The sequence below is a fragment of the Alkalibacterium pelagium genome, from assembly GCF_900109325.1.
Classification (GTDB): Bacteria; Bacillota; Bacilli; order Lactobacillales; family Carnobacteriaceae_A; genus Alkalibacterium; species Alkalibacterium pelagium.
Map to the genome: position 1 here is coordinate 57,672 of NZ_FNZU01000006.1, position 88,514 is coordinate 146,185.

The following is an 88,514-nucleotide window of genomic DNA, read 5'->3' on the forward strand; positions in this document are numbered from 1 at the left end:
GCTTCATCCAGCGGCAGATTATGCAGGGCAGCAAGGCTCTGTCCGAGTGAGGTGATGTACGCTTCAGGAACAGCTTCCGGGTCAAATACCCAGTTCGGTTCCTGAGTGTCAGGGTCGGTTGTAACGGCAGGCTTACCTGTCAGCTTTTTATATATTATCAAGTCATCAGACACTATCTGCCAGACTGGGACCTCAAAGATCGACTGCTTTCTGCTGATGAAATCAAGAATTCTCTTTTCTTCCATGATTTTATCGTAGACGTCTTTTCGCCTGGGAATTCTGCAGACCCATTCCTGTCCGGTTATATCTTCTGCAAAGATGACCTCAAAATCCAGTCCCATGGATTCGACTGTCATGGATGCTTCGACCAGATCGATTCCAGATGATGCTGCCTGTTCTCTAACGCGTTTTGTTGTGTCGTTCATTATATTCTTTCCCCCGTGTCGTATTTCCATCATACCTTTGTGCGATGACCAGCATGATTACTGTCCAAATTAGAAAGATGATCGTGACCGGTGTTGGAGGAATACTGATACCCAGAAATTCCAGCAGAGCCATAAGCAGAAATGCTCCTCCACTGGTATAAGCGTAGATGCCTAGAAAGCGGCTTAGACCTTCAGTATCTACCTTTTTCTTTTTTTCTTTAGGCGTTGTATTATACCCTGCAATCAGCATGTCCCACTTCAGAACATGCACGGCGAAGCCAATGACCAGCAGGAGGATGCCCATGAACAGATAAGTCCACATATTGTTTCCTTCTTTCCAGGTTAAATTTACTATTAGTTATCAGAATGATACTTTTGAGGACGCCAGTTGCCATCAGAGGCCTGTTTCAGAAAATCATAGGTCTGAAAGGCACTTGCGTTGGATCCGAATACATCGGGGCCTTTTTCCTTCGAGATGGCACCAAGCTCATATAAAATCCACGTCATGTACTTTTCCGCCCAATTCTTGTCAGTCACCTGATAGAGGCGAGACAAAGCGATGGCATCTCTATCTTCGAAGATGTCATCCAATGTGCGTCCCCTGCTCTTTTCAATTTTGATAAAGGCGCTTAAAATATCAAAAAAGCTGTCTCTCTGCTGGACTGAAATTACTCCGGAATGGGTCATGACTTTGAAAACAGCCAGAAGTTCAATAATTTCTTTGTAATCGGGAAGGTTCAGATTACTGAGAATCTTCTGACTGTGTTCTCTCGTTTCTTCCATTGCGCTGATAAACAGCTTGAACTTACTTAGTTCCTCCTCGAATACAGGACCTTCTTTTTTAAAATCCGGGTTGAAATACAGGTATTCTCTAACCCAGGGTTTCTCTTCTATCAGTTCAGTCAGTTCAGACATGATACGCTCCTTTTAAGCATAGATATAGTGTTTAAGTTCATCCAGTCGTGCTGCAGTATCTTTTACACCTAAGTCGTACATCATTTGAAGCTTGTCTGGGTCACGTTCCAGCCGCTTGATTGGAATCGCTACAGAAGGACGGATAACGAAGGCCTCTTTCGTTTGCTCATCCTTTGTAATCTGTTCTACAGTATTGTTGTAGTTACGGTATCGCTGTTTCAAGGTCTCTTTAAACTGCGGATACTTTTTATACCACTGATCGATCAGGAAAGGGTTTGGCTTTGATTTTCTGTAGTCAAGTGGACGGGTGAGTATTACGATTTTTTTATCGTAACCCAGATCACCGGCTTGCTTATAAGGAATACTGTCGGCCACACCTCCATCCAGATAAGGAATCCCTTCTAGGTCCACAGGTTTTGATACAAAAGGCATGGACCCTGATGCTCTAAGAGTTTCCATCTGTCTGAACGGATCAGTGATTTGCTTGTATTCAGCTTCTCCAGTTTCCATATTAGTTACAGTGGCATAAAAATCGATGCCGGAGGTTTTGAAGCTCTGTTCATCAAAGACATCCAGCGAATAAGGGACCGTATAATAAGCAAATTCCTTATTGATGATGTCACCTGTCTTGAGTAGATGCCTCATACCCATGTAGCGTTTATCTTTTAAATAGGTCTTGTTGTACCTGAGTGCTCTGCCATGCTGTCCTGAAGCATAGTTTATGCCGAACAAAGCTCCCGCTGATACAGTCACCATTCCGTCAACTTTTATTCTTTCGTTCATTAATGTATCCAATACACCTGCTGTATAGAGGCCTCTCATGCCCCCACCTTCCAGCACCATTCCTACCGACATCTTCTCACCTTTTCAAACATTTTTTATCATTCTTTCAGCTTACCATATCCAGTCATTATAGTATTGGAGAAAACAGCCTGCTGATCTGTCTCTTCATTTTCTCGCTTCTACTTATTCCTCTGATCATCTCTTTAGTCAAAACATGCGAAACTTCAGCGTCTTCTTTAAAGAGCTCGACCTGCTTTTCTGCTAAGCGCTGATCGTAGATGAAGGCAGTAACTTCAAAATTCAGACGAAAGCTTCTGATATCAAAATTTGCCGTACCAATTGACAGCAGTTCGTCATCCACAACTACTGCTTTTGAGTGCAGAAATCCTTTATCATAGACCAGAACCTCTGCCCCCAAGTCGATCAGTTCACCTATAAAACTCAAAGTCGCACGGTAAATCAAAGGGTGGTCCGGTTTGTTTGGTATCATTACCTTTACCTCGGTGCCGGACATGATCGCAATTTTCATTGCTTCCATGAGCCCATCATCGGGGATAAAGTAAGGAGTCTGGATGTAAATGGATTTCTTTGCCATACTGATCATTTTAATGAAGCCCTTTTTAATCGCTTCTGATTCATTGTCCGGCCCGCTGGAAACGATTTGCACGTAACTCGTCCCCTTACTATGTGAGGGCGGAAAATATCTGTCAGCATACTCAAGCATATGATCAGGTACAGCCGCATTCCAGTCCATGAAAAATCGGCTCTGCAGAGTCCGGACTGCATGCCCTTCGATTCTTAGATGCGTGTCTCTCCAGTACCCCATTTTTTCATAAAGGCCTAAATAGTCATTGCCGATATTGAAGCCACCTGTATACCCAATCCCTCCGTCTATAATTGCCAGTTTACGGTGCATTCTGTAATTGGTGCGTAAACTGATTGGAAGGAACTTCGGCCCGAGAAACGGTTCTGCAACTCCCCCTAGCTCATGAAGGCGATCAAAAAACCCTTTACTCATGGCTTTTGCGCCAGCCGGTTCGTACAGCAACTTAACTTTTACCCCCTGCTCTGCCTTTTGTTCCAAGGCACGCAGGACCTTGCTGCCGATCTCATCCATCCGGAAAATAAAATAAATCATATGAATATGGTGACGTGCTTTATCAATGTCCTTGATCAGCTGATCGAATTTGTCTTCACCATTTGCAATAATCGACACACTATTATTAGTTGTAAGAGGTGATTGATTGCTCTCCAGAAGCAGGCTGATCAGCTTGATCGGTTGCCTCTGAAGTAGTGTCTCCGGAACATGCAGTTTCTCTGATTTGATCAGCTCTTTTTGTAATTCGACAACTTTTGGCAAGCCGATTTCTTCAAGAATATCATCATTAAAGAGAGAGAGGTATAACAACTTTCTGCCAAGAAACAGATACGCAATGATCCCGATTCCCGGCAAAAGAGTAAGCAGAAGGAGCCAGGCCCAGGTTGAAGCGACATCGCGCTTTTCCTCACTAAAAACGATATAGTAACTGAATGCAGTGTTAAGTGAAACAATTGCAAGTAAAATGACAGTCAATAGGATCATCTGAGTCTCCTTAAATCTTAATAGATTCATTTTACAACAATGACGAATGACTATCTAGCCTGAAGAGATCACCCATTAAAATTCACTTAGTTTAAAACGTTGAACAGGTTAAAATTTAACTTATTGACATATTGACTACAGAATATCTTCAAAAAAGTACATTATCCAGAAAGCTGCAGCTAGCTGTCTTTTTTTCATTTTAGGAGTCTTTTTAGGCTTAATGGGACTTTTAACCGGATCAGGTCTGTTTTCAATAACTGGGACACTTTGTCTCATAAGCGTGTGTATGTTTTCAGTCAGATCCTGAGCCAACTGTATACTGTCGATCACCACCATATTTTCTGTGCTCAAAAAGGCACTCCTTGGATCGAGATTGAAGGACCCAATTAGACTCAGACGATCATCAATGACATAGGCTTTTCCATGAATCGATCCTTCCCCCTGATACTCATAGATCTGATCTGCCTTCTGAGCAAGAAAATTTCTATATTTTATCTGACCGGAAAGCGCAAATGGATTAGGCGAACTTAAAGAGGAATTAGTCAGATAGTAGACGTTTGCATCTTTAGATCCAAAATCAAAATAGCGCTGCATTTCTTTTCCAGGAACAACAAATGGACTTTGGATTAGTACAGACGTCTCTGCATGATGTATAAGGGCCTGAAGTACTTTCAAAATATAAGGATCTTTTTTTAACCGTTCAACTGGATTTGTAATCAATGTGATCTTTCGTGTAGGTCTGGCTAATGATTCCCAGTCAATCATCTGGTTAAATGCATCTATATCGGATGCTCTCAGTCGGTCGAGAGTGCTAAAGGCTTCTTTTTGTTTTTTATGAGCCAGTTCGCTGAGCTTGACTGGTACATATCGGTTCATTTCTTTAGTAAAGGGGTGTGTCCAGAGTTCTTCGAAATAGGTAAGAAACTGACTGATGCAGCTTTCTTGAACAGTGGCCTCTTTTCTTTTAACAATCAGCACGTCTCGGTCTTCGACACTTTCTCCTTCAAATTTACCTAGATGGAAACGGTCTTCAAGGTTTCTTCCCCCTGTCATAGCAAAAGTATCGTCCACAATTAGAATCTTGTCATGCATGAGGTTATTCCAGCGCCAGGGTATAAGTCTAGAATTTCGTTCATAAAAACGCAGCTTAATGAACGGATGCTTGACCAGCGCCCAGTAGACAGAGTCTTTTTCACCGATCAAATTCTGTCCCATGCCATCGAAAATGATATGGACAACTACTCCACGGTCAGCTGCTTCAAGAATCTGACCATAGAACACGTCGCTGACGGTGCCATTAGTGATGGCGAAATAAGCTATCTTTATGGACACCTGTGCCTGTTCAATTAAATTGATACGGGCATGTAGTGAAAAAGGCCTGTGTTCAATGATTAGTGCTTTGTCTGGTCCTTCTTCATTTCCATAAAAGCGTTCGATGTCGCTCTCTTTAACTTTCAGACAATCAGGGGCTTTGATGTAAATGAACAGAACCGCAGTGGTTATGAATACATACAAAAAATATAGAAGGATGATGATTAAAGGCCATATTAATAGATCGATCCACATTATGTCTCTCCCCTTTTTAGTGCGCGCTTTCATTTATAGCTATAGGAGCAGTTAAAAAGTAGTTAATTTTATTTACCCGATTTAATAAAAAAAGATACCTGATCTACATAAGCAGATAAGCATCAGTATTAAGACTTCTGAACATAAGGACAGCCATTATTAATATGCTATAACCAACTGATTGTTCTCTTTTGATAATAAAAGTTTACCATAAAATGATTCATTCTATATAAAGAAACACCAGCATCTTTTCCATAATGTCGTTAAAAAGAGAGCCCGCTTAGTGGACTCTCTTGGGTATTTCCGGACACTTATTACTAGTCCCTTTCAGTATGTTTCTGAAGGAAATCGATCATGATATCGATCACTTCCTGAGTGAAAAAAGGGCCGCCGCCGTGATCAGCTTCGTCTACACAGTAGAAAGTGGAGTCAATGCCTCTCGAGGTGCAGATCATATGCAGCTCCACGCTCTGCTCAAACGGAACGATCGTGTCTCTATTGCCGTGCATGATCAGTAAGGGGGGATAAGTCACATTGTCTTTTAAATAATGATGAACCGTCCCTGCCATTTTTCTGTCGACTGCTCCATCTGATAAGAAATCAGCCAGAAGGAGATTTTCTGGACTGGTTGGAACGTCGTGCGAGACTGTCGAGTTGGGTGTGCTGATGGTCGTCAGATCAGTAACGCCATACAAATCGATTATCCCTTTAATATCTGGAAGAGGACTACTGGACGCATCCAGTTGATCCGTCCCCCATGTGGCCCAGCTCAACAGCGCAGTGTGGCCACCGCTGGAATCTCCTGACAGGAATAGGTTAGTAATGTCTACAGGCAGCTCATCGGCATGATCGACCAGGTAACGGACCGCCGTCTTGCAGTCTTCGACGTGACTGGGAAATGTTGCATCTGGAATAGGCAGGTATTCGACGACTGCCAATATGTATCCACTCGTCACTATATCCTTGAAATCAAATATGTGACCATTCAGATTCTGCTTGAACCAGGCTGACCCCTGGACATGAACGACTACAGGGTAGCGTGTCGTGTCGTTACCATGCTGGTCAGGATACACCATGCGGATCTTCAGATTATGGCCATTCTTTCTAGCGTAAATCAAGTCTTCACTGTCCGCCCGTGCAAGCATGTTTGTCAGATCACCCTTGACTGTTTTCATCCCGGGTGCTGTCGCTTCAGATTTTGGCATTGTTTCGGGAGTATACGTCATTCAATTACACACACCTTTCAAATGGTAACATCTTATCTTTGAGTTTAATTGTCCGGTCAAGCGATGTCAATTTAATATGTAACCGATCCCTGAAGTCTGTATAAAAAAGCACAGACAAGGCTGTTGGGCCAGTGCCTGTGCGATGACTTAATCGAGTATGATCAGTTTAAACTCATTATTCTCATTTGCTTCCCCTTCAATGACCTGTCCTTCTTCGACAAAAGGCAGCGCATCATCCAGAGTCACATCTGCTTTATAAATCGTTCCATCAATCATAAAGTAATAGATAGTGTTTCCTGAAACAACCGCCTGAGAGATGTTGTCCACTTCTCCCTGAACAGTCGTCAGATTTTCATCATCCACTTCTATGATCTCTTCCAGCTCTTCCTCTTCGCCGTCAGTTACGCTGCGGCCATTCAACTGGGCAATCAGGCCATCTACGGTATCGCTGGTTATGACGCGCTGATAGTCTTCCGCATCGACTAAGGCATAGGACCGGACCAGACCGGAATCGTCTTTAAGAGACGAAATATAATACGGCCGTTCGTTCAAGCTGATCAGAAGCGGGAATGTCGATTCGAAACGCATCTGCTGGAGAGATCCCTCCGCTGACTCCATAGCTGAAAATTCGTCTGCAGAAGTAACGGGATAGAATTCTGCAGCTTTTGTCCGCAGATTGACCAGATAGAATCCGATGTTGGATGCATCGCGATTGATTGACGTCACACCTGTATAGAGGTAGACATCGTCATTCATTGGAATATAGTTGTAACCTTCAGTGGTCTGAGTGACGCCACGTTTACTGAATACTGAATTGAAGAACCCATCACTGTACATGCCTCTGTAATTCAGCTGCTGCATGATCAAGTCTGCAGAGTATACCCGGTCCACCCAGGACGGCATGTCTTCCAAGTCATAGGACTCTGTGTCACCAGTTACCGCATCGAGAATGATGAGACCATTCGGTTCAAGCTGTCTGAACCAGAATCTGTTCTCATATGTGGTCGCAATATAATACGGATGGCCTTCATCGTCTACTTCAAAGGATGGGGCTTCGAAAAGTTTTGTCGGGTATCTGAAGCGTAGGTGACGGTGAACATTGCGGTTCAAGAGTTCAGAATCTGAATACATGATATTCTCTTCCAGATCTTCTACTTCAACTGCCCCGGACACCATATCCACTTTAAGGTAATTCGGGATGCCTTCATTCCGGTTATTCAACCAGCGAATGGCACTGGCATACTGAAGCGGAGTGACTCTATAAGGTGCGTTTTCTATATTAATTTGCGTATAAGTTTCTGCAGGAACAAACTGAGATACCAAATCGCTCATTGATCCGATTCGTCTGTCACCGAGTCTTTGAGCTGTGTCTCGGTCCATTAAAGGAATCGATGATTCATCCATTGTAGGGAAATCCTGATCAAAGCTTTTTTCTTCTACTTGTATCAGTTCCGCATAATTATCTGCGCGGAAAATGACCCCATTGATCAGATTACCAACAGCGATACCGACTACTAGGATAATTGGAATGGATAGAAGCCCGTACTTTATTCGTTTACCGGACACGCCTTTCTGATCGATGCTGACCTCCACTGAGATGATGATCACCGTGATGATTAGGAGAAGCAGTCTGAAGGGCTGCGAATGGATGTTGATGGCCGGCACAGTTATGTAAAAGACTAATAAAACTGCCAGAAGCAGCACACTGTAAGCTGCCAATCGTTTCTTTGATGCGTTCATACAATCTTCCTTTATAAAAAAGTTACCCTAGATAACGAGAAACGTAGTCGAGTATCGGCTTAAAGCCACAATGTGAATCTGTTATCAATAAGGCACTCTTTCAAGTATACCGGTTTACGGCTGATAATCAATAAGGCTGGAGGATGATTTCAGTCAATTGGTGCTTGACTGGCTGAAGTTCACCGGACAGTTTCGTGTTGAACTATTTCCTAACGAGATATTCTATAGTTCAAAACATAAAACAATGCCTGAACTACACTCAATTTCAGATGAGTATAGTTCAGGCACCTAATTCCTTGTTGTACTTAAGTTTACTTGTCGAATAATGCAGTTTATCCTTCTGGAATCAAATAAACTCAATTTAAGTTAAACGCTGAGCTTCCAATTTTTACAAATCCGGATTCCCGAGGATGTTATTCACCTTATCGACTTTTGAGTAGAGCGTATTGTCGTATCCCGGTCTGATGTCGGCTTTTAAAACGACTTCTGTGCGGATACCCTTATCAGTCAGGATTTGTGTCGCCTGTTTGACGACCGCCATGACTTCATCCCACGGGCCTTCGATTTCAGTAAACATAGAAGTTGTTCGGTTAGGAAGACCGGAGTCTCGAATGACTTTAACGATCTCTGCAACTTGTGAGGCCAGTTCATCATTCGTTCCGATGGGTGCAATAGATACAGCAACTAATGTATTCATGATTAAAATTCCTCCATTTCAAAATGATAGTCTGCAATGTCTTCGGGTGTCGCCTTATAGAGTTCATCTAGAAAGGCCATTTGAAAACTTGCCGGTGCATCGGTCTGTTCTTCAGCCCGTTCCCCTGCCAGGTTGAAGGCTGATACAGCGGTCAAAGCTGCAATGAATGGTGTACTGGATGTCAGATAGATCGAGGCAGCCCCGCCCAGTGCACATCCGCCACCAGTGATTTTTCCGAGGAAATGGGACCCGCCCCGGCATGTAGCAACAAATTCCCCGTCAGTGACTAGATCGATTTCACCTGAAACGATGACTGCACCGTCTGTCCAGCGGGCAATCGATACGGCTGCGGCTTTTGCTTCATCAACGTGATTGGTCGAGTCCACGCCTCTGACTTTAGATTCACCTGTCCCTCCTTCCAGTTGCCATAATCCTGCGAGAGCAATGATTTCTGAGGCATTCCCTTTGATGATGTCCGGTACGTATTCCTTGAAAAATTTCAGCATGGCTGTACGCAGTTTGCCTATCCCGATAGCTACTGGGTCCAGCACCCACGGTTTATCCTCTATTTTTAAAGTCTTGACGGCTAGCGGAAGCGTCTCTTCATAAATTGGAAGCATGGTTCCCATATTGATGTATGTGGCTCCTCCGGCCTTGACTAGAAACTGACCTTCATCTGGGAGGTAGACCATGGCTGCCGATCCGCCTACTGCGATCTGCGTATTGGCCACAAGGTTGATCGTGACAGAATTGGTGATCGAACCGGCCATCGGGTTTGTCTCTTTGACGTCAGCGACTGTCTGTCTGATCTGATTTCTGATTTCTTCAAGTCGGGTCATCTTTTCATCCTTTCAATCGACACAGAACAAAAAAGATGCTCAGTCGTCATGACAGGCATCGTAAGGGGTCTAAAATATGGTCAATTGATCCCTACGATAGTCTGAACTAACAGGTTCAAAGGGTCAGGCATAACCTTCTCAACTCGTCAGAGTCCCCCTTCAATTTAACTAAGCTATGCTGTTTTGATCACGCCTTTAATCATTTCCTTAATCTAAATGAAGTGTAACATAAAGAACCGAACAGTCAAAAGCAGAAGCCAGTGATACTATAAAGAAAAGGAGACCTATTTTCATAGATCTCCTTCCCTTCAATTAGTTTAGTACAGTTCATAGACTGCGTCGAACAGGTCTTTTTCCTTATCGATTTGAGTCTTGTTTCCTATAACTGCGACAGACCGGGTTTCAAGCAGCGCCTGATATGCGTCAGCCAGATCACTCAATGACTGAGCGTCTGCAGATAGAATCTCTTCTTTCAGACGTCGTATGTCTTCACTGGTCAATCCCTGTTTGTATCTGGAGAAGGCCGTCACCCCTTTGTTGCGGGCGGATTTAGGCTGTTCCAGTGGGCTGAGTGTCCCGATGATGTACTTCAGCAGTTCAGATTCCGACAGATCGATCGACTTGACGAAATCAGGCAGAGCGGCGTAGGTTTCCAATGTCTTAGTGATGTTCGGATCACGGTAGGAAGCCAGCGCAACATTACCATTGCGGCGATGCATATAAAGCGAACCGTATGCTCCACCTTTTACTCGTATTGCGTTCCACAAGTAGTCATATTTAAAGGCAGTGGACAGAAGCTGAGACACTCCGGTGTACTCCAGATGGTTCGTTGCGTCCGCAGCTACAGCGACATAGTTGACGTCCTGTGCGGTCACAAATGCCTCATTCTGCTTATTCCCTGCTTCATGACTCACCGCTTCACCTAGAGGACTATCATCCAAGTCTGCAAAGGCATCTATCAGCGCCTGTTTGACTTTGGTGCTCTGATCTTTGTCTCCCACATAAAGAGCGTTCAGGCGTCGTTTGTTCAGCAGTCTGTCCAGCAAGGCTGACAGATCTGTACTCAGACCAGATTCACTATCTGATTTGAGCTCATCACGTGTCGCTTTCAGGTAATTGAACTGATCGATGCCGTTCAAGTGTTCGCCCAGCTTAGATAGAGGCTTCACTTGGCTCAAGGCGCGGTTTGCCGCAATGACATGGGCTCTGAAGTTTACACGGTTTTCAAAATCAGAAATATAGCTTTGAATCTGTTTCAGAATCTCGCTCTGATTGTCGAAGCGAGTAGTCGTCATGATCTCTTTCATCAGATCGACGAGTTCTGTCAGCTGTTCACTCAGTGCCTTACCACTCAAGACGAAGTAAGGGGTGAGCTTGCCTTCCTGATCTTCATATATCGTGACGGTCCCGTTGATGCCACCGGTGTGGGTGTCCATTTCCGTCTGAAGGGCAGCTGCATCGTACTTATCGGTGTCCAGTTCACCAAGTAAATCACTAAGCAGACTCAAGGCCGCATAGTCATCCGCTGAAAAGTCACTGATGTCAAAGTAGAGACTGACATAATCGATGCCTGACGTGAACTGCTCGGAATAATAGAATTCTGTTCCATCAAAGAGTGAATCGATTGACAAAGGATAGTCCGGTTCGTCCGTTGTCAGATCGTCTCTTGTCAGCGTTGGAATCTTCTCCAGGTCTTCCGGTCTGTCCGGTGTTTCCTGACGTTCGATCAGCTGCTGAGTCTTGTCAACGATGGCCTGCAGTTCGTCCTCAGACAGACTAGCTTTGTACTCCTGAAGGCTCTCAAGAGTTTGTGCTTCAAGTTTGTCGCTTTTGCCTGGTTCAGCTTTCAGAATCAGTTCGACACGGTGTGTATTATTCAGAAGTTTCCGTTCAATCAGCTTTTCAAAGTATCCATCTTCGGCAAGCTCTGCCAGTTCTTCCAGGTATTTTGAGAACTGCAGGCGATCATAAGGCGAATGGTCATATAGCCAGGTGCTCAAGGCATTAATCGCGTAAATGACGCCACGCGGGTTGTCCTCGGAAATCACGGCTTCTTTCGTCTGGAAGGTGATCTTGTTCAAGGCTGCCTTGACAATCGCCTGATCCAGTCCTTTGTCGACGATATCTTTAAGTGTATTCTCGGTCACTTCCTTGAATCGGTCAAGGTTTTTGCTGTCGGCATATTTTGCCGAAATGATTAAGGCTGTCGGATACCCGATATCTGCCACATCACTTTCAATGTCTCCACCGATTTCTGCATCCAGCAGTGCTTTCTGAAGGGGTGCCTGACTGTGTCCGAAGAGGATTTCCTCCAGGACTTTCATGCCGTAATTGTCAAGCGCATCTTCAGGTTCTAAAACATGCCAGCCTAAAGCCAGATAGTCTTTTCCTTCTGGATTGTCGCCGTCAGTGATTGAGTAGGTTTCTTCAAAGACTTTCGCTTCCGGTTCAGCAACAGTCAGTGTCAGATCGACTGCGTCACCTTTGCCTTTTCCAGCAAAATACTCATCCAGCGCATCGAACACAGTCGACAGATTCGCATTCCCATAGACAATCGTCAATGAATTTGTCGGATGATAGTACTTGGTATGGAAATCAATAAACTCTTCCTGAGTCAGGCTGGGGATCGCTTTAGGCAGCCCGCCTGAATTGTGCTGATACGTTGTTCCCGGATAGAGTTTATTCGACAGATGATCATAGAGCTGCCCTTCCGGAGAAGCGGTCGCCCCTTTCATCTCATTGTAGACGACACCTTTATAAATCAGGTCATCGTCGATGCTTTCCAGGTGATAGTGCCACCCTTCCTGTTCAAGGATCTGCGGGTCAGTATACAGTTCGGGACTGAATACAGCATCGAGGTATACCCCAACCAGGTGCATAAAGTCTTTTTCATTCGTAGATGCAACCGGGTAGATTGTTTTATCTGAAAAGGTCATGGCGTTGACGAAGGTGTTCAGTGACCCCTTGATCAGCTCCACAAAGGGTTCTTTGGATGGATACTTCTCCGATCCGTTCAGTACCGAGTGCTCAAGGATATGAGCGATCCCGTTATCGTTATATGGAGGGGTCTTGAAGCCGATAGTGAAGGCTTTATTCTGATCATCATTGTCTATGTGCAGGACCTGTGCCCCAGTTTCTTCGTGTTCATATAGTGAACCGACGGACTGAATATCAGGTAGATCCTGTGTTTCGATTTTCTTAAATGTCATACAATTCTCCTCTAATTCACATTATTTTTTCATGCAACTTCATTGTACCTTATCTGCTAAGAATTTCCTATAAAGATAAGATAAAATAATTTCAGTTATTATATCTTAATTGATTCTGACCTTGTAGCATATTAACTTTTACGATCTAATAGACCGACAAACCGATCAGGATCAGGTAGCTTAAGAAGGTAATCAGCACACTCAGCATCGTCCCTATAACAAAATATTCAGAAAAGTAAGGATCATCCGCAATGAGCTTGTAGCGGGCGAAAGCTTTAATGGACAGAATGGCTACAATTGACAGTAGACTACCGTTTAGGAAAGACAGAAAGATCAGGATGCGTTCCAGGTTCCCGATCATAGCTCCTGCCCCTTTAAAACCCGACTCTCCTTTTTCGGGTGTGCGGTCAGGTTCAGTGTTCTCCTCTACTAGTGTCTTTCGGGTCCCTTTCGGATCATACTGGATGCTCAAGGTCCTGATCAGCAGATTGGCCGGCCGCATCAGGAGCAGCAGAATTAATACGAACCGAATAAATAGATTATACGGATCAGTCAGCTCTCCGGTCATCAAAAACTGGACTGGGTTAAGCTGCAGCGGAGACAACACGGACAGGATGAGCTGACTGATGAACAGCACAATTGCACTGAGAACGACATAGGATGCCAGAGTCTGACCGACTGTTTTCTTATGCGACTGGATCCACTGAACGGACACCTGACTTTTTAGAAGCAGAATTCCAGTGGCAATAATAATGAAGAACAGCTGAATAGACGGCTCTGACAAGTCATAAAGAAACTGATTCAGTCCTAGGATCCAGAAGACAAAGAGCATCTGATGCAAAGCAAAGGCAATGATCTGTCCGTTTTTTCTATAAAAAGTCTGAAGCGCATGAGAAGCATTATACTGGATCGTGCTGCTCAGAAATAAATCAATGGCCTGCATGATGTAGTGCTTGAACAAAGCATGGCCCAGAACTAGTCCGATGCTGATGGAAAGCCACGGCAGGTAATCGCCAATGTCATCAATCAGTCCGAAAACTACCAGACTTGTAAAGAAGATGCCCCAGGAATACTGGGAATGCCCTTCTTCATTTTTTGAATGCGCCAGAAATGTCGGATACTTTGTAAAGTAGAAATACCCGATCAGGTGGGCAATGAGACTTTCAATGATCATGGCTTTGCCTCCAGTCTTCTATCTTATCGGCAACCAGCTTTCTCGAATGGCTATACTGCTTGATATGGGTGGATATAATCCGTTTGCTCACAGTCTGCTCACTGACAGCCTGACCCAGCTGAGCTGTCATCGCTTTTTTAACGGTCTGATTAGTAAACTCCTCGTAGCCTGCTTCGTTCAGTATTATTAGAGCTGTCTGCTTCTGAGACATCGTCCAGTCGTTTTTAATCACGTTCTGGAGGCGAATGATACTGTTTAAAAAGTCTGTGTCAGGCTGATCAGACGCAAGCTTTTCGTTCAGCTGACCATAATCATTATACTGGTGGACCGACTCGATGGCTTCTCTGGCATGCCAGTAAGCCGGGCCATCTGTACCGATGCTGACTTTCCGATTCTTTATCGGAGTGCTCAGTCGGCCGATGCCTATCCCCCACCTTAAGGCGACTTCTTCTCCTATCTCCTCTTTAGTTTGAGTCTGGAAACGGAGAGAGATGAGATCGATGATCAGAAATGCTGCTTCGGCTGAGTTTACAATGCCCTGAAATTCATCTCCCAGAGTGATGGTCAGGTTTGATTCAATGGCTTCTTTAAAGCGTTTGTTGATATCGTTAAGGATCGAGGTCAGAATCTCCTGAATCTGTTCTCTTTCCTTCATCTTTTTTGACGCGATAATATCCGAGATGAGAGCAATATTTATTGTTTCACTCATAGTGGTCCTCCTGTTCATCTAGTGATACTGCGAAGTATAACCCTTTTTTTGTTGATTATCAAGTTTAAACGATATTTAGTTGATTTTTGAGTTATTTGAATACTATTCTTGCTGATCTGACCGCGTTGACTTTAGCAGTTCGATCTCTTTGTTCCACTGAATGTCTGATATTGCGTTGGGTGGTCACTAATTACAGTATTAATGTCTACTTAAGGAGTAAATGCGTTTGAGTGGGCTATGATTCACAGATTATTACCCACCCAAACGTACATAGCCTGTGAGTGGGCAATAAAACCAGCATACTTACTTAAAAAGGCTCAATTACTGATCCATGTATCTTCCTCTTCAATTCAATAAGGTAAACATCGCCAAAGCGATGTCTCTTTATAATCTTTAGAGCATCTTAAGCGCTAATGTTAGATTCATGTTTAAAGGGTTGCTATAATTTGTTTATCCGAAAGTTCAGTTTTTCGGAAAATATAGTAAGAGGAGTCGATCTTTAATGTCAGAACGGAAGTTAACAGATCCACGGACTAAATTCTATAATCAGAAATTCCCCGATCAGGAACAGGATACACCCGCACTGCAGAGCAAAATGGACCCTCAGCCTGATTCAGGCGAAGAATCATATAAAGGACACAACCGACTGGAAGGACGTAACGCCCTGGTTACTGGTGGAGATTCCGGTATCGGACGAGCAGCGGCAATTGCCTTTGCCCGAGAAGGCGCGAACGTAGCCATTCAGTTCTTACCAGGAGAAGAAAGCGATGCGAATGAAGTTAAAGATTTAATTGAAAAAGAAGGAAGGAAAGCACTCCTGCTTCCCTATGATTTAAGAGAAGACGGATCAGGAAGTGAAATTGTAGAGAAAACTGCTGAAGCATTCGGCGCGTTGGATCTCCTTGTCATGAACGCTGCTCAGCAGATTGCTCAGCCTAGTCTTGAAGACCTGTCAATGAAGCAGGTCAATGATACATTTAAAGTCAACATCATCAGCTACTACGAAACAGTGAAAGCTGCCGAGAAGTATCTGGAACCGGGAAGTGCGATCATCACGACGACTTCAGTCCAGTCCTTCTCCCCTAGCACGAGCTTACTGGACTATGCTGCGACAAACGGAGCCGTCAGTAACTTCACACTTGCATTATCTGACTACTTTGCACCTAAAGGGATTCGAGTGAATGGTGTTGCACCAGGACCGATCTGGACACCACTTCAGCTGGATAACGGAAAACTTGACGGAGACATCCCTGACTTCGGACAAAGCACACTACTTGGACGTGCTGCTCAGCCTGTAGAACTGGCTTCAGTCTATGTTCTCCTTGCCTCAGACGATGCCAGCTTTATTACCGGACAGATTTACGGTGTTACAGGCGGTCAGCCGATCGATTTGTAAAAGACTTAAAATGGCAAACAGCTGCCGAGACTGATCAGGTCCCGGCAGCTGTTTTTTTGACATGCTAAACTTAATTTGGTTGATTTTGCATGTTCACCTATTTTTGGGCGAATGATAGTTAATTTGTAAATCTAATTTTTCATTATATTCCTACTATCCTCTAAGACCGAAAAAACAGCTCCAGTAAGGGACTAACCATTACCAGAACTGCTTCCATTCTATTCTGTTATCCTTCAAAAGGAACGGTTTGAATCTCGATCGTTTCAGAGCCCTGAGTCAGTTTAGATACCGGGCAGCGTTTCTCGGCAGAGCGGACAAGGGTTTCAGCTTTTTCCATATCCAGTCCTTCGATCGAAGCGAAAAGATAGACCTGGAAATAATACCCTACCCCACTCGCTTCCCTTCTGAGCTGGACTTTGGCCGTCACCTTACTCTTGTTGTCCATTCCTCGGGCACTTAAAAGCGATTCGATCGTCGCATTCAGACAGGTCGTCATCGCCAGACCAAATAACTCTTCCGGATTCGTACCGGAAGAGTCATCTAATGGATGAGAAGTAGTCACGGATAAGCCGCCTTCACCTTCGACAAAAGCAGTGCCTTCGACGCCGTCTGTATTATGAACAGTTGCTTCGAATAAATACTTATCCACTATAGACCCTCGTTTCTTAGTTTTTACTAAAGTATACGTTTTGTAATGCATTTTGTACTGTCTAGCTTAACGTACCAGCCTCTCGAGAAAAAGATAAATGTACCCATTGCGCAGGATGCTCTTCTGCCGCATACTCTGTCTCTACGCATTGGAAATGCTAGAGTCACAGCAATTCGGGGTACATTTCCTCTACTCGCTATCGCTCCGGCGATCTCAAGTATATCTGTAAGAGCTAAAGCTCGAACAGATACTAAGGTATTTTCTTGTCGAGGCTGACCGGTACGTGAAGCTTTTCTTAGTTTTTACGTTGAGTTAAATCTAGTCCTTCGATTTTTTCCAGTTCTGGAAGTAAAGCGTTCAGAATACGTCCGCCAAATACGAAGACGTCCATCATTGGTTTTACATCTTCGCCTGTAATGCCCAAGTGACGCATGATGATCTCACCATCTCCTGAAATAACAAAACGGTAGTAACCAGAACGCATCGCATTAATTTCGTTCAGTTCAGTCACGATTTCAGGCAGGCGGTTACGATCTGTTACGTATCCAATTTTATTATAAGTGATCTGGTAGTTTGCACGAGGCACATCAGCATCATGGATGATTACGCCACAAGCCACCGCTTTATTCTGGTTCACACGCAAAGCAGTCTGGAAAACAATCTGCTGCTGCTTGACTTCTTCGCCATCTTTTTTACGAATAGGTGCTTCGATGTCCTTTGTTTTAAATTGAATCTTTTTTTCCTGTGCCAAGTGTTTAAAGTTATCAGTAATTACGCTCATGTTAAAAGCCTCCGTCTAAATTTATCGTATTTATGTTTCACACAAGACCTAGTATAACATAAAACGCTTACTAATTATAGGGCAGAGAGAGGATTATTACATGCTTCTCATCTATACATGTGTAAACGCTATAACGGTTGTAGACACTGGACTAGTTTCTTTTAGTTGAGAATATCTTATAACAAAAAAATTTAGTTTCGATTTCGCCGGGTATAAACTGTTTGTTTTTTCTTTTTCTCTAATAAATGTGCTTTTTCGGCTTCTTTTTTCTTTACATAAGCTAATTCTTTCTGCAGTTTCAGATAGCTATTGTAACGCGACTGACTAGGCGTCCCTTCTTCTAGTGCGGCTTTGACTGCACATCCAGGCTCAGTCTGATGACGACAATCGTTGAACTTACAGCTTGAAAAAAGCGACTCTATATCGCTGAAACTTTTAGACACACCATCTGACTCGTCTCGAGACCAGAGATGCAGCTCACGCATGCCAGGAGTGTCGACTACGATCCCTCCAGAAGGAAGAACGATCAGTTCCCTATGTGTTGTCGTGTGTTTCCCCTTGCTGTCATCTTTTCTAATCGTATTTGTTTTCATTTTATCTGCATTCAGCAGTGAATTGACAAGGGTCGATTTGCCTACACCAGAAGAACCGAGCAAAGCAGCAGTAAAATTAGGCTGTACCAGTTCTTGCAAATCTGAAATGCCTTCACCTGTCTGATTGCTGACAAAAATCAAAGACACTCCGAAAGCTGCTTCATTGACTTTAAGTTCCATATCTAACCGCATCTGCTCGTCAATCAGATCTGATTTGGTTAGGACAACAACCGGTTGCGCACCAGAATCCCATGCAGAAACGAGATAACGTTCCAACCTTCGTATATTAAAGTCATCATTGCAGCTCATGATCAGAAAAGCAAAGTCAATATTTGAGGCAACGACTTGAGCTTTGGTCTCAAGACCGGCTCCGTGTCTGACAAACTGCGAACGTCTTTTCATTACATGACGAATCATCCCGCGTGATTCTCCAGGCAGTTGCTCAATAGCAACCCAATCACCTACAGCTGGATAGTCAAATGTCGCATCATAGTTATACGACCCAGGCAACGAGCCTATCCATTCTCCATTGTTAGTCATCACTTTAAATAAATCATGCGAAAGAGTAATAACACGCCCTATTGTCCATTCTGGTAGTGCGAGTGTTTCCCATTCTTCTTGTAACACTTTATTCCATCCTAGTTCATTGATCATCAAATTAAAGCCCTCCAATTATTAAGTGCAAAATAAAAAACCGTAACTTTTGTATTGAAAGTCAACGGTTTCACACACTAAATAAGCTTCAGACCTAAATGACAGGAATAAACACTTGGGTGCACCTATGACCTTTCAATATTAGCAGAGACTCTCTGCGCATCTGATTTGAATTTGCCATAATACAACACCCCATTCCTCTATTTCTTAAGCTAAGTATAATCGAACGGTATAGAAAGTCAATAATAATCATAATCTGAAAAAAGACAGATACAAGGTAAATGTATATAGAAACGAGAATTTTTCTAGTGTATCATTAAACACAAGATTTATGGGGAGGAATAACTATGACAGATATCAAACTGATTGAAGCGTTGAGTAATGCACCTGGAGCACCGGGATTCGAGGATGAGGTTATTGACGTCGTTTTGAAGCACAAAGGAAGCCTTAAGGCAAAAAAAGACAGTCTTAAAAATCTGTACCTTTATCCGAAAAATTATGATGCGTCCAAACCGACGATCATGCTGGATGCTCACTTGGATGAAGTCGGGTTTATTGTCAGCTACATAGACCAGAATGGCCTTTTGGGAATTGAAATGCTCGGACGCTGGGAATGGTATAATGTGTCTGCTCACCTGTTCAAAGTTAGAAACAGAAACGGCCAGTATATCAAAGGAATAGTGGGTTCCAAGCCTCCACACTTCCTGACACCGGAAGAACAGGATAACGGCCTGACAATGAAAGACATGAAGCTGGATATCGGGGCGACTTCACGTGAAGAAGTCATGGATACGTTCGGTATCGAAGTCGGAGCGCCTATCGTTCCAGATGTCACTTTCGACTACAACGATAAAAATCAGACGATGCTCGGGAAAGCTTTTGACAACCGTCTGGGCTGTGCAGCAGTTATAGAAACATTGAAAGCTCTAGAAAACGAAGACTTACCAGTAAACGTGGTCGGTGCCCTGGCTGCTCAGGAAGAAGTTGGCTTAAGAGGAGCAACAGTAACTGCGAGACGAGTGGATCCACAATTAGCTATTGTCTTTGAAGGGACACCTTCTGACGATTATGCAAAGCCGGTCGAATTGTCTCAAGCAAGAATGGGACATGGTCCGCAGATCAGACACAAGGACAGCAGCTATATTGCTAATGAAGACTGGATCAGCTTGGCTAATAAGGTCAGCAAGACCCAGTCGATTCCTATTCAACATGCGGTGCGTGAAGGCGGCGGAACGAATGCCGGTCGTATTCATTTGAATAACTTAGGGGTGCCTGTTCTAGTTCTAGGTGTACCTAGCCGCTATGCTCATACGCATCACCTATTCGCCTCTTTTGAGGACTTTAATCATACAGTCCAGCTGGCAGCTGAATCAATTAAAGCAATCGATCAGTCATTTTTGGACAAATTTGAAGTAGATTTTGATTAATCTCATATACGCTATAGAATAGAGAAAAACAGTCTGCACACTGTCATAGGTGTACAGACTGTTTTTGTTAAATGTCCAGTGACTATCTGCGTACGACTATCACCAATAAATCAAAAAAAAGACCTCATTCTAATTAAAGAATGAGATCTTTTGAAAACTAGTTGATTACTTAGTTTTGCGAACGCGCTCTTGAATACGAGCTGCTTTTCCGCGTAGGTTACGTAGGTAGTACAATTTAGCACGACGTACACGACCTTGACGTAGAACTTCGATCTTAGCTACACGTGGTGAATGTACTGGGAAAGTACGCTCAACGCCGACACCGTTTGAAATTTTACGAACAGTGTACATTTCGCTGATTCCTTGACCACGACGCTTGATTACTACGCCTTCAAAAAGCTGAATACGTTCACGTTCACCCTCGACGATACGCGCGTGTACACGAACAGTATCTCCAGGACGAAAATCTGGTAAATCAGAACGTAATTGTTCTTGTGTGATTGCCTCAATTAATGGATTCATTTGCCTTCTCCTCTCGCGCAACACTCTTAAGTACTTGTCTCAGCGGAATATTGCGTAATAAGAGTGGTTGCCCACTCAATTACTTACTTTAACATACTACGTTTTATGTGTAAAGGTTATTTCCTTGATTCGTTGAAAAAATTACTACTGGTCAGATTCCTGATCCAATTGAAACTCTTTGATCCACTGCTGTTCCTGCTTAGTCAGATCTCGGCTCTCCAGCATATCCGGGCGTCTGAAGTACGTTCGTTTGAGTGACTCTTTATGGCGCCATTCGTCGATCTTGGCGTGGTTCCCGCTCATCAGTACATCCGGCACACCCATCCCTTTATATTCAGCAGGACGAGTGTAATGCGGATGTTCGAGCAGGCCGCTTGAATGTGAGTCAGTCTGAGCCGATGCGGCGTTACCTAGTACATTCGGAAGCAGACGGACTGAGGCATCGATCATAACCATAGCAGCCAGTTCGCCCCCTGTCAGGACGTAATCCCCAAGAGAGACCTCGTCAGTCACCAGTGAACGAATACGCTCGTCATAGCCTTCATAATGCCCGCAGAGAAACACGAGATGTTCTTCTTCTGAGAAATCTTCGGCCATTGCCTGATTGAATGGCTTCCCTGCCGGATCCATCAAAATGACACGTTTTTTTGTTTCCGGTGAACGTTCCTCGATTGATTCCATAGCGTCAAAGAGCGGTTCAGGTTTTAAAAGCATACCTGCGCCACCACCATATGGCGTATCATCAACGACCTGATGCTTGCCCTTACCGAATTGTCTGAAATTGACGCGATTCACTTCAACGATTCCTTTATCGATGGCCCGACTGACGATTGAATGACCGAGCGGCCCGTCGAACATTTCTGGAAACAGCGTGACGACATCTATTTTCATTAGTCCAGCCCTTCCATTACGTGTACTCTTACGACACGGTTTTCTATATCGACATCCAGAATAACTGGTTCAATATAAGGCAGGAGCAGATCCTTCTGATTCTGACGCTGAACGACCCAGACATCATTCGCCCCTGGAGATAAGACTTCCTTGACCTTGCCTATTTCTTCATCTGTATCATTATCGATGACAGTACAGCCGATCACTTCATGAATGTAGAACTCATTTTCAGGCAAATCCAGCAGCAAGTCTTCACCGACACGCAGGATACCACCGACAAACTTCTGAACCTGATTGATGTTGTAGTAATCTTCGAAGGTCAGGAGGTCAAAATTCTTGTGCTGACGATGTGAACGGACAGTCAGCTCTTCCTTTTCCCCGTCCTTGCCGAACCAGGTTAAAGGCGCGCCTTCATAATATCGTGCTTCAGGGGTATTCGTGATCGAAATGACCCGGACCTCCCCTTTCAGTCCATGGGTGTTCACAACTTTTCCTACGTCAAAATATTCCATTGCCCTGCTCCTTTCTATCATAAATTTCATAAAAAAAGGGATGCACTCTAAGAGCCATCCCGGTTGTTTACCTGCTATTTGTGACCATCAAGCCTGCATACCTGCAGAATGAGTTAGTCAACGATGGTCAGTCGTACACGTTTTGGTCCATCGAACTGAATGCTGTACACGATTGCTCGAATCGCTTTGGCAATACGTCCGCGTTTACCGATCACACGTCCGACATCATCCGAATGAACTTCCAGCATATACTCGTGGAACTCATCGGTGTCTTTCAAGTCCAGCTTGATGTCTTCAGGATGACTCACTAATGGCTCGACAATAGTTGTTATCAGCTCGCGCATTTCTTTATCAGTCATAATACCATCCTTCTTAAATAGGCTCAGTATACAGAAGGAAGAAAAGAAGGCGCGCCATGACTGACACCATCCATTCTTTTCTTCTTCATTGATTCATTTAGTTAGACCAATTACTTGCTGTACTTCTCATCGTGGAATTTTTTCATGATTCCTTCTTTAGAAAGTAAGTTTTTAACTGTATCAGATGGTTTCGCGCCATCTTTCAACCATTTCATTACTAACTCTTCATCGATTTTAACTTCAGCTGGAGTTGATACAGGGTTGTATGTTCCAACTTGCTCGATAATGCGTCCATCACGTGGAGCACGAGAATCAGCAACAACTAAACGGTAAAAAGGATTTCTTTTAGAACCCATACGTTTCATACGAATTTTTACTGCCATTTGACTTGCACCTCCTGTTAAATTGTAAAGATATCTTTTATAAAGACCCTTTAATCTGAGTTTTGCTCTTAATCAAACTCACGATATGTATCATACCACGGGAAAAAAGGATTGTAAAGTGTTTTTTCTTTACAGAGTAAAATTTTCATTAAACAAGTTTTTTTTGAGTTCATGGTATACTGGTCACATGAGAAAGGATGGGTCAGATGACTATAGAAGATCAGGATTTTATCATGAGACAAGTCAAACTGATGGCCAAAGGGATCGGCGTCTTTATGAGCCTGACCTCTTTGAAGGAACTGCTTAAACTGGAATTCTCTTTTGATGACGACGAACTGACTGATCAGGAAATCGACGGGATCATCTACCTGGCCCGTACAGAAGAACTGATCGACAAGAATATACTGTCGAAAAAAGAACTGGAAGAAGCATTAGGCGTCTCATCTGAACGAGTGGATCAGCTTCTCAATAATGAAGCCACTCCTAATGGTGAAGAACGTGACATCCTCGAGCAGCTTATCGAAGACAATCAGTACTGGATGAACCAGGACGAAACTGACTTATAATAACAGCGTGCACTCTTCTCTGCTTAATTTTGAGAGGTGCATGCTTTTTTACGTTAATCACCGTCTGCTTGTGACGAGTGCTTGTGGCTTCGGTTATATAAAAACTGCTTGAATGCCAGTCTAATCCAGTGAATCAGAAATAAAAGGATACCGATAAAAAGAGCAAAATAACTGATGGTCATGAGAAATTCACCAGCTAAGGTGTTTAAAACGTTATGTAAAATGAATGTGATCACAGCGTATGGAATCCCTATGCGTATTAATGCTTTTTTACCATAGCTAATCCTCCTATAGAATTGTAGTTAAAAATGAACCCTGTCATTAGTCTATCAGAAAAGAAAAGTCATTATAAGGTACTAAAATTTATGCTACACTTAGCTTACTTGAAGGTGCTATATAGATATTACTGCTTATCAGACTAACGAGCAATAGAAGCAGCAGGAGGAGAAAAAGATGACTGATAAAAATAAGACTAATAAAGAACAAGATAGTAATAACAGTAACTCATTTGTTGGTTATGGGGTTGCCTTCGGATTGATTGGAGGAGCTTTAATTTCTTCTATTGTAGGAATATTTTTTAGCTTTCCACTAATTTGGGCTTTTGGACCTGGATTTGGCATGCTTATTGGAATAATAGTAGGCTCGTTAATGGAGTCTAATAAAAACAGTAAATAACCCAATGTGAGAGTTTTATAGATGCGCAAGATGAATAAGATATAGTTAGTTAAACATGTAAACTTAAAAATGGAGCTTACGAATTTGTGGAAGCTCTATTTTAATATATGTCACCTATGCTAAAGACTAACATAGCCGAGGAATAAAAAAAGCCAGGACCATAAAGTCCTGACCTCCCCTGTTGACCCAATTACTTCTTGCGTCTGATTTTCTTCTTCTTTTTCTTCTTGTTGTTTTTCTTGGACATTCCGTTTAGTGCCATCTTACCGAGTTTACCTTTGACTCCGCCGCCCATTAGTTTATCAAGACCCGGCATGCCGCCCATGTTTCCTTTGGACATTTTGCTCATCATCTCTTTAGACTGCTTGAACTGCTTGATCATGCGGTTGACTTCAGCGATGTCACGGGCAGATCCTTTGGCGATACGGCGTCTGCGTTTCTGTGACAGGATATCCGGATTTTCACGTTCTTCCGGCGTCATGGATAGAACGATCGCCTTCATGTGCGCGATGTCTTTAGGATCCATCTGGAAATCAGCCATTCCCGGTACATTGCTCATACCCGGAATCATTTTAAGGATGTCTTCCATCGGCCCCATATTGGTCATCTGATCCATCTGTTCGATGAAGTCATTGAAGTCATAGCGGTTTTCACGCATTTTAGCGGCCATTTCTTCGGCACGCTCTTCATCGACTTCCTGCTGAGCACGTTCGATCAGTGTCAGAATGTCTCCCATACCAAGGATACGGTTAGCCATACGGTCCGGATAGAATGGTTCCAGCGCTTCAAGCTTCTCACCAGTACCGGTGAACTTGATTGGTTTATTTGTAACGGAACGAATCGACAGCGCAGCACCCCCTCGTGTGTCACCATCGAGTTTCGTCAGGATTACACTGGTAATGCTCAAACGGTCATTGAATGAATCCGCTACGTTGACGGCGTCCTGACCAGTCATGGCATCCACCACAAGGAAGATCTCGTGCGGATTGACGGCAGCTTTGACGTCTTCCAGTTCGTTCATCAGGTTTTCGTCGATGTGAAGACGACCGGCCGTATCGATGATGACGACGTCGCGGTTCTCATCTTTTGCCTGCTGGATCCCTTTTTCAGCGATCTCGACAGGACTGACCTGGTCCCCCATACTGAAGACAGGGATATCCAAATCGCGGCCCAGCGTTTCCAGCTGATCGATCGCCGCTGGACGATAGATATCGGCTGCGACCATCATTGGTTTCTTGTTTTCGTGCTTGCGGAGATAATTTGCCAGTTTACCGGCAGTCGTTGTCTTTCCTGCCCCTTGCAGACCGGTCATCATGTAGATGGTCGGTCCCTGACCTGGATCGGCAAAAATGATTTTCTCCTGTTCGCCACCCATCAGTTCCGTCAGCTCGTCGTTAACGATCTTGACGACCTGTTGGCCCCCATTCAGGCTTCCAAGTACTTCTTCACCTAATGATTTTTCTCGCACGGTCTTAACAAAATTTCTAACTACTTTATAGTTGACGTCGGCTTCCAGCAAGGCCAGTCTGACCTCACGCATGACGTCTTTTACATCCGCCTCAGTAACTTTTCCTTTCTTACGCAGTCCGGAAAAGGCATCCTGCAGGCGTCCTGTTAATCCTTCAAAGGCCATACCTGTTTCATTCCTCTCTCATTGAATCCAGACTGATCGCGTCTATCAGCTCGTGCAGACGCGTGTCTGATGCATGCTTCTCTTGAGCATACTCTTTTAATGTATCAACTGCGTCCTGTTTCTTGTCGAATTCTTCCACCAGATGCAGCTTGCTTTCATAGTCCTGTAAAATAACTTCAGAGCGTTTGATGTTGTCATACACAGCCTGGCGACTCACTGAAAAAGCATCCGCGATTTCACCCAGTGAATAGTCATCACCATAATATAACTTCATGTATTCCTGCTGCTTGGGCGTCAGGAGCGGACGATAGAATGCAAAGAGACTGTTCATACGCAGGGTTTTTTCCAGTTCCATAATCAGTGGCCACCTTTCTTGAGTTAAATCTCAGTTGTACAGTAAAAATAATTTAATTGGTCTGTGCAATCAGTTCCTTGAACAGGCCGTAAGCGAATTTCTCAGTATCGAATGGATGAAGGTCGTTCATGGTCTCACCCAGTCCGACGAATTTCACAGGAATACCTAGCTCTTTACCGATAGCCAGGACGATTCCCCCTTTAGCCGTTCCATCCATTTTAGTCAGAACGATACCTGTTACGTCTGTTGTTTCCTGGAATATCTTTGCCTGGTTCAAAGCGTTCTGCCCTGTAGTGGCATCCAATACTAGCAAGGTCTCGTGCGGCGCATCTGGAATTTCTCTTGAAATGACGCGTTTCATCTTCTCGAGTTCGTTCATCAGATTCTTCTTGTTCTGAAGACGTCCGGCTGTATCGATAAGCAGGATGTCAGCACCAGACTCTTGAGCAGTCTTGATTCCATCGTAGACCACAGCAGCCGGATCTCCACCTTGTTTGGTGGAAATGACTTCCGCTCCAACACGGTCTCCCCAGATATGCAGCTGTTCGATCGCTCCGGCACGGAAAGTGTCTCCCGCAGCCATGACGACTTTCTTGCCTTTATCGATATACTGATGAGCCATTTTCGCAATCGTCGTTGTTTTCCCGACGCCATTGACGCCGACAAAAAGAACAACTGTCAGCCCATCTGGATTCTCGTTGAATTCGTGATGATCCGGATTGCTTTCGCCGTACATGTCGACCATCGTCTGTACGATGACGCGCTCAGCATCTTTCATGCTTCTGACGTTCTCAACTTTTGATTCGTAGCGGAGTTTTTCAGCAATCTGCATGGTCGCTTCAAAGCCGACGTCTGATTCGATCAGCAGGTCTTCCAGTTCTTCGAAGAATTCCTCATCTTCATAGCGGAAGTTCGCAAGCAGTTCATTCAAACGGCGAGTGAACGACACACGGGATTTCTTCAGTCCTTTTTCGTACTGTTCGGTTTCTTTCTTGGTATCATCCGGTTCCAGTGTCGTATCTTCGGCAGCGGAGTCTTCAACAACTTCCTTGACGTCATCTTCGACTACTTCCTGTGGTTCCGTCTGTTTATCCGCCCCAGTAAAAGCGGATTTGATCTTGTCAAATAATCCCATAATGGATTCACTCTTTCTCTCACTTTTTATGACGCATATACAGTTAGTTTAACACATATTGTTCAATAGCATAAGCAACACCGTGCTCATCGTTGGATTTAGTGACAATTTGAGCGGCGTCTTTGACGATATCTGTCGCATTGGCCATCGCTACACCTGTACCGGCTGTCTGAACCATTGCCAGATCATTTTCCTGATCGCCGATCGCCATCATCTCATCAAGTGAGATATCCAGCAGTTCACTTAAAAGAATCAGGCCTTTCCCTTTGTCCACCGTCTTCGGGAGAACTTCAAGCAGATTGTCCCGGGATTTCATGATTGTATAGCGGTCATGATACACCTTAGGAATATCCTTGATCTTTTGGTCCAGTTCCTCCTGGTGCCAGCACATGACAATCTTGTTGATGGCAAAGGATTCCGGGAAAGTGACCATATCAAGCGGCTTATAAGGCAAAGCCTTCATATGCTTGTGGTACTGAGACGGTTTGCCTTTTGGATAAGACGGTTCATAGACTGTATCGAGATCAATGAAATTGCAGGGCAGATCCAGGTCCTGACTCAACCGGTAGACGTCTTGAACATCTTCTTTAGATAAAGTGATTTCTCGAAGGGTTTCCCCAGTACGTGTCCACTGGACCAGCCCACCATTATAGGTCAGACCCAGATCGCCTTCTTCGGTCAAATTGCATTCTTCCAGTATCGACAGCATGCCTTTCAGTGGGCGTCCGGTAACCAGGACGATCTTCACGCCCTGGTCCTTGGCTTTTTGAATAGCACGCTTGTTTTCTTCTGATACCTGGTGGTCACTGTTCAACAGTGTACCGTCCAGGTCGATTGCGACTAGTTTGATTGACATAAGGTCCTCCTGTCAGGATTGTTCGACGCGTTCATCCAGATCCTGAAGCTGAACGGATACCAGCTTGGACACGCCTTTCTCTTTCATAGTCACGCCGTAGAGCGAATCCGCTTCTTCCATGGTTCCCTTACGGTGCGTGATGACGATAAATTGGGTGTCGGAGGCAAATTCGTGCAGGTAGCGTCCGAATCGGGTCACATTTGCTTCATCCAGAGCCGCTTCGGCCTCATCCAGAATACAGAATGGGATCGGACGGACCTGTATGATCGCAAAGAGCAGCGAGAGTGCTGTCAGGGCACGTTCTCCACCAGACAAAAGACTCAGCGACTGCAGTTTCTTACCAGGTGGCTGTGCCACGATTTCGATCCCTGATTCCAGCAAGTCATCCGGATCGGTCAGGCGCAGTTCTGCCCGTCCTCCTCCAAACATGCGTGGAAAGACGATCGCAAACTGGTCTTTAATCAGGCTGAAGGTCTCATAGAAGCGCTTCTTGACTTCATTGTCCATCTGATCCATCGTGTCATACAGTTTTTCCTTCGCTTCAAGCAGATCCTGCTGCTGAGTGGCAAGGAATGAATGCCGTTCATGAACGCGCTCGTATTCATCGATCGAGCCGATATTGACCGGACCGAGTTCTTCAATGCCTCGTTTAAGCAGTTTCACCCGTTTCTGAGTGTCTTCCCGGTCGATGTCGTCAGGCTGGTTCAGCTTGGCTTCTTCGTAACTGATCGTATACTCTTCGGATAAGTAGTCCAGCAGATGGTCGATCGACACATCCAGTCTTGAGATCTGAATATCCAGCTGGTTTTTCTCGCCTTGAAGGTTCGACCGTCGTTCCTGAAGGTCAGCTGTCCGCTCTTCCAGATCATTTACTGCTCTATCCAGTTCGCTGTGCTCGGTCTTCAGTTTCTGTTCCGATGTGCGCAGCTCGTCTGCTTCATCATTCAGCTGAGAAAGACGGGCATCCAGGTCTTCCTTGGATTCCAGTTCCTCACCGCGTTCCAGTTGATCAAGGTCTTCTTTAATTGCAGAGATGGCCTCTTCGACCTGAGTAATCTGATCAGCCAGACTGTCTCGGCGGGAACGGGTAGACGCGAGAGCTTCCCGGGCCTGGTTCCAGGCTTCCAGAATCTCACCTTGTTCCGCCTGGAGTCGTTCTTTCTGTTCTTCTCTGTTTTCTTTTTCATCCGAGAGCTGATCCATTTCAGCTTTCAGACGGACCAGCGTCTCATCCGCTTCGGTCCGCTTGGACTGAACGTCTTTCAGCTGTTCGGACAGGGTGTTTTCTTCTGTGCTTGATTCATTGACTTCAAAGAGCAGGCCTTTTTTCTCGCGCTCGAGACGTCTGACGGTTTCAGTCAGCTGAGTCACTTCGTATTCCAGCTGCTTTTCAGCCAGACGCTTGTCTTCACCCGAGGCACGCAGGTCTTCCAGCTGTGCTGAAAGCTGTGTGCGCTGCTCCTGTTCTGTGCGGTTCTCTTCCTGTCTGAGTGACAAGGTCTTTTCCAGTTCGTCGATCTGAATGCGCAGGGCCTTCTCTTCTTTCTTCTGTGAAAAGAGATGGGCGTTGGAGGAGCGCTTGCCGCCCCCACCAGTCATGGATCCACCGGCATTCATCACGTCGCCCTCCAGACTCACGACACGGACACTGTACTGGACCGCTTTAGCGATCGCATTGGCCGACTGAAGGTCTTTGGCCACGATAGTCGATCCTAACAGGTTCTTCATCACAGAAGATACCTTGTCGTCGTACTGGATCAGCTCACTGGCGATTCCGATGTAGCCGTCCGTGCTGCCGGCACGTGAAATGTGATGCCCGGCAACCGAACGCGGTTTGATTGTTGTCAGCGGCAGGAAAGTCGCGCGACCGGCACGTTTCTGTTTCAAATGCTGGATCGCATCTCTTCCTGCTTTTTCGTCTTCGACAATAACGAACTGACTGGCTGCACCCAAAACGACATCGATCGCTTCCGTGTAGTCAGTCGGCACATCCATCATGTCTGCGACCGTTCCGACGATGCCATCCAGCTGATTCTTGGCTGTCATGACGGCTTTGACCCCGGCGAAGTAGCCGGCGTAGTTTTCCTGCATTTCAGCCAGGCTCTGCTGTTTGGCCTGAGCCCGGTTTAGCTGCTGCTGGAGCTGACTGATACGGGAGGCTTTCTGTCCATAAGATGATTCAATATCATCCAGACGTGTTTTGGTCTCTTTAAATGAGCGAAGCAGTTCGTCCAAGTCGGTCTTCAGTGCTTTTAATTCTGCTTCCTTCTCTTTAAGTGACGCTTCGGATTCAGTGAGTTTCTCCGTCACATCTCTGACTGCTTTGTTCTGCTTTTCTGACGACAGTGACGTCTGGTTCAGCTGTCTGGTCAGGTAGGTTTCTTCATTTTTTAAAGACGTCTTTTCCTGCATCGCCTCAATATAATCGGCACGCAAGGCTTCCATCGCTTCTTCCTTGTTTCCAAGCAGGCGTTTCAGCTGGTCTTCTTTCTGTGTGTAGTCGTCTTTCAGCTGACTGACCTGTTCAGATTGTTCTGAATACGTCTGCTTGACGTCGGCCATCTGTTCTTCCAGCTCGCACAGCTGTCGCTCTTCACGATCTAACAGACCCTGTTTCTCGCTCAGGAAGGCATCCTGATGCTTTTCCTGCTCTTCTACCAGTCTTAAGCTGGCTTCCGTCCGCTCGATCTGCTTGATGGACTCGATATGCTGGTCATGAATGGCGTCCCTTCTGGTCTCGACCTCATGGAGAGCGTGTTTCTTCTCTTTAATGACCTGAGTATTCGAATCGATCTCCTGAGTCAGCTGCAAGGCATGTCTGGAGAATTGTTCCGCCTTTTCCTTACTGCTTTTCTGATCCTGAACATACTCGTCGATTTTCATGACCGAAAGAGCAATATCCAGATCTGTCAGTTCTTCCTTCTGTTTGACGAAACTTTCCGCAATGTCTTTCTGTTCTTTTAGCGGTTCAAGCTGAGCCGTCAATTCATACAGAATATCCTGAACCCGGTCCAGATTATCCTGCGTTTCAAACAGCTTACGTTCAGCCTTTAGTTTCTGAGTCTTGTACTTGAAGACACCGGCCGCTTCTTCAAAGATCGCCCGGCGGTCTTCGGCTTTGCTGTTGAAGATGGCTTCGACCTGCCCCTGAGAGATGATGGAAAAGGATTCTTTCCCTAAACCGGAATCCATGAACAGATCCACGATATCTTTCAGACGGCAGTTTTCCTTGTTGATGAGGTAGTCGCTGTCCCCGTTACGATTGATTCGTCGAGTCACACTGACCTCTTCGAATTCCACAGGAAGAAAGCCATCCTGATTGTCCAGAACCAGGGTGACTTCCGCAATGTTTATTGACTTTCTCAGATCCGTACCGGAAAAGATCACGTCATGCATCCGGCCGCCGCGCAAGGTCTTGGCTGACTGCTCACCCATGACCCAGCGGATTGCCTCGATGATGTTCGACTTGCCGCTCCCGTTCGGACCGACCACAGCCGTGATCCCTTTCGTAAAGTCCAGAACCGTCTTGTCGGCAAAAGACTTGAACCCTTTAATTTCTAATCGTTTTAATTGCACGTGATCGTCTCTCCTTCATAGTATTCGACTGACGCATGAACACTACGACTCATTCGATTCTTCCAGCATCTCAAGCGCAACTTTCGCTGCCGCCTGTTCTGCTGCTTTCTTGGAGCGTCCCACACCTTTTCCAAACAGATCGCCTTCGACATTGACTTCAACGACGAATTCCTTCTGATGGTCGGGACCTCTCTTGTCCACTACTGTGTACTCGATCGTCACTACACCATTACGCTGCAGCAACTCCTGTAAAGCCGTCTTGTGATCCATCCCATGAGAGAAAGCACCGGAATCAATTTTCGGAAATAATATGGCTTTTAAGATGTCTTTTACAACATCCATTCCCTGATCCACAAATACCGCACCAATGAAGGCTTCCAGCACATCACATAAAAGTGACGGGCGTGTCCGGCCGTTCATCTGTTCTTCCCCTTTGCCCAGACGCACAAACTGATGAAGGTTGTACTCCTTGGCCAGTTTAGCCAGACTCTCCGCTCGTACAATCGACGCACGCATGCGAGTCAGCTGCCCCTCAGGATGATTCGGGTATTTATGGTAGAGATATTCGGACACGGTCACTTCAAGTACCGCATCGCCTAAAAATTCAAGCCGTTCCAAATTTCTGATCTGTTCGTCACGATGATCATTCGCATAGGATGAATGGGTAAACGCCTCGATCAAAACTGACCGGTCATTGAACGTCACACCAAACTGATCGTAAACATGCTGAACCAACTTTTTCATTAACTTCTTCACCTCACTTAACCAATACCCCTCTAGTATACTTGATTTTATGCGAAAAATAAACACACGGTCGCATCAATATAGGGATTTTCTGAAATAATGTGTGGAATATACTGTATAAAATGACTTAAACAGAATAACAATGGAAAATCCCCCTACTCCAGCAGTCACACAGGAGACAGAGGGATCCTCTTTAATTCTTTTCAGAACTTATTCAAAACACTGGCTACTCGACAAACTGTTTTTCAAACGCCAAGTGACCCTTGATGTTCCGTGCTTTCTCTTTTGGATCTTCATAGGACCAGGCCGCATCCTTGATAATTTCGTCGCCAATCTTGATTGAATAGTAGGTGGCTTCTCCTTTCCACGGACAAGTGTACTCTGTATCGCTCTTGACAAATAAATCCATATTCACCGATTCTCTTGGGAAGTAATGATTGTTCTCCACCAGTTCAGTCCGGTCACTTTCTGCCAGAACTACATCTTTATAGACAGCTCTCATGGTGTAAGCTCCTTTCGTTGGTTCAGATTGATAAGTTATGTTCGCCGATTGTAGGGTTAGTGTGTATTCTTGTTTCCTCTTTCATTATACTCCCGAAAGAGGAGTTTGCGTACTATTTGATCCTGCCAGGAGTAAGCAACCTGCTTATAAATTGAATCTCCCAGATTAATTGCATACAATGAATAGAACAGGAAAGAAGTCAAATTTTGTATCTATTGAATCTGGAGTGACAGCATGAAAGCTTTCTTTAAAACACTAGTCATATCAAATACCATTCTATTTTTTCTGAGTATCCTCTACATTGTTTTCCCTGGAGAAACCCTTATGTGGAATATTTATGGGGGCTTATTGATTCTGACAATGGCGGGCAATATCTTCACCAGTATATTTAATCAGGCACAGGAGAAACTGAAGCTGATCTATCTGACTTTGTCCAGTCTTGGCCTGATGGTGGTCATGCTTATGAATACCGTCGTTTCATTGTCTCCGACGAATGAATCGTCCAGAAGTGCGGTGTCAATGAGCCTTATGTTGCTGCTGCTTATCACTGGTGGAGTTATGAATCGTGAAGCTCTCTTACATAGACTACACGCAAATAATAAAGTATATGGTTTCCGGTTTACAGCCAAATCAAAAGGAAAGAAACTAGCGAGAGTTATCTTGATCGTCGTGCTGAGTCTTTCCTTGCTGGCTGGACTGCTGCTGGCTTTCGTCATGCTGTTCAATCCGGACGTCAGCCTGCTAGAAATCATCATTTCCCAGTACAGCCTGTTTTACAGTTTTATTTTTCTAAGCTGCTCTGGTCTTTTGCTTAAGCTCTCTCGACTTGACTGGCAGTCGATTAAAGGAGCGAGCGTTTTACTCATCGGAAATGGCCTGTTCTTAGTCTTCTCTCTCCCACTGATTACGACACCTTCTCTGTTGAATGAGTCGGAAGCCAGCTATACTGAAGCGTTTGGAGACGAATGGAGAACGTTCGATGATGAGGTGCCTGAATTCAGCCAGCGACCTGTATCAATCCCGGCTTATTTCTTTGGCATCCAGTCTGAACCATACAATCTAACAGAAGACATTTTTTACTACGAAGGCACTGAAGGAGTCGATGATGGTCTGGAACTTCGGTTCGATGTCTATACGCCATTAGCAGAAGCACAGAATCTTCCCGGAGAAGGCTCGACTTTGGTTCGTATCCATGGTGGCGGCTGGAATACAGGGAGCAAAGGGGCTGAAAACTTTGCGCAGGTCAATAAGTACTTTGCGGCTCAAGGATATGTCGTATTCGACGTGCAGTACGGACTGAACGATCAGGACCAGTTTGTCAATCTGGCTGATGTGCCTGATGAAGTCTCAGGCGAGTTTTCCATCGATGACATGGTCAGACATCTTGGGGAATTTACTACCTATCTGGCAGATAATCATGAAGACTTCGGCGCCAGTATCGATTCCGTCTTCTTCTCAGGTGGATCAGCTGGTGGACACTTGGCTAATGCAGTAGCTCTAGGACTCGCAAGCGGGCAGTACACCGATATATTAGACGAACGGCTGACCGTCAGTGGGATCATCCCGATCTACCCAGCTAACGGTCTGGCAGGCTATCAGGAGATCAATGGTGAAGACGACCTCGTCGACCCCGCCCTGCTCGTCGATGAGAATAGCCCACCTGCCCTGGTTTACCAGGGAGACCACGACAAAATCGTCGATCCAAGAGTAGCAGATCTGTTCGAAGAAGCATATTTGAACAACGGCAACACTGACATAGCAGTCATCCGCCTACCATACGGTGAACATGCCAGCGATTTGAACTTTCCAGGGTTTTACAGTCAGATCTTTATGTATTATATGGAGCGGTTTATGTATCAGTATAAATAACTTGATGGAGTAACAAATTATACTTAGGATATATGTGCTCTTTTGTATTTTTTGTTTATTTCACGAAAGAATTTTAGAATGCAAGACTGTATGAGATAAAGAATTTAGTCTTTTCTCAATGTTCGGTATAAACGGGCTATAAAAAATGCCTTACACAAGAAATAGACAATTTAAGCCATACTTGTGTATGTGTGTATACTTATGTATAAACAAGTGGTATAATACACATGTAATATCATTTAGGATGGTGATAATAGATGAGCTCAGATAATAAGATTGAGAAGCAAACTAAACGTTGGGGAAATAGTATTGGTCTTCGTATACCAAAAGAAATGGCCACTGAATTGAATCTTGAAGAAGAATCGGCAGTCTATCTCCAAGTAAAAGATGGTAAGTTAATTATCGAGCCTAAAAAAGATCTTTCACTTGAAGAAATGGTTGATTTAATTAACGAGGATAATAGACAGGATTTAATAGATTTAGTTGAGCCAGTTGGGAGAGAGTTGTTTTGAGTATTCCCGAATCTGGGGACATTATCCTTGTCAGTTTGGACCCCACTAAAGGACACGAACAAGGTGGCTATAGGCCATGCTTAGTTATTAGTCAGACGTACTACAATAAACGAGTCAATATGTGTGTGGTATTACCTATTACGCATTCAAAAAAAGGTTATCCCTTCGAAGTTGAGTTACCTTCTTCACTCAAAACAGACGGAGTCATACTCACAGATAGTATCAACACGATTGATATTAAGGCTCGATCCTTTAAGATAATTGAGACTGTGCCAGATAAATTATTAAATAAATGCCGTAATAACGTCTCGAAATTGTTAGGAACATAACAACATTATTCAAAAAAGACCTTTGATCAGTATTTTGAACTGAGTTAAAGGTCTTTTTGTGAGTGTTTGTATTAGTAATTCAATGTCATTGTCTATTCAATCATTCTTTTCTTCTTCCAGAAATCTTTGTTTTTCAGTTTTTCATCGTGAAGCCATATGGTGCTCCGCCGCTTGTAAAGCCTGTTATGGAAAAGTAACTATCGTTGTAAAAAGCTCCACCTTCAATATAATCGTGTACTTGATTCTCATATGAAGCTGTTAAAGGGTAGTTTTTTAATCAGATTTTTAATATAATTCTTGATAATTATCTACTTAAAAACCTTGCAAACGTGAACGTAACAATAATGATTTTGAACTGATTAGCTAAGTTATGATTAGCAGCACCCATGGACAATTGTAAGAGTAAAACAGCAATTAAACGAATATCTCAATAATAAAAGTGGACATTAATACAATATCGAGAGGTTTATTCAATAACAGGAACAGCGGTTTTCTAGTTAGTTAAAACAATATATATAAAAAACATTAAAGAGTATCATGGCTGGTGCAAGTCTACATTCAGGTACTCTTTATTGATTATTTTCTGACTATTTTACTACAGTGTTTCTGCTTCGAAAGTTGTGATATATTTTTTCAAGTTATCTTTCGCTATGCTCATTGCTTTTGCGGTATCTTCTGCATTTTTAAGTCGTTTTTGAAGTTCCTGCTTTTCATCACCAGTTAAGTTATCTGCCTTAAGTCTTAGTTCTACGATACTTTTCTTTAACTCCAATAATTGCTGTAAATATTGCTGGTAAACAGTGTTAGAGTATTCTGTATCATGTTCATCAGTGAGAAAAATTTCTCTGACGGAGACAAGAAGTTTTGCTGATTGAATAATTGTATGCCGTTTGTCAAGCAACCCGGCGGCACCTACTGTTCCACCTATGCCTGCACCTATACCTAATCCTAGCACTGCTCCACCACCGACCACAGCTATCGTTCCACCAGCCATCCCAGCCCCTCCTGCTGCAACAGCTCCCCCTCCTAGATAAGCAAGTGAGGCTGCTGTCAATGCTGCGCCATTAAGTCCGGCAAAATTAGACCCTACCAGTGCCACTGCAATCGATGGAGCTAGAGCACCCGCTGTCGCAACAGAGAGGATAGTAATCACTGCTGTAATGGATAATGATTTTATTAATGTCTTCAAGACTTCATTCAACTCGCGAATTACACTGTTGTAAGATTTACGCAGTCTGCGTATGTAATCTTCAGGATAATAAACCTCCGAGAAAAATGAATCGAGGTAATCGTCACCTGTACTTTCATTATACCCATTGCCTTTTTTCTTCAGGAGCTTATATTTTCTAGTGGGGATATCACTGCCTTTTTTGTTTTTTTCAACACTCATCGGAAAATATGGTTCGAACATCATGGCTTCCAGCAAAACCAGTCTGAACCAGATTTTATTTGGCTCATTTAGTTCGATTGCAGAGAGCAATTCTCTTTCTGTATACCAATGCATCTCAGCCTCTTTATCCTGAAGAAAGCTTGAAAAGCCTTCTGTTATATAATTTTTCCATTCTTTCAACCATTCGTGTTTTAAGACTTTTACATCTTGAGTTTTAAAAGGTGTCCTAGTCTGACGAATATCATTGCGTATCTTATAGTACTGAAGATTATACAAAATCTCTGTATGCTCAGCAGTCAACCCGAACTTTTCGTTTGTCATATCCGCACTTATTTTCTTGTATAGAGTATCATCAGTTTTCTCGAACGTGTTCTTCTGAATATCCTCATACATTTGCTTTATTTTAGTGATTTTGCGGACCTTCAACCCCCAAGTCACGTCTTCTCCAATGGCGACTGCAAATCGACCGATACCGATATAGTTAACAGAGATCCAATGTTTTTGAGTGACTATCGCTTCACCAATGTCGATCGTGGAAAAAACTCCGGTCGCGATCGTAAGCATTCTCGTTATAGTAGGATCATTATGCGGCACGACCTTGTCCCAGCTGATCTGCTTTAACTCATCGACGGATCGTGGTTCGTTCTCTTGTATTTCAATAGCTAGACGACGAATGAAATAAAAGCTTCTGACCATACACTCGTTTGCGACCACCGGTGTGGCCTGTCGACCAATCTCCAAACCAAGACCTAGTTCACCGCGTATATCGAATCTAAGTTCAGTTCCCTTAATTATTTTATTTTCTCCATCTCGCTTTGCAAGCAGTGTTCCGTTAAATAGTTTCGAAACGAATTTAGATATTGATTTATCACTTTCTCGCAATTTTCTAAAAAAAGGAAGGGCTGACAGTTCTTTAGCTAAAGAAAGCAGAGGTCCCGGAATGCCGGTTCCACCGCTCAGTCCAGCAGTACTGCTTGAACCAGCCATATCACTTACAAGATGAAAGAACCATGTAATCGTTCCATTGAACAATTTAGATGACATATCTTTACCGATGTAGGCTTTGCTGGCTTCAGTTACTTTTACGACTTTAAAGTTGCCCATCGTATCTGTCCCGTATGATCGATGTGTGAATTGAGTAAGCAAAGAAAACATCAATCCAACAATAGTAGGATGATGTGCAAAATCACGCAGATGGTGCTGTAAACTACCACCTAATTCCGGCGTATTGCCATCACTTGGGATAGGAAATTTATTTTCCAGAAATCGAACTGAAGATTGCAGGTCATCAGATTCATGCCCTAACAAATTAGCAGTTTTAATGACAAAGTTATCGACTTCTTCACTTGCAATATCTCGGCCGCGCTCTAAACTGAACTCACCCACCCACATAATATCAAGCATGGAACTCAGGACCCCACTACCTATAGAAATTAAATAATCATATTTATCTGCCTGGCTTGACAGCAGACTCATATCAGTATTCAAGTCATAAATGATTTTATCGAAATCATAATCCGGTTTGATCATCCCGTTATGGTATTCTTGAAGTTCGACATGCAGATTGTCCATTTATTTCCTCCTATGTTTATTAGTTTGAAAATGTAGTATATATCTAAATCAACTAGACAGTTCAATGGATCTGAACTCATGGTCCTCAAGGTATTCGAGCGTCCCATTGATATCTATTTCATGCGCAAAATGAAGTTCTTTTTGCATGTCTTCCGGTAAATAATCATAGAATTTCGAGACGAAGAGTTCCTTATCTAAAGTAACAGATAGCAGTTCATCTGCATCCCATTCTCTGTTTTTTATTTCTGCAAGTATTTCTACGGCATTTGGTATATTTAGCATCTTGATCCTTCCCAGTCCATCTGGCGGGGAAACATCGACCCCTAGGTATCTGAACATCCATACCAATGTTTTAGTAATAACGGATCCTGTAAAAGTCTCAAAAATTGTTGTGTCTCTATCTGTCCAGATGATTCTTTCGTTACTTTTAACTGAGAACTGTTGGTAAGCACTGCGTTTATCTGATAGCAAGCTGTTAGCTTCGTCATTCAAATATGAAAAAGATTCTTCAGAGCATAGAAGTTCCATGATTTTTTCACCGATTCGCTTGTGTATCTTAACATTACCACCGAGATATTTTGGTGCTTTACCATCGTATGCTTTACTGACATAAACTTTACTTTTTTTAGTATCAATTTGTGTTATTTCCCATAACTTACCAGCAAGAATAATATTATCACCGGGATTCAATTGACTGACTTTGTCTATCTTTCCTATTTTCTTGACTCCATGTAATACATCATACTGATCAAAAGACATAAATACCGAATAAAACTCTTTGCCTCTTAGCAGGCTTTCTGCTTCTAGTCCTACAATCAACTCGTTTGGACCTTTTATCAATTCCAAAAAATCGTTGTCGACCATACTTTCAATCAGGTGGAGTATTTTATCTTCATCCATTGAGTAGAAGATACTGTTTCTCTTTATTCTCTCAATCAAGTTATTCATTCGAATCCCGTTAGTTTCTTTACACATGGAGATGATCTGGTGGAAAAGGATGTCTAGTGGTAAGGGGTATCCTGTTGCTGGTTCCACCCATTTTTCTTTTACTAACTCCATTACTGCCAGCGACTGTAGAAGACTGTTACTGTCAGTAGTATACAGCTGCAAAATTTGACTGGAAGCTGATTTTCTCCCCGAACGTCCCAATCTCTGTTTTAAAGCAGAAACCGTAAAGGTGCTGTCGATTTGGATGACCATGTCGATGCTCCCGATATCAATACCCAATTCAAGGGAACTAGTAGCCACTACGCTTTTAGGAAGGCTTGCATTGGCCATATTACGTTCTACATATTCTCTTTCGTTCTTGTCGATGGATGAATGATGAGCATAATATGTTTCACCCAAATTCTCTTTATTTGCAAGTTTATTCAACATTACAGTAGTCTCTTCAACCTGTCCTCTGCTATTACAAAAAATCAATGATTTATGATGTCTTGTCAGCTCGCGTAAGTCCTTTAAAAGATCTAAAGGTAGTTTTATAAAATCAGTTTTATCAAAATGCATTAAGCTATACCTTAAATTTTTATCACTGCCTAGTGAATTGATAATTTCGACATTATCGATATTCTTTGGATTAACCCAGGATTTGACAAGCGTAAAATTACTGATCGTAGCAGATAAACCGATTATCCTTGGTCTTTTTGCAGTGTAATCCTCCATTCTTGAAAGTAGCGAACGAAGATGGATACCTCTCTCAGAATCTATGAAAGAATGTATTTCGTCAATGATTATAAAATCCAAGTCGTGAAAGATGTGACTTAACTGTTCAGTCTTATTTACAAACAAACTTTCCAGGGATTCTGGAGTTATTTGTAGTATGCCGGCTGGATTTTTTAAAAATTTGTTCTTTTTCGCCTGAGAGATATCTCCATGCCATTTGTGTATCTCTATATAGGTGTGTTCACACAAGGTCTCTATTCGATCAAACTGATTATTTATCAGTGCCTTTAAAGGTGATATGTATATAACTTTTAGATTATGTTCTGCATTTTTTTCAATCAGCGACAAAATAGGTAAGAATGCAGCCTCAGTTTTTCCTGAGGCTGTTCCGGAAGATAGTATAATATCTTTATCAGTATTTATTATTGCAGGAATCGCCATATCTTGTATAGGTGTGAAGGAATCCCATTTCATCTCCCAAATCTTTTTCTGTATTTTTTTGGAAAGCAAGTCAAAAGTACTAATTATTATCCCTCCATACTAGAAAATCTTGATGTCACAGCATCAGAAGTTTGTTCTTCTTCGCTGCCCGCATGTTTGAAAATTTCTCTTCTGTCATATTGAGGATACTTCTGAATGATATTCAAGACACTTAAAAAGTGTTTGATGATATGACCGACTGTTAAGTTATTTTCCGCACCGGGTCGGGAATACTGATCATTGATAAAGGAAACAATCTCTTCTTGCGAAACGGAAGAAACATACCCATGGTGAGCAGCATGAATATCCTTCAGCTTGGATAACAACAGATAAGTATCATCGTGATTAAGTGGAGTCAGTTTAATAACTGGCTGAGACAAATCTCTGAACTCCTTGGTTTCGTAAGGATTTGTTTCTAATCTTCTTTTTAGTGCCCCATAACTGAACAATCCCCGTCTTTCATCTTCCAGGAATTCATGCGTACCCCCGAAGGTAATGTATAACCCTTCTACATTACCTTGGACCGTATCATTAAAAATTTTTAGAATTGTCTCATAATTTTTGTTTCTAGTCTGAGAGTGAGTAATTTTGTAGATATTGATCGCTTCATCAAAGTTAATAACCAATCCATTGTATCCGATGCTTTTAACAAATTTGGCAATAACCTTAATGTAATCATAGTAATTGGTGTCAGTAATGATTTCTCTAACTCCCAGGTCCTTTCTGGCATCAGTCTTTGTTTTATATTCACCGCGCAGCCATTTTAAAGCTTGACGCTGAAGATTTTTATCATCATGAACAAACCCTCTGAAGTACATGTTAAGTATGCGAGAAAAATCATGGCCACCGGTCAACTCATCCATTTTGGAAACTACAGACACTATTTCTTTTTCTACATCTTTTATGAATTCCTGGTTTTCCAACTCAATCGAATCATAGTGTTTCTCCTGGACGATTTTATTCTGAACGCCGCTTATCCATTTTTCCAGAATAACATTTAAAGCGTTCCCGTCAGGTTTAGTGGAAATTGCCAGATTTTTCATTAATTCTGTATAAGTTGCAACTGCTTTTCCTTCTCGCCCATACAACTGTCTAACTGGTGAAAAATCCGCTTTAGTAACTGCATAGTTCTGTTTAAAAGCAATTTGCTGTATGAGTGATTGTATAAAGCTTTTACCAGTTCCGAAAGCTCCGATATAAAATTTCACAACTGATGATCCCTGCTCGATAATTTCCAGGTCATTCAGAATCTGCTGTGCCTCCTCGGTACGCCCTACCATGACATGGTGCAGTCCTCTGCTAGGAACCACTCCGCCTGATAGAGAATTCAATATAGCTGCTGAGTCTCTTTTTTTAATTTTCAATTAAGTCACCTCTCACATAATCGATTACATCTTGAAAGTCTTTAATTATTCTCACTTCATCACTGTCTTCTTCAAATAAGATATCTTCCAGATTTTCGTTAGCCTTTTCATTTATTGCTGTCAGTAATACAGTCAGCATCATACCATTATTCTTGGCGAATGCTGCAGCTTTTTCAAATGATACAATACTGCTTTCAAACATCAAAACGAATTCTTTCTCAATTGAATTTAATGAATCTAAAAATCCTTCGTAATCTTCATCTACATCATTGAAAATACCCATAGCAGTGATTGAAGCGTGATCACTTTTTTCCTTACTGAAAAAACTGTCGTTATTTGTTTCGTCTAAAGAAGTAACGGCATTCTTGTCTGTCTTGTCCACTATCGGTTCTATGTCATTAGCTGTTGATGGTTCAATAGCATTTTGGAGGACATCTAATTCTTTTTCTTTTCTCTTAATTTCTTCCCAATTTAAATTAATTATGTTGCTTTCAGGCTCTTCATTGGCAGGCTTTTTAGGAATCGAACTTCCTTTCGAAGACTGTTCTTTTGACTGAACCATTTTGAATCTGTCTTTGCTGTCTAGTAAATCATTTTTAAGATTTTCAGGTAGCACTGAATCATCTACTTTAATTTCTCTTTTGACACCACTTTCTGAACGAACAATGTTCTCGGAAAGTCGAAAGAGGTTCGAAACCATTTCTGTTAGTTTATCTGTTGGTCTATATTCTTTAACATATACATGTACTGGGTCGAATCTTCTGCCCATAACGGCACTTTGATAGAGATCTCTGACAATCCTTCTATCCCGTTGTTCAAACCATTCATTCAGAACGTTTTCACTATTGTCATTTATTCGTTTCTGTACTGTGACGATTCCCTGCTTGAATTTGTTGTAAATCTTATTCTTGTTCTGTTTGAAAAATTCTGTCTCTCTATAATTTTTCAGATAAGGTTTCCAGTAGGTTATAGAAATACTGTTCAGAGAGTCTTTATTGTGTTGAATCTCGTTATATAAAGGAGGAATCCTGTCTTCTGTTGTATCCCACTGAGCAGCCAAGTCTGTTTCACCTAATTCGTACAGCATATCTGCTATCCATTCGGTTAAGTATTTATTGATCTCAGGGAATCGGTCCTCATAATTTTCCATGAGTCTTACCAGCATGCTGATATTAAAAGCGGCTTTGCTGTTGAATGAATAGTTAAGCAATTCGTATACAAAGATAAAAATGTAACTTAGATCTACATCGATATAGTTGTTATTAAGTACTTGTTCTCTCCAGTAAAAATACCATTTTAACTGTCTGTCATTGAGGCTGCTGAATGTCGGCCAATAACTGCTGAAAGGTATTTCTTTAGTCTGTTTACCTCTCTTCTTCGCAAATTTCAAAGAGTTTTTAACGAACTCTTTTTGAGAGTTACTCACAGTAAACTGTATCGTGGGAGAATTACGTTTATAAGTATTTTCAGTATCTGATTTAACTTCACTGACTGATTCCACGATATCATTAGGGGTTGTGAGGTGATTAAATTCCTCAAGTATAATATCTTTATCATTATAAAACTCAAATGATTCCTTAAGAAAAGATTCTACTTTTTGACGTTTGGTTGTTTTATCTGAAGATTTACTATGTTCAGTTTCTTTTTTTAAAGTTGATTTTTCTGCACCGTCATCTTCATATGCATTAACTGTCTTTTCGATTTCACCTAATATGTTATTATTGATTTCTTCATTCCACTTCTTAATAAACAGCATATCGATCCAGCCTAGAAGGATAGGTACATATGTCCAGAAAAAAAGAAGATATAATGTGGCTCGAACATATTTTTTATAATAAAATAAGTGTGCTCCAAAAACACCTAAGAATAACGCAAGAAGATAGCCTGTTCTCTTATTTTTCAAGGGGTTTCGCCTCCATGTTTTTATGTAATATTGATTTATACAAAAGGCATAAGAGTATTTATTAGCGGTTACTCTTATGCCTTCAGTCAACTACTTTTTCTACAGTAGCAGTACGATACAGTGGATGACTTAGATTTATAAATATTTAGTCCTCGCTATTCATCTGCCAGTCATATGACTGTTTAACAAGATAGATAATGTAAGTCAACTCATTTAGGCTGGAAAACCCAACTTCTACATCTCCATTTCCCCATCGGCCTATATTCGATACGTCTTTTGTGAGATTTTGAGGATCGTCAATTTCTTTGTAGGGCATATTGAGTGATAATCTTAATCGTTTAGATTGTGGAACCACATCCAGGAAATTTGTATCGACTTTATAAGCAATATACCTTCTAAGGTAATCTTCGTTTATCGAGGAATCAATAGCTAATACTTCCTTTCTTAACGCATCAAACAAATCCTTTATTTCTGGAACATAAGATGCATTTTCCTGAGATATGAACGGGTAATCATGTATGGATTGATTTTCTTTTGCTTTTGAAGCTGGCTTGTAAAGTTCAAGAACTTCTTCAGGTAATTCTGGGGCTTCCCATATCTTTACAGCTAAATTACTCAGCTTTTCAGCTCTTTCCTTGATTGCATCTTCATTCCACATCTGGACATCTCTCAGGCTATTGTTTAACTTGATTGGACTGTCTCTGAAACCATTTTCCATATCTCTTTTTACGTGAAAAGGTTTATCGCTATATTCAGAATTATAACCGGTAAGAGTCAAGTTTCCTATAGTGTGCAGCCAGGTTTCACGTATTCTCTCCCACTCAGAGCCTAGTTCTCTTTTCCATTCTTCTGATAAGTTATCATTTTGAGGCATGATATGTTCGATCGTATATTGGCTGACCTCAACGTGCTCTTTTCTGTTATAATTCTCTACTTTATTGAACCAGTATCTTCTTCTAGGAATATTATACAAGTCTCTTATTTTTAGTTCTTTCGTAAATTCACTATTGTTGGGAAATCTGCGATAGGAAGGCAAAAGAATGAAATGTGCTTCCACACTTTCAAGATAACGGCTGCGATCAACAGATTTCATAAAAGTTGAAAAAGTTTTATTCAAGGAGTTAGTTGGTATAGAGCAGATGTTTCTTCTAAACACATAGGATTCAACAAGTTTCAGTATCTTTATGAAATCCTCTTTTAATAAAACTTTATTTCTGTAATCATCATATAACTCCAGAAGCAGTGGATAAGCGACATCTACTCTCAACTCTCTAATATGATTGAAGATGTCATTTAAGTCAGGATCAGATTCTTTATTTAATGTCATATTGCAATAGTATTTAGAGTAGAGTCTAATATCTTTAACTATGTCACTGATTTCGACCCCTCTGGCTCTGCTTAAAGCAGCATACTCTTTGAAAGAAGCGTAAACTTCGTTGATCCTGGGGATTTTTCCAGTTTTTACGATCAGGAAGTGTCTCATGAATCGGTCAAAATCAGAAGTGTACGCTTCTTGACCAAAATCTAACTCCATTGGGCGCCAGTAATGTTCATATAAGTATTCCTGATCTTTGATATCAAGACCCATCAATATATAATTCCGAATTAAATCAGCTTGAGTCAGCTCTTTTCCGGTGGAATTCATACTCTCGAATATCAATTGCGGATTGTCCTGATTGTTATTAAGAGAAATGTCTACTAAAATTAGTTTGGCAATACCTTTACATAACACTTCAAGTTCATCACTGTATCTGTCGATCTGATATTTAAAATAATCAAAGTTTTCTTGTATTCTTAAAGAGTGATCTGCCGGCCAATCTTTATCGTCAATAATTGAAAGTAATGAGTTTTTGTCAGTTTTGGACAAAATCAGTTTGTAATATCTTTCGCCTTCTTCCTCAGGATTTTTCAAATAGTAATTTCGCAGCTTTCTTGGAGAAAAGCCTTCGACAATCTCTTTTCTGTCACTAGGCAATGCATCTAATTTATTTGCTAATGCCGCAATCAAAAGAGTTAACGTAGTTAATCTCTGCTGTCCATCTATGACTAGCAAGGGAGACTGACTCGTTACATGATAAATACCTTTTTCAATATAAACAATTGAGCCGACAAAGTGTGCTTGTACATTTTCATTCTTTCCAGTTCTGATTATATCTTCCCATAACTGCTCGCACTCTTTATTGGACCATGAGTAGGAGCGCTGGTATATCGGAATAATAAATTGAGGTGATTTCTTTATAAACTCAAGCAATTTTGCTTCTGTAGCTTTCATATTTACCTCCAATGCATCCGCTTTAAAAATATTTAGAATAAACAGAAGGAATATAATATTCCTTCTGTTTGCACCTTTATTTCCTCAGCTCTTTATAAACCTCACGACTGACGGCATTCAGTACGACTGTATAGAACGTCTTATCTTTAAATAGCTTCGCAAAGGCTTTTGACTGCGACTTGAATGAATCCTGGGCAATCTTTTGAAACTCTTGTGGGAAGAGATTTTCTTCAAACATTTGTTGACTATTATTGTTGGCTTGCTGCTTGAGTTTCGTATTTCCTTTAATCGCTTTTCGGTAAATTTCTTCTACTACTACTCTGTCTGAATCAGTAAACTCGCCTTGGAAGCGGTCATTGACTTTCTTAATGATCGCTTCCAAAAACTCGTCCTCTTCGGGTGGTTTAGGATTGGCATCCACTTCTTTGACATTTTCCAGTTCGCCATCCACAGTATCCGGTGTCAGTGATACATCCCCTTTAAACTCTTTCTTCAGCTGGAAGAACTCCAATTTAATCTTATCATCAAGATCTACCACGTCTCTACTTTCCTTTGGCAGGAACTTTACAAGGTATTTGGCAAAAATGTACTCTTGATGGAGTGTCTGGTCGAACATACGTGTTAACTGAGTGATGTAGGCATACCACTTGACGAAATTTCGTAAAGTCACTCTAAATTCATATTGCTGGCTTTCTTCCAAGTCTAAATACCGATTGATAATAGGCTTCAAAGCACTCGTGAACTGACCTAATTGGCGGTCATTCTGTGGCCCTTTTTTATTATAGATTTTCATGATATCATCTACGTCTTTTTGATTATAGACAACGTATTTACGCAATTTGTTCTTTGTATCATAGACTAAATTGACATCAATGGCTTCATTCAGAGTTGTTTCCTCGTAATAAGGTTCAAATGCTTCCTTAATTTCTTCTGCTTCGTTAACAAAGTCTAATACAAAAGTGTCATTTTTATCGGGATGTGTTCTATTCAGTCGAGATAAGGTTTGAACTGCCTTGACTCCGCTTAGCTTCTTGTCAACAAACATCGTATGCAAAAGCGGTTCATCAAAGCCTGTCTGAAACTTCTCCGCTACTACGATGACGTTGAATTCTTCAGTATTGAATTCCGCCTTTATTTGATCAGACGAAATCGACTTGCCATCCTTTTTCGTGTTCAGCTTGCTTTCGGTATACTCTTCTGATTGATCATTAACAGTACCGCTGAATGCCACCAGTACATCCATATCATGGTAGCCTTTTTGCTTGATGTACGCTTTGAATTCTTTGAAGTAACGTACTGCATGCAATCTTGAGGGAGTAACAATCATTGCTTTGCCTTTCCCTTTTATCTTATGCTGGGTTACTTCCTTGAATTGTTCAACCATAATAGCAGTCTTTTGTTTAAGATTGTATGGATGAAGGGACTCGTATCTCTTAATGGCTTTCAGTGCCTGTGTTTCAGGGACTTCTGGGTTGTCATCTGTTTCGCGAGCAATCCGGTAAGCAGTCTTGTAGGTTGTGTAATTCTTAAGTACATCGAGAATAAAGCCTTCTTCAATTGCCTGGCGCATAGAATAGGTGTGGAACGGCTTGAATGTTCCATCTTCTTGCTTGGAGCCAAACATTTCAAGGGTTTTCTCTTTGGGTGTAGCGGTAAAAGCAAAGAAACTTAAGTTATCGTGGCGGCCATGACTCATTAGTTCTTTCACTAATTTATCTTGTCCATCCAACTTATTGGCTTCTTCTTCCCCTTCAATCTCAGCATATTCTCTAAGGGCTGCTTCGGTATCTGCTAAGGCAGTCTTTAGCTTTTGTGCACTGCTTCCTGTTTGTGATGAATGGGCTTCGTCGACAATTATTGCGAAATTTCGACCATTGGCACTATCTACTTCGTCATAAATCACTGGGAACTTTTGGAGCGTCGTCACAATTATTTTCTTACCAGCATTAATGGCGTCTTTCAAATCCTGTGATGATTTTTTGTCGTCGATGGTTTCCACCAGTCCGGTCACGTGATCAAAACTGGCAATGGTTTTTTGAAGTTGCTGATCCAGTACACGTCTGTCGGTTACTACGATAACAGAGGAGTAAACCGATTCGTCATCCTGATTATGTAGACTACTCAAGCGGTAAGCTAACCAGGCTATACTGTTTGACTTTCCACTTCCCGCACTATGCTGGATAAGGTAATTGCGTCCGCTTCCATTCGTACGAGTATGATGCACTAATTTCGACACAACATCCCACTGGTGGTAGCGCGGAAAGATGAGCTTTCCTTTATGGGGATCGCCCTCCAGACTCATGAAGCGCTGCAAGATTTCCATCAAGTTGTCTTTTTGTAGTACTTTCTCCCATAAATAGGATGTTGCATAACCAGTTGGGTTGTCAGGGTTTCCTTTGCCGCCAACATTCCCTGCCCCTTTACTGCCTTGATTGAAGGGTAAGAAGTAGGTCTGTTTGCCTTTTAAGTGCGTTGTCATCCAGGCTTCATAAAGATCGACTGCAAAGTAAACTAAGAAGCGCTTGTTGAACTGAAAACACAGCTCCCGAGGGTTCCGGTCTTCTTTAAACTGACGCCTAGCATGTGTAACACTCTGGCCTTTGATCTGATTTTTTAGCTCCAACGCTACGATAGGTATTCCATTCAAGGATAGTGCCATGTCCAATGTTTTGCGATTACTGGAGCTATAGGCAAACTGACGTGTAACAGTCAGTCGGTTCGCCTGATAGTCCGCAATCACTTTACCATTCAAAGACGATTCAGGGCGGAAAGCGGCGACTTTTATCTTAGCTCCTCGGTCTTCAATGCCATGCCGCAACACATGTAGCAATCCATTGTTAATAATCTCATCATTAAGACGATTATAAAACTTTTCTTCGGCCTTCCCTTGATAATTGAGTTCGTATCTTTTCCACTGTTTAGGCTGTGTTTCTTTGACAAAGGCTAAAAGCTCGTTTAAGTTAATCGCCCGGTCAGCATCATAGTCTTTCATGCTTCCTTTAGTGTAGCCACCTTGCGTCAATAAATATGTTTCAATATCCTGTTCAAATCGGCGTTCATCATCCTGTAAAGACATTACTTGACCTCCTTTTTTCCGGTGACGTATTCATAAATCAATGATTTTTTGTAGGATTCTAACTCTGTAATTATCTCGCTTTTTTTCTTTATCAGTGAATCAATATTAGAAATTTTATTATCAAGGAAGTCTGCAATTTGAAGCTGCTCACTATAATCTGGTGCTATAGGAATGTACATATCTTTTATACGGTCAACATTTAAGTTAAGTTGTGTGTTCGAAATTGCTGTACGAACAAACGTAGCTTTCATGCCAGAAAAAGTATAATATAAATAATTCCAGTTGTATTCTTCTATAGGTACAAACCCTACAACGCTATCCGGAAAATATGAATCAAAATCTAAAATAGCAACATCTCCTACATTTGCTGCAATATTCATGACAAGCGTACCTTTTGGAAATTCTTTACTTACTTTTTTTCCTAATTCGTTTAAGGTTTGACTATAGCTTGTAATGTATTTTTTGGCTCTTGCTACATCTCCTGTCTGTATAAATGGATATTGTCCATTATAAAACCTTTCATCATTCCTTGGTCGATGACTGAATTGACCTCTTGAAATTTTTGTAACGTATTTGATTCTTGAACTAATCCAATGTTGAGGTACTACTCCAATCCAGTCTATTCCACTATCTTTCATCTCCACATCAGGATCCAGTCCTTTGGTGACTGTTTCAGTAATGAGTGATTGTCTGTAGGCCTTCAGGTTCTCAATCGATTGTTTTGTATCTTCGATGATATTGTCGATATGCGCCACTTTTTCATCTAGAAAAGCAGCAATCTTTTGTTGTTCCTCGATAGATGGTACTGGTATTGGATAATTCATAATGGTTTCATTATTAAGTGTCCATCTATTTTCGTACGATACTCCTTTTCCATGTGCGAAAAAAGCATTTGACCAGTATTGCAATTTAAAATAATAAATATAGTAGTTTGAATAGTAATTTTCTAAATTTTTAAGGTTAATGTAAGCCGGACTTATCACTCCATTTATATAAGAGATATTACAATTAGCTCCACTGACCAAATCCATTGGATTCAATAAAATGTCGCCTTTATTAACAGGATTGTAATTACTATAATCAGCGGCCAGTTGTCCTTCATTGTTATCTATATTTCTGACTTTGATACCTCTTCTTGCAAGTGATAAAACAGTGGGATTATTAATATCCGCTTTTTCTTTTTTTCTTATAAAGGCGTTTTTGACTTTACCTAATCTCCATTTTTCAGGCATCTCACCAATCCACTCAACTCCACTATCTTTCATCTCTCTATTCGCCATCTACATCAACCTCCTCACCTGAGAGGGCTTCGAAGCTCTTAACAATGCGTGCTTCTATTTCTGAAATGCGCTTAGCTATGTCTTCTGATTTTTCAGGCGCTTGATATTTATAGAATAGGCGAGTAAAGGGAATCTCGTAACCAACTTTTGTTTTCTTTTTATCAATCCATGCTTCTGAATTGAAGGGCTTGATTTCTCGTTCAAAATACTCGTCAATGTCTTCTGTTAAAGGAATATCTTCGGTGTCTCTCAAGTTTGTGTCTGCTTTTGGCTTGCCTTTTTTCAAAATGATATTACCTTCTTCGTCTTTTTCAGGACTTTCCACAGTCACTTTGTAAAAGCCAAAGTCTTCATTGTTCATTATCTTAGATTCGACTCGGCGGTCATCCAAAACGTACTCTTTATCCAAAAACTCTCCATAAGCCTGTACGATGATTTCGCGACACTCTTCAGTGATGTCGACACGCTTGCTACCAATACTCTTTCGGCGTTTATCGTACATTTCACTGGCGTCAATCAGCTGAACTTTTCCTGCACGGTGAAGAGGTTTGTCTTTAGAGTAAATCCAGACGTAAGTTGTGATGCCAGTGTTGTAAAAACTATCCCCTGGGAGTTGTATAATCGCATCCAACCAATCATTCTCAATCACATATCGACGTATCTCAGATTCGCCACTTCCTGCAGCTCCACTAAATAGAGCAGATCCATTATGAATAATCGCCATACGTCCATCATCTTTAAGTTTCTTTAAAGCATTTAGTGTGAAAAGTAGTTGCCCATCACTCTTGCGCGGAAGGCCTGGAGCAAAGCGTCCATTTTCTCCTTCGTCATGTTCTGCTTTTACCTTCTTATGGGAGCTCTTCCAGTCCACACCAAAAGGAGGATTGGATATGCAGTAGTCAAATGTATATCCTGGAAAGCCATCTTCAGTTAGAGTGTTGCCCAGTTTCATGTTTCCTGGGTTACCTCCGCGAATCATCGTATCAGCTTTCGCAATCGCGTAGGTCGATGGATTAATTTCTTGTCCAAATGTAGTGACCTCTGCATCTCGGTCAAATTCCTGTAGACGTTCTGTTATGGCGCTCAACATCTGTGATGTGCCCATTGTCTGATCGTAAACTGTTTTAACAACGCCATTATCCATCAACATGTTCTTATCCTCTGCCAGAAGAATGTCAGTCATTAAGTAAATGATGTCCCGACTGGTAAAATGTTCCCCAGCTTCTTCATTATATGATTCACTGAAGCGTCTGACCAAATCCTCAAATACATATCCCATATCGGTACTGGATATCTTGTCTGCACCCATGTAAGCAGCGGGTTGATTAAATTCCTGAATAACGTAAAAGAGCTTATCATTATTGGCTAATCGGGTGATATGATTGTCGAATGAGAAATGTTCCAAAACATCTTGAACATTATCGGAAAAGCCATTCAAGTAGGCCCGGAAGTTTTCTTCGATATGTTCTGGGTCTGAAAGTAGAGACGTAAAGGTAAACTTGCTTGTGTTGTAGAAAGAATAGCCCCCAGTAGCATCCAGCAAGAACGGATCCACTACCTCAAAGGTCTTGTATTCTTCATATGTTTCATGCACCTGTTCCAGAGTAGGTAAAAGTGTATCATGGAATCGTTTAATGACAGTCATTGGGAGGACAATTTCCCCATATTCATGGGGCTTATACAGTCCTCTTAAAATTTCAGCATTGTTCCAAATTAGGTTGGATTTTTCCTGTATATTGATGTTAGTTTGGGTATGTCTATCTATTTCATTCATTCTAATGTCATCCTCTAATAAAAATATAATCTATAATCATCTTATCATAATCACTTCTTTTTGTAATTGAAATCCGAGAGATATTGGCTGAATATAAACGAAAAGCAATTATAACTATTAACAGTTTTTGATCATTGGTATTACATAGTACGATTTAATTAGTTTACTCAATTAATAATTTATAAATGCACTACCTAAATAAATCCTCTAGATTTTAAGGATTTATTTAAGCAGTGCATCGAATTATAAAAGGAAATTATCTAAGTTTGAACTCCTAAATATTATGGGCAATTAGTAATATAATCTATATAAATTATGTGAAAGAAATTACTTTAAATTTTGAATGGTCTCTATTGTGGATTTGATGCTAAGAATTAAATCAATTAGTTCTCTACTATCTGTGTAAATATTTTCTTGTGAATGAGCAGTATTATTTCGTAAATCTTCCAATTTACTGAAAAAGGTCTCACATTTTCTACCGGAATCAAAGCCTAAACTTAAGCGCAATTTTTTGCTTCGTTTTATAATAGTTCCTTTATCACAAAGCTGAGTACTATCAATTAATGATAAAGCATTATTTTTAGTTACTAAATAATTGTATTTTTCTTTTGCATTTTCTATTCGTTTGTGTGTTAAAAATATGAGCCACTCATCATTTGGAAAAGTTTCTTTGATAATACCAGTCAATTGCATTTCCAAAATTGAAATAAAACTAAATATAAGCATTCTCATGGGCTGTTTATTTAAATCGGCAACTGTCACGATTTTTTCAACAGTATTGTTTTCCAAAACAAACATTCTATTCTTCGTTCTCAAAACTTCAAGCAACTTAAGTAAAGATGTAGAATCTGATAATAATTCATCTGAATCGAATTTTTTAAAGTTGCTTTTTACTTTGCCCTGAGAGGAATTGTCATTCTGTAAATATCCAATAACTTTTCCGCCCATTCCTTCTACTCCATAAACATCGTAGTCATTCTTAGTCATTTCACCCACAACTTCTATAATTTCATCTTCAAGAGAGCACGTATTTATATTCTCAGCAATTAAGCTCACGTTTAGTGTTTTTTCAAAAATGACAAGAATGTCGTCGTATGGTGTTGTAGAAAATTCCATAATAAGATACATCTCCTATAATCAAAATAAAGATAATAAATTACGTTTAAAATTTTTACTAATTAGCATTGTATCCGTAGGGCTTTTTGCTACCAAGTATATCTTTCCACCAGTTTTCTCGTTGTAGGATGAAATTCCTATCTACTCGTGAGTTATAATTTTCCAGAATTGAAAAATTAAAGTTCTTTTTAATATAGTCCATCCCCTTACCTGAGTCGTTAACGATATTAAGTAATTCGATGTTTCCTCCGTGACCATTTAAGACATACGAAGACCATCTCTGTAGTAACATGCCATTGTCTCCTGTAGCAGAACCTACATAATGTTTACCATTATAGTCGTCTCGAATAAGATAGATTGCTTTCTGGTTTTCTAATGCTTTAATCCAGTCTATTTTTTGTCTTTTGATGATAGTTTCCAGTTGATTGTAACTTAAGTGGACTTTATCGTACCCTGGAAAATCAACCCCATCAAAAGCAGAAGGGAGGATCTGTAATACTTCCATGTCATCGATGAGCGGTTCACTCCAACGTACTCCACTCTGGAAAGTTTTGTGATATTTGATTACTACTCTTCCGTAATATTTACTGTATTCATCAAGTTCAACCCCTTCATAATTAATATCATTAATTTTGTCAAGTTCTTTTGTAACCTTTTTAATTGTGGTTAGAAGCCACTGGTCGTATCCTATTCTAAGAAAACACATTGCAGTTTCTCCTACACTAAAGTATCTTTGTTTTGTACGCCAGAAAAGCCACTGATTATTAACGATATCCGGATTTTTAGTATACTCATCCATAGGATCTTCTACTCCATTATGAATATTAAATTTTATCTTAGTTGTAGATAAATCTTCAATTCTCAGTAAGTCATTTAACATTATATTCTTCACTTTGAACACTCCTTTAATTCATCTTCTGAATAGGATATTAATAATACTTGCTTAAAACAAGTTACTCTGCAGCAAAGACTTTATTGAATTCGGTTACATCACTAGTAGATTATATCAAAAATAAGTTACTTTTGATAATGCATTAATAACTTATTATTTAACAATTTATTCTCTTAGCTTCAGTATGTATAAATACCTGCTTTAAAGATATCTTGTTTGGATACAGAAATCATCAAGTTTTCAATATTAATGTACTAAGGCCTATTCTTTAGTATTAGAAAGACGTCCAGCTACTTTTTTAAAACACAAAAGTAGCTGGACGTCTTTAAATGAAACTTAAATTATCAATAATATAATTTGTTTCGTTTCAATAGCTGATTTTAATAGAAGTTGTTTAGGTAGTTTTTTCAAAATAATATAGGAATAAACTATCAAATCTGCTCCTCAGTATCCACCTTCGAGCCGTCCTGTGTAGATTTGTTTTGACGCTTCTGTACGAACGACTCCAAGCCTTCATCTTTAAGAAACTGACTGAATGGAACGAGTTCTTCTGCTTCGTACCGTTCTTTAAATGCGCGAATCTCTTCTTCTGGATATAAGGCTGGATCTAATTCCAGTGCTTCAGCCGGTATCGGACGGTCTTCGCTTATTTTCACGTTGACGACTACAGTCTTTCCGGATTTTTCTAGATCGACAGCTTTCTGGAAGACTTCATGCAGGTCGCTGATTTCACTGACTGTCAGTCCGACGGCCCCTTGAGCTTCGGCTATCTTCGCGTAGTCGACGGACTGGAAGTCGACACCATAGTAATAGTGATTGGTGTCCTCCTGCTCGGCTTTGATGAAGGCATACTCCTCATTTGAGAAAACGACATGGATGCTTGGCAAATTGTACTGGACACACGTTACGATGTCCTGCATCACCATTGAGAATGCTCCGTCTCCTGTCAGATCCCAAACCTGTCTGTCGGGAAAGGATTTCTTGGCGGAAATGGCACCTGGCAGTCCATTACCCATCGTCGCAAACACACCTGACGTCCGCCACATGTTCTTAGGTGACATCTTCAAGTGACGCACAGATGTCTGGGTGGTGTTCCCCACGTCTATGGAATAGATGGCGTCGTCGTCCGCTACCTGGTTTATGGCCTGGTAAGCCTGATAAATCTGCAGCTTCCCTTCCTTCTTGTTTTCCAGCTTATCGATATAGGCAGCCCAGTTCTTGATGTTATTCAGGTTGGCACGGTACCAGGCGCTTTCCGGTTTTTCTGAAACCTTATCCGTGATGGACCGAATGACTGATCCGGCATCGCCTAAGATGGCAACGTCTACTGGGTGTCTCTTCCCTAGTTTGTAAGGATCGATATCGATCTGAATAAATTTATCGACGTGGTCGAACACACCTGTCACTTCGGTGAAAGGATAATTGCTGCCGGCGAACAAGACGACGTCCGCTTCGTCGAACACTTCTACTGCCGGTTTTCTGGAGACCCGGTTGGCTGATCCTAACAGTGCTTCAAAATCATGCGGGAAGGTGTCGTAATTGATTCCAGTGACCGCTACTGGTGCTTTCAGTTTGCGGGACAGAGCCATGACGGCGTCCCCGTTTCTCCGAGTGCCGATTCCAGCATAAATGACCGGCCGCTTCGCATTCTCCAGTATTCTGGCCGCTTCTTCGATATTCTTCTCTTCAGGAATCGGATATGGAGGTGTCCGGTGCGCATTTGCAGAAGAATACCAGTTTTCACGGTCGATCTCTTCCCATCCGTAACTCACGGGTACTTCGACTGCCGCCACGCCTTTACGGGTAATGGCTGTACGAATCGCTTCGTCGATGATTTTCGGCAGCTGTTCCGGATAAGCCACACGTCGATTATAGATGGCCACGTCTGCGAACACTGGGTTGTGGTTCATTTCCTGAAAGGCATCCATGTTGATTTCATTTTCAGCCCGCTGTCCTATGATAGCCAGCATGGGTACGCCGTCTTCTCTCGCATCATAGAGTCCGTTCATCAGATGCGTTGCACCTGGTCCGCCTGACCCTAATGCGACACCAATTTCTCCACTGAATTTATATTGCATCGAAGCAGCCAGTGCACCCACTTCCTCATGACGCACCTGAACGAAGTCGATAGCCGTCTCTTCATGTTTCAGTGCGTCCATCCACGAGTTCAGCGATCCGGCGGGCAGGCCATAAATCTGCTTGACACCCCAGCTTTCCAGCACCTTGACTGCGGCAACTCCTGCTTCTATTTTATCTGTATTGTTAGTCATCAGTCGATCATCCTCCTGTGATTGGTAAACATCTCTACTTTCAATTATACTCCACTTGTTTGTATATCAAGACTACTATGCATAGCGAGGAGAATGCGATGTAAAAATCACTAATATTGTCCACTTAAACACTCTTTATGGTCTGTTATGATTGCGCTGTCAGGACTATAATAAGGCATAATGACTAGGAGGAATGCAAATGGCAACAGTGTATCATGTTTCTAAACAAGGATCAGACATCGCAAAAGGTTCAGAAGCGGAACCGTTTCTGACTATAAACAAGGCAGCATCAGTAGCAATTGCCGGTGACACGGTCATCGTTCATGAAGGCGAATACCGCGAATGGGTCAAGCCCCAGCATCCCGGATTAAGCAATCACAGACGCATCACCTATCAGGCAGCTGAAGGCGATAAAGTCGTCATCAAAGGATCTGAACAGATTACCAGCTGGGAAAAGACTGAAGGAACTGTCTGGAAAGCCGTTCTTCCAAATGAATTCTTTGGTGACTACAACCCGTTCAAGGAAGAAATTTACGGAGACTGGGTCGTCGACAACCCCGGCCGTCACTTAGGTGAAGTCTATGTTAACGGGAAAGCTTTTTATGAAGCTGTCTCATTAGACGATATTAAAGATCCGGTCGTCCCTTCTGAAGTGGTGGATCACTGGACGCGTACCACTGTTCCTGTTCATGACAAGGATCAGATGAAATATGTCTGGTATGGTGAAGTTGGTGAAACGGAAACGACTGTCTATGCCAACTTCCACGACTTTGATCCGAACGAGGAACTGACAGAAATCAACGTCCGTAAGAGCTGCTTCTTCCCTGACAAGACGGGTATGGACTACATTACCGTCAGAGGATTTGAAATGGCCCAGGCAGCGACACCTTGGACGCCACCGACCGCTGATCAGCCGGGACTGATCGGTCCGCACTGGAGCAAAGGCTGGATCATCGAAAACAACATTATTCACGATGCGAAATGCAGCGCGATCAGTTTAGGTAAAGACAACACGACTGGTGACAACCACTACACCAAGCGTCAGGATAAACCGGGTTACCACTATCAGATTGAAACTGTATTTGAAGCTCACAAAAAAGGCTGGAGCAAGGAAACTGTCGGTTCACACATTGTCCGTCACAATACGATCTATGACTGCGGACAGAATGGTGTTGTCGGTCACCTTGGCTGTATTTTCAGTGAAATCTATGACAACCATATCTACAACATTGCGGTCAAGCGTCAGTTCTGGGGTCATGAAATTGCCGGCATCAAGCTGCATGCGGCAATCGATACTCAGATCCACAACAACCGCATCCATGACTGCTCACTAGGCATCTGGCTGGACTGGCAGCTTCAGGGGACTCGAGTCAGCCGTAACATCTTCTACCGCAACAACCGTGACATCTTCGTAGAAGTCAGCAGCGGACCGTTCCTGATCGACCATAACATCCTGACTGCCGACTATGCTCTGGACAATCATGCGCAAGGTGGAGCTTATGTAAACAACATTGTCAGAGGACATATGGAGCACCGCAAAATGCTGGACCGCTCTACTCCTTATCATGTGGCTCACAGCACAGATCTTAAAGGAATGGCTCCGGTTTACGGCGGAGATGACCGCTGGTTCAATAACATCTTCATCGGAGACGAAGGACTTGAAGAAGTCGGTACAGCCCACTACAAAGGCTATACGACGTCACTTGAGGAATTCATCTATGATGTGCATCACCAGCCTGGCAGCGACCACGAAGCCTTCAATGTCGTTGAACAGCCGGTCTACATTAATCAGAATGTATACCTCAACGGAGCTGAACCGTTTGAACGTGAAGAAAACAATCTGGTATCCGGCCATAACCCAGGCATCAAGATTACCGAGGAAGACAATGAGGTCTACCTTGAAATCGATCTGCCTGAAGGATTTGAAAATCTGTTTGGCGGTGTCCACTCCACTCAGACACTGGAACGTGTCCGTCTGGCTGACGCTGAATATGAGAATCCGGACGGAAGCGACGTCATCATCAACACTGACCTATTAGGCAAGGTCAAAGACGGCGATTCTGTACTCGGCCCAATTTCAGAACTGAAGAGCGGGCATAACCGCATTAAAATCTGGGGCTAAATTGAATAGAAAAGTTTCACGCGCCGTTCAGCCTTGACAAGAAAATAGGAAATTTACCCCGAATGAGCATACTGCGCAATGGGTAAATTTATCTTTTTCTCGAAAGGCTGGCACGTGAAACTAGACAACAATTTAGCTACAAAAAAGAGCATCAGTCCAAGTCGACTGGTGCTCTTTCCTTTAACTAAGTGTTGTCACGACTTCTTCAAACGTCTGTTCCGCATCTCTTTATCCAGTACTTTGTGCGCTTTTTTCGACCCGCGTTCCAGGTCTCTTTCCCGTTTTCTGATATGGTAGTCGGTAAACAGACTGTCCAAATCGTAACCGTCCGGATAGAGTTGACTGGCTGAAGCGTTCAGTGTCACACGTTTACGCCTGACCTCATAGATCTCGTCTTCCACAAACACTTGAAGTGTCTGCTCTCCCTCGTCTGAATACACGAGCCCGATGGTGTCCCGGTCTGTCAGGAGTACACGGTCCCCTTTCTGAAATCGGAGCGTCGGTTCCAGTCTGACTGAACCCGACTGCTTCTGGCTGGCTGGTTTGAAAGACTGTTTCTCAGTAGAGTAGGATTTGTTCTGAATATATAGAGCCGCTTTATTGATCAGCTTGTCCGGCATGGCCATTTTTCTGGCGATCCATAAAGCCTGGCTCTCCCCCACTTCCCCTACTCTTAAGATATATTTAGGTGTCAGAGTCTCCCTATCGAAGGCCATAGCGGCGGGAAGGATGTCTTCATGATCGGTTGCGAACTGCTTGATTTCCCCGTAATGGGTCGTCGTTACAACCAGTGCTCCTTGCTTGTACAAGGTCTCCATAATCGCGATTGCCAGAGAAGCTCCTTCATTCGGTTCAGTCCCACTGCCAAGTTCATCTAACAAGACCAGGGTATGACGCCCGACCTTTGTCATGATGTCCGAAATGTTTTTCATATGACCGGAAAAGGTGCTTAAGGCATTTTCGATTGCCTGCTGATCTCCGATATCTACAAAGATCTTGTTCATGACGGCGATCTCTGTTCCTTCTGTGACAGGAATCTGCAGGCCGAACATCGTCATAAGAGTCAGGAGGCCGACTGTTTTTAATACGACAGTCTTGCCCCCGGCGTTGGCACCAGTAATGACCAGTCCACGGTATGTCGTGCCCAGTTCAAAATCCAGCGGCACACTCTCCTCTTTGATTAATGGATGACGACCTTTTCTGATCATGATTCGTTCCTCTTTGTTCACGCTAGGGGTTATACCGTCAATCGATCGGCTATATTTTGCCCTTGCGAATAAGGTATCAAGAAGTGTGACCAGCTCGATTGCTTCATTGATAGCTTGTTCCGTCTCAAAGAGCGTTCCGGTCAGCTCAGCGAGGATCTGATACTCTTCCGCCTGCTCTTGAGACTTAAGCAAGGCAATCTGTTCATTCAGTTTGGTCACTGCGGAGGGCTCGATATAAACGGTCGTCCCTTTGCTAGACTGATCCACGATGTTTCCTGAAATCTTGTTCTTATAAGATGATTTAACTGGAATCGTGTAGTGTCCATTTTTATTGACAATCAGACTGTCCTGGATCATCGACCGATTCGTTGAGCTGGACAGGAACTTAGTCAGTCTCGTTTCAATTTCTTTCTCTTTGTCACCGATGTGCTTTCTGATTTTCTTCAGATTGCTTGAGGCCTCGTCGGCAATGCTCTGATGATGAATCTTCTGATAGATTGTGTCTTCGATTCGCTTGAAGCTGGTCAGCCCTTTGGAGTAGCTGTATAGCAGCGGAGTCTGGTACTGATTTTTTTCAAAGAAAGTCTGGATCATCCGGTTACTTCTGAGGAAATCCGCGACCTCTGTCAGTTCTTCAGGTGTCAGGAGCATGCCTTTCGTCACATGGTCCATCAGCCGCTTGATCTGAGTCAGCCCCATGAACGGCACGTGCTGGCCGCTGTCGATGATGAGTCTTGCCTCGGTAGTTTCCTGAAGCTTCGTTTCTACTGTCTGAAGGGTTGTGTCAGGAGTAGTGTTGTCTATAATTGCCTTGGTATAATCACCGATGGCATAGGTTTTAACCTCTTGTCTAATCTGGTTGAACTGGAGGTTTGTCAGTGTTTTATTGTCGATCATTCTTCTCTTCCTTTCGTGAAAGAGATACCTGTACAGGAATTAATAAGATCGCTGAATATTATATTTGGGTACACAAAAAGACGACAGCAGTCATACTATCGTCTTAGAATTGATATTCTATAGGGTTCGACAGGTATCACTTAATAAGCATGCCAAATAAACCTTAATGGTTCGGGTTTTTCTGGCTATTCAACTTACTGGGTTAGATACCTGTTACACTCACAAAATTATCTCCGTTCAACTGGATCTTAGTTATTTCCATCTGTACTATAGCAAGCACGGTCTGATCTGTCAATATTTTTATAATCTGAGTGATGAAGCATAGACCTATCGAAGTATACTTTCGCATCAGTCTACTCCAGATGATTATGATTATCGAGTCAACTGGCAGGACTTACTGTTCTAGCGATCAAAAAGAGCCCGCTCAAATGAAATGAGCAGGTTCTATCAATTCTTAATCCAACGTACTCGTCTGACTCAGCTGCTCGGAGACAGTGGCTAATGACTGAACTGCATTGTTGACCCGGATGATCTGGTTATTTTCTTCATCAATGGTGGCCTGAATTTCTTCAATCGAGGCTGCATGCTGTTCTGAAATGGCTGCAATGTTTTCCAGCTCAGTGTTCATTAAAGTGAACGACTCGGTCAATGACTGGATGGTTCGGGCTTCAGTTTCCGTCAGCTGCTTGACCTGGACAAAGGATTCCAGTGCTTGGTCCACTTTATCCGACAGACGGTCGATCAGATCAAGTCCTTTATCGGCAGCTTTCTTCCCTTCTCTTACCCCGTTCAGTGTCTCTTCTTTCACATGTGTAATGTCATTGATAAGCAAGGAAGCCTGATCGACATTAGCTTTAGAGACATCTGCAAGCTGTCGAATCTCAGTAGCGACAACAGCAAAGCCTTTGCCGTGTTCACCGGAACGGGCTGCTTCGATCGATGCATTAAGTGAAAGCATTTCTGTCTGTTTGGACACTGCGATCAGCCCTTCGAATATTTCCTTTATGCTTTCGATCTTCTGATTCAAGGCGGTCATTTTAGTATCCACGTCGTCAATCACCTGTTTGATGGTGCTCATCTGTTCTGAAGATGACCGGACCGACTCCTGACTTTCCTGAGCGGTTTTTAGTGAGCCATTAGCTTTAGAAGCAATTCTGGTACTCGCATCACTTACTTCGTTTAGATTCTCGCTGTTATCCTTAACGGTGGCATACAGTTTCTGAATACCGGCAGTCTCACTCATGACCCCTGCCGCAATTTCTTGAGCAGCCGCACTGATTGATGTACTGACATCTGTGATGCTGGACATATTATCCGTCAGTTCTGTTATCCCACTGTCGAGAACCTCTACACTTTTATTCGTAGAAGATAAAATGCCATCCAGTCGGGCTACCAGCTGCTGGGCTTCCTGTTCTTTCTCCCGGGCACTCGTCACATAATCATTGCCCCATTTTGCCAGAAAATAGGTCACGAAGACAGTTACATTGAAGAGAAACATGAATGAGATAAATTCACTGGTCTCTCCTGAAGGCAGAACGGCCAGCGGATCGATAGTAAACAGACTGACCATCACACTTGTCATGACGACAGTATAGGCCAGGATCAAAGTCTTGTTGAAGTAAAGAGCGACCATGGCTAGTGAAATATACAAGGTGAAGAACCAGCGGTAACTGGCCCCCAGATTGATCATAAGAATGAGCCCTGCCAAAGCACCACCCGAACCTATTATGAACGACTGAATATAAGGATTTATTTTTATGTAATACATGAAGTTACTTAGAGCCAGTGCAATACCCACATATAATGCAACATCAAGTGCATAGGACAGTCCCATATTCAGTATAGCCTGGACTACTATGGCAGCCAGTATCCCCCACTGAAGTTTGATATTGAATCGGTTTACCTTGTCGGCTTCATATAAGGTGTCTTTTTTCCTGATTGTCTTTACCCCGGTTGACTTACGCATAATCTTCACTCCCCAACTTATTTCATTAAGTATATTATTAGTTTTATACAATGACAAGAGGGTGAGAGTCTCAAAGAGAAATATATTTCAAACAATAAACGAAGGGCATATGTTTCGAGATATTTTGAAATATCATAAACGACCTAATGCATTTATTGATTCATATACTCCCCATTATTGTGAATAAATTATGTACAAAAAACGATGGAGTTTAAACTCCATCGTCTGAGTATTATTTATAAATAGTTCAGTCTCTTTCAAACGTACCCTGGTCGAAGTAAGGAGTGAACAGCTCTGTCAGCTCGTCGAATAGAGCCGGAAAGTCATTCGACCCGACAGATTTCACACTTTCCCTGTTATCGAAAGTCAGTTTGAGTTCCCACTGCGTTCCGTCAAGAATAGCAGAGTCATTGTATTCATCTTTCCAGTCGAGTACGAACAATTCATAAAACATAGTCTTTTTTATAGTCATCCATTCACTTAGCATGATCCTGAAGCGCACGTCACTGCCTTCTGTTTCGCTGAAAGGTGAAGAAACAGTCAAGTCTGCATAACCGTCCCTCTCTTCTATTCTAAGGGACTGGTTGCCGGAGAAAAAACCACCATGTGAAAAATAGACTTCGTCACAATGCAGTTCCGGACTGTCCTTAGTTCCACCAAAAGACTGGTCACACACCTGGCAGATATATTTACTGGCAGCTTGCATTTCTCCACAATTTTCTTCCGTTTCTTTTTGTCCGCAATATGGGCAGTGTTTATCTGACATGGGTCAGCACCTTTCTTCCTGTTATCTATAAAAATCGCTTCCTGAATCTAACCACACGGGAATAATTAATCGTACAGCTCATTCAGCTCACCGCTCGTAAGATTATAACTCATGATGGTATTATCTGAATAGTCATTTACCAGTGTAAACAAGAGGTGATCTTCAATAATCGTCAGGTTATGAATATTTCCATAGGGATGGATCCGGGTTTTAGTTCCTCCATCATGATCTGATATAAAGAGTCCACGGTCCACATTTGAATAGACGTGGCTGTCCTGAACGTAAATTAAGGCATCATCAGTTAGTGTATACCGGTCGACTGGCCGCTCAAGTACTCGGGTCCGTACACGACGAGTTGAGGAATGAACGGACTGCTTCGTCAGATAGCCTTCGGAATCGATGTAGTAGTAATGATCATTAAAACGCAGAAGACTGGAAGCATATTCTTCAATAATTGTTTCACTCTCGCTGCCGTCAAGGCTGAATCGCATGACCTGGTCAAAAGTACTGACTAGCAGTTCATCTTCATAGACAGTCAGATCCATAGCTTCAATATCGGCTATGCGCTTAAGATCCTGTCCGTTCAAAGTCATACTAAACAAGTTGTGATTCCCGGAGTAATCAATAAAATACAGGCGGTCATTCATCACGTTCAAATTCATGGCATATCCGATATCATATAAGGTTTCCTGGTCTGATCCGTCCAGACGCACTCTTCTAATTTCCTGTCCAGCTGTGTAATACAACCAGTCTCCAGCAATATTCAAATCAGATAATGTGACCGATTCTTCAGAGGCATTTAATAAGCGTTCAAATTCAAGGTCCTGACTGGTTCTGATCAGTGACTGATAATTATGAATATAGAAGATATCCTCTCCATGTTCCACCGCCACTCCCTGATTGTTGATGTTCTGAGGCATACTGCCTGCCCCCGCGTGCTCCACCACTTCAGCCTCGTTATTGTCGGCCGATACATTGTGACGAAGGATATTGATGTTGAACATCAGTCTGGATTCTCTAAGGAAAGGCAAAGAAATAAACAAGAAGACAATAACTTTCCAGACCATAGAGGGCCACACAGATTTTGTTTCGTCCTTAGATCCCGTAACTGACTCATCTATCTCGTCCACATACTTAAGCGGCCCGGTTAATTTAATACGCATCTCATTGTACGAGATTGATACCTTGTCATTGATCATAAATCGGAAGGGTGAATCAAATCTAGGTCGGACAACCAACGTATTGTCGTGTCGGTCAAACTCTTCCCATTCCCCATTTCTTATGTAGTTGTCAAGGTTCTCTCTATTACTCAGTGATATGTACTGGTCTATCTGTTTATAGTTATCATGAAGTAATTTGACGCATAGTGCAAGATAACTGATTGATGTGGCTAATGTCATCGGTAAAGTGCTGTTGAAAAGACCTTGAAACGCTAGATTGATTAAAAAATACCCAGGCAGAAACAGAAACAGCCCTGCTCTTATGGACAAGTTGATGAAATTAATCGTTTTATCAATTTTAGACATGACCTGTTTCCCTCCTTATAAAAAAACTGATATATAAATGCTTATTAATTTCATTCATTATATCAGAAGGCGCTGACATGTTAAATGGGTCGGAAGGACTAAATGAAGGTTTGCAAGAAAAACTTGTCGCTAATTGTAGTTCCTCAGACATAGTGAACTAAGTTTAGAATTCCTCCATGTTCTGAAGTGCATTCTGGTAGGTTTAGACTGTAGTTCAAAACCTAAATTTCAATCTGAACTTCACTGCTTCTATGAACAATGCAATTCGGACAGACTGGATGTAGGCGAAGTGCATCATAAGAGCTGCAGAATGTAGTTTAGATACGTTTTGCGTTCTGAACTTTATTACGCTCAATCCCCTTCTAAAATCTGCACTGATACATACTACAAAAAAAGCTTACCAGCAGCCTGGCAAGCCCTGTATTTCTATTCGTGATCAGTCAGTAATAAGGTAACTGGTAAATTCCTGGTACGATCGAGCTGATAACAGCCGCTGAATCAATGCGGAGTCATTGACGATGCGTCCGAGTATATCATACAAGTCCTGGAGGTTCTCCTGACTGTCTTTCTTGACGTTCAAGAGGCAGACAAATTGTACTTTCCGTTCGCCCCAGTCTATCGGCCGCTTTAATGTGCAGATCGTCAGGAAGGTCTGTTTTGATTGTGGCGAGATCGGGTGCGGCACAGCGATCAGATTTCCATATGCCGTCGGTGCGATTTCCTCACGATCATAAATCAGCTGCTTGTAATGATCAGGCAGACTATCGACTTGAGAAGCATGGGCTGCCAGAAAATCGATGACCTCTTTCTGAGAGTTTAGGGCCTTATTTAAAAAGACATTACGTTCAGGAAGATAGTCCAGTACTTTATCTTTCTTAGAAGAAACAAACTGATCGATCCTGACGAGATCCTTACTTCCAAGTATCGCGTTCACTTCGATGACTGGCACTGGAAGCGTCTGTTTGATCGGTACTGAACTGATAATGAAATCTGTGTCCTCAAACGGGATGTCCTTGACCTTATAGAACTCGGTCACTCCCAGAACTCTTATCAGCGAGCGGAATTCTGCTTCCACCCGGTATCGGATAAGCTGAGCACTGCCGACGCCTGAAGCACAAACGATGTAACAGGTTTTCGGCCGGTCCTGGACTTTCTTCCGTTCTATTGCTGCGCCTATATGAAGTGCAATATAGGCGACTTCATTTTCATCGATTGACACTCCCAGCTCTTCGTTCAGGGCTAGAGAAGCGATGATGCCCGCTTCGAATGCCAGCGGATAGTTATTCTTGATGTCTTCCAGCATCGGGTTTCTAATGTTCATATTGAATTTGTAGCGGTTCATGGCCGGTTTCAGATGAAGCCCAAGGCCCAGTTTAAGTTCCTCGTCTTCACTGATTCCAAGTGCATAGCGGTCTTCTACCGCAGCCAGCATTTTCTCGGTCAGGCTAATGATTGTTTCATCCATCATCTGCTGGACATCATTAGTCTGTAGCTGGTTTTCTGTTACCAGTTTTGTCCCCATCAAATGTATTGCTATATATATGATTTCAACTTTCGGAAAGGCTACTTCGAGAGTTTCTTCTATTTTTTCAATCAGCTGTTCAGCTACAGTAAATTCCTTTTTCATTTCGATGTCCTGAATTTCCTGCTGAACAAGGGCCACATGATGGCCTTCTATGATCCGCTTATAAGCGATACTGATATGAACGAACAGATTATTGATCGCAATGTCTGATAGCGTGATCTGATTTTCTCTCAGTTCATCCAGTAGAACGACCCATACCTCGTTCAGCTTATCATCGGACAAGCCAACGATCTGTGCCAGCTGATCCATCCATATAAGATCTGGAGATGAACTGTTCCTGTTGAACAGATACTCGGACATTGCAAAGCGGCGATTAAGCTCCGAGCCTGTGAGAATCATGCCGTAGTTGGGCTTGCTGTCGATTTGAAGATCATGCTTCTCGAAAATGCTGCGCAGAATCTTCAAGTCGCTTTGTAGCGTTGATTTCGACACGTGCATCTCTTCTGCGAGGTCATCAACCTTGATATAAGATTCAGATAACAGCAGGCGTTTCAGCATATAGTAAATCCGGCTGTCAGGTGTCGTCGGGATAGATTCTTCTGAAGCATCTGACTGAATCAATTCGTTTAAAAAAGATCGGAACGATGCATTATCTTCAATGATCAGGTCATACCCTCTGCCGCGTTTGGCTATGATTTCTGCCCCGTGACCGGCCAGTTCATCATTCAGAGCTTTGATGTCTTCTCTTACTGTACGGGATGTCACTTCCAGCTTGCCTGCGAGATGGCTGCCGGTCAGTGGGCGGTCGGATCCCATCAGTTCTTTCAGTATGCGGTCGGTGCGTGATTCCAATGGTTTCACTCCTTTCACTGGTAGTATTTGACAATTGTCTGCATACACACAAAAGCGCAGCAATCTCCATCGCTACGCTTGGTGTGTGAGTTAGGCGTTAAATCCGTTCTGTTTAGATACGTCTGCGAACCAGGATGCACTCTTCTTAGCTGTGCGCTCGCCTGTTTCAATATCTACAGAATAGAATCCATATCTGTTCTTATAAGCGTTCATCCATGACCAGTTATCCATGAAGGTCCATAAATGATAGCCTTTGACATTACAGCCTTCCTGAGCAGCTTTGTGAAGCCATTTCAGGTGTCCGCTGATAAAGTCGATCCGGTAATCGTCTTCAATACGTCCGTCTTTCAGGAAACGGTCCTCATCCTGCACGCCCATTCCATTTTCGGAAATGAACGATTCAATGTTTCCGTAATTATCCCTTAGATTTATCATTATATCATAAATGCCTTTTTCGTAAATCTCCCATCCTCTATACGGGTTCATTTTACGGCCGGGCATCTCATAGTTATCGAAGAACCAGTCCGGCATGAAAGGTGAATAGGGATTAGGCAGGTGATCTTTGGCTTTTACACGGCGCGGCTGATAGTAATTTACACCCAGCAGGTCAACAATATGGTTTTTAAGCAAGTCCTTGTCTTCAGGCTGAGTCTCAGGAAGATGACCGTGTTCTTCAAGTAAGCTGATCAGGTCTTCCGGGTACTCCCCTTTAACAGCCGGATCAAGGAAACTTCTATTGAAGAACAGGTCACAGATGTGAGAGGCCTTCAAGTCTGCTGGGTTCTGGCTCCGCGGATAAGACGGTGTCAGATTCAAAACGATCCCTATCTTCCCGTCCTGTTCCTGATGATAGAATTCCACCACTTTAGCATGTGCAATCATTGTGTGGTAGGCCACTTGGATGGCGCGTCTGGCATCAACCACATTCGGATAATGGAAATCATAAAGATAGCCGCCTTCCACAGGGACGATCGGTTCATTGAAGGTAAACCATGTCTTTACTCGGTCTCCGAAGAGGTCGAAAGCAATTTTTGCATAGTCGACATACGCAGCAATGACTTCTCTGCTTTCCCATCCGCCTTTATTCTGCATCTCGATCGGCATGTCAAAATGGAAAAGGTTAACGAACGGCTCAATATCGTGGGCCAGCAGTTCATCAATGACGTCACTGTAAAAAGATACGGCTTCCTGATTCACTTCACCCTGACCACCAGGGATCAGACGCGCCCATGAAAGAGACAGTCGGAACGTATTATGACCGATTTTTTTCATGTTCCGGATGTCTTCTTTATATCGGTTGTAAAAGTCAGAAGTCTGATGTGGTCCTACACCGTCAAAGAATCGGTTCGGTTCATTTTCGAACCAGTGGTCCCAGATCGTCTCACCCGATACGCCATTTCTGCTGCCTTCCATTTGTGTCGCTGATGCGGCACTGCCCCACCAAAAGCCTTCCGGAAACTGATACTCTACTGTCATGTTTACGTCCTCCTACTTGAATTTATATAATTCGATGATTTCTACTGCCAAGTCTCTGACGGTCATTGCAGTCATCAGATGATCCTGCGAGTGTACCAGAATGACATTAACTCCCTGTCCGTTCCCTTGGGCTTCCTGCTGAAGCAGCTCTGTCTGAAATCCGTGTGCTTTTCCAAGTTCTTCACCGGCTTCTTTTAATTTCGCTTCGGCTTCTTCAAAGTTGCCTTCTTTTGCTTCCTGTATAGCTTCCATTGCACTCGATTTTCCGTTTCCGGCAAAGAGTATGATCTGAAAAGCGATCTCGTTCATTTTATCATTCATAGTAGTTCCCCCTGTTTTTAAGAAAAGAAAGGCGAACTCCCTATGAAGGGAATTCGTCTTGTCTATTTTATTTAAATTAGTTAGCTGGTTCCGCTGCGCTCATCTCTTCACCATAGTACTGTTTATCAAGCAGTTTGACAAACGGGAACCAGATGACGAAGACGATACCCATATTGATCAGCTGCATCACTGCACCCATCAGGTTGTTCCCGGTAGCGAGATACCCACTGAGAAGTGCTGGTGTAGTCCATGGAACGATCACTCCGGCAGGTCTCGGGGCAAAGCCGACAGACATAGCGAAGTATGTCACTGCTGCTACGACTACAGGAGCCAGAAGCCATGGAATCATTACAAGCGGGTTCATGATGATCGGCAGTCCAAAGATGACTGGCTCATTTACGTTGAAGATACCAGAAGGTCCACCCAGTTTAGCCAGGTCTCTCATCTGACGACTTTTCGCTACAACAAAGATACAGATAATCACAGCTAGTGTCATTCCTGATCCGCCAATACCTACGATGAACGTATCAAGGAACTGTTTAGTCACGATGTGCGGCAACTCTTCTCCAGCTTGGAATGCAGCCAGGTTCTCATCATTAAGTGAATACCAGATCGGGTCAAACACTGAGTTGACAATGATCTGTCCGTGCAGTCCGAAGAACCAGAAGACTTGGATCAGTAATACAGCGATCAGTGTTGCAGGCAGTCCACTACCTAAAGCAGTCAGTGGCTGCTGAACGAGTGTGTAAATAAAGTTCTGTACTGTTTCAAATCCTGTAAAGCTGAACAGAATTCGGACAGCCAGGAATATAGTCAAAGTAATCGTTACTGGAATCAGTGCACTGAATGAACGGGATACCGCACTCGGTACACCTTCAGGCATTTTGATTGTCAGGTTTTTGCGTACGAATAAGTGATACAATTCTGCAGAAATAAATGCTGTAAAAATACCTAAGAACATCCCTTGTGCACCAAGAGAATCTGTTGGAATGACTCCACCAACTTCTTCTACAATTTGAGGCGTCATGATAAGGAATGATGCGATAGCGACAACTCCACCGTAGATAGCTTCGCCTCCACGCTGTTCAACCATCTTATATCCAATACCAATAATAACAAATAACCCCATGATACTTAGCGTTGCCTCAGAAGCCGGTCCAAGCGCAGCCTGATAAGCTGAGAAGCCGTCCTCTCCTAATACTCGATCGAGAAACGGCAGGTTAGCGATTACAACAAAGATCGATCCGAAAATGATCATCGGTAAAGCCACCATGAATCCATTTCTCAATGCACTCAGATACCGGTTGTTATTGAGCTTTTCAGCTAGCGGCATCAGAATGTTTTCTAACATTTCCATAAATTTATCCACTATTGTCTCCTCCTAATCCCCTGTCAGTCTTAATTCTTGCCAGTGAGTTCAAGTGCTTTATCAAGAACGGCTTTTCCGTCAACGCGGCCATAAGCAACCGGATCGATGACATCTAGTGGAATACCCACTTCGTCAGCAGTGACTGAGAATTTCTTTTTCATGAAACGCATCTGTGGTCCGATAAGCAGGACATCAGCTTTCTTCATGTCTTCCGGAGCTTTATCCTGAGCGACTGCCCAGATTTCAGCATCGATGCCTCTCTCTTTTGCTTCCGCTTCCATTTTTTGCACTAGCAGACTTGTTGACATTCCTGATGAACAAGCTAATAAAATTTTAATCATGTTATTTTCTTCCTTCCTTTTTGTTTGATCTATAGTTATCTTAATGTAATAACGCTTCCATCACCACATGACTAATTTCCGTTAAGAAACGGAAATTATTTAACCGCCTACTTATTACTCCACTGTGACAATGAGTATAAAGCTGGAGAATAATACTTATAATAAGGAATGCTTCACGTCCTCTCCCTGCATCAATACGACCATAAAAGACTATAAATTATACTCTATAGACTCAGTTTTAGTCCTGAATTGCCTGATAATCTGTCATTATGACTATTATAGCTGGACCTTACTTCTCTCTTTTTTTCATAAGGTATAACTAGACGCTGTCTAGTTACATTTTATTCTTTAAGAGCGTGAAAAGATGTCGCTGGAAGGCCTATAGCTTTAGTTTATTTCTAATCCTTAAGAAGAAGTGTCGCTAAAAGCCGTCTAGTTATAGTTTATTGACTACTTATCTTCAGACATTCCATTAGAAACCATCTAATTACAGTTCAGTCGTTTTGTATCTTGCTTAGCTGCCACTACAATCTTATTTAGTTACAGTTCATCATATGCTGAATGACTGAAACTATAGTTAAACTTGCAATCGATTTAATCTCCACAGCTGATACTGCTGAAATTAGCAAATACTGCTCAACAATCCTACTAATCTGTGACATAAGAAAAACACCCCGGTCAGCGGGGTGTTTCCAATTAATATCGTTTAAAGCACAAAATACAAGTAACCTGCAATGAACAGGAAGAAGCCTGTCATCGAGGTGATGACCGCATTGAATGTCAGCTCGACGTGACTGATCCGGTCAAGTAGTCCACCCTGTTTGATGATTCCGTTGTAGATACCGACTCCGGCAAGAATCATCAGAGCATACACAATCCCTTTTTCAAAATATTCTGCTGAGAATACTTCAACCTGATACCCAAACAGGATATCCATAGATACCGGTCCGTATACACCTGTCAAAAGAATCAGTCCTCCCATAATGAATACAAGCAGTTCGGACAATAAGTCCTCTCTAGGTGGTTTCGATTCTTCAGCACGGTTATCTTTTCCAAAGAGAATGCTACCGAACTTAACAAAGTAGGTGATCGTTCCGAGGTTGATCAGGTTGAGACCAAACTGAACGATCGGACGATAGCTTCCATAACTGATCATGTACTTGGAAATACTTCCGTTGAACAATGGCGCTCCGGTCACTCCAAGGATACCGAATATGATGGCAAAACCAGTTAAAGGCATGGCCCTTAAAACTCCCCGCATCATACGTATATCCCGCGTTCCGTACTGGTGATAAACCTGCCCGGCTGCCAGAAATAATGTAGATTTAAATAAAGCATGACTGACTACGTGGAACAGTGCGCCCCAGTAGGCGATTTCGGAACCCATATTGAGACCAATCATGATCAGTCCGATCTGCGATACAGTTGAATAAGCAAGAATCATCTTGATATCGTTCTGCCCCATCGCCATTATGAATCCGAAGATAGAAGTGATAAAGCCTATCAGGAAGAAAATCTCCTGCACCTGTATTACCGGTTCAAACATGGCACTAAAACGGATGAACATATACACACCTGTTTTGATGAAGAGACCAGATAATACTGCAGAAACAACAGGTGGCGCACTTGGAGTCCCATGCGCTTTCGGCAGCCAGCTGAACAGAGGAACAACGGCTGTCTTAAGACTCAAAGTGGTCATCATGAAGGCAAAGGGCAGCAGAACCGCTCTTGGGCTCTCTACTTCGACGATTGCTTCACTGATGGCTCTCATATCCAGAAAACCAGTTGTTCGATAAAGCATGCCGATGCCGAATAGGAGAAATGCTGTTCCGATGACGTTGACGAAGAAATAGATCATTCCATCATATATCGCCTGTTTCTCTTTGTTGAACATAATGAGTATCGCAACGACAACTGTTGATACCTCCAGCATGACGAATAAGTTGAACAAGTCAGTACTTAAGAATAATGAAATGATTAACCCTTGCAGTACGAGAAACAAAAATGCGAATTGCGTGTTAAAATACTCCTTATGATAAGCAAACAGCAGCATCATCAGAAAGATGATCGTTGTCAGGAGGACAAACACCGATGAAATGATGTCGGCCATCAGTGTAATGGCCAGACCATCTGGAACACCGGACATAAAGTTGAAAATGGTGTCATTCGTACGCACCTGGACAAAAATCCATAGTGCATAGGATAATTGGGCGATCTGAACACCGATAATGAACGGACGGGTATCTCGTTTCTTGAAAAGAATATTGACGATACCGGCCAGAATCGGCCCAATGACTAGTAGGTAAAGCAATGTGTGCGACCTTCTTTCTAATTTCCGTAATTAAGTAAGCCAGTACATATAACCGACTATACCGATAAAAAACATGACAAGTGCAGTTATCATCGCATTGAAGGACAATTCGACATAACCGATTTTTGTAAACAAGTCCCGTTCCCTGACCCATCCTCTATAGAGAGCAAAGGCAGCCAGAACAAGGAGCAGGTAGATAAATGATTTTTCCAGATATTCTCCTGGATAAATCGTAAAGTCGAAACCGTAAAGGAACTGCAGAAAAGTATTTCCAAAGAGTCCGGTAATCAGCGTCAGCACTCCAAACACAAACGTCGTCCACTGAGGAATGTCGTGAATACTATCCTCTTCCCTGATGCTTTCCGGTTGAGTATTTTTTCCGAACAGCATAGCTGCAAACTTCATGCTGTACAGCAAAGTACCCAGATTGATCAGATTTAAAAGCAGCTGAATATAAGGCGAATCACTGCCGTAACTGATCATGTACTTCGAAATGGATCCATTGAAGAGTGGCGCACCTGTGATGCCAAGCAGTCCGAAAATGATGGCAAAACCGGTGACCGGTAAAGCCTTCATCACTCCTCTGATCCTGTAGACATCCCGGGTCTTGTAATGGTGCGACAGAACACCGACAGACAGGAAAAGAACTGTCTTGAACAGAGAGTGAGCAAACATGTGATACATGCTCCCCCAGTAACTGGCTTCGGTGCCGAATGAGAATCCGACAGTCATCAGGCCAACCTGTGAAATAGTTGAGTATGCCAGCAGAAGTCTCAGATCTTTCTGAGCAACTGCAAGGACGATCCCGACGATACTGGTGACAAATCCGATTACAAGGAAAAAGGCATTCAATTCAATCACTTCAGAAAACATTGCAGTTAGACGAATAAATAAGTATAGTCCCGTTGTCTCGTATACTCCAGATAATATAGCCGGAATAACAGGTGGCGCACTTGGTGTACCGTAAGCCTTAGGCAGCCAGCTCGAGAGTGGGAACAGAGCAATCTTCAGACTAATCGTTGTCAGAATAAACCCAAACGGAAGAATCAATGAACGCGGATCCTCCACTTCAGTAATGACTTCCTGAATAGCATGTAGATCCAAATGACCGAACGTCCGGTAAAGCATTCCTACTCCAAAAAGCCAGAAACCGGAACTGATGACACTGACAAATAGGAAAATCATACCGTCATATACTGCCTGCCGGTCTTTGTTGAACATGATAAGGATTGCGACGACGACGGTCGACACTTCCAGAAGCACATATATATTGAATAAGTCCGTGGACAGAAAGAGTGCAATGATCAGTGACTGAAGAGTTAAGTATAAGAAGCCGAACTGAGTATTAAAGTAATCCCCAGTATAGGCATAGATCAGCAGGCCTAAGAACAGCAAAGTCGTCAGCCAGACTAATACGATGGATATCCGGTCTGCATAAAGTGTGATAGAAAAGGCGCGAGGATAGCCGGCCATATTGTCCATTATGGTGCCTTGAGTACGCACGAGATAAAACAGATAGGTTGCGTAAACTGTGATTCCAAGCTGTGATCCCACGATCAGTTTCCTTGAATCACTGTGAAGAAACCCTACATTTATAACTGCGATAACGATCGGTACGATAATAAGCCAGTACAGCATCCTGTCACTCCGTTTCTATCAAAATTTATGAGACTGAATCATTTTACAAGATCAAAGACAGATAGACGACCAGAACAATGAAATAACCGGCCATCGACGTGATGATTCCGTTAAATGTCAGTTCAAGGTGTCCAATTCGTGTGATGAGTCCCCCGTGTTTAATGATCCCGTTGTAGAATGCAACCCCTGCAACGATCATCAGTACATAGACCATCCCTTTTTGAATGTACTCGTCAACGTTCACGTGTACTTCGTAGTTGAAGAAAAACTGAGTCAGACCTTCTCCGAAAATACCGGTAAAGAATGAAGCAACCCCCATGACGACACAAGCAGTCAGCGCATAAAAATCTGATTTGACTGCTCCCTTCTTCGGACTTTTTCCGAAGAGCATGGTCGCATATTTAACGAAAGACATTGTTGTTCCTAAGTTGATGATGTTCAGAAGCAGCGTAACGGTGTAGTCATAGGTACCGTGAGCAATCATATACTTGGAAATACTTCCGTTGAAGAAAGGAGCTCCAGTAATACCGAGTATTGCAAATGTCGTTGCGACCGCTACCCAAGGCATCCGTTTAAACAGTCCTCTGATCTGGTAGACATTTCGGGTGCCGTACTCTTCGTAAATCATTCCTGCAGTCAGGAATAAGGTTGATTTAAATATAGCATGGTTGAAGATGTGGTAGACCGCGCCCCAGAAAGCAATTTCTGAAGCCATGTTGATTCCCATCATGATCAGACCGACCTGTGATACGGTATGGTATGCCAGAATCAGTTTGATGTCTTTTTGACCCAGAGCCATGATAAATCCGATGAGTGAAGTCAGGAATCCGATCCAGAAGAAAAAGACATGCATGTCAATCACTGGATTGAACATTTCGTTAAAACGGATAAACATGTATACCCCACTCTTGATGTAAAGGCCACTCAAAACGGCTGATACAACCGGTGGTGCACTGGGTGTTCCGTGTGCTTTCGGCAGCCAGCTGAATAATGGCGTTACTGCTGTTTTAAGTGATACAGTTACCATCATCATTCCATATGGAAGAACCACAGCGCGTGGACTGTCAAGAAGCGACATAGCTTCATTGATCGCACGTATATCCAGTAGTCCGAAAGTACGGTAAAGCATACCAATCCCAAACAGGAGAAAAGCTGTTCCGATGACATTGACAAAGAAATAAATCATGCCGTCGTATATCGCCTGTTTCTCTTTGTTGATCATGATCAGGATAGATACGACAACAGTTGATACTTCAAGGAAAACGAAGATATTGAACAAGTCGCTGGAAAGGAACAAGCCCATCATCAGCCCTTGAAGAACCATGAACAGAAAGTAAAATCGCGGTCTGAAATATTGTTCTCTCGTAGCATACACTAGAAAAGCAATATAGAAGACAGCAGTCATCAGGACCATGAAGATTGAGATTGAATCGGCGTACAGACTTAAAGCCAGGCCGTCAGTATAGCCGCCAATGTTCCAGACGATCGGTCCGGTCTGCTTGACTGTCATAAATACATAAAAAGCCAGACCGGCATATAACACTTGAAAAATATATAAAAATAACTTAGCTGCCCTATTTCTAAGCAAATAAGTAATTGCTCCAGTCAAAATTGGAGCAAGCACCAATAATCCTAACACTTAATGTTCACTTCCTGTCTGATTTCTGTTACGCGACCAGTGCGTAATGCCATGCTTCTGTTTATAGTGCATAAACATGGTCAAGCCGATTGCTGTAACACCGATACCGATAACGATGGCTGTAATCATCAAAGCAGAAGGAACGGGATCGACAAATGCAGCTTCCTGTGCCTGTCCGATTGGGGGCACGCTGCCATCTGTATAGTTGATTGTAATGTAAAATAAAAATATGCCTGATTCCATGATCGACATGGACATGATGGTTTTAACAATCGTTTTTTTCGTCATTAGACCATATAGCCCGATGAAGAACAAAAGAATGCCGACAATTTCGCCAGTGATAAAATCCAATGGTTTCATCTTCTTTCTTTTAATAGTTGAGGAACATGCAGTAAGTTTCACTTAGATCGACGGAATTATCTTCCTTCGTAGAATACGAATCGGTAAAAGATGATACTCAGTCCGGAGAATACTTTTAGTCCGATCAGTGAGTTCATCGCTACCATATAGATCTGGTGTGATAATGTCGTGTCTGCCGGCTGAATCTGCATGAACACATACAGAACAGGAGTCATGACGATGGACAAGAACAGGAATTTTTCCAGTTTTTCCAGCGTATGCAAGTCCAGGTCAAAGTTCGGATACACAAGATAGCGTGTAATCAGAGCAGTCGCCAGAACAGCTCCACCCTGGAATCCTCCACCAGGTGATACATGTCCATTTATGATGATGTAAAGACCAATCAGCAGCACGAATGGATAGATGATTCCGACCATTCGGATGACGATTTCTGAGTTGTTCTTTCTATTGAAGTCATCTTTTTCAAATTTATACTGTTCAGCATGTTTATTGGCCCACGATACGTTGATAACCTCCATTACGGAAACCATCAGCATAAGTGCTTCAAACAAGGTATCGAACACACGGTAGTTCAGGTAAATGGCAGCTACTGAGTTCTGAGCGCCTGTCTGGGCCAGAAAATCAGCAGTAAAGTAATCCATCAGAGGTGTATCCAGTTGTTCCGAATGATTCAGGAAAAGAAACAGCACTACTGCAGCTCCAATAACCGCAAATGCGATCCGTACGATATGAAACAGTCTACTCGTCTGCGGCATCTATGCTCACCTCATCTCTGAAAATAACACGGATATCTTCAATATCTTTAATGACGTCATTCAAGTTAGCCACGATATCCTGGAAAACCTGGTCCGTTGTATCACCATAGATATAGGTCAGATTTCCCTTACGGTGGATAAGACAATCATGTTCGTCTTCGCGCATGACTGTTTCAAGTGTACGGTTTGTATAAGCCAGTTGAGGCTCGATCTCTTCTGTACGCTCCACAAACAGTTCAAGCGGACGGACGATCGAATCTCTGATCTCATTGATCTGATCATCATTAAATGTTTCCACATCTTCATTTACATAACAAATGTCGTATACTGACACTTTCTTCAAAGCGACTAAGTACATGACGGTTGACAGTCCGACCCCGATCGCCGCTTCAGCAAGCGCCACATCGGGTGCATTATAGTGCAGGTAGGCCAGTGCAATCGTCAGTGAAAAGGCACCAAGAAAAAGAATCGACCGACGCAAGTTATCAGATAAGACAGAGAAACAGGCTAATACTAGTAATGTCAATAATATAAATGTCTGAAACATTGTCTCCTATCTCTCCTTCTTGATTCTATAGCCGCTCAAGTGAGCTGACCGGGTAATGGCATGTGTAGCGATTGGGTTAGTAATTAGATATAAAGCCAGTACAAGGATAATTTTGCCGCTGAAGAAATCAAAGCCGTGCTTGATCATCAGACCAAACATGATCGTGATGAAGCCAACTGTATCAACTTTAGCTGCCACAAGAATGCGTGAAAAATAATCCTTGAAACGGAAAATCCCAAATACGCCCAGTGCCATAAAAATAAGGCCGATAATAATGACGATGTTTGCGATCCATTCTACTACTTGCGTCATTATACATCACCCTTTCTTTCGACAAAGCGTGCAATCATTATTGTTCCAATAAATCCGAGCACACCATAAATGATAGCCACATCGATCATATAGGTCCGGTTGATGATGATCCCGATCAGGACAGCAGCAACAATGACCTTGGATGAAAACAATGCGAAGCCAAGCATGCGGTCCCACACAGTCGGTCCATCCAGAACACGGACAAGTCCGAAAACAGACAGGCCGGCGATAATGGCTAAAACAATTGAATCAAAATCCATTTGTTTTTAAACTTCCTCTCTCTTCCTAATGTCTTTTACGCTTTTCCATCGAGTGTTTCTTCATAGCGTAACAGGATATCTTCCAGTTTAAGTGGAATGACTACTCGAGGGTCATCATCCACTCCAGGTGCATTAAGCGCCAGAACCTGCAGTGTACTGCCTTTCTTCTCGACAGTAACTGTCCCAGGGGTCAGTGTGATGGAATTGGCTAGTATATCGATAAGCAGTTCATCTGTAAGTTTAGTCTGACAAGTAATGATCTGAACGTCTGCCTGACCGGAAATAATATTAGGAATAACATCGATTCCGGCTAGGAAAATTTCAATAATTAGTCGGAATACATATTTTGCCAGAGTACCCAGTCCAATCATGTAAGAGTGCTCATAGTTCCCCTTTAATAGGAAACGGTCGGTGAATACTACGACTAAAATCGACATCAGTACGCCTGATAGTGCAACGCCAATCGTGAACTGTTCAAACAAAATAAGCCATACTAACGATAATAGAATAATGACTTCCTTGTTATCGACGATGTCTTCCCATAATGCATTCATATATGTTTTCAAAAAAAAACCTCCCTTCCGACGTGAGTAGATGACAGTCTATCTCTAAGTAAGTCGATGGGCGGGTAAAATCCCGTCTTTTCGGCTGTACTTCGATTGTAGCATGTTTCAAATCATATGCAATGGATTTTTTACAAAATACCGCTACCTGTCTGGATGAAAACGATTTTATTTCCCTTCTGCTTCGTTCTTTATTCACATTTTCTACTTATTTAATAGTCTAACAAATTATAGCCCCATAACAAACTGTAAAAAGACATAAATCTGTCTAGTTCTGTCAGCAAATTTATAAAAAGTAAGGACCACTGAACCTAAGCACTGGTTCAATGGTCCAAGATGATTATCCTATAAGAATCTAATCTTTGAATAAAGTATAATTATCTGTTTTCTTTAAATCTGGGGCTCAATTCACTCCATACATCGAAGCTGTTGTTATCTAAGTCACTGAACACGAAATTTCTGCCTGCATGTCCCCTGTTCTCAATATCTCCAACATTCATGCCTTTTTCTCTATATTTTTTGTGAAGATCTGCCAGAGCTTCCAGTCCATCCACTTCAAACGTTATAGAAAACCGTTCCTGACCATGGCTGTCAATGAAATTAGCACGCTGATCTTCTTTTGAATGGACTAGAAAGACACTTTGATCAGCAAGATTCAGGATCGCTTTGTCTTCATCTTTATAAGTCAGCTCCGCACCCAAGTTAGTTACATACCAGTCGGTTGAAATGTCAACATGGCCAACCGGTAAGTAAATCGTTCCGACCCTAAGTAATTTTCCGCCCATAACTTTATTCCTCCAGATCTAAGTGGATTTCCATTATATTTATGCTGAACTTCTATCTTGTTAACAGCTTTGCTACATTTAGAAGAATAGTCTTACAGTTAGTAACTGCCTTACTTTACACGTTTCAGGAAACTTTTCGGTACTTCTGACGTATATCGCACCAGCTTGTTTGTTCCTGGATGGACCAGAACAAGGGTCGTTGCGTGGAGGCCGAGGCGTTTAAGCGGATTAGTTTCTGCCCCATACATCTTGTCTCCGGCAATCGGGTGTCCCATTTCTTTCAGGTGCACACGAATCTGATGCTTACGACCTGTCTCCAGTTCAACTTCGAGCAGGGAGTAGTTCTCATTACCAAGAACTTTCCGGAAGTGGGTAACCGCCCGTTTTCCTCCGTTATCTTCCAGATTGGAGTACATCTTGATGCCTTTACTTTCAGACAGCCAGGACGCATACTCACCCTGCTCCTCTTTGACGTTTCCTTCGACCAGCGCAGTATAGATACGCTCCTTGACTGTATTCTTCCAGTCTTTCTGAAGGGCTTCTTTTATTTCTTCCGATTTAGCATAAAGCATGACGCCTGACGTATCACGGTCCAGACGGTGCACGACAAAAATCTTGTTATCCGGGTGTTCCTTCTTTACATAGTCACTCAACTGGTGGTAGGCAGTCGGTTCTGTTGGGTCGTCTGAAGAAATTGAAAGCATGCCCGCTTCCTTGTTGATGACAATCAGATCCTGATCTTCATGCAGAATGGATACGCCCATTAATTCAGATCGCTTCTTGGATTCCTGATTACTCATGATGTTGACTGTGTCACCTGGTTTCAGCGGATAGTTGTGCTTAGTGGTCTCTTCTCCGTTCACTGACACCTGACCTCTAGTCAGTATAGATTTAACCGCATTCCGGCTTTTGTTTGTGATAACGGTCAGTAAATACGGCAGCAGAGTTGTCTCTTCTTCCACTGTATAATTCGTGGTTCCCTTTTTATTGACCTGTTTCGTTCCTTTACGGATCACACCTGATTTTTTATTCGGCTTGTTCTTATGTTTATTGTTTTTATTCTTACTCATATACTCACTCCTATAGTTGTTGACTCCAGTACAGTATAACAGAAAACAGACTGAATTTGATCAGTGATTCAGACCTGGACAGTCTAAGCTACGTTCAGTTTCGAGGAGTGCCAATTGTATCCAGTAGAAAAATGTCATCAGAATCTTCTTGATAAGTATATAAGTATGTTACTTCCGGTTCCTTTTCAAAGGTTATGTATATAGTATAGAAGTCACTTCTTCCACCGGAGTTACTAACAAAATGCTCTGAAATATCTGACTCAATGTCATACCCTTCTTCCTCCAGATAGTCAAAGGTATCTTCTCTCAACGCCCGCTGCTGACTTAATTGTCCTCCCATGATAACTGCCCAAAGTGCAAACAGCAGAATAATTATAATGGCAGCATTCTTTTTTGATAAAATCATTTTCTACCTACCTCCTGATTATTAAGCTTAACAGAAATTCAACTGATGTATTCAATAATCTAATATATGTCTAATATAATCAAAACGGTCATGCATTTTTGCTATACTAATCGTATGGAAATTAATTATGTGAAATGAGGCCACAAAACATGAACAATAATGATCGTCTATTACGATTAAGGTACGCACTTGATTCAAAAGATGAAGAGACTCAGGAGATATTCAAATTAGGACAGTACGATCTGTCTCTAGAAGATGTTCGGCTACTATTGAAGAAAGTCGAGTCTTCTGAAGCTCCCACCGATGAAGAAGATGACTTTACTGAGAACACTTATGCCAAAGCTTGCAGCAACCAGCTATTCGAATCATTTCTAAATGGCCTGATTGTCTTTAAGCGTGGACAGCAAGTGACTGCTACTGGTGAGCCGGTTAAACAGACCAGACTGATCAAGCATGATAAAGATGTAAATAACGTCCTGATAAAGAAAGTCAAGATTGCACTTACGCTCACCAGTGATGACATCCTGGACATCCTAGACGACACTGGTGTCCACATTTCCAATAGTGAATTAAGCGCAGTATTGAGAAAAGAAGGTCACCGGAATTACAAGGAGTGCGGCGACCGGTATGCACGTAATTTCCTGAAAGGACTGGCCATGCACTTCCGTGACGAGAATCCTTCCAATTAAGTATACGAGCCTTACGTATCGTACAGCTTAGATCATTCTAATATGATCTAAGCTTATTTCATCTATTGGTTTATCAGATGATCTGTCATTAAGCTGTTTCTAGTTTGACCTTGATATACTCTCTTTTTGATAAGGTATAACTAGACGCTGTCTAGTTACATTTTAGTCTTTGAGAACTTGAGGAGATGTCACTAGCAGCCTTATAGCTGTAGTTTATACCATACTCAACAAAACAACTGTCACTAAAGGCTCTTTAGCTGCAGCTTATATTTTTCTCATCAAATAAGTTATCTTTAGATACTGTCTAGTTATAGATCAAACGTGTCGTAACTTTATAAAGTGTCACTATCATTGTCTCTAAGCGCAGTTCAATCAGACATAGTTGGCAGAAACTGTCGCTACGTGATTTTAAATGCCGCTTCTATCGTAAGCTTATGTTGAAATCTCCCGCATTACGGCAACAGGTGACTAAGCAGGATCGCCTGAGGCCGGAAAAGTATCTTTTCGCATACTAAAAAATACCCTATCCCCTTCAAGTCAGCGTGTTGAAGAGGATAGGGTATTCATAATGGAAACAAACTGATTGGTAAGCTGAATTTTACAACTTACATTTTCACTCCACCAGCAGTCACGCCGCCGATGATGTGTTTAGATAAGAACAGGTAAATCAGGATCAGTGGAATGATTGACATTGAAATACCCAGATACAAACTTCCGTACTGAGTCGTGTACGTGTCTGTAGTCAACAGCTGAACAAGCATCGGTAATGTGAATCGGCTTCTGTCATTGATCAGCATTAGAGGCATCAGGAAGTTGTTCCATGACTGCACAAATCCGAAGATTGACATGGTTGCAATTGCCGGTCTCATTAAAGGCAGAACGATCGAATGGAAAATCTTCAGTTCACTTGCCCCATCGATACGAGCCGAGTCGACCAGTGCCGGGTGATATATGGTCTGCAGGTACTGTTTCATGAAGAAGACAGTCGGTGCAGAAGCCGCTGCAGGAACGATCAGCGGGATGTAGCTGTTCAGTAGCCCAAGGTTTACCATAAATCGGTAGAACCCGATAATGTTCACTTGAGGTGGCAGCATGATCATGAACATGATCAGCAGATAAGCCGGTCGTTTCAATTTAAAGTCATATACCGTCAGACCATAGGCCGTCAGACAAGAGAAATACATGCTTAAAGCCGTTGAAGAAAAGGCAATAAAGAATGAGTTCCCGTAACCCTGAAAGATATTAAAGCCGCCGTCTCTGAGGATTCGCCAGTTTTCCATAAAGTTCGTTCCAGGAATCAGGGACAGTCCCTGCTGGATCTGTTCGGCTGTACGCGTAGCGTTAACAATAACGATCCAGAATGGAAGGATACTCAGTAACGTCAGGAATCCGAAGAAGATATAAATCAGTATTCGCTGTTTTTTTATTTTAGATTCATTTGCATTCATCATATCGGTTCAATTACGCCTCCCTTTCGCTTTTATCTCTGATCAAGAAGAAAATAATCGCACTCAAGATGATCGTCAGGATCAGAAGATAGACAGAAGCTGCTGCAGCGATACTGACATTACGCCCGCCTTCTATTGCCTGTCTGAATATATAAGTCATTAATGTCTCGACACTGTTGTTCGGTCCTCCATCAGTCAATAGACGTGGAATATCGAACATCTGCAGCCCGCCGACCAGTGACGTGATCAGGACATACAAAGTGATCGGCTTAAGCAGCGGCAGTGTAATACGTCTGAATGTCTGCCATGCGGTTGCCCCGTCAATAACGGCTGCTTCGTAAAGGCTCTTGTCAATACTCAGGATACCGGCAGTCAGAACGATAGATGTCTGTCCGTACCACATCCAGAACTGGATGAACGCGACTATTGAACGTGTCGCAAAGGCGCTTCGGAAAAAGTCGAACGGCGCTTCCAGTACACCAGTCTGCATAAGGATCATATTGACTGGTCCCCTTGGATAATCAAACAGAGTGAAAAAGATGACAGCGACTGAAGCGGCAGTTATTATGTTTGGGAAATAAAATACACTTTTAAAGAATCCTTGGGCTCTCAGTTTCAGCTGATAGTTCGTAAACCAGTAAGCCAGAAGGAGCGCCAGGCCGATCTGCGGAATGAAGTTGATCACCCAGAGGAGCATAGTGTTATAAGATGCCTGCAGAAACAGGTTGTTCGTTACCAGGTAGCTGAAGTTCTGAAACCCGATAAAGTTACCTTCAAAGTTAAACCCGGATATATCGACGAAAGCCAGATATAGCGTATAAAGTGTCGGGTAAAGGTTAAACCCTGCAAAAACAATAAAGAAGGGTAATATGAACCAGTAACCGAATTTATTGGTGTTCTTGATTTTGGCAAGCTTTCGTTTCTTGCCAGATTGTTCAGTTGTAGCTTGCATAGTCTCGTCCTCTCTCTTAATAGTTTAGTTTAATCCAGTCCGACTTCTATATAAGGAAACAGATTCGATACACTCTGTCTGAAGTTACGTATAGCTGTATCAAATTCAACTTCTCCTTTAGAATACGGTGTCAATGCATGATCCAAGAAGAGATCATTGATCGTCTGGTCAAATTCAGTAACGAATCCAGCTTCGATATCATCTATCATATCGGCAAATTCAGCATAGTGGTTCTGTCCACCTAAGAAGTCGTTGCTGTAATCGCCTCTTACCTCTTCAACAACATCTTCATTTGATACGATGTCACCTGTGTCATTTGCCCAACGTTCAAGGAAATCCTGATCAGTTGTCGCATACTCGATCAGATGAGCCGCTTCTTCTTTCATTTCAGAAGATTCTGATATGCCTACCCATGTTCCTCCGCGGAAATAGGTCGACGGGCCTTGGACCATTCTCCAGTCACCGGCTGTCGCTTCTCCCCCATTAGGTTCAAGCCAGAAGTTCAGGCCCCATGTTGGTAAGGAGTAGCCGAAAATTTCGTCATTGGACATTCCTGCAAAGTAAGCGGCTCCGGAAGCTGGTGCATCAAGCAGCAGATTTTCTTCATTCATTTCCAGAGCAGTCTCAAGTAATTCATAGGCTAAATCGTCGATAACCAGTTCATCATCAACAACCCACCCCTGCTCACGTCCGCCTAAGAAAGCGAATCGCAGGTCATCAACACTGGCAATCATATACACTTCTCCGTCAGAAGCATCTCTTATCTGTCTGGCAGTATCGACAAACCCGTCCCAATCTGATATGAGAGCCTGAACGTCTTCCGGTTCAGATACGCCAAGGTATTCTTCTGCCAGACTATAACGATAGAAGAAAGCTCCTGGAGCAGCCTGCCAGGCATTTGCTACCAATGTACCGTCTTCCTGAGATCCTACTTCTTTTACGTAGTCATATGTTGACTGGCTGCCTTCTCTGATTCCTTCAAACTGCTCTAGATCAGTCAGGTAACCGGAATCAATATATTTTTTGGCAAAGTTCTGTTCCATCAGAATAACGTCAGGTTCGTCCCCTGTTCCGATCAACGGATCCAGAATACGTTCGAATTCCTCAGTAGGGAACTGCACGATATCGATGTCGTAGTCAAGGTCACTATAATCTTCAAGGTAATAGTTATTTATAATGTCTTCGATTTCATCTGTAAATGACCAGACTACTAGAGAATCATCTCCTCCATCTGTTCCTACAGCTCCCTGATTTCCACAGCTGCTCAGTATCACAAGCGTGCTTAACGCGCCAATAGTAACTCCTAGTTTTTTCTTCAGCATACTTTCCCTCCGTTTTATATAAATCTTTAACGTATGGAATCCTTTTCAAAATATGAAAGAATTTAAGTTAATTATTTACTACTTTGATTGTTAGTTTAATTTACTAACTAACATCGGTCTAAACTATACCAATTCTAAAAAACGATTGTCAACCCTTATCCACTTGACATAATTTAGGGGATGCATACTCATGCAACGAAAAAATTGTCTATAGCAACTAAGTAAGCCTTTTCATAAAAAGCACAAATTTACTGAAAAGATATAAAATTTTCATCAAATAATCATAAAGACTTTTGTACCTAATTATACTAAATATGAATAGCAGATTTAAGGTATCATGCCTCTCTGCATCGGGCCACAAGACCTTCTTGTAATAAATCAAATAGTCTTTAGAATATGCCTATCTATATGTTACGGTTTCATTTAACAGATAATTAACATAAAGTAAAGCTGTTTCTTTACAAAAAAATCCTGATAGGTAATCTACACCTATCAGGACCAAGTATTCACTTATTTTTTCTTATTGAAAGGATTATGACGACTGACAAATTTAGACAAGGCACGGCTTGTTTTCTGTGCTCTACTTGCGCTTTGGGTGTCTTCTTCCATCTCCTGATAGGAAGCATAGGCATCATTCAAAGCCTCATCCCCTTCAAACTCGAGATCTTTAGTTTTGAGTTCCTTGCGGTTCAGCTTGATATTCTTTTTGAATTGGCTGCGCATAAGACGTTCGATCAGTCCTAAATCAATGCTTTCGCCTTCTCGCTCTTTCACAGCAATGATACTTAAAACTTCGATGTAACTGAGTCCAAGGGCACTTGTTACGATTGAAGCAGTCGTACCGCTGATCAGTCCCCCTATAAGGGTCCCTGCTCCTGGAATAAATTTAAATGCATTCGCTACAAAGGTTTTCCCGATCATTGTAGCTGAACCGGTCCCTCCAACAGCGGCGATCAGACTGACTATCGTCGACTTATCCATTGAAATCCCGAATATGGCTGTAATATGAGCGAGTAGAGTGACTTGCATGGGAATCAGTACCGATGCATCTGAGAACGGGATCGGCGCAAATCCGACACCGAAAGTGGTCGCCACATAACGAGAAGCCCAACGTCTAGCCGCTTTAGCTTTGCGTTCAATATCAGCGTGCTGGGCGTTCATAAAAGCATCGTGTGCCTCTTTCGGTATCAGTTGAAGCGTCTTGTCGATCAGTTCTTTTAAACCAAATGCAGGAATAACATAATCTTCTGTAATTTCATAAGGTTCTGCCATAATGTTCTGGACAGCTGCTACTGGAAGATTGAGATTTTCCAGGTATGTGTTGAATTCTTCAGCAGGCTTACCGATTGATTGGGTCAGAACCAGTATGACTGGAAGAACAGAAGAAATTTCTCTGATCAAGTCGATCTCCGTTTCCTCTATTCTTGATGAATTAGCTTGAATACAGTAATAGACGGCATGGACAGCATCTCTAGTCTGCTTGTTCTGTTTAACTAGATCGAAAATCTCATTCTTTACATCTTTCTGGACTTTCGGATTCAGCTCGAGCCCTCTGGTGTCATACAAGACGATTGGGATGCCCTCTTTGGATATACGCCTTAAATGTTTTGTAACAGGCTTCCCTATCCCAGTATCTGCAAGGTTTTCCCTGAACACATTGTTGATGAGGGTACTCTTTCCTACTCCTGTTTTTCCGGCAATCAGAATATTGACAGGGTTCATTTTTTCAATCTCAGCTTCAGTTTTTTCAAGGATATCTTGAATCATATTGTATTTATTGTCTGAAAATTTCATAGGCGCCTCCTAGTCTTTTATATCATTTTAACACGTTAAACGGATGAAAACGAAAAAGATGCGTCTATTCCCTGCAATTGTAATCAAATAAAAGACCTGCCTATTTGGGTTCTACGTCAAATAACGTTGGTAAAGAATAATAAGTAAATGTCAGAGAGTTTATATAGGGTGTATAGCATGGTGGCCTAGGCCACCATGCTATACACTTCTTTTTGTGCATGTTTACGTTGAGATGCTTCTGATTTTAAAGAAAAGTGAATGATAATTCTATTCTTGTAGTTGGCAAAGTTCCTGTAGCCGTAGGCCACACGATTAAGAACCTTGATCTTATTATTGATTCCTTCTATTTTTCCATTGTTGTAAGGATATTTAAACGTATTTTTAATAAACGGAAGATGCTTACGTAGTGTTCTCAAGCTGGTCTTCATGTACGAGGATAAATTTGCAACGTCAGATCGG

The 88,514-nt window shown here is 42.4% G+C and carries 75 protein-coding genes and 1 riboswitch (1 of these 76 only partly in view); of the genes, 9 read left to right on the plus strand and 66 right to left on the minus strand.

What is annotated here, in order from left to right:
- The 13 genes from BMX79_RS06250 to BMX79_RS06310 all read right to left on the minus strand — a co-directional run.
- Positions 1-425, minus strand: partial view of a macrolide 2'-phosphotransferase gene (locus BMX79_RS06250; protein WP_170230991.1) — the 5' portion only. 478 nt of this gene lie to the left of the window's left edge; the window shows 425 of its 903 coding nt (coding positions 1-425); it begins with the start codon at positions 423-425; its stop codon lies off the left edge, out of view.
- Positions 400-747 carry a DUF3784 domain-containing protein gene (locus BMX79_RS06255; RefSeq protein WP_091480439.1) on the minus strand — a complete coding sequence of 116 codons (348 nt, stop codon included), beginning with the start codon at positions 745-747 and terminating at the stop codon, positions 400-402. The genes BMX79_RS06250 and BMX79_RS06255 overlap by 26 nt, the downstream gene beginning before the upstream one ends.
- 32 nt (positions 748-779) lie before the next feature.
- Positions 780-1,340 (minus strand): hypothetical protein, encoded by a 561-nt coding sequence (locus BMX79_RS06260; protein WP_091480441.1) that lies wholly within the window; start codon positions 1,338-1,340, stop codon positions 780-782.
- Positions 1,341-1,352: 12 nt separating this feature from the next.
- Positions 1,353-2,195 (minus strand): patatin-like phospholipase family protein, encoded by an 843-nt coding sequence (locus tag BMX79_RS06265; RefSeq protein WP_091480442.1) that lies wholly within the window; start codon positions 2,193-2,195, stop codon positions 1,353-1,355.
- Between the two features lie 55 nt (positions 2,196-2,250).
- A complete protein-coding gene (gene cls / locus BMX79_RS06270) occupies positions 2,251-3,705 on the minus strand; it encodes a cardiolipin synthase (protein ID WP_091480444.1) in 1,455 nt (484 codons plus the stop codon).
- A 135-nt stretch (positions 3,706-3,840) separates the two neighbouring features.
- Complete coding sequence (locus tag BMX79_RS06275; RefSeq protein ID WP_170230990.1) at positions 3,841-5,271, minus strand: phospholipase D-like domain-containing protein; 1,431 nt, start codon at positions 5,269-5,271, stop codon at positions 3,841-3,843.
- A gap of 317 nt (positions 5,272-5,588) precedes the next feature.
- Entirely contained in the window at positions 5,589-6,497 is a 909-nt protein-coding gene (locus tag BMX79_RS06280; protein WP_091480446.1) for an alpha/beta hydrolase, read from the minus strand.
- 147 nt (positions 6,498-6,644) lie between these two features.
- Positions 6,645-8,237, minus strand: a complete 1,593-nt coding sequence (locus tag BMX79_RS06285) for a hypothetical protein (protein WP_091480448.1) — start codon at positions 8,235-8,237, stop codon at positions 6,645-6,647.
- A gap of 388 nt (positions 8,238-8,625) precedes the next feature.
- On the minus strand, positions 8,626-8,934 hold the full coding sequence (locus BMX79_RS06290) for an MTH1187 family thiamine-binding protein (protein ID WP_091480450.1): 309 nt from the start codon (positions 8,932-8,934) through the stop codon (positions 8,626-8,628).
- Between the two features lie 2 nt (positions 8,935-8,936).
- Positions 8,937-9,773: a hydroxyethylthiazole kinase gene (gene thiM / locus BMX79_RS06295; protein ID WP_091480451.1), complete on the minus strand. Its 837-nt coding sequence runs from the start codon at positions 9,771-9,773 to the stop codon at positions 8,937-8,939.
- A 71-nt stretch (positions 9,774-9,844) separates the two neighbouring features.
- Positions 9,845-9,942, minus strand: a riboswitch (TPP riboswitch).
- A gap of 148 nt (positions 9,943-10,090) precedes the next feature.
- Positions 10,091-12,982, minus strand: a complete 2,892-nt coding sequence (locus BMX79_RS06300) for an insulinase family protein (RefSeq protein ID WP_091480453.1) — start codon at positions 12,980-12,982, stop codon at positions 10,091-10,093.
- 145 nt (positions 12,983-13,127) lie between these two features.
- A complete protein-coding gene (locus tag BMX79_RS06305; protein WP_091480454.1) occupies positions 13,128-14,156 on the minus strand; it encodes a hypothetical protein in 1,029 nt (342 codons plus the stop codon).
- Positions 14,146-14,865 carry a SatD family protein gene (locus BMX79_RS06310; protein WP_170230988.1) on the minus strand — a complete coding sequence of 240 codons (720 nt, stop codon included), beginning with the start codon at positions 14,863-14,865 and terminating at the stop codon, positions 14,146-14,148. The genes BMX79_RS06305 and BMX79_RS06310 overlap by 11 nt, the downstream gene beginning before the upstream one ends.
- A gap of 502 nt (positions 14,866-15,367) precedes the next feature.
- On the opposite strand from BMX79_RS06310, the gene BMX79_RS06315 reads away from it, so the two are divergent.
- Entirely contained in the window at positions 15,368-16,261 is an 894-nt protein-coding gene (locus tag BMX79_RS06315; RefSeq protein ID WP_091480458.1) for an SDR family oxidoreductase, read from the plus strand.
- Between the two features lie 226 nt (positions 16,262-16,487).
- Here BMX79_RS06315 and BMX79_RS06320 read toward each other — a convergent pair whose 3' ends face one another.
- From BMX79_RS06320 to rsgA, 3 genes are all read right to left on the minus strand, one after another.
- The gene (locus tag BMX79_RS06320; RefSeq protein ID WP_246117652.1) at positions 16,488-16,910 is read right to left on the minus strand and encodes an OsmC family protein; all 423 of its coding nucleotides are present in this window, start codon (positions 16,908-16,910) and stop codon (positions 16,488-16,490) included.
- 295 nt (positions 16,911-17,205) lie between these two features.
- Positions 17,206-17,691 (minus strand): hypothetical protein, encoded by a 486-nt coding sequence (locus BMX79_RS06325; RefSeq protein ID WP_091480459.1) that lies wholly within the window; start codon positions 17,689-17,691, stop codon positions 17,206-17,208.
- Between the two features lie 191 nt (positions 17,692-17,882).
- The gene (rsgA, locus tag BMX79_RS06330; protein WP_091480461.1) at positions 17,883-18,938 is read right to left on the minus strand and encodes a ribosome small subunit-dependent GTPase A; all 1,056 of its coding nucleotides are present in this window, start codon (positions 18,936-18,938) and stop codon (positions 17,883-17,885) included.
- A gap of 347 nt (positions 18,939-19,285) precedes the next feature.
- Here rsgA and BMX79_RS06335 point away from each other — a divergent pair, with 347 nt between their 5' ends.
- Positions 19,286-20,365: a M42 family metallopeptidase gene (locus BMX79_RS06335; RefSeq protein WP_091480463.1), complete on the plus strand. Its 1,080-nt coding sequence runs from the start codon at positions 19,286-19,288 to the stop codon at positions 20,363-20,365.
- A 165-nt stretch (positions 20,366-20,530) separates the two neighbouring features.
- Here BMX79_RS06335 and rplS read toward each other — a convergent pair whose 3' ends face one another.
- The 5 genes from rplS to rpsP all read right to left on the minus strand — a co-directional run bounded on the left by rplS (position 20,531) and on the right by rpsP (position 23,032).
- A complete protein-coding gene (gene rplS / locus BMX79_RS06340; RefSeq protein ID WP_091480465.1) occupies positions 20,531-20,887 on the minus strand; it encodes a 50S ribosomal protein L19 in 357 nt (118 codons plus the stop codon).
- A gap of 144 nt (positions 20,888-21,031) precedes the next feature.
- Positions 21,032-21,778: a tRNA (guanosine(37)-N1)-methyltransferase TrmD gene (trmD, locus tag BMX79_RS06345; RefSeq protein WP_091480467.1), complete on the minus strand. Its 747-nt coding sequence runs from the start codon at positions 21,776-21,778 to the stop codon at positions 21,032-21,034.
- Positions 21,778-22,290: a ribosome maturation factor RimM gene (gene rimM / locus BMX79_RS06350; protein WP_091480469.1), complete on the minus strand. Its 513-nt coding sequence runs from the start codon at positions 22,288-22,290 to the stop codon at positions 21,778-21,780. The genes trmD and rimM overlap by 1 nt, the downstream gene beginning before the upstream one ends.
- A gap of 113 nt (positions 22,291-22,403) precedes the next feature.
- Positions 22,404-22,649, minus strand: coding sequence for a KH domain-containing protein (locus tag BMX79_RS06355; protein WP_091480471.1), 246 nt, complete (start codon positions 22,647-22,649; stop codon positions 22,404-22,406).
- Positions 22,650-22,759: 110 nt separating this feature from the next.
- On the minus strand, positions 22,760-23,032 hold the full coding sequence (rpsP, locus tag BMX79_RS06360) for a 30S ribosomal protein S16 (RefSeq protein ID WP_091268959.1): 273 nt from the start codon (positions 23,030-23,032) through the stop codon (positions 22,760-22,762).
- A 206-nt stretch (positions 23,033-23,238) separates the two neighbouring features.
- On the opposite strand from rpsP, the gene BMX79_RS06365 reads away from it, so the two are divergent.
- Positions 23,239-23,598 carry a hypothetical protein gene (locus tag BMX79_RS06365; protein WP_091480474.1) on the plus strand — a complete coding sequence of 120 codons (360 nt, stop codon included), beginning with the start codon at positions 23,239-23,241 and terminating at the stop codon, positions 23,596-23,598.
- A gap of 53 nt (positions 23,599-23,651) precedes the next feature.
- Here the strand turns inward: BMX79_RS06365 and BMX79_RS12700 are convergent, their stop codons facing one another.
- Positions 23,652-23,780 carry a hypothetical protein gene (locus BMX79_RS12700; protein ID WP_256212665.1) on the minus strand — a complete coding sequence of 43 codons (129 nt, stop codon included), beginning with the start codon at positions 23,778-23,780 and terminating at the stop codon, positions 23,652-23,654.
- A gap of 271 nt (positions 23,781-24,051) precedes the next feature.
- Here BMX79_RS12700 and BMX79_RS06370 point away from each other — a divergent pair, with 271 nt between their 5' ends.
- On the plus strand, positions 24,052-24,273 hold the full coding sequence (locus BMX79_RS06370) for a hypothetical protein (RefSeq protein WP_091480477.1): 222 nt from the start codon (positions 24,052-24,054) through the stop codon (positions 24,271-24,273).
- A 190-nt stretch (positions 24,274-24,463) separates the two neighbouring features.
- On the opposite strand, the gene ffh is transcribed toward BMX79_RS06370, so the two are convergent.
- From ffh to BMX79_RS06405, 7 genes are all read right to left on the minus strand, one after another.
- Positions 24,464-25,906, minus strand: a complete 1,443-nt coding sequence (gene ffh, locus BMX79_RS06375; protein ID WP_091480478.1) for a signal recognition particle protein — start codon at positions 25,904-25,906, stop codon at positions 24,464-24,466.
- Positions 25,907-25,913: 7 nt separating this feature from the next.
- The gene (locus BMX79_RS06380) at positions 25,914-26,261 is read right to left on the minus strand and encodes a putative DNA-binding protein (protein WP_091268181.1); all 348 of its coding nucleotides are present in this window, start codon (positions 26,259-26,261) and stop codon (positions 25,914-25,916) included.
- Between the two features lie 52 nt (positions 26,262-26,313).
- On the minus strand, positions 26,314-27,396 hold the full coding sequence (ftsY, locus tag BMX79_RS06385; RefSeq protein WP_091480481.1) for a signal recognition particle-docking protein FtsY: 1,083 nt from the start codon (positions 27,394-27,396) through the stop codon (positions 26,314-26,316).
- A 43-nt stretch (positions 27,397-27,439) separates the two neighbouring features.
- On the minus strand, positions 27,440-28,252 hold the full coding sequence (locus BMX79_RS06390; RefSeq protein ID WP_091480484.1) for a Cof-type HAD-IIB family hydrolase: 813 nt from the start codon (positions 28,250-28,252) through the stop codon (positions 27,440-27,442).
- 12 nt (positions 28,253-28,264) lie between these two features.
- Positions 28,265-31,828: a chromosome segregation protein SMC gene (smc, locus tag BMX79_RS06395; RefSeq protein WP_091480486.1), complete on the minus strand. Its 3,564-nt coding sequence runs from the start codon at positions 31,826-31,828 to the stop codon at positions 28,265-28,267.
- 42 nt (positions 31,829-31,870) lie between these two features.
- Entirely contained in the window at positions 31,871-32,572 is a 702-nt protein-coding gene (gene rnc, locus BMX79_RS06400; RefSeq protein ID WP_091480489.1) for a ribonuclease III, read from the minus strand.
- 226 nt (positions 32,573-32,798) lie between these two features.
- Positions 32,799-33,074, minus strand: a complete 276-nt coding sequence (locus BMX79_RS06405) for a DUF427 domain-containing protein (RefSeq protein ID WP_091480491.1) — start codon at positions 33,072-33,074, stop codon at positions 32,799-32,801.
- Between the two features lie 324 nt (positions 33,075-33,398).
- Between BMX79_RS06405 and BMX79_RS06410 the strand changes: the two genes are divergently transcribed.
- The 3 genes from BMX79_RS06410 to BMX79_RS12810 all read left to right on the plus strand — a co-directional run bounded on the left by BMX79_RS06410 (position 33,399) and on the right by BMX79_RS12810 (position 35,784).
- On the plus strand, positions 33,399-34,943 hold the full coding sequence (locus BMX79_RS06410; protein WP_170230987.1) for an alpha/beta hydrolase: 1,545 nt from the start codon (positions 33,399-33,401) through the stop codon (positions 34,941-34,943).
- 257 nt (positions 34,944-35,200) lie between these two features.
- Positions 35,201-35,455 (plus strand): AbrB/MazE/SpoVT family DNA-binding domain-containing protein, encoded by a 255-nt coding sequence (locus tag BMX79_RS06415; protein ID WP_091480497.1) that lies wholly within the window; start codon positions 35,201-35,203, stop codon positions 35,453-35,455.
- Positions 35,452-35,784: a type II toxin-antitoxin system PemK/MazF family toxin gene (locus BMX79_RS12810; protein ID WP_091480499.1), complete on the plus strand. Its 333-nt coding sequence runs from the start codon at positions 35,452-35,454 to the stop codon at positions 35,782-35,784. Before BMX79_RS06415 ends, BMX79_RS12810 begins: the two co-directional genes overlap by 4 nt.
- Positions 35,785-36,379: 595 nt before the next feature.
- On the opposite strand, the gene BMX79_RS06425 is transcribed toward BMX79_RS12810, so the two are convergent.
- The 11 genes from BMX79_RS06425 to spxB all read right to left on the minus strand — a co-directional run bounded on the left by BMX79_RS06425 (position 36,380) and on the right by spxB (position 56,835).
- Positions 36,380-38,746 carry a hypothetical protein gene (locus tag BMX79_RS06425; RefSeq protein WP_091480502.1) on the minus strand — a complete coding sequence of 789 codons (2,367 nt, stop codon included), beginning with the start codon at positions 38,744-38,746 and terminating at the stop codon, positions 36,380-36,382.
- A gap of 48 nt (positions 38,747-38,794) precedes the next feature.
- Positions 38,795-40,882, minus strand: coding sequence for a DEAD/DEAH box helicase (locus BMX79_RS06430; protein WP_174760391.1), 2,088 nt, complete (start codon positions 40,880-40,882; stop codon positions 38,795-38,797).
- A gap of 53 nt (positions 40,883-40,935) precedes the next feature.
- Positions 40,936-42,252, minus strand: a complete 1,317-nt coding sequence (locus tag BMX79_RS06435; protein WP_091480507.1) for an ATP-binding protein — start codon at positions 42,250-42,252, stop codon at positions 40,936-40,938.
- Complete coding sequence (locus BMX79_RS06440) at positions 42,242-44,245, minus strand: TerB N-terminal domain-containing protein (RefSeq protein WP_091480510.1); 2,004 nt, start codon at positions 44,243-44,245, stop codon at positions 42,242-42,244. The genes BMX79_RS06435 and BMX79_RS06440 overlap by 11 nt, the downstream gene beginning before the upstream one ends.
- A 55-nt stretch (positions 44,246-44,300) precedes the next feature.
- On the minus strand, positions 44,301-46,427 hold the full coding sequence (locus tag BMX79_RS06445) for a DUF262 and DUF1524 domain-containing protein (protein ID WP_091480512.1): 2,127 nt from the start codon (positions 46,425-46,427) through the stop codon (positions 44,301-44,303).
- 76 nt (positions 46,428-46,503) lie between these two features.
- Positions 46,504-49,503, minus strand: a complete 3,000-nt coding sequence (locus BMX79_RS06450) for a type I restriction endonuclease subunit R (protein ID WP_091480515.1) — start codon at positions 49,501-49,503, stop codon at positions 46,504-46,506.
- A complete protein-coding gene (locus BMX79_RS06455; protein WP_091480518.1) occupies positions 49,503-50,783 on the minus strand; it encodes a restriction endonuclease subunit S in 1,281 nt (426 codons plus the stop codon). The genes BMX79_RS06450 and BMX79_RS06455 overlap by 1 nt, the downstream gene beginning before the upstream one ends.
- Positions 50,773-52,557 carry a type I restriction-modification system subunit M gene (locus tag BMX79_RS06460; RefSeq protein WP_091480520.1) on the minus strand — a complete coding sequence of 595 codons (1,785 nt, stop codon included), beginning with the start codon at positions 52,555-52,557 and terminating at the stop codon, positions 50,773-50,775. The genes BMX79_RS06455 and BMX79_RS06460 overlap by 11 nt, the downstream gene beginning before the upstream one ends.
- 327 nt (positions 52,558-52,884) lie before the next feature.
- Complete coding sequence (locus BMX79_RS06465) at positions 52,885-53,673, minus strand: hypothetical protein (protein WP_091480522.1); 789 nt, start codon at positions 53,671-53,673, stop codon at positions 52,885-52,887.
- A 58-nt stretch (positions 53,674-53,731) separates the two neighbouring features.
- Complete coding sequence (locus BMX79_RS06470; protein WP_246117651.1) at positions 53,732-54,565, minus strand: GIY-YIG nuclease family protein; 834 nt, start codon at positions 54,563-54,565, stop codon at positions 53,732-53,734.
- A gap of 431 nt (positions 54,566-54,996) precedes the next feature.
- Positions 54,997-56,835, minus strand: a complete 1,839-nt coding sequence (gene spxB, locus BMX79_RS06475) for a pyruvate oxidase (RefSeq protein ID WP_091480526.1) — start codon at positions 56,833-56,835, stop codon at positions 54,997-54,999.
- Between the two features lie 199 nt (positions 56,836-57,034).
- On the opposite strand from spxB, the gene BMX79_RS06480 reads away from it, so the two are divergent.
- Positions 57,035-58,957 (plus strand): right-handed parallel beta-helix repeat-containing protein, encoded by a 1,923-nt coding sequence (locus tag BMX79_RS06480; protein ID WP_091480529.1) that lies wholly within the window; start codon positions 57,035-57,037, stop codon positions 58,955-58,957.
- Positions 58,958-59,151: 194 nt separating this feature from the next.
- Here BMX79_RS06480 and BMX79_RS06485 read toward each other — a convergent pair whose 3' ends face one another.
- The 21 genes from BMX79_RS06485 to BMX79_RS06585 all read right to left on the minus strand — a co-directional run bounded on the left by BMX79_RS06485 (position 59,152) and on the right by BMX79_RS06585 (position 81,850).
- Complete coding sequence (locus BMX79_RS06485; protein ID WP_091480531.1) at positions 59,152-61,062, minus strand: endonuclease MutS2; 1,911 nt, start codon at positions 61,060-61,062, stop codon at positions 59,152-59,154.
- Positions 61,063-61,516: 454 nt separating this feature from the next.
- Positions 61,517-63,028 carry a methyl-accepting chemotaxis protein gene (locus tag BMX79_RS06490; RefSeq protein ID WP_091480533.1) on the minus strand — a complete coding sequence of 504 codons (1,512 nt, stop codon included), beginning with the start codon at positions 63,026-63,028 and terminating at the stop codon, positions 61,517-61,519.
- A 247-nt stretch (positions 63,029-63,275) separates the two neighbouring features.
- Entirely contained in the window at positions 63,276-63,794 is a 519-nt protein-coding gene (locus tag BMX79_RS06495; RefSeq protein WP_091480534.1) for a hypothetical protein, read from the minus strand.
- Between the two features lie 65 nt (positions 63,795-63,859).
- On the minus strand, positions 63,860-65,320 hold the full coding sequence (locus BMX79_RS06500; RefSeq protein ID WP_091480536.1) for a DUF5050 domain-containing protein: 1,461 nt from the start codon (positions 65,318-65,320) through the stop codon (positions 63,860-63,862).
- Between the two features lie 436 nt (positions 65,321-65,756).
- Positions 65,757-67,697, minus strand: coding sequence for a BglG family transcription antiterminator (locus BMX79_RS06505; RefSeq protein ID WP_091480537.1), 1,941 nt, complete (start codon positions 67,695-67,697; stop codon positions 65,757-65,759).
- Between the two features lie 90 nt (positions 67,698-67,787).
- Positions 67,788-69,173 (minus strand): 6-phospho-beta-glucosidase GmuD, encoded by a 1,386-nt coding sequence (gene gmuD / locus BMX79_RS06510; RefSeq protein WP_091480539.1) that lies wholly within the window; start codon positions 69,171-69,173, stop codon positions 67,788-67,790.
- A 12-nt stretch (positions 69,174-69,185) separates the two neighbouring features.
- Positions 69,186-69,494 carry a PTS sugar transporter subunit IIA gene (locus tag BMX79_RS06515; protein ID WP_218025359.1) on the minus strand — a complete coding sequence of 103 codons (309 nt, stop codon included), beginning with the start codon at positions 69,492-69,494 and terminating at the stop codon, positions 69,186-69,188.
- Between the two features lie 76 nt (positions 69,495-69,570).
- Positions 69,571-70,863 (minus strand): PTS cellobiose transporter subunit IIC, encoded by a 1,293-nt coding sequence (gene celB / locus BMX79_RS06520; protein WP_091480541.1) that lies wholly within the window; start codon positions 70,861-70,863, stop codon positions 69,571-69,573.
- A 29-nt stretch (positions 70,864-70,892) separates the two neighbouring features.
- The gene (locus BMX79_RS06525) at positions 70,893-71,249 is read right to left on the minus strand and encodes a PTS sugar transporter subunit IIB (protein ID WP_373419239.1); all 357 of its coding nucleotides are present in this window, start codon (positions 71,247-71,249) and stop codon (positions 70,893-70,895) included.
- A gap of 661 nt (positions 71,250-71,910) precedes the next feature.
- Entirely contained in the window at positions 71,911-73,515 is a 1,605-nt protein-coding gene (locus tag BMX79_RS06530) for a complex I subunit 5 family protein (RefSeq protein WP_091480543.1), read from the minus strand.
- A 30-nt stretch (positions 73,516-73,545) separates the two neighbouring features.
- Complete coding sequence (locus BMX79_RS06535; RefSeq protein ID WP_091480545.1) at positions 73,546-75,153, minus strand: complex I subunit 5 family protein; 1,608 nt, start codon at positions 75,151-75,153, stop codon at positions 73,546-73,548.
- A 43-nt stretch (positions 75,154-75,196) separates the two neighbouring features.
- Positions 75,197-76,792, minus strand: coding sequence for a complex I subunit 5 family protein (locus BMX79_RS06540; protein WP_091480546.1), 1,596 nt, complete (start codon positions 76,790-76,792; stop codon positions 75,197-75,199).
- Positions 76,793-77,152 (minus strand): sodium:proton antiporter, encoded by a 360-nt coding sequence (locus BMX79_RS06545; protein ID WP_246117650.1) that lies wholly within the window; start codon positions 77,150-77,152, stop codon positions 76,793-76,795.
- A 56-nt stretch (positions 77,153-77,208) separates the two neighbouring features.
- The gene (locus BMX79_RS06550; protein ID WP_091480550.1) at positions 77,209-77,907 is read right to left on the minus strand and encodes an MnhB domain-containing protein; all 699 of its coding nucleotides are present in this window, start codon (positions 77,905-77,907) and stop codon (positions 77,209-77,211) included.
- Positions 77,891-78,454 (minus strand): Na(+)/H(+) antiporter subunit B, encoded by a 564-nt coding sequence (locus BMX79_RS06555; RefSeq protein WP_091480552.1) that lies wholly within the window; start codon positions 78,452-78,454, stop codon positions 77,891-77,893. Before BMX79_RS06555 ends, BMX79_RS06550 begins: the two co-directional genes overlap by 17 nt.
- A 6-nt stretch (positions 78,455-78,460) precedes the next feature.
- Complete coding sequence (gene mnhG, locus BMX79_RS06560) at positions 78,461-78,766, minus strand: monovalent cation/H(+) antiporter subunit G (protein WP_091480556.1); 306 nt, start codon at positions 78,764-78,766, stop codon at positions 78,461-78,463.
- Positions 78,766-79,026 (minus strand): MrpF/PhaF family protein, encoded by a 261-nt coding sequence (locus tag BMX79_RS06565; protein WP_091480558.1) that lies wholly within the window; start codon positions 79,024-79,026, stop codon positions 78,766-78,768. Before BMX79_RS06565 ends, mnhG begins: the two co-directional genes overlap by 1 nt.
- Before the next feature lie 35 nt (positions 79,027-79,061).
- Positions 79,062-79,592 (minus strand): Na+/H+ antiporter subunit E, encoded by a 531-nt coding sequence (locus tag BMX79_RS06570; RefSeq protein WP_091480561.1) that lies wholly within the window; start codon positions 79,590-79,592, stop codon positions 79,062-79,064.
- Between the two features lie 374 nt (positions 79,593-79,966).
- A complete protein-coding gene (locus BMX79_RS06575) occupies positions 79,967-80,374 on the minus strand; it encodes a VOC family protein (RefSeq protein WP_091480565.1) in 408 nt (135 codons plus the stop codon).
- Between the two features lie 110 nt (positions 80,375-80,484).
- A complete protein-coding gene (locus BMX79_RS06580; protein ID WP_091480567.1) occupies positions 80,485-81,444 on the minus strand; it encodes an RluA family pseudouridine synthase in 960 nt (319 codons plus the stop codon).
- A gap of 94 nt (positions 81,445-81,538) precedes the next feature.
- A complete protein-coding gene (locus tag BMX79_RS06585) occupies positions 81,539-81,850 on the minus strand; it encodes a DUF3139 domain-containing protein (protein ID WP_091480570.1) in 312 nt (103 codons plus the stop codon).
- Positions 81,851-81,999: 149 nt separating this feature from the next.
- Between BMX79_RS06585 and BMX79_RS06590 the strand changes: the two genes are divergently transcribed.
- On the plus strand, positions 82,000-82,539 hold the full coding sequence (locus BMX79_RS06590) for a YehS family protein (RefSeq protein ID WP_091480573.1): 540 nt from the start codon (positions 82,000-82,002) through the stop codon (positions 82,537-82,539).
- Between the two features lie 605 nt (positions 82,540-83,144).
- Here the strand turns inward: BMX79_RS06590 and BMX79_RS06595 are convergent.
- From BMX79_RS06595 to BMX79_RS06615, 5 genes are all read right to left on the minus strand, one after another.
- A complete protein-coding gene (locus BMX79_RS06595; RefSeq protein WP_091480575.1) occupies positions 83,145-83,990 on the minus strand; it encodes a carbohydrate ABC transporter permease in 846 nt (281 codons plus the stop codon).
- A 10-nt stretch (positions 83,991-84,000) separates the two neighbouring features.
- Complete coding sequence (locus BMX79_RS06600; protein WP_091480578.1) at positions 84,001-84,939, minus strand: carbohydrate ABC transporter permease; 939 nt, start codon at positions 84,937-84,939, stop codon at positions 84,001-84,003.
- Positions 84,940-84,968: 29 nt separating this feature from the next.
- Positions 84,969-86,261, minus strand: a complete 1,293-nt coding sequence (locus BMX79_RS06605) for an ABC transporter substrate-binding protein (RefSeq protein WP_091480581.1) — start codon at positions 86,259-86,261, stop codon at positions 84,969-84,971.
- Between the two features lie 510 nt (positions 86,262-86,771).
- The gene (locus tag BMX79_RS06610) at positions 86,772-88,055 is read right to left on the minus strand and encodes a YcjF family protein (RefSeq protein ID WP_091480583.1); all 1,284 of its coding nucleotides are present in this window, start codon (positions 88,053-88,055) and stop codon (positions 86,772-86,774) included.
- Between the two features lie 185 nt (positions 88,056-88,240).
- Positions 88,241-88,514 (minus strand): transposase (locus BMX79_RS06615; RefSeq protein WP_143059422.1); only part of this gene is annotated, 274 nt, incomplete at its 5' end.

Excerpts from the sequence above, each read along its gene's own strand:
- BMX79_RS06325 (WP_091480459.1), bottom strand. The coding sequence starts at position 17,691 with ATGAGCGTAATTACTGATAACTTTAAACACTTGGCACAGGAAAAAAAG.
- BMX79_RS06405 (WP_091480491.1), bottom strand. The coding sequence starts at position 33,074 with ATGAGAGCTGTCTATAAAGATGTAGTTCTGGCAGAAAGTGACCGGACT.
- BMX79_RS06480 (WP_091480529.1), top strand. The coding sequence starts at position 57,035 with ATGGCAACAGTGTATCATGTTTCTAAACAAGGATCAGACATCGCAAAA.
- BMX79_RS06415 (WP_091480497.1), top strand. The coding sequence starts at position 35,201 with ATGAGCTCAGATAATAAGATTGAGAAGCAAACTAAACGTTGGGGAAAT.
- ffh (WP_091480478.1), bottom strand. The coding sequence starts at position 25,906 with ATGGCCTTTGAAGGATTAACAGGACGCCTGCAGGATGCCTTTTCCGGA.
- BMX79_RS06610 (WP_091480583.1), bottom strand. The coding sequence starts at position 88,055 with ATGAAATTTTCAGACAATAAATACAATATGATTCAAGATATCCTTGAA.
- BMX79_RS06545 (WP_246117650.1), bottom strand. The coding sequence starts at position 77,152 with ATGAAACCATTGGATTTTATCACTGGCGAAATTGTCGGCATTCTTTTG.
- BMX79_RS06380 (WP_091268181.1), bottom strand. The coding sequence starts at position 26,261 with ATGGAACTGGAAAAAACCCTGCGTATGAACAGTCTCTTTGCATTCTAT.
- BMX79_RS06370 (WP_091480477.1), top strand. The coding sequence starts at position 24,052 with ATGACTGATAAAAATAAGACTAATAAAGAACAAGATAGTAATAACAGT.
- BMX79_RS06355 (WP_091480471.1), bottom strand. The coding sequence starts at position 22,649 with ATGACTGATAAAGAAATGCGCGAGCTGATAACAACTATTGTCGAGCCA.
- BMX79_RS06550 (WP_091480550.1), bottom strand. The coding sequence starts at position 77,907 with ATGCCGCAGACGAGTAGACTGTTTCATATCGTACGGATCGCATTTGCG.
- BMX79_RS06425 (WP_091480502.1), bottom strand. The coding sequence starts at position 38,746 with ATGGACAATCTGCATGTCGAACTTCAAGAATACCATAACGGGATGATC.
- gmuD (WP_091480539.1), bottom strand. The coding sequence starts at position 69,173 with ATGACAGTAGAGTATCAGTTTCCGGAAGGCTTTTGGTGGGGCAGTGCC.
- thiM (WP_091480451.1), bottom strand. The coding sequence starts at position 9,773 with ATGACCCGACTTGAAGAAATCAGAAATCAGATCAGACAGACAGTCGCT.
- BMX79_RS06430 (WP_174760391.1), bottom strand. The coding sequence starts at position 40,882 with ATGAAATGGGATTCCTTCACACCTATACAAGATATGGCGATTCCTGCA.
- BMX79_RS06585 (WP_091480570.1), bottom strand. The coding sequence starts at position 81,850 with ATGATTTTATCAAAAAAGAATGCTGCCATTATAATTATTCTGCTGTTT.
- BMX79_RS06365 (WP_091480474.1), top strand. The coding sequence starts at position 23,239 with ATGACTATAGAAGATCAGGATTTTATCATGAGACAAGTCAAACTGATG.
- ftsY (WP_091480481.1), bottom strand. The coding sequence starts at position 27,396 with ATGGGATTATTTGACAAGATCAAATCCGCTTTTACTGGGGCGGATAAA.
- rpsP (WP_091268959.1), bottom strand. The coding sequence starts at position 23,032 with ATGGCAGTAAAAATTCGTATGAAACGTATGGGTTCTAAAAGAAATCCT.
- BMX79_RS06515 (WP_218025359.1), bottom strand. The coding sequence starts at position 69,494 with ATGAATGATAAAATGAACGAGATCGCTTTTCAGATCATACTCTTTGCC.
- BMX79_RS06605 (WP_091480581.1), bottom strand. The coding sequence starts at position 86,261 with ATGCTGAAGAAAAAACTAGGAGTTACTATTGGCGCGTTAAGCACGCTT.
- BMX79_RS06305 (WP_091480454.1), bottom strand. The coding sequence starts at position 14,156 with ATGATCATTGAAAGTCTCATTGCCCACCTGATCGGGTATTTCTACTTT.
- spxB (WP_091480526.1), bottom strand. The coding sequence starts at position 56,835 with ATGACTAACAATACAGATAAAATAGAAGCAGGAGTTGCCGCAGTCAAG.
- BMX79_RS06555 (WP_091480552.1), bottom strand. The coding sequence starts at position 78,454 with ATGTTTCAGACATTTATATTATTGACATTACTAGTATTAGCCTGTTTC.
- BMX79_RS06575 (WP_091480565.1), bottom strand. The coding sequence starts at position 80,374 with ATGGGCGGAAAATTACTTAGGGTCGGAACGATTTACTTACCGGTTGGC.
- BMX79_RS06310 (WP_170230988.1), bottom strand. The coding sequence starts at position 14,865 with ATGAGTGAAACAATAAATATTGCTCTCATCTCGGATATTATCGCGTCA.
- BMX79_RS12700 (WP_256212665.1), bottom strand. The coding sequence starts at position 23,780 with ATGACCATCAGTTATTTTGCTCTTTTTATCGGTATCCTTTTATTTCTG.
- trmD (WP_091480467.1), bottom strand. The coding sequence starts at position 21,778 with ATGAAAATAGATGTCGTCACGCTGTTTCCAGAAATGTTCGACGGGCCG.
- BMX79_RS06255 (WP_091480439.1), bottom strand. The coding sequence starts at position 747 with ATGTGGACTTATCTGTTCATGGGCATCCTCCTGCTGGTCATTGGCTTC.
- BMX79_RS06275 (WP_170230990.1), bottom strand. The coding sequence starts at position 5,271 with ATGTGGATCGATCTATTAATATGGCCTTTAATCATCATCCTTCTATAT.
- rimM (WP_091480469.1), bottom strand. The coding sequence starts at position 22,290 with ATGGAATATTTTGACGTAGGAAAAGTTGTGAACACCCATGGACTGAAA.
- BMX79_RS06460 (WP_091480520.1), bottom strand. The coding sequence starts at position 52,557 with ATGAATGAAATAGATAGACATACCCAAACTAACATCAATATACAGGAA.
- BMX79_RS06500 (WP_091480536.1), bottom strand. The coding sequence starts at position 65,320 with ATGTCTAAAATTGATAAAACGATTAATTTCATCAACTTGTCCATAAGA.
- BMX79_RS06595 (WP_091480575.1), bottom strand. The coding sequence starts at position 83,990 with ATGATGAATGCAAATGAATCTAAAATAAAAAAACAGCGAATACTGATT.
- cls (WP_091480444.1), bottom strand. The coding sequence starts at position 3,705 with ATGATCCTATTGACTGTCATTTTACTTGCAATTGTTTCACTTAACACT.
- rsgA (WP_091480461.1), bottom strand. The coding sequence starts at position 18,938 with ATGATCAATGAACTAGGATGGAATAAAGTGTTACAAGAAGAATGGGAA.
- BMX79_RS06490 (WP_091480533.1), bottom strand. The coding sequence starts at position 63,028 with ATGCGTAAGTCAACCGGGGTAAAGACAATCAGGAAAAAAGACACCTTA.
- BMX79_RS06495 (WP_091480534.1), bottom strand. The coding sequence starts at position 63,794 with ATGTCAGATAAACACTGCCCATATTGCGGACAAAAAGAAACGGAAGAA.
- BMX79_RS06455 (WP_091480518.1), bottom strand. The coding sequence starts at position 50,783 with ATGGCGAATAGAGAGATGAAAGATAGTGGAGTTGAGTGGATTGGTGAG.
- BMX79_RS06285 (WP_091480448.1), bottom strand. The coding sequence starts at position 8,237 with ATGAACGCATCAAAGAAACGATTGGCAGCTTACAGTGTGCTGCTTCTG.
- BMX79_RS06265 (WP_091480442.1), bottom strand. The coding sequence starts at position 2,195 with ATGTCGGTAGGAATGGTGCTGGAAGGTGGGGGCATGAGAGGCCTCTAT.
- BMX79_RS06565 (WP_091480558.1), bottom strand. The coding sequence starts at position 79,026 with ATGGATTTTGATTCAATTGTTTTAGCCATTATCGCCGGCCTGTCTGTT.
- BMX79_RS06485 (WP_091480531.1), bottom strand. The coding sequence starts at position 61,062 with ATGATCGACAATAAAACACTGACAAACCTCCAGTTCAACCAGATTAGA.
- BMX79_RS06290 (WP_091480450.1), bottom strand. The coding sequence starts at position 8,934 with ATGAATACATTAGTTGCTGTATCTATTGCACCCATCGGAACGAATGAT.
- BMX79_RS06535 (WP_091480545.1), bottom strand. The coding sequence starts at position 75,153 with ATGCTGTACTGGCTTATTATCGTACCGATCGTTATCGCAGTTATAAAT.
- BMX79_RS06390 (WP_091480484.1), bottom strand. The coding sequence starts at position 28,252 with ATGTCAATCAAACTAGTCGCAATCGACCTGGACGGTACACTGTTGAAC.
- BMX79_RS06465 (WP_091480522.1), bottom strand. The coding sequence starts at position 53,673 with ATGGAATTTTCTACAACACCATACGACGACATTCTTGTCATTTTTGAA.
- BMX79_RS06315 (WP_091480458.1), top strand. The coding sequence starts at position 15,368 with ATGTCAGAACGGAAGTTAACAGATCCACGGACTAAATTCTATAATCAG.
- BMX79_RS06590 (WP_091480573.1), top strand. The coding sequence starts at position 82,000 with ATGAACAATAATGATCGTCTATTACGATTAAGGTACGCACTTGATTCA.
- BMX79_RS06335 (WP_091480463.1), top strand. The coding sequence starts at position 19,286 with ATGACAGATATCAAACTGATTGAAGCGTTGAGTAATGCACCTGGAGCA.
- BMX79_RS06410 (WP_170230987.1), top strand. The coding sequence starts at position 33,399 with ATGTGGAATATTTATGGGGGCTTATTGATTCTGACAATGGCGGGCAAT.
- rnc (WP_091480489.1), bottom strand. The coding sequence starts at position 32,572 with ATGAAAAAGTTGGTTCAGCATGTTTACGATCAGTTTGGTGTGACGTTC.
- BMX79_RS06300 (WP_091480453.1), bottom strand. The coding sequence starts at position 12,982 with ATGACATTTAAGAAAATCGAAACACAGGATCTACCTGATATTCAGTCC.
- BMX79_RS06445 (WP_091480512.1), bottom strand. The coding sequence starts at position 46,427 with ATGAAAGCTACAGAAGCAAAATTGCTTGAGTTTATAAAGAAATCACCT.
- rplS (WP_091480465.1), bottom strand. The coding sequence starts at position 20,887 with ATGAATCCATTAATTGAGGCAATCACACAAGAACAATTACGTTCTGAT.
- BMX79_RS06260 (WP_091480441.1), bottom strand. The coding sequence starts at position 1,340 with ATGTCTGAACTGACTGAACTGATAGAAGAGAAACCCTGGGTTAGAGAA.
- mnhG (WP_091480556.1), bottom strand. The coding sequence starts at position 78,766 with ATGACGCAAGTAGTAGAATGGATCGCAAACATCGTCATTATTATCGGC.
- BMX79_RS06450 (WP_091480515.1), bottom strand. The coding sequence starts at position 49,503 with ATGTCTTTACAGGATGATGAACGCCGATTTGAACAGGATATTGAAACA.
- BMX79_RS06600 (WP_091480578.1), bottom strand. The coding sequence starts at position 84,939 with ATGCAAGCTACAACTGAACAATCTGGCAAGAAACGAAAGCTTGCCAAA.
- BMX79_RS06580 (WP_091480567.1), bottom strand. The coding sequence starts at position 81,444 with ATGAGTAAGAATAAAAACAATAAACATAAGAACAAGCCGAATAAAAAA.
- BMX79_RS06280 (WP_091480446.1), bottom strand. The coding sequence starts at position 6,497 with ATGACGTATACTCCCGAAACAATGCCAAAATCTGAAGCGACAGCACCC.